The sequence below is a fragment of the Mesorhizobium sp. M1312 genome, from assembly GCF_040318115.1.
Classification (GTDB): Bacteria; Pseudomonadota; Alphaproteobacteria; order Rhizobiales; family Rhizobiaceae; genus Mesorhizobium.
On the sequence record NZ_JAMYLQ010000016.1, the window covers coordinates 55,965 to 138,305 of the forward strand.

Consider the following 82,341-nt stretch of genomic DNA (forward strand, 5'->3'; position numbering starts at 1 on the left):
ACGGACTTTAGAACGACGAAGTGATTAAGGTCCCAGTGCAGGACAGCTGGAAACCGGAGTTGGTTTAGTTGCCCAAGTTCAAGCCGCACTGCCCGGCATGACAGATGCAAATTGGCTGCGAGTTGGATCAGCCCGCGCAGAGTGACGCCTTTCAGGGACACTGGAAACCGTCGCCTGAGCGCGTTCAGGTCCGTCTGGTGCCCATGGTAACAGGCGATCATGGCTAGGCAGGCCAAGCCGCATTCGGCGGCTTCGGCCTGAACTATGACCGGCAGGCGGGACCGGCCACGTAGCGGAATTGCTACCGCACTCATCGACGGGCACTGAGCAAGGGGTCGATGAGCCACGTCATCAGTGACCGCTCCTCGAGAATTATGTCGGCCTTCAACACCATGCCTGGCTGAAGTGGCACCTTCTGGCCATAGGCGTCGATGTCAGGACGATCGAGTGCTGCCGTGACCCGGTAGACAGGCTCCTCGATCGGAAGCGGCACTGCCACGTCCGCCTTTGTCAGTACCGTGTGGGCGACCCGAACCGTGCGCGCCTTGTAGGTGCCGAAACTTTGGTATGGGAAGGCCTCATAGAGAATTCGTACGGGTTGGCCGATACGCACGAAACCGATCGCTCGGGTTGGGACGAACAACTCTGCCTCGAGCACGGCGGTCGGAGGGGCAATCACCATCTGCAGCAGACGCGGGTCTGCTACCTGGCCTTCAGTGGCATACAGGGCGGAAACGCGGCCGGATCGCGGTGCGCGAACGACATAGGAGCGTCGTCCTTCGACCTCGGCGATCTGCTGTTCAAGCGCTTTGAGATTACGCCGAAGCTCCTGGGTGCGCTCAGTGGCACTTATCGGTACCTGATCAAGCGTGTAACGGGTCTCAGTGATCTGGCTCTGGCGCACGGAAATCTGCTGGCGGAGAGCGTTCAGGCTTTGACGTTGCTCGAGTAACGCCTCCTGCCTTCGAACATGCTCGTCCCGAGGCATTAGGCCTTTGGCGCTAAGGTCTGCGGCAGGTTGGATCATCGTCTCGGCAAGCCGGATGCGTTGCTCGTGAATGTCGACCTGGTCTTTCAGGAAGGAAATCTCCGCCTCCTGTCCGCGGATAACCGCTCTCAAGCGATCCGATTCGGTGCGTGCGCGGCGCTCCTCGCCGCTGATTTGATCCTGTATAAGACCGCGCTGGCTCCGCATCGCCCTTAGGACGGCCGCATTCACGTCCTCGCCGCTCCCTGAGATCTGGCCCGTATCGATAGTAAGGAGCGGCTTTCCCTGGTCGACGACGTCACCCTCGCTCACATGGACAGCCCGAATCACACCCGGCTGCGCCGCGAATACCCGCGCCATTCCCTCGGTCGGGGTGAGATAGCCAATGACGGTTTCTTTGCGGGCATATGGCGCGAGGATAAGGAATATAAAAATCGCGCCGACAATTGCCACCCCGCCCCAGGCCATGATCTTGATCGACGGCGGCTGAAGCAGGGCCACGTGGCCCCACTGGCGCTGCGATCTCTGATGTTCGACCGCCTCGGGTCGGAACAGGGCCCGCTCGGGTTTCAACGGCGTCAGCACCTCTTCGGAAAAACTTGTGGGAGGCCCCTCCCGTCAACGACGGGAAGGGCACGTGCTTGGTCCATCTGTGGGAATGCCACGCCGTTGCTCAGCGTTGGAGAACCACGGCGTTACTAAGCGCGTTCACTGAAACGTTCACGTCTTGAACCTCCACTTCGATGTCCCTGACGATGACGGTGACCAACCCCGGCCCCCTATGGATCCCAGCGGAAACCAGGTCCAGTTCGTCGTCGCGAAGTTCGCGTAGCTCGAGTTCGTTATTCATGGTTTTTCTCCTTGGGTATGAGCTGCGGGGGAACACTGAGATTTCCCCGCGACGGACTTGCAAAACCGGTCCAGAGCAAGGAAGTTCCTTCTAGCTTACGAATTATTTTTACTGCGGGGTTTTGACAAATAAGCTCCTTGAATACTTATAATTGCCGAAGGAATAACTTAAACCCACGCGTGTAATAACTTAAACCCACGCGTGTGAGGGAACGTCGAGCAAATCCGCTCAGAACTGTGCCCTGAAGCCCATGTGAGCAACCGGTTCTGCTCTGTTGTGTAGAAGGCGGTTGGTTGGTGGCGCTTCCCGCTCGGTGAGGACTTCAACGTTCACGTGTTTGGAAGGTGGATTCCTGAAGTCACCGTCCGCGAGTCTCTCGGCTGGGCTCCTCGATTTCGGGAGGGGTGTGACCAATCTTCAACCGCTCCGGGTCTATTCGAGTCGTTGCGCGAAGGGCAGCTATTGAGAATTGTCCGAAAGTCGCGAAATGGCGCTAGCTTCACATTGCGGTAGTCAGCTCAGACGGCAAGATTCCACCCTGAGCGGCCCTACGGCTCCGGTAAAGTTTCAGATTTTGACCACTAGCTTCCGGCATAACCAGAGGATCGAGCACAGATGTGGGGTGGCCTTCGAATTTTATTCGATATTGCACCGTGGTTTGTGCTTGCCCTGATTTTTGCAGTTGTGGTCGTACGATTGTTCGCCGCATGCGCCATTGAACGGGCGGGCGGTAGCGGGCGCGGTCGATTATCGGGGCGATAGGGCATTCGCGGACGCCGGAGGCTCCAGCCAGCAGCGTTTCAAGGTTGAGTGCAGATTTCTGGACAATTTCTCGGCCCGAGGGTGAGGTCGGTGAGGTCTGGCCTATGCGTCTGCTAGGGCCGCAACTGCCCAATCCGCCGCCGAAAGCCGAATGAGCTTCTGCGGGGACTTGACCTGAGCGGACACGCCTCGCCTCCGACCATCCTTAATGCCGAAGGGCAGGTCGCGATCTGGGGAGCAACCATCATGAGCATAGCGAGCGACGCCCGTTTCTGGGACCGGAGTTCACGGAAATACGCCATGGGTGCGATTGCGGATCCGGCCGGATACGAGCGCACGCTGGACCGGACCCGCGCCCTGTTGGGACCAGGCGATAGGGTATTGGAACTAGGCTGCGGAACAGGAACAACGGCGCTCCGGCTGGAGGGCGATGTTCAAGATTATCTCGCGACGCATATTTCCGCTGGAATGATCGCGATCGCCAATGAGAAACACGTCGCTGGCCCCGTCCCGACCCTTGTCTTCCGCCCCGCGACCGAAGAAACGCTTGCGCCTGACGCGGCGCAGTTTAACGCGATTCTGGGATTCAACTATCTCCATCTGGTCCGCGACCTCCCTGGCACGCTGCGCCGCATCCACGCCTTGCTTGCAGCGGAGGGCTTGTTCATCTCCAAGACACCCTGCGCCGGGGATATGAACCCACTCATCCGGTTTGCAGTGTTGCCCGCGCTGCGTGCGATCGGCAAGGCGCCCTATGCAGGCGTCTTTCGAGCGGCAGACCTGAGCCGGCATATATCTGCCGCGGCCTTCGATGTTCTTGCGGCTGTAAGCCACGCAACGAAGGGCAACGACAACCTTCCTTACATCGTGGCTCGCAAGAGGACGTGAACGGGCCGAGGCTGCAGCGTATCAGTCAGGCTGTTGTATCGCTGCGAGCTTCCAGTCGCCACCGTTCTGTCGCGTGAAGGTCCACAGTTCGGTTGTTTCCGTCGGCCGATCGGCTTCGCCCGCGACGATCTTGCCGCTGGCGCGATCGCGCATCACGTCGTGAGACTCGTAGCGCAAGGCAGCCGTCGCGTAATCGCGATCGTCTTCCCGCCAGCTCTCCGCAATATCGGCCTCCAACAGGCTGATATTCGACACCTCGTTCCTGACGCCGTTTTTGGCATTATCGGCAAGTTCTTCGGACAGGTAGGACACCATCTCGGGGGTCGCCAGCCGGCGCAAGCCAGCATGATCTTCGCGCCCGAATGCTTCCTGAACCTCCGTCAACCGCTGCTGGAATATGTCGAGGTCGGCCTGCGTCATTGTAATTTCATCGGAGGCTTGAGCTGTCCGGCCAAATCCGGACCCGATGCCTGGAATGGGGAAAGACGAGACGTTGTCCGCCTCCGGCTGGGCTGCCGCGTTTCGCCCAAAGTTCCCCATGCTCCGCGGAACACCGGCCATGGCGGGCGCTTGGCTGCGTGCCGATTGCGACCGGAAAAAGCGGATGATCAGCATGATCGCGCCGCCGATCAGCAGCCCTTGAAGCAGCAGGCCTAGTATGCCAGCCAAGCCGCCGAACCCCTGGCCCAAAAGAAGTCCGATCAGACCGCCGAGCAGCAAGCCGCGCATCATCGAACCGCCGAGGCCATTGAAGAGCCCTGGCCGTTGGGGTGCCTGCGTCTGGCGGGCCGCGTTGTTCGTTACGGTATTGGGGTTCGTTGCGGTATTGGGCGTCATCGAGCGCTCGACCGGCGCGGCCGGCTGTGGCGCCGTTCTGGTCGGCGGGACCGACTGGAAAGTGCGCGTGCCGCGGCTGCCGAAGCTGCCGCCACGGCGCGCCTCAGCGTAATCGGCCGCAACCAGCGAAAATGCCAGGAACAGTCCTGCAAACAAAACTGCAAACCGGGTCGAACGCGAAACCATAATAGCGAATCCCTAAGGCGACACTCTTCCCGCTTATATAGTGTGCGCCGATTGGAAATATCAGTGACCCGCATCTTTTGCGTTCAGCCATCGAGGCGAATTCCAGGACCGCCTCCACGCCAAACACGGCAGCTGACCGTGATCCTTCTGCCAAATTGTGCGTTGTTGCCTGAGGCACACCGAGGAGACGAACGGTGTTTGCAGGTTTCAAAGCCACCAGCTTGCAACTGGACGACACGACCATTTTCGCAAGGGTCGGCGGGGCGGGTCCGCCGCTGCTGCTGCTCCATGGTTTTCCCGAAACGCATCTGATGTGGAGGGACATCGCCATGGCCTTGGCGCCCCGCTTCACGGTGATCGCCGCCGATCTTCGAGGCTATGGGCAAAGCGGCTGCCCGATCTCGTCTGCCGATCATAGCCCATACGCCAAGCGCGCCATGGCCGGCGACATGGTTCAAGTCATGAAGCAGCTGGGGTTTGAGCGGTTCATGGTTGCTGGACATGATCGTGGCGGCCGGGTCGCCTATCGTCTGGCACTCGACCATCCCGATGAAATCTCCAAAGTCGCCGTCCTCGACGTGATCCCCACCGCCGCCGCGTGGGATAGGGCGGACGCCAGGCTGGCTCTCGCCTTCTGGCCCTGGAGCCTTCTCGCACAACCGGAGCCTCTGCCGGAGCGACTGATAGGCGCGGCGCCCGATGCCATCGTTGACAATGCGATTGTGCAGTGGGGGTCGCGGGCAGAAATGTTTTCTGCGGAGGTCAGGGACGCCTATGTCGAGGCGCTGCGCGATCCCGTTCATATCCATGCGATTTGCGAAGAGTATCGGGCCGCTGCCACGATCGATCGTGAACATGGCGCGGCGGACCAGGCAAGCGGTCGTCGCATTGGGTGTCCGCTGCTGGCACTGTGGAGTAGCGAAGGCGGCCTCGAGACCTGGTATGCGGAGGAAGGCGGACCGCTGGCTATTTGGAGGAAATGGGCCGACAGAGTTGAAGGAACACCCGTTCCAGGCGGGCACTTCTTTCCAGAAGAGCACCCAGACCAGACCGCAGCGGCTCTCTCGGAATTCTTCGATGATGATAGGGGGAATGACGTCTAGGGCAGAGTGTTGTAGAGCTTCACATGCTTCAACTATGCAGAACCTCGGGAACGTTTGGCGGCCCGGGATCGAGGATCTCAGGTATTCGTCCGTCCGGCGTCAAATCTGCTTGATAAGAAAATGAAAGCCATCTCTACAGCAACGCCTTTAATATGCGGCCTCGTCCTTGTCGGAGGTTGCGCATCGCCGTTCCACGCATCCTTTGATGCCGCGATGAGTTGCGTCGAACTCAACGTGGCCATGGGCGAAGTCGCCAAGGAGATGTCGGCAACAGCGATCACTCGTGGCAAAGTCGCGAAAACCAATATTCCGGATTGGCTGTGGGGAGCCCGGCGTGTCGCCTCTACCGTCACTGCCCGCCAGAGCGCAAAAATCGAGCAGCTGCGGCAGCAGGAGGCTGCGATCGCAGCGGCGAGACGAAGCAAGTGCTAATTGCGGCGCCGGAGTGAGCCTGCAAGCCGAAGGCAGAAAAATGATCAGTTTCGCAGGATAGAGCCGAGGCTCGACGGCTCCATGAATCGATCACCCTCACAGTCACGACCTCAGTCTTGACGACACGGCCAAGCCGAGGAAAACGATAACGGCCTAGTTGAGGCGCAGGATGTCCGCGTCGTCCAACCGCCCGATATGCGCGCCGATCTTGGACTTCGGGACCGTGGTGATCTTGTCCACCATCAGACGGCGAGCAGCCCGTTGCGCTCGCTCGGTTCGACGGCCAGACGGAACAATGGCGCGTCCGTCTCGTCGGTCGTGAAGCCGCAGATGGTGATCGAATCCGTCGCATCGAAACTGTCATCCTGGATGATGACGATAGGACGCGGTTTGCCGGCGTAATCCTTGCCGCCGGTGACCGTCCAGATATCGCCACGCTTCATTCATCACCCCAATTCCGATATCGCGTCCCAATCGGAAATCATGTCAATGAACGCCTGATCCTCGCTTGCATGGGCGCTTGCCGCGACATCAGCGACTGGCGGTGCGCTTCCGAACGGAAGGCCGGCGCACGCACGTCCGGCACCCAAATCTGTATTGGACGCTGACCTTGCCGGCGCAGACGCTCACGATGTTCCCGCACCTTCATGCCCGAGGACTTAGGCTTCGATGCCGAGGCCATGACGATTCTCCCGCGAATAGTTACTTGTAACCTATTGCAGAGGGCAAGCTTGACCAATCTCTTCGCCGGAAGACCGCCGCGGGCACGATCGTCTTGAGGTTGGCCCCGTCGTAGCCGGAATCATAAAGTTAACTCATTTCCATCGCCAGCCTGGGACCCTTCTGCACAGGAATTTGCCGTTCATGCGGCGGGTGAACTGTTGAAAGGCCGCCGGTCTGTCGTAGATTTGCCAAGTGCGAACCACGGCGAGGATGCCATGAAGAAGGAAGAGCTGGAAACGATCCTTGGCCGTGACAGGCCCGGCTTCGATTTGGGTCCGATAGAAGATCAACTGCATGCCGTGGCTAGCGAACAGCAATTGCCGGACGTCGCAATCATTCACTGCATCGCAAGGATTGAAGAATCCGCTCCCGCGCTGCGGGCGGTCCTCACAAGAGCGGCCGAAGGAGAGCATCTGTCGCAGGATGATGAGATGCTACTCTTGCGAGGCATTTACATCCTGGGCGGTGCTCGCGACAGTGAAGCGTTCCGACCCTTGCTGCGCCTGCTGCGCCGCCCGGAACACGAGCTCGATGATCTGCTCGGCGATGCCGTGACCGAGAGCATGGCGCGTGTCGTCGCCGGCGTGTTCGATGGCGACGCCGACGCTTTGTTCAGCTTGATCAGCGACCGCTCTGTCGATCAATTCGTCCGCGATACAGTTTTGGGCGCAGCGGCCTTCCTGACCTGGGAAGGCCGCATCGAGCTTGACCGGATGCGAGATTTTCTCGAACGATTCCACACCGAGAGGCTGGCCGATGACGACGATTTTGCCTGGATCGGCTGGCTGGAGGCAATCGCCCGGCTTGGCTTGCGCAATCTGGCATCGCTTGTTCACAGCGCATGGCACGACGGCCGCGTCCCAATGGGCATGCTTGAACTCAGTGATTTCGAAGACGATCTCCTGGCAGCCGAGCAAAACCCGAACGATATCGACCGATTCAAGCGCGCCGGTCTCGGCTATATCGACGATGTGCTTGAAGCGTTGGAATGGACCAGCCACCTTGAGTATTTTGGCGAGGAAGACTGGCAATCGCCCTTGCCGGAACAGACTTGGCTCGACGAGCTGAAGAGCCTGACAGCGCCGGTCACAAACCCTTGGCGCCATGTCGGTCGGAATGATCCGTGTCCCTGTGGAAGCGGCAAGAAAGCGAAGAAATGCTGTCTCGCAAACTGACCTGCTGCAGCACCGCGGATTTGATCTTTGGCTGTCTCAGACCGACACCCCGGATTGGTGCGCAGCGATTGCGCCGAGGAAGATCTCGCCGAATTCCCTGAGTTTTGCGGCGCCGACGCCGTTGACTGCGGCGAAGGCATCGAGGTCGCGCGGGCAGCGTTCCGCCATATCGATCAGCGTGCGATCGGAGAAGATCACGAAGGCCGGCACCTGGCGCTCCCGAGCGAGACGCAGCCGTACCGCTTTGAGCGCGGCCAAGAGCGTGGCATCCAAGTCCTCCGTACCTGCGGCAGCATCCGGAGTGCGACGTGTCTTGCCACGCGATGCGCGGTGCCGCACCTCTACGCGATACCGGAACGGGACCTCGCCGCGGGCCAGCTCACCGCCCTTTTCGGCGATGGCGAAGCCGCCATGGCCGCCTGAGTCCAATTCAGAAACCCTCCCGCGACGAGCTGGCGGATCAGCGACAGCCACACCTCCTTCTTGTGCGCCACACCGGTCCCGAAGCTCGCAAGCCTGTGGTGGTTCCTCGCCAGGACCTTCTCGGTCTCATGGCCGAGCAGGACATCGATGACATGGGCAGCACCAAAGCGCTCGCCGGTCTGCGCGATGGTCGCGAGGATGATCCGCGCCTCCGCTTCGCCATCCGCATGCGGCGTCTGGTCAAGGCAGTTGTCGCAATTGCCGCAAGGCATTGCTGTTTCGCCGAAATAACCAAGCAGGATCTGGCGGCGGCACTGGGCCGTTTCGCAATAGCCGATCAGGGTATCGAGCCGGCCGTGCGCGCGCCTTTTATGCTCCGCCGGCGCGTCCTCGTCGTCGATGAAAAGCCGCCGCATGCGGATATCGCCGAGACCGAAGAGCATGTGTGCCTCGGCAGCTCGCCCGTCGCGGCCGGCGCGCCCGATTTCCTGATAATAGGATTCGAGGCTGCCCGGCAGGTCGGTGTGGAAGACATAGGCGACGTCAGGCTTGTCGATCCCCATGCCGAAGGCGATGGTCGCCACCATCACGACGCCGGACAAGGTCATGAAAGCGTTTTGATTTGCTTCACGCGCGTCCTTGCTCATGCCGGCATGATAGGCCAGCGCGCGCACACCGTTCTTCTCGAGGAATGCCGCCGTCTCTTCCGTCTTCTTGCGCGACAGGCAATAGACGATACCGCTGCGGCCGGCGTGGCGCTGCACGAAGCCCAGCAATTGGCGCTTGCTGTCCTGCTTGGCCTCGATGCCGAGCTTGATGTTCGGCCGGTCGAAACCCAGCACCAGGGTTTCGACGCGCCCTGCGAACAGCTGTGCGGCGATGTCGCTGCGCGTCGCCTCGTCCGCTGTCGCCGTCAGCGCAATGATCGGCACATCAGGGAAAATGTCGCGCAGCCGCGACAACTCTTCATATTCGCGGCGGAACGCCGGGCCCCATTGGGAGATACAATGCGCCTCGTCGACAGCGATCAGCCGGATGTCGAGCCTGGCCAGCGCCTCAAGCATCCGCGCGGTCATGAGCCGCTCCGGCGCCAGGTAAAGCAGGCGGGTTTGGCCCGCCGCAACGCGGCGCCATGCGGCGACATTGGCATCGCGGTCGAGTGAGGAATTGATCGTATCGGCGGCCACACCGGCAAGACGCAATGCGGCGACCTGGTCCTGCATCAGCGCCACAAGCGGCGAAACGACAATGGTGAGCCCGCCCAGGACCAGCGCCGGGACCTGGTAGCAGAGCGATTTGCCAGCGCCAGTCGGCATGACAGCCAGCACATGATGCCCGGCCAGCAGCGCCTCCGTCACCGCGTCCTGGCCGGGACGAAAATCGTCGAAGCCGAACACGTCCTTCAAGACGCGCCGCTTGGAATCCTCCGTCGGGACGCTCGCCGCCGATATCTGCATCAGGGAATTTCTATGATCGGCGCCGCCTGAAGAGGCAGTGTCGGCACGGCTGGGAACAGCGGCGACGTGACCTGCCAAAGCTCCCCCGCGAATCTCCATGTGACTGCCTTGACCGCGGATTCGAATGCTCGATCACCCCTCAAATCCGTCTCCGTCGGTGCTGTCTGAAAGACTATCTCCCTCATTGGCTGATATGGGATCGTGATTCCAGCCCCTATTCGCTTTGGCTGTGAATATCGCGCCGGCTCTGGCCGGTTAATCCTATCTTCACCATAATTCGGCAGATTCAGGTTCTGCGGTGATGTTTTGAGTACCGCGGCGCCACAAGCGCCCAGGCAACACGCCCGCGTCTCTCCGGAGGCGCGGGCTTTTCGTTCGCGAAGATTGCTGCTGCTAGTGACCTGGGTCGTAGCGTCAGTCGAGGAAATCGGCGCGGTGCGGGGTAAAGCTGTCGACCAGGCGGCCGGCCTCGAGCGCCTTGACGCCATGGACCAAATTGGAAGGAACGATGAAACTGCTTCCCGCTTCCAGGATCTCGGTCCTGCCGTCGATGGTGACCTCGAAGCGGCCTTCGGCGACGTAGCTCGCCTGGACATGCGGGTGCGAATGCAGCGCGCCGATACCGCCCTTGTCGAAACCGAATTCGACCATCATCAGTTCGTCCGTGTGCAGCAGCACACGCCTGCGATTGCCATCCGGTGTCGGCGTCCACGCGCCCTCGCCGGCGTGCGAAAAGATCTTCGTTCCGGTCATCGCCAAATCCTCCTCATCGCGCCAGCCAGCCGCCGTCCACCGGCACCACTGCGCCATGCATGTAGTTGGACGCCGGGGCCAGCAGGAAGACGGCCGCGTCGCCGATGTCTTCCGGCTCGCCCCAGCGCCCAGCCGGGATGCGCGCCAGAATGGCGGCGCTGCGGTCTGGATCGGCACGCAGCGCCTCGGTGTTGTTGGTTTCGATATAGCCGGGAGCAATGCTGTTGACGTTGATATCTTTCGATGCCCATTCGCAGGCGAGCAACCGGGTGATGCCGAGCACGCCGTGTTTCGAGGCGGTGTAGGAGGCGACGCGGATGCCGCCCTGGAAGCTCAGCACCGAGGCTATGTTGACGATCTTGCCGCGCCGTCCGGGATCGGCAAGCACGCGCCGGGCAAAGCTCTGGCTGAGAAAAAAGACCGTCTTCAGATTGACCTCCATGACGTCGTCCCAATCGGCTTCCGCCAAATCGACGGCGTCGGCGCGCCGGATGATGCCGGCATTGTTGACTAGCCCGTCGAGCGGCCCGGTTTCCTTCCAGATGCGATCGAACATCGCCAGGGCGGCGGCATGATCGGCAAGATCGCAGCGCACCGCCTCGAAGCGTCCGCCCGCCGCGGCGATCTTTTCTGCTGTCTCATCCATCGCCGAACGGCCGACGCCGACCACCGCACCACCGGCGCGCGCGATCGACAGGGCGATGCCTTGGCCGATGCCGGTATTGGCGCCGGTGACGAGGATGCGCTTGCCGGCCAGGCTGAAAGCCGAGAGGTCGCTCACCGCAGCTCTTCCATCGCTACCGGATCGACGTCGGTATAGTCGACATTGTCGCCGGCCATCGCCCAGATGAAGGCGTAGTTGGAGGTGCCGGCGCCCGAATGGATCGACCATCCCGGCGACAGCACTGCTTCTTCATTGCGCATGACGAGATGGCGAGTCTCGTCCGGCTCGCCCATGAAATGGAACACACGCGCCGCCTCCGGCAGGTCGAAATAGAGGTAGGCCTCCATGCGCCGGTCATGCACATGGCACGGCATGGTGTTCCAGACCGAGCCTGGGGCAAGCTGGGTCATCCCGACGACGAGCTGGCAGGTTTTGACGCCTTCGGCATGGATGAACTGGAAGATCGAGCGCTCGTTGCAGGTCGCCTGGCTGCCTAGATCGAGCCGCTTGGCATCGCCGATGCGGATCAGCCGGCTGGGATGGTTCTGATGGGCCGGCGCGCTGAGCAGATAGAACTTGGCCGGCTCCGCTGGATTGACTGAGGCGAACGACACCTCGTTGGCGCCCATGCCGAGATACAGCATGGCGCGCGGCTGCAGCTCGTAGGACTGACCGCTCGCCTTCACGATGCCGGCGCCGCCGATGTTGACAGCGATCATTTCGCGGCGATCGAGAAAGTTCTTTGTCCCGGTCGGCTTGATCGCCTGCAGCGGAAGCGGTGTCCCGGCAGGCATGGCGCCGCCGACGATCATGCGGTCGTAGTGGGTATAGGTCAGGCCGATGCGGCCGAGCTGGAACAGGCCTTCGATCAGGAAATTATGACGAAGCTCGTCCGTCCCCATCGCCGCGGCGGTGACAGGGTCGATGGCGAAGCGCGAGGTGAAGTCGGTGTGGTTTTCGGTGTGATTCATTGCTGTCCCATTGGGCTGCCTTATTGATCATTCGGTTGCCGCGGCCTTGACCGAATCGGCATAAAAAATCTGACGTGCATGCAGGCGCTCGCGATAGCGCTGCTGGCTGGCGGTAAGATGCGCGCGCATGGCTTCGCGTGCGGACTCGGCATCGCCTGTCATAATGGCGTTCAGGATCACCAGATGCTCGCCTTGCAGCCCGCGCTGATAGGCGTCGGACTGGGCGAGCTCGGTGGACCACGGCGACGTCACGTCGCAGGGAATGGCACGCCGGCCGAGCACGTCGAGCATCTCGACATAGAATGGATTGTTGGTGGCGCTGGCGATCGCCCGGTGGAAGGCAAGGTCGGCCGGACCTGTCGGCTCGCTGTTCAAGAGCAGCCGCTCGAACTCGAAGAACGCCTCCTGGATCGCGGCTTCCTGCGCGGCATTGCGACGGATAGCCGCGAGCCCGGCGGATTCGATCTCGATCGCCAGGCGCACCTCGAGCACGTTGAGGGCGATCGAATCCTTGCTGCCCATGTCCGCGGCCAGCGTGCCGAACATCGTCGAGATATGCTCGGTGACGAAGACCCCGGCGCCCTGGCGTGGCTCGACCAGACCGTCGGCGGCAAGCTTGGCCAACGCTTCGCGGATGACGGTGCGGCTGACCCCGAAGGTTTCGGTCAGCTGACCCTCGGTCGGCAGCTTTTGGCCCGGCTGGATCTCGCCCGCCTGCAACTGTTTGCGGATCGCCGCGACCACGGTCTCCGACAGCTTGGGCTTGCGTTCGATCTTCAGGCTGATCGCCGTATCCGATGCCATTGCCAACCCCTATTTGAAGACGCTCGGCAACCATAGCGAGATGGCCGGGATATACGTGACGAGCCCCAGCACCACGATGCCGGCCCCATAGAACGGCCAGATCGAGCGCATCGCTTCCCAGACGGATATCTTGCCCACTGCGCACGCCACGAACTGCACCGCGCCCACCGGCGGCGTGTTCAGCCCGATGCCGAAGTTGAGGATCATGATGACGCCGAAATGAACCGGATCGACGCCGTAGGCCTGCGCCACGGGCAGGAAGATCGGCGTGCAAATGATGATCGTCGGCCCCATGTCCATGAACGTGCCGAGGAACAGCATCAAGAGGTTGAGCAGGAGAAGTACGACCAGCGGATCCTCCGAGATCGCGTTCATCGAGGCTATGAGCGCTGCCGGCACTTTCAGGAAGGCCATCAGCCACGAGAACGCCGCCGCCATGCCGATGATGAGCAGCACCATGGCCGTGGTGCGCACGGCACCATGGGTGGCATGAACGAAACCTTCCCAAGTCATCTGCCGGTAAACCAGCACAGTCACGAGCAACGCATAGATGACGGCGATGCAGGAACTCTCGGTGGCCGTGAAAACGCCCGATCGTACGCCGCCGAAGATGATCGCGATCAGCAGCAGGCCGGGCACAGCGACAGCGAAGAGATGCGCGACGGCGGCGAAGCCCGGAAACGGCTCGGTCGGATAACCGCGGGAGCGCGCCACGAAGTAGGCGGTGATCATCAGTGCGAGAGCCAATAGCAGGCCCGGGATGATGCCTGCGGTGAACAGGTCGGCGATGGAGATCTTTCCACCTGCCGAGATCGAGTAGATGATCATATTATGCGACGGCGGCAGGAGCAGCGCGATCAGCGCCGCCATCGAGGTGACGTTGACGGCGTAATCCGCTCCATAGCCACGCGCCTTCATCTGCGGGATCATCAAGCCGCCGACCGCCGCGGCCTCCGCCACCGCGGAACCGGAAATGCCGCCGAACAGTGTAGCGGTGGCGATGTTGACCTGCCCGAGGCCGCCGCGCATGTGGCCGACGAGCGAGCCGGCGAAGGCAACGATCTTGCTGGCAATGCCGCCTCGCACCATCAAGTCGCCGGCGTAGATGAAAAACGGAATGGCCAGCAGCGAAAAGACGCTCATGCCGGAATTCAGGCGCTGGAATACGATGAGCGGGGGCAGGCCCATGTAGAGGACGGTGGCAAAGCTTGCGACGCCGAGGCAGAAAGCGATCGGCGTGCCGATAAGCATCAGAACGGTGAAGACGCCGAAGAGTATCCAGAGTTCCATAGCGTCAGACCTTCACGTTCGCTGTGTCGAGTTCGGCTGCGACTTCCGCAGGCGGCAGTTCATCGAGCGCATCGTCGATCGGCGCACCGGAAAGGCGAAGCACAATGCGCTCCAGCGTGAATAGCACGATGAGCGCGCCTCCCGCGACAAGCGGGACGTAGTCCCAGCCCCCTGATATACCGAGCGACGGCAAGGTGGCGCCCCAGGTCAGTGCGACCAACTGGCTGCCATACCAGATCATGCCGATGCCGAAGGCGAGCGCGACGAGGTCCGAGATCATCCTCAGCCAACGCTTGCCGCCTTTCGGCAGCACGTAGAGCAGGACGTCGAAGCCGAGGTGATAGTTCTCGCGCACCCCGACGGCGGCGCCGAGGAAAATGAACCAGCTCATCAGCATCACCGAGCCCTGCTCGGTCCAGCTCGGCGAGCGGTTCAGAACATAACGGCCGAACACCTGCCAGGCGACAAAGGCGGTCATCAGCACCAGCCCGACGCCGGCGATCCACAGCGCGGCCGTGCTGACGCGCGACATCACGCGCGCGATGCCGGACAGGGGCGGTCTCTGTTCTGAACTGGAGGTCACCGGTTCTCTCCGCAAGAGGATGGCGGCGCGGAATGCCCGCGCCGCCGCTTGATCACTGCACGGCCCTAATGGCCTCGACCATCGCCTTCAGCTTGTCGTCCTTGACGTGCTTTTCGTAGACCGGCCCCATCGCGTCGATGAAGGGCTGCTTGTCCGGCGTCGTGATCTGCGAACCCCCCGCCTCGACCTTGGCACGCGATTCCTTGACCTTGGCGGCCCACAGCTCACGCTGCTTGGCGACGCTTTCCTTGGCGGCCGCCTTGAAGATCGCCTGGTCTTCCGGCGTCAGCTTGTCCCAGCTCGACTTCGCCATGACGAAGGCTTCCGGCACCATCGTGTGCTCGTCCAGCGAATAGAACTTGGCGACTTCCGCATGTTTGGCGGTATCGTAGCTCGGAAAATTGTTCTCCGCGCCGTCGATGACCCCGGTCTCGATCGCCGAATACACCTCGCCATACGGCATTGGCGTCGCGTTGGCGCCGAGTGCCGCCACCATGTCGACGAAGATGTCGGACTGGATGACGCGGAACTTCATGCCGGCCAGATCGGCTACAGAGTTGATCGGCTTCTTCGAATTGTAGAAGGAGCGCGCACCGCCGTCATAAAAGGCGAGCAACACCAGCCCGACCTGTTCGAACGCCGCCGCGATCTGGTCGCCGACCGCTCCGTCCATGACCTTGTGCATATGATCTTCCGAGCGGAAGATGTAGGGCAGCGAAGGCACGGTGGTTTCGGGGATCAGCCCGTTGAACGGCGCCATCGAGACGCGGTTGAGGTCGATCACGCCGGAGCGCACCTGCTCGATCGTGTCCTTTTCCTCGCCGAGCTGCGCGGAATGATAAAGCTCGACCGTATAGCGGCCGGCCGTCCGCTCTTTCACAAGCTCGCCGAAATATTTGACCGCCTCGACCGTCGGATAGCCGTCCGGATGCGTGTCGGACGAGCGCAGAACCGTCTGGGCGCTTGCCGTTCCGGCCATCAGCGTGGCGGCAAGTAGCGTAGCTCCCGCCAGTCTAGAAAAATGCAGCATTGGTTTCCTCCCGTTTGAACGATGGCGGCAAGCGCCGTTAGAGCCGGTACGCCTTTTTTGCGAGCGTATAGGCCAGATCCTGCGCCAGCTCGTGCGCCTCTTCCTCGCGGAGCCGGTGCTCGGCGACGAGACGCGCAAGAAAGGCGCAATCGACCCGACGCGCCACATCGTGGCGAGCCGGGATGGATGGAAAAGCGCGGGTGTCGTCGTTGAAGCCGACGGTGTTGTAGAAGCCGGCCGTCTCGGTCGTCATCTCGCGGAACCGGCGCATGCCCTCCGGGCTGTCGTGGAACCACCAGGCCGGCCCGAGTTTCAGCGCCGGATAAACGCCGGCGAGCGGCGCCAGTTCGCGCGCATAGCTGGTCTCGTCGAGCGTGAAGACGATGACGGTGAGGTCGCGCTCCAGCCCGACGCAGTCGAGCAGCGGCTTCAGCGCCGTCACATAGTCGGTTCTGGTCGGGATATCGAAGCCCTTGTCCCTGCCGAACCTTTGGAAGACGGAAGGCGAATGATTGCGCGAGGAGCCGGGATGGATCTGCAGGACCAGCCCGTCGTCGCGGCTCATCTTGGCCATTTCGGTTAGCATCTGGGCGCGAAACAGTTTTCGCTCGCGCTCGTCATCCGAGCCCCGGCGGATGCGGTTGAACAGTTCCTGCGCGGCGGCATCCGACAGATTGGCGGTCTCTGCCGTCGGATGGCCGTGATCCGATGCGGTCGCGCCGAAACTTTTGAAGAAAGCGCGCCGCTGGCGATGCGCATCGAGATAGCCGGCCCAGATGCCGGTATCGCAGCCGGTGATTTCTCCGAGCCGGTCGAGATTGGCCGAGAACCCTTCGAAATCGGGATCGACCACGGCGTCCGGCCGATAGGCGGTGACGACGCGGCCCTCCCAGCCGCTGTCGCGGATCATCTGGTGCCATCTGAGATCGTCGAGCGCGCCTTCGGTCGTCGCGATGACCTCGATGTTGAAGCGCTCGAACAGCGCTCGCGGGCGAAAATTCTCCCACTGCAGCAAGGTCGAGATCGTGTCGTAATGGCGGTCGGCGGTTGCGGCCGTCAGCGGCTCTTCGATGCCGAACAGATGGGCAAGCACATGGTCGAACCACAGCCGCGTCGGCGTGCCGCGGAACAGGTAATAGTGCTCGGCGAAGCGCCGCCAGATCGTCCTGCCGTCGGTCTCCACCGGTGAGCCGTCGAGCGTTGGCACGCCGAGGTCCTCGAGGCGGACGCCCTGGCTGAACAGCATGCGGAAGATGTAGTGGTCCGGCACAACAAGCAATTGCGCCGGATCGGCAAACGCCTCGTTGAGCGCATACCAGCGCGGATCGGTGTGACCATGCGGGCTGACGATCGGCAGGTCCTTCACGCCGGCGTAAAGATCGCGGGCAAGCGAACGCGGACGCGCCTCCGATGGAAACAGCAAATCCGGATCGGTCAGTACTGCCACATCAATCCTCCCAATGCGGCAATCGGTAGGATCGGAAAGAAGTAATGTCAACATACAAAAATCGGGTTGTTATATGATGACTTGGTGGCGATGACCCATTGTGCGTGAGGGAAACGGATGTTACGCCGCTGCCAGCCACGCCCTCCGGACGATCGCCGCACCATGACCAACAGACGCCTTTCCAACAGCACGCTGCAGGCATTGCCGGCCCCTGTCGCGATCCCCCGATACGATCGCGACCAGATCGTGCCAGGCATCGTCCATCTCGGCGTCGGCGCGTTCCACCGCGCCCATCAGGCAGCCTATGTCGACGACTGCCTGGCGGCGGGAGAGACGGATTGGGGCATTGTCGGCGTCTCGCTGCGCAGCGCCGACACACGCGACGCGCTGGCGCCGCAGGACGGGCTCTACACGCTGGCGGTCAGAAGCAGCGACAGTGAAAGCCTGCATGTCGTCGGCTCGATCCTGTCGATGCTGGTGGCACCGGAAGATCCGGGCGCAGTGCTGGCCGCGCTGACCGATCCGCGCACCTCGATCGTCACGCTGACGATCACCGAAAAGGCCTATCTCAGGGCGGCGGGTGGCGGACTGGACGCAGCCCATCCCGACATCGTCCACGATTTGGCCAACCTGCAAATGCCGCGAACGGCGCATGGTTTTCTGGCCGAATCGCTTGCGCGCCGCCGTGCCGCCGGTATCCAGCCATTCACCGTGCTGTGCTGCGACAATCTCCCCGCCAACGGCGCCACGCTGCACCGGCTGCTGGTCGAATTCGCCGCTTTGCGCGGCACCGATCTCGCCCGCCATATTGCCGACGAGGTGGCATTTCCGTCGAGCATGGTCGACCGCATCGTGCCGGCGACCACCGATGCCGACCGGGCACGGATATCAGGCCAGCTCGGCGTCGCGGATGCCTGGCCTGTCATGACCGAGCCATTCTGCCAATGGGTGGTCGAAGACGATTTCCGGGCGGGCAGGCCGGCCTGGGAAAGGTTCGGCGTCACCATGGTCGGTGATGTCGGGCCGTTCGAGGACATGAAGCTGCGCCTGCTCAACGGCTCGCATTCGGCTATCGCCTATCTTGGCCTGCTCAGTGGCTTTGAGACGGTCGACCGCGCCTTCGCCGATCCGGCGATCCGGCAATTCGTCGACGGATTGTGGGCCGAGGCCATCACGACGCTGCCGAAGGACGCCGGGCTCGACACGGCCGACTACACGGCCCAGCTCGCCAGGCGCTATTCGAACACCGCGCTCGCCCATCGGACGGCGCAGATCGCCAATGACGGCAGCCAGAAACTGCCGCAGCGCATCGTTGCCTCCGCCATGGAGCGGCTGAGTGCCGGTGCCCCGCCCGCGCATCTGATACTGGTGGTGGCCGGCTGGATCGCCGCTTGCGAGGCGCGCGGCAAATCCTTGCCGGAAAGCCACTTCACCGACCCGCTCGACACGTCGCTGGCCGCACTCGACACTCAGCACCTGTCGGCTGACGAAGCGGTGGCGGCGGTGTTCGACCTGGCCGGCTTCGCCAAGGGCGGTGCTGAGCGCCTGACGCTGATCGACCTCGCGGCCGCCCACCTCGAACGCCTTCGGCAGGGTGGCGTGGCTGCTGCGTTCGCGGCGCTGGGCATTGCGAGCGAATGATTAGGGCGTAGCGGGCGATGCAAAACTTTGACGTCGGCGGGACAGCGCCCCCCTCTGTCCTGCCGGACATCTCCCCCACGAGTGGGGAGATTGGTCGTCACTACGGCTTTCGCCAATCTCCAAGATTGCAGAACTAGAGCCGGCATCGGAACTGCCAATCTCCCCCTTGTGGGGGAGATGTCCGGCAGGACAGAGGGGGGCGCGAAGGATCGCCACAGAATGCTCATTCTGCGCCGCCAATGTCATAGCATGGATGCAAGGGGCTGCGTTCCGCTCGCCCTGGGTGACGTTCCTCTATGCAGGCAGGATGGCGCCTTCGAGTGTGGTGAGCTGGCTCAGGAACTGCTCGGACTTGCTGCGCGTCTGGTCGTCCTTGGCGTCGGCAACGTCTTCCCTGGCTTCCTGGATGCGGCGGGCCAGGTCGGCGCGGTCGATGTCGCCGACGGCTACCGCCGATTCTGCCAGCAGCGTGCAGCCGGCCGGAACGATGTCGGCGAAGCCGCCGAACACGACATAGCGCTCCTCCTTGCCGGCCACGGTCTTCACCGTGACGACGCCCGGCTTGATCGTGGTCATGACCGGCGCGTGATGCGCCATGACAGTCATTTCGCCTTCGGCGCCCGGAATGACGACGGATTCGACCTGCTCGGAAACCAGCAGGCGCTCCGGCGAGACCAGTTCAAATTGGAAAGCTTCAGGCATGATCAATTTAACGAATAGCGATTAGTGAGTAGCGAATAGACAAAAACGCTCGGCTCACATCGCCCCTATTCGCTACTCCCTATTCGCTATTCGCTTCTTTACGCCGCTTCGGCCGCCAGGCGCTGAGCCTTCTCGACCGCTTCTTCGATGCCGCCGACCATGTAGAAGGCGGCTTCCGGCAGGTGGTCATAGTCGCCGTTGCAGAGGCCCTTGAAGCCCTTGATGGTGTCAGCGAGATCGACCAGCTTGCCCGGCGCGCCGGTGAACACTTCGGCGACGAAGAAGGGCTGCGACAGGAAGCGCTCGATCTTGCGGGCGCGGGCCACCGTCTGCTTGTCCTCTTCCGACAGCTCGTCCATGCCCAGAATGGCGATGATGTCCTGCAGCGACTTGTAGCGCTGCAGGATCGACTGCACCTGGCGCGCCACTTGGTAGTGCTCTTCGCCGACGACCATCGGGTCGAGCATGCGCGAGGTCGAATCGAGCGGGTCGACGGCCGGATAGATGCCCTTTTCCGAAATCGCGCGGTTGAGCACGGTCGTCGCGTCGAGGTGGGCGAACGAAGTCGCCGGCGCCGGGTCGGTCAGATCGTCGGCCGGCACGTAGATCGCCTGCACCGAGGTGATCGAGCCCTTGGTCGTCGTGGTGATGCGCTCCTGCAGCGCACCCATGTCGGTGGCCAGCGTCGGCTGGTAGCCCACGGCCGAAGGAATACGGCCGAGCAGCGCCGACACTTCGGAGCCAGCCTGCGTGAAGCGGAAGATGTTGTCGACGAAGAACAGCACGTCCTGGCCCTGGTCGCGGAAATATTCGGCAACCGTCAGGCCGGTCAGGCCGACGCGAGCGCGCGCACCCGGCGGCTCGTTCATCTGGCCATAGACGAGCGCCGCCTTGGATCCTTCGCCGCCGCCCTTCTTGTTGACGCCGGACTCGATGAACTCATGATAGAGGTCGTTGCCTTCGCGGGTGCGCTCGCCGACGCCGGCGAACACCGAGAAGCCGCCATGCGCCTTCGCGACGTTGTTGATCAGCTCCTGGATCAGCACGGTCTTGCCGACGCCGGCGCCGCCGAACAGGCCGATCTTGCCGCCGCGGGCATAAGGCGCAAGCAGGTCGAGAACCTTGATGCCGGTGACCAGGATCTGCGCTTCCGTCGACTGCTCGACATAGGTCGGAGCCGGCTGGTGGATGGAGCGCATCTCGATACCGTCGACCGGGCCTGCCTCGTCGACCGGCTCGCCGATGACGTTGATGATACGGCCGAGCATGCCCGGGCCGACCGGCACGGTGATGGGTGCGCCGGTGTCATAGACGTCCTGGCCGCGAACCAGACCTTCGGTCGAGTCCATGGCGATGCAGCGCACGGTGTTCTCGCCAAGATGCTGGGCCACCTCGAGCACGAGGCGATTGCCGACATTGGACGTTTCCAGCGCGTTCAGGATCGCCGGCAGATGTTCGCCGAACTGCACGTCGACCACGGCGCCGATGACCTGGCGAACCTTGCCGGCCAAGCCAGTCTCCTTGATGGCAACGGTCGGCGCCTTCGCTGCGGCAGCCTTAGCGGGCGCGGCCGCTTTCTTGGCCGGAGCGGCCTTCGCTGCCGCTGCCGGAGCCTTTGCCGGTGCTGCCGCCTTCGCGGCGGTCTTCGGGGCCGCCTTCTGGGGGGTCGCTGCTTTCGCCATCGTCTTTACCCTTTTCGTCTCTTTGTTTCTCACGCGATCCGCCTGAAGGTCGCTGACCTTCATGGGAGCGCGCCTAGAGCGCCTCGGCGCCCGAAATGATTTCGATCAATTCCTTGGTGATCTGCGCCTGCCGCTGGCGATTGTAGGTGATCGACAATTTGTTGATCATGTCGCCGGCGTTGCGCGTCGCATTGTCCATGGCGCTCATCTTGGCGCCCATCTCGCCGGCCGCGTTTTCGAGCAGAGCACGAAAGACCTGGACGGAGATGTTGCGCGGGATGAGGTCGGAGAGGATTTCGCCCGGCTCCGGCTCGTATTCATAGACGGCATTGCCGCCGTCGGTCGCCTCGGCGGGAGTCGAAGGCACGCCTGCCGGGATGATCTGCTGGGTCGTCGGGACCTGGCTGATCACCGACTTGAACTGCGAGTAGAACAGCGTGCAGATGTCGAAGCCGCCTTCGTTGAAGAGCTGGATGACCTTCTTGGCAATGGCATCGGCATTGACGAAGCCGAGCGTCTTCACTTCGCGCAAGTCGACACGCTCGAGGATCAGCGCCGCGTAATCGCGACGCAGGATGTCGAACCCCTTCTTGCCGACGCAGATGATCTTGACCTGCTTGCCGTCGGCCAAAAGCTTGCGGATATGGTCGCGGGCAAGGCGTGCGATCTGCGAATTGAAGCCGCCGCACAGACCACGCTCAGCGGTGCAGACGACGAGCAGATGCACGTCGTCCTTGCCGGTGCCGGTCATCAGCGCCGGGGCCTCGCCGCCGCCGCCGATCGCCTGGGTGATGTTGGCCAGCACAGCGCCCATGCGCTCCGAATACGGGCGCGCCGCTTCCGCCGCTTCCTGCGCGCGACGCAGCTTCGCCGCGGCGACCATCTGCATCGCCTTGGTGATCTTCTGCGTCGCCTTGACCGAGGCGATACGGTTACGAAGGTCTTTTAGTGAAGGCATGCTTCAAACCTGATCCCGTCCGTCCGGCTTCGTTCAAGCAAAGGTCTTGGCGAAGGTGTCGATGTCCGCCTTCAGCTTGGCGCGCAGATCGTCCGACAGCGCCTTCTCCTTGCGGATGCCGTCGAGCACCTCCTTGCCGGCCGAGCGCATGTGGCTGAGCAAGCCATGCTCGAATTTGCTGACCTGGTCGATTGCCAGCTTGTCGAGATAGCCGTTGACGCCGGCGAAGATCACCGCAACCTGTTCTTCGACCTTGAGCGGCGAGAATTGCGGCTGCTTCAGGAGTTCGGTCAGGCGCGCACCGCGGTTGAGCAGGCGCTGCGTAGCGGCGTCGAGGTCGGAGCCGAACTGGGCGAAGGCCGCCATTTCGCGGTACTGCGCGAGCTCGCCCTTGATCGAGCCGGCGACCTGCTTCATCGCCTTGATCTGCGCCGAGGAGCCGACGCGCGACACCGACAGGCCGACGTTGACCGCCGGGCGGACGCCCTGGAAGAACAGATTGGTTTCCAGGAAGATCTGGCCGTCGGTGATCGAGATGACGTTGGTCGGAATGTAGGCCGACACGTCGTTGGCCTGGGTCTCGATGATCGGCAGCGCCGTCAGCGAACCGCCGCCATTGTCGTCATTGAGCTTGGCGGCACGCTCCAGAAGGCGTGAATGCAGGTAGAAGACGTCGCCCGGATAGGCTTCGCGGCCGGGCGGGCGGCGCAGCAGCAGAGACATCTGGCGATAGGCGACAGCCTGCTTCGACAGATCGTCGTAGCTGATCAGCGCATGCATGCCGTTGTCGCGGAAATATTCGCCCATGGTGCAGGCGGTGAACGGCGCCAGGAACTGCATCGGCGCCGGATCGGAAGCGGTGGCGGCGATGATGATCGAATAGTCGAGCGCGCCGCGCTCTTCGAGAACTTTAACGAACTGCGCGACGGTCGAGCGCTTCTGGCCGACGGCGACGTAGACGCAGTAGAGCTTTTCCTTCTCCGGCCCGTGCTCGTGCACCGATTTCTGGTTGAGCATCGTGTCGAGGATGATCGCCGTCTTGCCGGTCTGGCGGTCGCCGATGACCAACTCGCGCTGGCCGCGGCCGACCGGGATCAGCGCGTCGATGGCCTTAAGGCCGGTCGACATCGGCTCGTTCACCGATTTGCGCGGAATGATGCCGGGCGCCTTGACGTCGACGCGCTTGCGTTCAGTCGCCTGGATCGGGCCCTTGCCGTCGATCGGGTTGCCGAGCGCGTCGACGACACGGCCGAGCAGGCCCATGCCGACAGGCGTGTCGACGATGGCGCCGGTGCGCTTGACGATGTCGCCTTCCTTGATGTCGCGGTCGGCGCCGAAGATGACGACGCCGACATTGTCGGCTTCGAGGTTGAGCGCCATGCCGCGGATGCCGCCGGGGAACTCGACCATCTCACCGGCCTGGACATTGTCGAGGCCATAGACGCGGGCGATGCCGTCGCCGACGGACAGAACCTGGCCGACTTCGGAGACCTCGGCCTCCTTGCCGAAATTCTTGATCTGGTCTTTCAGAATTGCGGAAATTTCCGCGGCGCGGATGTCCATCAGCCGACCTCTTTCAGTGCAAGCTTGAGCGAATTGAGTTTGGTTTTGAGCGACGTATCGATCTGGCGCGAGCCTATCTTGACAACCAGCCCGCCGAGCAGCGACGGATCGACGGTCACGGTGATCGCGACATCCTTGCCGGCAACGCCTTTCAGCGCCGCCTTCAGCTCGGTTTGCTGGGCGTCGGTCAGCGTATGCGCCGAGGTAACTTCAGCGGCGGCCTCGCCACGATGCTCGGCGGCGACCTGGCGGAATGACTTGATCATGCCCGGGATGGCGAACAGCCGGCGGTTCTGGGCGACGACGCGCAGGAAATTGCCGGTGAGGCCGGTGATCCCTGCCTTGTCGGCGATCGCCGCAATGGCCTTGGCCTGGTCCTCGCTGGAGAACACCGGGCTATTGATCAGACGAGTCAGATCCGCACTGCCTTCGAGCATCGCCGCGAAACTGTTGAGGTCGGCCTCGACCTCGGCGATCGAATTCGCCTGGAGCGCGAGCTCGAACAGCGAACCCGCATAGCGTTCTGCGACACCTGAGATTGGCGATGACGATTGGGCCACGGACCGTCTTTTCTCTTGTCTGACAGGCCGCAGATTGTTGGCGCGAGTGAAAACTCTAGCTAAATCTTTGACCTTACTGCATTTTTCCAAGCACGGAGGCGCGGCTTCCGCTATCCCCGGCCGAAAGTCGATTGCCGTCTAGCACAGGCATTTTAAGACCGCAATGCGTCGTCCCGCATGGTTTTCAGGCACTATTGTCGCATCCGGCGGTGCGGTTTGACCACCGGTCCCGAATTAGCCTTTGATTCAAGGCACAAAGCCGAAGGCGAAGGCAAGCGGCAGCGACGCCAGCACCAGTTCCACCACGATGGACGCCCAGTTGAAAGGTGTGTTGGCGCCGTCCGACATCATCGACAGCAGGCGGCCGAAGGCTGTGAACAGCCAGGAAAAGCCAAGCGCCATGTAGAGCAGCGGTTGCGCCAGCAGAATGCAGCACAGGCCGACGCCGAGATAGAAGCCCGACATCCTGCCGCGCCCTTCGGCGATCGCCGCCGCCTTCTCGGGCTTGACCTGCAGCCGCAGGATTCGAAAGGCCAGCCCTGGCGCCAGGAACAGCAGCAGGCCCAGCAACAAGGTCGCGACTGCGCTCGACCATGCCAGCCACTCCCCCTGGCTCATCGGCCACGGAAACGCAAATTCCATACTGTCCCCTCGCAAATGGCTGTTTCGAAATTTCGGGCATTCTAGCGAAGGAAGAGACATGCGCCAGATGGGCGTCGGCAATTTACGGGCGTGCATCAGTCCAACGCGAACGCTGCCTCGGACGCGGCGCAGACCCAGGATGACGAGGCCGGGGTGGCCTGCGGCTAATCGCAGATGTCGGAGATTGGCGGTTTTGGTGGCGATCGCTAACGGGTGCCGAAGATCGCCGAGCCGACCCTCACGCTGGTCGCGCCGAAGGCGATCGCCGTTTCGTAGTCGCCGGACATGCCCATGGAGAGCTTTTCGACCCCCGCCTCGAGCCCGAGTTTCTCCAGCAGCGCGAAATGCGGGCCGGGATTTTCGTCGGCCGGCGGAATGCACATCAAACCTTCGATAGCGAGGTCATGGACGTCGCGGCAGCGGGTGACGAAGGCGACGGCCTTGCTTGGTTCGATGCCGGCCTTTTGCGGTTCCGAGCCGGTGTTGACCTGGACGTAGAGTTTTGGTGACCGGCCTTGTCTGGCGATTTCCTTGGCGAGTTCGGCGGCGATCTTTTCGCGATCGACCGTCTCGATGACGTCGAACAGCGCGACTGCTTCCTTCGCCTTGTTCGATTGCAGCGGGCCGATCAGGTGCAGCTCGATGTCGGGGAAGTCCTCTTTCAGCGCCGGCCATTTGGCTTGTGCTTCCTGGACGCGGTTCTCGCCGAAAACACACTGGCCAGCCTCGATGACCGGACTGATATCGGTGGCGTCGAAGGTCTTCGACACCGCGACCAGCGTCACCGCGCCGGCTTTCCGTCCCGCCTCGCGCTCGGCGGCGGCGATCTTCGCCTTGACCGTGAAAAACTGTTCGACGGCGCTCGCCATGCCTATATCCCTGACTCTGGTTTTTGTCCTGGCCGGGGCGTCGCAGTTGACGGGTCCGGCAATCCATGGTGAACACCGCGACGACATTTCCTGAGCCGCCGGGCATGTCCGGCTGTTCGCGCATGCTTTTAAGTGAAAAACACCCGATGGCAACCGAACGATACAATCCGCGCGCATCAGAGCCCAAATGGCAGAAGGCCTGGGACGCCAAAAAGCTGTTCGAGGCCGACAACGACGACCCGCGTCCGAAATACTACGTGCTCGAGATGTTCCCTTATCCGTCGGGGCGCATCCATATCGGCCACACCCGCAACTATACGATGGGGGACGTCGTGGCGCGCTACAAGCGGGCCAAGGGTTTTAACGTGCTGCACCCGATGGGCTGGGACGCCTTCGGCATGCCGGCCGAGAACGCGGCGATGCAGAACAAGGTCCATCCCAAGGACTGGACCTATCAGAACATCGCCGCCATGCGCGAGCAGCTCAAGGTCATGGGCCTGTCGCTCGACTGGGCACGCGAATTCGCCACCTGCGACGTCGACTACTACCACCGCCAGCAGATGCTGTTCCTCGATTTCGTCGAGAAGGGGCTGGTGACGCGCAAATCCTCCAAGGTCAACTGGGATCCGGAGGATATGACGGTGCTTGCCAATGAGCAGGTCATCGACGGACGTGGCTGGCGCTCGGGCGCGCTGGTCGAACAGCGCGAGCTGACGCAGTGGTTCTTCAAGATCACCGACTATGCGCAGGATCTGCTGGACTCGCTGGAAGGCCTCGACGAATGGCCGGAAAAAGTCAAGCTGATGCAGGCGAACTGGATCGGCCGTTCGGAAGGCCTGCTGATCCGCTGGCCGCTGGCCACTGCAATCGATGGCGAAGATGAGCTGGAGGTCTACACGACGCGGCCTGACACCATCTTCGGCGCCTGCTTCATGGCGGTCGCAGCTGATCATCCGCTGGCGAAGAAGGCGGCCGAAAGCAATCCGGCGCTGGCCAAGTTCATAGACGAGGTTCGCCATATGGGCACTTCGGTGGCGGCACTGGAGACAGCCGAGAAGAGGGGTTTCGATACCGGCATCCGCGTCGTCCATCCGTTCGACGAGGCGTGGACGCTGCCTATCTATGTCGCCAATTTCGTGCTGATGGAGTACGGCACCGGCGCCATCTTCGGCTGCCCGTCCGGTGACCAGCGCGACCTCGACTTCGCTAACCGATATGGCCTGCCGGTCATTCCGGTGGTGATGCCGGAAGGCGAGAATCAGGGAAACTTCCAGATCATCGACGAGGCCTATGTCGGCGATGGCGTAATGATCAATTCGCGCTTCCTCGACGGCATGAAGCCTGATCAGGCGTTCGACGAGGTGGCGAAGCTGCTGGAACAAAAGACCATCGGCAATCGGCCGGTGGCCGAGCGCAAGGTCAACTTCCGCCTGCGCGACTGGGGCATTTCGCGCCAGCGCTACTGGGGCTGCCCGATCCCGATGATCCACTGCGAGGATTGCGGCGTGGTGCCGGTGCCGAAGGCGGACCTGCCGGTCAAGCTGCCGGACGATATCGAGTTTGACCGGCCGGGCAATCCGCTCGACCGCCATCCGACATGGCGGCATGTCAAATGCCCGCAATGCGGCAAGGACGCACGCCGCGAAACCGACACGATGGACACCTTCGTCGATTCGTCGTGGTATTTCGCGCGCTTCACCGCGCCGTGGGCGAACGACCCGACCGATCCCAAGGCAGCTACCGAATGGCTGCCGGTCGACCAGTATATTGGCGGCATCGAGCACGCGATCCTGCATCTGCTCTATTCGCGCTTCTTCACCCGCGCCATGCGCGAGACCGGACATGTCGATCTGGCCGAGCCATTCAAGGGCCTGTTCACGCAAGGCATGGTGGTGCACGAGACCTATCGGGTCGGCAGTGGCTCGAACAGCCGCTGGCTTGCGCCCAGCGAGGTTCGGCTGGAGGACGTCGACGGCAAACGCCGCGCCCTCGAAATCGCGACCGGCGAAGAGGCGGTGATCGGCCCGCTCGAAAAAATGTCGAAGTCGAAGAAGAACACGGTGAGCCCGGAAGAGATCACCGACGGCTACGGCGCCGACACCGCGCGCTGGTTCATGCTGTCGGACTCGCCCCCCGAGCGTGACGTCGAATGGACCGACGAGGGTGCCGCCGGCGCGCACCGCTTCATCCAGCGTATCTGGCGCCTGGTGTCGACGGCTGCCGAATCGCTCGCCGGAATCCGACCGGCGGCGGCGAAGGAGGGTGAGGCAGGGACTGTTTCCAAGGCCGCGCACAAGGCGTTGAAATCGGTCGGCGAGGATATTGAAAAGCTCGCCTTCAACCGCGCCATCGCCCGCATCTACAAACTCGCCAATGCGCTCACCACGCCGCTCAACGAGGCGGCCGAAGGCAAGGCCGAGCCGGCGCTCAAAGCTGCCTGCCGGCAAGCCGTCGACATCCTCGTGCATCTGATTGCGCCGGTGATGCCGCATCTGGCCGAGGAATGCTGGCAGACGCTCGGCGGCACCGATCTGGTCGCCGAACGGCCCTGGCCTGTCTATGATCCGTCGCTTGTCATCGACAGCGAGATCGTGCTGCCGGTCCAGGTCAACGGCAAGAAGCGCGGCGATTTGACAATTGCCCGCGACGCGGACCAAGGTGCCGTCGAAAAAGCGGTTCTGGCTCTCGACTTCGTGCAGAAAGCGCTCGAAGGTAAGACCCCGCGCAAGGTGATCATCATCCCGCAGAGGATCGTCAATGTCGTTGCCTGATCCGAGGAAGACAGAAGTGACGCATTTGCTGCGCCGTACCGTGCTGTATGGCCTGGTCGCTTCGGTTGCGCTGGTTTCGGCCTGCACGGTGCGCCCGCTCTATTCGAGCGCGCCGCTGTCGGCCGGCTCGCAAGTCGGGGCTGCCGCCGAACTCGGGTCCATCTCGGTCAAGCCGGTCAACACCCGTTATGCCCAGCAGGTCCGCAACAATCTGATCTTCGCGCTCGGCCAGGGTGCGGGCGAGCCGGCTTCGCCCGCCTATTCGCTCGATCTCGGCGTTACCGAACTTGTTGAATCCGCTGCAACCGTGCAGATCACGACCGATGACGACGAGCCAACGGCGGGCACGGTGACACTGACCGCGAATTATATCCTGACCGACGCCAAGACCGGCAAGACCATCGCGACCGGCAAGCGCTCGATAGCGTCGTCCTTCGACAGGCCGCGTCAGGAGTTTGCCTCCTACCGGGCACAAATCGACGCCGAAAACCGCGCGGCGCGCGAACTGGCGGACCTGCTGCGCCTGTCGATCGCCCAGAATCTGATCAAGCACGGCAAGACGGTGGCGGGTTAGAGCCTCGACACGGCGACAGCCGATAAATGCTTTTAGTGGCAAGCCTTCGAGATTGGCCGAAACACCTCTCCCTTCGTCATCCCTGGGCGGAGCAGGAGCGAAGCGACGTCGCGGAGACCCTGGGATCCATGCCGTGACATCTGTGGTAGACGAAGAAGGGCCAGAATCGAGTGCTTCTTTTTTTTCGCACCGGCTTGCGATCCTGCAGGGATAGCCGGCCACTAATCTGGCACGGTCGTGGATACGAGCGCCATTCCGAGCTGCCGGTAGCTGGAAGCGGTCGGCAGCAGTCCGGCCGTCGTTGCCCCTCGCTTGTCCAGATGCGAGGGCGCGGAACGGCCGAAAGCGATCTTCTGATTTCAGCCGATCTTCTGGCCGGTCTTTGCCCAGTCGGCGAGGAACAGCTCAAGGCCCTTGTCGGTCAGCGGGTGCTTGACCAGCGCCTTCAGCGTCGCCGGCGGCGCGGTGATGACGTCGGCGCCGATCAGTGCGGCCTGCTTGACATGGTTCACCGTGCGCACCGAAGCGGTCAGGATCTCTGTCTGGAAATCATAATTGTCGTAGATGGTGCGGATATCGGCAATCAGCTCCATGCCGTCCCAGCCGCTGTCGTCGATGCGGCCGACGAAGGGCGAGATGAAGGAGGCGCCGGCCTTGGCAGCGAGCAGCGCCTGGGTGGCCGAGAAGCACAGCGTGACATTGACCATGCGGCCGTCCGACCGGATGTCCTTGCAGGCCCTCAGGCCATCGAGCGTCAGCGGCACCTTGATGCAGACATTGTCAGCGATCCTGGCCAGGATCTTGGCCTCCGCCATCATGTCCTTGTATTCGGTGGCGACGACCTCGGCCGAGACCGGGCCCTTGACGATCTCGCAGATCTCTCTGGTGACGTCGGCGATCTTGCCGCCGGATTTGAGGATCAGCGAGGGATTGGTGGTGACGCCGTCGAGCAGCCCCAAATCGTTCAGCTCACGGATTTCCTTGACATCGGCGGTGTCGACAAAAAATTTCATGACGGGTCTCCTGAAGATTTTTTCATGTGCATGTCATGCACATTTGGGGTCGGACTTTGATCTAGACGAAAGTCGGGGCAAGGTCACGCCTCATGATCGAAGATTCGCCCTTTGTCGCGGCCGCGCCGGTGCTGGTGCCGATGCCCGCCGAGCGGCCCTACACCTATGCCGTGCCCGCCGGCATGCGCGTGGTGCCGGGCTCGATCGTGCGCGTGCCGCTCGGCCCGCGCCAGGTTGCCGGCATTGTCTGGGACGGCGCCGTCGAAAAGGTCGACGCAAAAAAGCTGCGCCCGATCGAGCAGGTCTTCGACTGCCCGCCTATCGACCGCGCTATGCGCCGCTTCGTCGACTGGATCGCGCAATACACGCTGTCGCCGCCCGGTATGGTAGCGCGCATGCTGCTGCGGGCGCCGGAGGCCTTCGACCCGGAACCGTGGATCGAAGGACTGCAACGCACCTTCGCCAACCCCGACCGGATGACGGGTGCGAGGATGCGCGTGCTGGAAACAGCCGAAGGCGGGCTCGCCTGGACGCGGTCCGGGCTGGCGCATGCGGCCGGCGTCTCGTCGACCGTCATCGACGGGCTGAAAGCGCAAGGCGTGTTCGAGACCGTCATGATCCCACCGCGACCGGTGGTCGCAGCACCCGACCCGGGCTACGCCGTGCCTTCGCTGATGCCGGACCAGAGCGATGCGGCCGAGATGCTGCGCACCAATGTCGCGGCCGGCACATTCGGCGTCACGCTGCTCGACGGGGTGACCGGATCGGGCAAGACGGAGGTCTACTTCGAGGCGGTCGCGGCGGCGCTCGACCGTGGCAAGCAGGTGCTGATCCTGCTGCCGGAGATCGCGCTGACCCACGCCTTCCTCGAGCGCTTCCAGGAACGGTTCGGCGCCAAGCCGGCGGAATGGCATTCGGACCTGCCGCCAAGGATGCGCGAGCGTGTCTGGCGGCAAGTGGCGGAAGGTGGCGTGCGCGTCGTTGCCGGCGCGCGTTCGGCGCTGTTTCTGCCGTTTAGGGAACTCGGGCTGATTGTCGTCGACGAGGAGCACGACCCGGCCTACAAGCAGGAGGACCGCGTCTTTTACAATGCGCGCGACATGGCGGTGGTGCGTGGCCATATCGGCGGCTTTCCGGTGGTGCTCGCCTCGGCGACGCCGTCGGTCGAAAGCCGGGTCAATGCGAGCCAAGGCCGCTACAGCAGGGCGGTGCTTTCGGCGCGCTTCGCCGAGGCGGCCCTTCCCGACTTGAAGACGATCGACATGCGCCGCGCGCCGCCGGCACGCGGCGGCTTTCTGTCGCCGGTGCTGCTTGGCCATATGCGCCAGACATTGGAGAAAAAGGAACAGTCGCTGCTGTTCCTCAACCGGCGCGGCTATGCGCCGCTGACGCTGTGCCGGGTCTGCGGCCATCGCTTTGGCTGCCCGGTCTGCTCGGCCTGGCTGGTCGAGCACCGCTTTCGCGGCCAGCTCGTCTGCCACCATTGCGGACACAATGAGCGGCGGCCAGAGGCCTGCCCGGAATGCGGCACGCTCGATCACCTGGTCGCCTGCGGGCCAGGCGTCGAGCGCATCGCCGAAGAGGTCGTCGGGCATTTCCCTGACGCCCGAACCATCGTCCTGTCGTCCGACCTGATGGGCGGCGTGCGGCGGCTGAGGTTAGAGCTTGAAGCCATCGCCAATGGCGAGGCCGACATCGTCATCGGCACGCAGCTGGTCGCCAAGGGCCACAATTTCCCCAACATGACCCTGGTCGGTGTGGTCGACGCGGATCTTGGTCTGGCCAATGGCGATCCGCGCGCCGCCGAGCGCACCTTTCAGCTGCTCAGCCAGGTGACCGGCCGCGCCGGCCGCACCGGCAAGAAGAGCCTTGGCCTGCTGCAGACCTTCCAGCCCGACCACCCGGTGATGCGGGCGATCGTCTCCGGCGACGCCGAGGCTTTTTACGAGCGCGAGATCGCCGAGCGCGAGCGGGCGGCACTGCCGCCTTTCGGCCGGCTCGCCGGCGTCATCGTCAGTGCTGCGACAAGGGCGGAAGCGGAGGGCCATGCGCGGGGTCTGCGGCGCGCCGCGCCTCAGGCCTCCGACCTGTTCGTGCTCGGCCCGGCCGAGGCGCCGCTGTCAATGATCGGCGGCCGCCATCGCTTTCGCCTGCTGATCCAGGGCGAGCGGCGCGCCGACATGCAGGGGTTCATTCGCACCATGCTGGCCGAGGGGCCGAAGATACGGGGCTCGGCGCGCGTACAAGTCGACATCGACCCGCAGAGTTTTTTGTGAGGTGTCGAATTACGCTTCCAAGGCGCGTTCGGTGAATGGGTTCAGGTAAGGCACGGCGAGAATCGCAAAATGCCGGGTGTTGGCCGTCAAAACCGACAGGCCGTTCAAACGGGCAGTGGCTGCGAGGCAAGGTCGCGTGAGCGCCAAAACAGCGCTGGTCGAGCTCCTCCTGCCGCTCGCCGCAGTCGCCTTCGGCATGACAGCCTTCGCGATCATGGCGCGCCTGGCTGGCTGAGGCGACGCCGTTGGTGTTCGTAGCGGCGCCGGCCTTTCTGCCAGGCCGAGAATTCGTTGGGCCAGGACTAGAAACGAAACGTTCCGTTCCTATTTGGTGGATCTCACCACCAAATTCCCGGAGCCGCACCATGCGCTATAACCAACTTGGAAACACGGGGATGTTCGTCTCCGAACTTTGCCTCGGCACGATGACCTTCGGCGCCGCCGGCGAAAATGCCCAATGGGGCCTGATCGCCAGCCTCGACCAGGACGGATCGTCCAGCGCTCGCTCGCCGCCGGCGTCAATTTCTTCGACACCGCTGACGTCTATTCCTTCGGCGCATCGGAACGGCTTCTCGGCCAGTCGCTCAGGAATCTCGGCATCAACCGGCAGGATGTGATCATCGCCACCAAGGTCCATGGCGCCATGGGCGACGGCCCCAACCAGCGCGGTTCCTCGCGCGGCCACATCATGGATTCGGTTGAGGCCAGTCTCGAGCGGCTGCAGCTCGACCATATCGATCTCTATCAGCTTCACGGCACCGACACGGTGACGCCGATCGATGAGACACTCAGAGCGCTCGACGATCTGGTTGCCAGCGGCAAGGTCCGCTATATCGGCGTTTCGAACTGGGCGGCCTGGCGCATTGCCAAGGCACTGGGGCATCGCCGAGCGCAAGGGCTTTGCCCGTTTCGAGACCGTCCAGTCCTATTACTCGATCGCCGGCCGCGATCTGGAGCGCGAGATCGTGCCGCTGCTCAACGAGGAGAAGCTTGGGCTGATGGTCTGGTCGCCGATGGCGGGCGGTCTGCTCTCCGGCAAATACGGGCCCGGTGCCCCCGGCAACGGCGAGGGCCGCCGCGCCAGCTTCAATTTTCCGCCGGTCAAGGAAGACCACGCCTGGGCGGCGGTTGCCGTCATGCGCGAGATCGCCGCCAAGCACGGCGTCAGCGTCGCCACGGTGGCACTCGGCTATGTCCTGGCAAAGCCCTTCGTGATGAGCGTGATCATCGGCGCCAGCCGCATGGAGCAGCTCGAACAGAACCTTGCCGCCACCGAGTTGAAGCTCGACAGCGACGATCTTGCTCGTCTCGACGAGGTCAGCGCGCTGCCATCCGAATATCCGGTCTGGATGCTCGAGCGTCAGGCGGCTGGCCGGCGGCCGGCGCCCTTTGCGCCGAAAAAGTAATTCAAACGCATCTTCGCTTTGATGTTTCGGGAGCCGGCGGGCCCCCGATCTTTTTGGGTTCAGGTCAGCCGGACCGTCTCGACCAGAAAATCGAGAAAGGCCCGCACCCGTGCCGGCAAATGCTTGCCCTGCCCGACATAGACGGCATGGGTGAGCTCCTCGTCGCCGGGGTTGAAGTTCTCCAGCAGCGGCACCAGCCGCCCGGCGGCGATATCGGGTTCCACATGCCAGCGCGCCAGCCGGGCGATGCCTGTCCCCGAGAGCGCCATCAGCCGCATCGCCTCGCCGTCACTGACCAGCGCATTTCCGGTGATCGGGACGACAATGGCCTCGCCGCCCGCACCGACGAAAGGCCAGCCGTCGATATGGCGCACGAAGCAGAAACCCATCCGGTTGTGATGATCGAGATCGGCCGGCGTTCGGGGCGTGCCATGCGTCCTGAGGTAGGACGGCGCGGCGACGACGACCACTGGACTTTGCCCGAGCTTGCGCGCCACCAACCGTGATTCGCCGAGCGGCCCGGCACGGATGGCGACATCGGCGCGCTCCTCCATCAGGTCGATGACGCTGTCGGTCAAAACCAGATCGACAGCGATTTCCGGATAGCGCTCGAGGAAACGCGGCAAAAGCGGGATCAGCCGGTGCTGCCCGAACGGCACGTAGCTGTTGACGCGCAGCCGCCCACGCGGAGCGGCGCCGGCCGCCGCCTCGCGCTCGGCTGCCGCCATGTCGGCCAGGATGCGTACGCCGCTGTCGAAGAAGGCCGCTCCCTCCGGTGTCAGCTGCAGCTTGCGTGTCGAACGGCTGATCAGCCGCGCGCCGAGCCGCGCCTCCAGCCGTGCAATCAGCTTGCTCACCGCCGACGGCGTCATCCGCAGCATCCGCGCCGCAGCCGAAAAGCTGCCCGTTTCCACGACGCCGACGAACACTTCGATCTCGCCGGAGCGGTTGATGTCTGGTCTCGCCATTGGTGAATCTATTTCACAGACAATGTGCCTGACGCAAGGCTGGTTCACAGCACATTGCGACACGATCTTCCGGGTCGGGGCGTGGGAGGACACGGCGTCCCGTCTTCAAAACTGGCCGTCATCGAAAGTGGGAACCGCCATGCCTCTTGCCCTTTACGCCCTCGCCGCCGGTGCATTTGGCATCGGTGTCACCGAATTCGTCATAATGGGCCTTCTGCTCGACGTCAGCACCGATCTCGGCGTCTCGATCTCGGCCGCCGGCCAGCTGATCTCAGGCTATGCGCTGGGCGTCGTTGTCGGCGCGCCGCTGCTGACGATCGCCACTGGCCGCTGGCCGCGCAAGAGCGTGCTTCTGGCGCTGATGGCGATCTTCACGCTGGGCAACCTCGCCTGTGCGCTGGCCCCCGACTACTGGACACTGATGGGCGCCCGCGTGCTCACCGCCTTTGCCCACGGTACCTTCTTCGGCGTTGGTTCGGTCGTTGCGACTGGGCTGGTGGCGCCCAACAAGAAAGCCTCGGCGATCGCCCTGATGTTCACCGGTCTGACCGTCGCCAACATCCTCGGCGTGCCCTTCGGCACATGGCTCGGCCAAGCCTTCGGCTGGCGGGCGACCTTCTGGGCTGTAACCCTGGTCGGTATCGTCGCCTTCGCCATCATTCTCCTCCTGGTGCCGCGCAGCCAGGCAGCGCTGGAAAAGAGCGATCTGCGCGGCGATCTCGCCGTGCTCGGCCGCGCGCCGGTTCTGCTTGGCTTCGCCACCACCGTGCTTGGCTATGCCGGCGTCTTCGCCGTCTTCACCTATATCGCCCCCTTGCTGACCGAGATCACCGGTTTTGAGGAAACTGCCGTGTCGCCGATCCTGCTTGTCTTCGGCGGCGGCCTCATCGCCGGCAACCTGCTTGGCGGCAAGTTCGCCGACCGATCGCTGGTGCCTTCCGTTCTCGGCAGTCTCGTCGTGCTGGCGCTGGTGCTGGGCACGATGACCTTTGCCCTGCGTAGCCCGGCGATGGCCGTCATCTATGTCGGCCTGCTCGGCGCCGCCGCGTTCGCCACCGTGGCGCCGCTGCAGATTTGGGTGCTGGAAAAGGCTGAAGGCGCCGGTCAGAGCCTGGCCTCGTCGTTCAACATCGCCGCCTTCAATCTCGGCAACGCCGCCGGCGCCTGGCTCGGCGGCATGGTGATCGCCCATGGCCCCGGCCTCGACGCCGTCACCTGGGTTGCCGCCCTGCTGCCACTCTCGGCGCTGGCCGTGGCGGGATTAGCACTGCGCCTCGACCGCAGCTCGATGCTCGGCGCTCCGGCATCCGCCCGGTCGTGACGATCCCAAACAAATCCAACCACCCTTCGATACAGGAGCAAAACCATGGATTATCGACGTCTTGGCGCCTCGGGCCTGAAGGTCCCGGCGCTCTCCTTCGGCGCTGGAACCTTCGGTGGTTCGGGGCCGCTATTCGGCGCCTGGGGCAATAGCGATGCGACGGAAGCGCGGCGGCTGATCGACATCTGCCTGGAGGCCGGCGTCAACCTGTTCGACACCGCCGACGTCTATTCGAACGGCGCCTCCGAAGAGGTGCTCGGCGCAGCCATCAAGGGCCGCCGCGATGCCGTGCTGATCTCGACCAAGACCTCGCTGCCGATGGGCGACGGACCTAACGATGCCGGCTCCTCCCGTTCGCGTCTCATCAAGGCCGTCGAGGACGCGCTCAAGCGTCTCGGCACCGATTACATCGACTTGCTGCAACTGCACGCTTTCGACGCCGCAACGCCGATCGAGGAAGTGCTGTCGACGCTGGACAGTCTCATGCGCGCCGGCAAGCTGCGCTATGTTGGCGTCTCCAACTTTTCCGGCTGGCAAGTGATGAAATCGCTCGGCCTAGCGGACAAGCACGGCTATCCGCGCTACGTCGCCCATCAGGTCTACTACTCGCTGGTCGGGCGCGATTATGAATGGGAGCTGATGCCGCTCGGCCTCGACCAGGGTGTTGGCGCGCTGGTGTGGAGCCCGCTCGGCTGGGGCCGCCTGACCGGCAAGATCCGTCGCGGCGAGCCACTGCCGGACAAAAGCCGGCTCCACGACACCGCAAGCTTCGGGCCACCTGTCGAGGACGAGCAGCTCTACCGGGTCGTCGATGCGCTCGAAGCCGTGGCCAAGGAAACCGGCAAGACCGTGCCGCAGATCGCCATCAACTGGTTGCTGCAGCGGCCGACCGTCGCCTCAGTCATCATCGGCGCGCGCAACGAGGAACAGCTGCGCCAGAACCTCGGCGCCGTCGGCTGGTCATTGACATCAGACCAGACAAAGAAGCTGGACGCCGCAAGCGCCGTTACCGCACCCTATCCGTATTTCCCCTATCGCCGGCAGGAGGGTTTTGCCCGGCTGAGCCCGCCTGCGGTCTGACCGGAGGCGACCGTTCGTTTCGGGTAACCATCATGAACATTCGGGATTAGCCGCAAACTTCGTCATCCCAGGGCGAAGCAGGAGCGAAGCTCCGTCGCGGAGACCCTTGGATCCATGCCGTAACTTTGGCCGCTGAGTGCAGCAGAGCAGAATTTTGCCCCGCAGCAGCACTTTGAAGTCACGGCATGGATCCTGGGGTCTGCGCCGCGTCGCTTCGCTCCTTGCTCCAGGATGACGAAGCTCCGGGACGTATTCGCCAATCGCCAAGGCATGCGATTCGTCACGCAAGCAGCCCGTCAAACGTCCTGCGCCGTTGCCTAATGCAGCACGAACTCGCCGTCGACCTTTTGCCATTCGTTGGGCGCGATCAGCTTCTGGTGTGTATAGCTCACCGAATGCAGCGGGCCATCGAGCTTGGTCTGCCAGAACTCGATGAAACGGATCAGCACCGGAAATTTCGGAGCGATGTCGTAGTCCTGCCAGATGAAGCTCTGCAGCAGATGCGGATGATCGGGAAAATGATAAAGGATCTTGGCCGTGGTCAAGCCATAGCCCTTGAGCATCAGGTCCATTTCGGAATGGTCGCGCATCGCGGTCCCCTGGTTGATTCTCCTTTCCTCCCAATTTGAAATTGTGCGCGCTATTTGCTTAATCGTCTATTGATACTTCGTAGTTAGAGGCCAGGTTTACGACGCAAAAACATGCGGTTAGCAGCGATGGCGGTCGAGTGCTGATAGCGGCGAAAACGACGTCTGCGGCATCCCGCCGCGCGAATCCAACGTCTAATGTTGCCGTCACCGCGGAACTGTTAATAATGCGCGCGAATTCGCGGCCGCTTCGCCGCGATGCTGCTCGGCGAGCAAGCTGACAGTTGGTCTTGGGAGGGAATGGAAAAATGTCCGAGGTTCATGTCCATCGCGTCCAGCCGGCGTGGAAGAAGAATGCCCTGATCGACAATGACACCTATATGAAATGGTACGCCGACAGCGTGAAGAACCCGGACAAGTTCTGGGGCAAGCACGGCAAGCGCATCGACTGGTTCAAGCCCTACAGCAAGGTCAAGAACACCTCCTTCGACGGCAAGGTCTCGATCAAATGGTTCGAGGACGGCGAGACCAATGTTTCCTGGAACTGCATCGACCGGCATCTGAAGAAGCGCGGCGACCAGACCGCCATCATCTGGGAAGGCGACAATCCCTACGACGACAGGAAGATCACCTATAACGAGCTCCACGCGCATGTCTGCCGGCTCGCCAACGTGATGAAGAAGCACGGCGTCAAGAAGGGCGACCGCGTCACCATTTACATGCCGATGATCCCGGAAGCCGCCTATGCAATGCTCGCCTGCACGCGGATCGGCGCCATCCATTCGGTGGTCTTTGGCGGCTTTTCGCCGGACGCGCTGGCCGGCCGCATCGACGACTGTAAGTCGACCTTCGTCATCACTGCCGACGAGGGCGTGCGCGGCGGCAAGCCGGTCCCGCTGAAGGACAACACCGACAAAGCGATCGAGATCGCCGCCAAGGCCGGAACGAAAGTCGAGAAGGTCGTGGTCGTGCGCCGCACCGGCGGCAAGACCGGCTGGGTGGGCGGACGCGACGTCTGGTACCACGACGAGGTCGCAACGGTTAAGCCCGAGTGCAAGCCGGAGAAGATGAAGGCCGAGGACCCGCTGTTCATCCTCTACACGTCGGGTTCGACCGGCAAGCCGAAGGGCGTGCTGCACACCACGGCAGGCTATCTCGTCTATGTCTCGATGACCCACCAACATGTCTTCGACTACCATGACGGCGATATCTACTGGTGTACCGCCGATGTCGGCTGGGTCACCGGCCACAGCTACATCGTCTACGGGCCGCTCGCCAACGGCGCCACCACGCTGATGTTCGAAGGCGTGCCGAACTACCCGTCGCAGTCCCGGTTCTGGGAGGTCATCGACAAGCACAAGGTCAACATCTTCTACACCGCGCCGACGGCGTTGCGGGCGCTGATGGGCGCCGGCGACGCCCACGTCGCCAGGACGTCGCGCAAATCGCTGCGCGTGCTCGGCACGGTCGGCGAGCCGATCAATCCGGAAGCCTGGGAGTGGTATTTCAACGTCGTCGGCAACGGCAAGGTGCCGATCGTCGACACATGGTGGCAGACCGAGACCGGCGGCATCCTGATCACGCCTCTGCCCGGCGCCACCCACCTCAAGGCAGGTTCCGCGACGCGGCCGTTCTTCGGCGTCAAGCCGCAACTGGTCGACGGCGACGGCAAGGTGCTGGACGGTGTTGCAAGCGGCAATCTCTGCATCGCCGATTCATGGCCAGGCCAGATGCGCACCGTCTATGGCGACCACGAGCGCTTCGTGCAGACCTATTTCTCGACCTACAAGGGCAAATATTTTACCGGCGACGGCTGCCGCCGCGACGCCGATGGCTACTACTGGATCACCGGCCGCGTTGACGACGTCATCAATGTCTCCGGCCACCGCATGGGCACGGCCGAGGTCGAATCCGCGCTGGTTTCGCACGAGAAAGTCTCGGAAGCGGCCGTCGTCGGCTATCCGCACGACATCAAGGGCCAGGGGATCTACTGTTATGTCACATTGATGGCCGGCGAGAAGCCGAGCGAGGAGTTGCGCAAGGAACTCGTCGCCCATGTCCGCAAGGACATCGGCGCCATCGCCACGCCCGACAAGATCCAGTTCGCTCCGGGCCTGCCGAAAACCCGCTCGGGCAAGATCATGCGACGCATCCTGCGCAAGATCGCCGAGGACGATTTTGCCGCGCTCGGCGATACCTCGACGCTGGCCGACCCGGCGGTCGTCGACGACCTCATCGCCAACCGGCAGAACAAGCGGGCCTGATGCCCGCCTCGATGGAGATCGGCACTGTCAGCGAGCTCTGGCGCTATCCGGCGAGTTCGCTCGCCGGCGAACGCCAGGATGTGATCTCCGTCGGCCCTGAGACCATCGACGGCGACCGCCTGTTCGGCCTTGTCGACGCCTCCGACGGTGAGATCGCGCGGCCTGACCGCGAGGCGAAATGGCACAAGGTGCCGCTCATTCGGGCCCGGTTGTCGCAAGCCCGCCAACTCGAGATTGCTACACCGCAGGGTGACTGGCTGCCAGCGCCCGGAGCCGAATGTGACGGGGCCGTTTCTGCCTTTCTCGGCTTCGCGGCCTCGATCCGGCCGTTTCGCCAGAAAGACGCGCCGGACTACACCGGCCTTCTGACCGCCGAGCGTTACCGCAAGGCGCCCATCCACCTCCTGACCACCGCTTCGCTGGCGCGCCTAAAGGCGTTGCATCCGGAAGGCGCCGCCGACCCGCGCCGCTTCCGCCCCAACATCGTCGTCGACGTGGCGGCGATTGAGGGATCATTCCCGGAGACGGAATGGATCGGACGCAAACTGGCGATCGGCGATCTGCGGCTGACCATCTCCGAACCATGCCGCCGCTGCGGCTTCACCATCATCGCCCAGGACGGCTTCGACCACGACGCGGCGATCCTGCGCAATCTGGTCCGCCACAACGCGCACAATTTCGGCGTCTATTGCACGGTTGACCGGCCAGCGCGCGTTGAGATCGGTGCAACCATGCGGTTCGTGTAGTTCCCCAAAGGCCTTTCGTGTCTTCGTCATCCTGGGCCGAAGCAAGGAGCGAAGCGACGCCGCGCAGACCCGAGGATGACGAAGGCGCGGGTGGCGACGGCCTCCAATCCGTCTTCCAGGACCGGCGCATCCCTATCGATAAAGGTCAGCCCGCGTCGGCGGCAGGCCGCTTGGACCCCGCGCGCGCTTGGTGACGACGGTCTGGAAAATCTGGGCCGAGGCGCGTTCGAAAGTGATCGAACAGCCGGTGAGATAAAGCAGCCAGAGGCGCGCCTTGGCTTCGCCGACCTCGGCGATCGCTTCGTCGAAGCGTGCGTGGAGGCGCTCTGCCCACAGACGGCAGGTGCGGGCGTAGTGCTCGCGCAAATTCTCGACATCGTAGACGAGGAAACCGTGCGCTTCGAGATTGCCGAGCGTCATGCCGATCGTGTCCAGCTCACCGCCGGGAAAGATGTATTTGATCAGCGCCTTGAATTCCGGGCCCTTGCGCAAGGTCTTCTTGATGCTGCCCTTGTCGCGCCGGGTGATGGCGTGATGCAGATAGATGCCGCCCGGTTTGAGCAGGCGATGGATGGTCGAGAAATAGGCGGCGTGGTTGGCCAGCCCCAGATGCTCGAACATGCCGATCGACGAGATCTTGTCGAAGGAGCCGGACAGTTCGGCATAGGACTTTATCTCGATGGTGATGCGATCCTCCAGCCGCTCAGCGCGGATGCGCTCGCGGGCGAGCTGGGTCTGGGCTTCCGACAGCGAGACGCCGTGGCCGACGACGCCGTAATGTTTCGCGGCATGGATGAGCATGGCCCCCCAGCCGCAGCCGATGTCGAGCAGCCTTTCGCCGCGCTTCAGCCGGAGCTTGCGGCAGATGTGGTCGAGCTTGTCTTTCTGCGCCTGGTCGATGTCGTTGGCGAAATCGGTGAAATAGCCGCAGCTATAGACCATGCGGTCGTCGAGGAAGAGCCGGTAGAAGGCGTTCGAAATGTCGTAGTGGTGCTGGATCGCTTGCCTGTTCGATCCGCTGACGAAGGGGTTGCGCCCGGAAAGGTCGGTCCGCGCCGTCATCTGTTTTCTCGAAAAAAGCACGGCCGGCAAGTCGCGCAGGACCGCGAGCTTGGGCAACGACTTGAGCTTCGTCCTGAGTTTACCGTGCGCGGGCAGGGCGTAGAAATCGAACAGCGAACCGTCTTCCACGTCGATGGTCTTGGAAATCCACATTTCGATCAGCGTCGAGAGGTTGGGCCGACGCATCACCTGCCAGACGATGTCCTGGTCGTTGATGGTGACCACGGGGCCGGTGGGGGGCCCGATCCGCTCGCCGTTCCACAGCTTGACCGCGAAACCTGGCTTCAATGTCTCGATGACCGTTCGAACGATCCGTGCGGCTCTGTCGGCTGCCTCCATCCCCATCCTCCCCTGCTCAGCACGCTGGCGGTGCGGCAGCGACTTTGCCTGTCCGATCGGATAGCCGCAAGCAGTTAGCGGCAAACGCGTACGGCATTTTCACCATGGCGCCTTGCCATTTGCAGATCGACACCCCATCATGAGGGCGTCTTCAACAAATCGAAAGGAGGTGATCCGATGTCGAGTGATTTCGTTTTCCAGAACGTGGCCTCAGCGGATTGCACTTTCGGGAAGCAGTCTTCCCGTTAAGGCGCGAGATGCGCGGCTGGCGACGCCTGGAGCGCCGCGCGTCCTTTGGACACGCAAAGGACGCTCCAGCACTTAAAGTCTACACGTCGCTGCCATGAGCCGCGCCATGGACGGAAACACGGAAGGCCGCCGGCTTCGAAAGAAGCGGCGGCCTTTTCCTTGTCCGGATCCTGTCAGGTAAATGCCCTCTATTTGGTCAATGCCAGGCTTTCGATGTTGCGCGCTATCTCCTGGAAAGCCTGGTTGAGTTCCGTCCCGTTGGCGGCCTGATAGAAGTGCTTGATCTTGGCGGTATCCGGGCTCGCGCAATTCTGCAGTGTCGCCTCGGCATTCCCCTCGTTGAGATCGAAACCGATGGTGAAGATTTCGATACCCTTGTCGCGCATGGCGGTACAGAGCGTCTTGGCTGCCGTGCGGGTCGGTTCCTTGCCCGCATCATTGTAGACCTCACCGACAGTGCTGGCATCGAAGTAGGACAGGTTGAACTCGCCGTCGGTCATCAGGATCGCGATTTTGGCGACCTTGTTCGGATCCGCCTTGGCCGGCCGCTGCGAAGCATTCATCACGCTGCCCCAGCTTTCCGAAAGCATGTACCAGGTCCACTGCACGCCGATATGGCCCGCGGTGCCGCCCGATGCGACAAAGTTCTTGATGACATTCTTGAGCGCCGCGGCGTCCGCCGTCAGCGGCTTCAACGTGGCGGCCGGGCAGCCAGCCGTGCCGGTCTGCCACGCAAAGGAAGACAACAGGTAATCGCGATTGACCATGCTGATGTCGGGACCTGCATCCGAATATTGATAGGTGCCCTTGCGCTCGGTGGCGCAATTGTCCGGGCGCATTAAGCCGGAGACGTACTGTATGGCGCCATTGCCTGGCGCCTGCTTGCGCTGGCTGGTCGAGGTTCGACATAGACGCTGCTGGCAGCAAGCGCGCCGGCATTCACCGAATTGGCGTATGGTACGATAGAGACACGCACCCGAGGGTTGGAGGAGTCCTGGCCGCCCAGGAAGCTGTCGACCGCATTCGCTGCAGCTGTCCTCAGATCGATGATCTTCTGGCCGGCCATCGACCCTGTGACGTCGAGCATCATCGCCACTTCGATCGTCTTGTCCGAATAGATCGCTGTCGTCGATGCGGCAACGCGCTTCATCTCACCCATGCTGAAAAGCGGAAAATAAAGGCCGAGATCGACATGTAGGTCCGCCTGAACCGTCTTGGCGGTCCTGTCGATGGTCAATTTGTCGAGGATGATCCGATCAGCCTGCAGGATGCCCGCTCGGCTGTTGGCATCGAGAAACGCCTGCACCGACTTGTTGGCGTCGGCCTCCTTGATGACACCGGTCGTCAGGTCGCGCGCTGTCGAGGTCACCGCCGCATCGACCACGCCTTGCAAGCTCGACTTGGCGTTATAAAGCTGGGAAACGTTAACGGCAAAGCCGGCGCCCAGCGCCAGCACCGACGCAACCATGCCGAACAGAACCGCGAAATTTCCGCTTCGATCCCCGGCAAAGCTGCCGATCGCGTGAAAAAGACCCCCAAAATGCCGCATGCTTCCGCCTCCATTCGCCACGACCTCGAGGCCGTGTGAAGGCGCATTGCAGGATTCCGGCCGGATGGCGTCGCAAAGGGGCCGAAAGCTACCGGCTCATTGTCAAACCGTTGTTTCTGCTTGGTTTCGAAATGCGGCAGGATGAACAACCGGTAAACGACAAGCCGCTGCGGCAGTTTCGTTTACCAAGCGCTTACCATGATCACGCCGTCCGCAGTGGAGCACCAGAACTCGATCCCGATCCGGCACAGGCGGCCTGTGCCGAAGCGGATCAGGCGTGTCAGATCCTATAGGACGGCACAGCTCAGATGACGATTGGAATGGGACGCACGCCGTTCGTGCTTGCGCTTCTATGCCAGCATCTGCGCGCTGGCGGTCCTGTCGACGCCGCGATGGGGCGGGTTGAACAGGTTGCTTTCCTGCTCGTAGGTCCAGACCTTGAACAGGCTGAGCCGGTGCGGGCCGAAACTGTGCAGCAGCGGCACGTCGGTCGCGTCGCGACCGCGCGCGATGACGACGCGGCCGATCCTCGGCACGTTGTGGCGGGGGTCGAACGTGTACCATTTGCCGTCGAGGAACACTTCCAGCCACGCCGAAAAATCCATCGGTGCCGGGTCGACCGGTACGCCGATGTCACCGAGATAGCCGTTCACGTAGCGGGCGGGGATGTTCATGCAGCGGCAGAGCGTGATCGCCAGATGAGCGAAGTCGCGGCAGACGCCGACGCGCTCTTCATGCGCCTGCGCCGCCGTGCGGGTCGGGCGCGCGTAGCCGTATCCGAAGGACAGACGGTTATGGACATAGTCGACGATCGCCTGCACCCGCGCCCAACCGGATGGAACAGGCCCGAAAACCTGCCAGGCCAGATCGCTGAGATGATCGGTCTCGCAATAGCGACTGCCGAGCAGATAGCAGAGCACGTCGTCGGGCAACTCCGCCACCGGCACTTGCCTTGCCAGCGGGTTGACCTCGTCGGTCTCGCCGCTGTCCTCGACGACGGCGTCGTAAAGAATGCGAAAGCCGCCGCCAGGCGCCGTGAAGCGGCGGCAGGTGTTACCATAGAGATCGTGATAGAGCCGGGTTGGGACGGAAGGCGAGGTCAGCACGCGCGTCTGCCGCTTGATGTCGGCCTGGCGCTCCTGGTGGATCTCGAGCAGCGAAATCACCGGAGTGGCTTCAGCACAGTCGATGGCGATTTCGTAGCCGAGCCGAATCAGCATCGCGGTTCCCCGTTTTTGAGCATCGTGGAAGAGAGCCCGATCAACGCGAGACGGTTCGCCGTGGTTCCCTGGTATTGTCGAAAAGGCGATCTCGAGCCTTCCCATGCAGCCGACGCGACGTTACGGTCGATCGACAGGTTTTTGGTCCCTCCGAAACAACCTCCCGAGATAGCAGATGTTCGCAGGCAAGAAATTCGCAGCCTTCCTGTTCGATATGGATGGCACAGTGGTCAATTCGATTGCCGCCGCAGAAAGGGTCTGGGCAGATTGGGCACGCCGGCAAGGTCTCGACGTTGCCGCATTCCTGCCGACGATCCACGGCGTGCGGGCGATCGAGACCATCGCTCGGCTGGCGCTTCCAGGCGTCGATCCGATGCGCGAGGCCGATGCGCTTCTGCAGGCCGAGGCGGCCGATATCGACGGCATCCTTCCGATCGCCGGCGCCGCGGCGTTTCTGGCGTCGCTGCCGCCCGAGCGCTGGGCCATCGTCACGTCCGCGCCGCGCGAGCTGGCTCTCCTGCGCATCGCGGCCGCCGGCATCCCGCTTCCCGCCATCCTTGTCGCGGCCGAGGACGTTTCCCACGGCAAGCCGGCGCCCGATTGCTTCCGGCTGGCGGCCGAGCGGCTGGGCGTCGACGCGCGCGACTGTCTCGTTTTCGAAGATGCGCCCGCCGGAATATCGGCGGCCGAGGCCGCAGGAGCTACGGTCGTGGTGATCAGCGCCACCCACCAGCATCCGTTGCAAACGCCGCACGCCGCGATCGCCTCTTATGACGGGCTAGGCATTACGGTCGACGACCGAGGCTGGGTTGTCCTCGCGGCGGAGCGAGCTGCGGCGTAGGGTGCCCTTAGAAATCGCTGGTCAGGCCTTTCACCTCCCAGTCGCCATAGCGGCCGGGTTCCTTGCCGCCACGCCCGCCGATCTCCCGGGGCACCGCGGCTTCCTGCTGGCGATAGCGTTCGCGCCGTGCTTCCGCCTCCGCCAAAGCGCGGCGGGCTGCCGGCGTCAGCATCTTTTGCGTCGCGCCGTGACCGGGGCCGGCGTTTGTATTACTGGTTTCAGCTGTTTTTTTGGTTTCGTCGATCATCCGATATTCCCGGCGGATTGAAAGTGGCCCCATTTGAAACTGGCCCCATTTGAAACCGGCCCCAATTGAAACACGGCCGCACGTTTCCCATCATATAGCGATGAGCCGATAGCGATCGACCCCTTTTTACGCAGGGCCGGCAGAAACGGGAGCAGACGATGAACACACTTCGCACCGCCATGCTTTTGGCCGCGATGACCGCGCTGTTCATGGGCGTCGGTTATCTGATCGGCGGAACGGGCGGCATGATGATCGCCTTGCTGATTGCCGCCGGCATGAACCTGTTCAGCTATTGGAACGCCGACAAGATGGTGCTGTCGATGAACCGCGCCGTCGAGGTCGACGAAAGGAACGCCCCGGAATATTACGCCATCGTGCAGAGCCTCGCCAGACAGGCCGGCCTGCCGATGCCGAAAACCTATCTGATCGACAATCCGCAGCCCAACGCCTTCGCCACCGGCCGCAACCCGCAGAATGCCGCGGTCGCCGCCACCACCGGGTTGCTGCAGCAACTGTCGCATGAGGAGGTCGCCGCGGTGATGGCGCACGAGCTCGCCCATGTGCAGCACCGCGACACGCTGACCATGACGATCGTCGCCACGCTTGCCGGCGCGATCTCGATGTTCGGCAATTTCGCCTTCTTTTTCGGCGGCAACCGCGACAACAACAATTCCTTCGGCATTATTGGCGTGCTGGTGGCGATGATCGTGGCGCCGTTTGCCGCGATGATTGTGCAGATGGCGATCAGCCGCACCCGCGAATACGAGGCCGACCGGCGCGGCGCCGAGATCTGTGGACAGCCGCTTTGGCTCGCTTCGGCCCTTGACAAGATCGCCCGTGGCGCCGCACGCATCCGCAACCCGGATGCAGAGCGCAATCCGGCGACCGCCCACCTCTTCATCATCAATCCCCTTTCCGGCGAGCGCATGGACAGTCTGTTTTCCACCCACCCGAACACCGACAACCGCATCGCGGCTTTGCAGGCGATGGCGCGGGACATGACATCCGCCCCCGCGCAGCGGCAGGCCCCGATGCCGCGGCAGGCGGACGTGCAGCGCCCGTCGGGCCCGTGGGAGAAGGCCGCCGAGCAGCCTGAGCAGCCGACTGAACCGGCCAGGCCGAAATCCAACCCGTGGGGCCGCAATCCGACCGGACCCAAAGGCCCGTGGTCGTGAGCGAAGCGAAACGCCGGCACCGAATTTCAGGCGATCATGAAAACAATGCAGCGAGCCCCGGCGAGCCCGTCGCCGGCCTTGCCGCGCGTAAGGCGGCGGCACGGCTGCTTGCCGCCGTTATCGATGCCAGGACGCCGCTCGACGGGCTGACCGACCACGAGAACGGCCATCCGCAATACAAGGCGCTCGACCTGCGCGACCGGGCGCTGGTGCGCGCTATACTGGTCACTGCGCTGCGCTTCCGCATGACCATATCAGGGCTGCTGGCCCGTCGCCTGGAAAAGCCGCTGCCGCCCAATGCCACCGCGCTTTCGCATATTCTGCATGTGGCGGCGGCACAGATCCTGTTCCTCGACATTCCCGACAGCGCCGCCGTCGACCTTGCCGTGACCCACGCCAAGTCCGATCCGCGCACAGTGCGCTTCTCCGGTCTCGTCAACGGCGTGTTGCGCACGCTGGCACGGTCCAAGCAGGCCGAGCTGGCTGCAGCGCTTGCCGCCACCGACGAAGCGCCGAAATGGTTTTCCGACCGGCTGAAAGCTGCCTATGGCGCCGATAAGGCCAGGCAAATCCTCGCCGCCCACAGGTATGAGGCGCCGGTCGACTTCACCGCCAAGTCCGATCCCGCGCTGTGGGCCGAGCGGCTCGGCGGCATCGTGCTGCCGACCGGCACGGTGCGCGTGGAGAAACTCAGCGCCTCCGTGACCGAGCTGCCCGGCTTCGAAGACGGTGCCTGGTGGGTTCAGGATGCCGCCGCCAGTCTTCCGGCCCGGCTCTTCGGCGACATCAGGGGTTTGCGCGTCGCCGATCTCTGTGCCGCCCCTGGCGGCAAGACCGCTCAGCTCATTCTCGGCGGCGCCGAGGTCACCGCGATCGATTCCTCGAAGAACCGGTTGGCGCGGCTGTCGCAGAATCTCGAACGGCTTGGTCTGTCCGCGGAGATCGTCCAGGCCGATCTGCTCAAATATCAGCCGGCAGAACTGTTCGACGCCGTTCTCCTCGATGCACCGTGCTCTTCGACCGGCACGGTTCGACGGCATCCCGACGTGCCCTGGACGAAGACGGCTGCCGACGTCGAAAAACTCGCCGAGCTGCAGCGAAGGCTGCTCGCCCGCGCCATCACCCTGGTCAGGCCCGGCGGCCGCATCGTCTTTTCCAACTGTTCGCTCGACCCGCTCGAAGGCGAGGCGCTTCACCGCGCCTTCCTCGCCGGAACGGCTGATATCGTCGACGATCCGGTCCGCCCGGGCGAGATCGCCAGCATCGATCCCTTCCTGACCCCGCAAGGCACGCTGCGCACCACGCCCGCCGATCTGGAGCTCGGCTCACCGGAACGGTCCGGCCTGGACGGCTTCTTCGCCGCCCGGATGCGCAGAGCCGGCTAATGCTGAAAATTTGTCGAGTATTTTAGGAAGAATCCTGCGGAAAACAGGCTGAACGCCAAGGCCTTCATGGAATTCGCCTTCGCATAAGTTCTTGAATCATATAACTTGTCTTCGGGTTGAGGGGCATCAGGAGGGCTTTTGGCGATCGCTGCCGGCAGCACGACGCGTCTATGGACGCTTGTCGCGAAGGAGTTCTGGCGCAAGACGCGCCGGCGCCTGCGTGCCGGGCCGTTCTATCGCTGGCGCTACTCCGGCCGCACACCGGAACGCGTTTTGATCGCTCCGCCGGACCTGCGCCTGGCCGACCCGCAGATCGCGCTCGAGATCTATTATGGCCGCTATCCGCTGTCGGGACATATGGTCGAGACCGGCGGCAAGTCGCCCTTCCAGATCGCCGTGGCCAATCCCGGCTGGCAAAAGGCCCTGCACGGCTTTCGCTGGCTGCGCCATATGCGCGCCGCCGGCACCGAGCTCGCCGCCGCCAATGCCCGCGCGCTGGTCTCCGATTGGATCACTATCCACGGCAGCAACATTTCCGGTGTCGCCTGGGAGCCCGGCACGACGGCCAAGCGCGTCATTGCCTGGCTGCAGCATTCCTCGGTGGTGCTGCAGGGTGCTGAATTTCCCTTATACCGGGCCTTCCTGAAATCGCTGGCCATGCAGCTCCGCTATCTCAGGGCGATGGCACGCGAGATGCCGGACGGCAAGGACAGGCTGCGCGCCCGCATCGCGCTTGCCTTTGCCGCTCTGTCACTGCCGGCGCCGGCATCGGCGCTGCGCGGTGCGACCCGCAACCTCGCCGAGGAGCTCGACCGCCAGATTCTGCCGGATGGCGGCCATATTTCCCGCAATCCGATGGCCGTGCTTGAAATCCTCGCCGACCTTCTGCCGCTGCGCCAGACTTATGCCAATCAAGCCGAAACGCCGCCGGCGGCGCTGATGGGCGCCATCGACCGTATGCTGCCGGCGCTGCGCTTCTTTCGCCACCAGAACGGCAGCCTCGCCCGCTTCAACGGCATGGGCGCGACCATCCACGACCGCATCGCCACCATTCTGCGCCACGACGACACCGCCGGCGCGCCGTTGCTGCACGCGCCGCATTCGGGCTACGAACGTCTCTCCATGGGCGGCGTCACCGTGATCGCCGATACCGGTGCGCCGCCGCCCATCGATGTTTCCAACGCGGCGCACGCCGGATGCCTGGCCTTCGAGCTGTCTTCCGGCCGCCAGCACTATGTCGTCAACGCCGGCGTCGACACCTATGGCGCCGCCGAATTCCGGCCGCTTGCCCGCGCCACGGCCGCCCATTCCACCGCCACCATCAACGACACCTCGTCGGCGCGCTTCAGCCACTCGCTGCGCGTCAACGATCTGCTCGGCACGCCGTTGATTGGCGGCCCGCAGCATGTGCCTTGCAAGCGCATCGACCAGCAAGGCAGCCAGGGTTTTCTGGCCCGCCACGACGGCTATGTCGCGCGCTTGGGCTTCCTGCATGAGCGCGAACTGAAATTGTCGACGAACGGCAATGTGCTCGCCGGCAGGGATCGCATTCTGCGGCCGGGCGGCGCGGCAATCCGCAACAACGGGCGCGATTTCGTCACGGTACGCTTCCATATCCATCCCGACATAGGCCTGCTCCAGGACGAACACGGTCGCCTGGTGCTGACCGCCGATCAGGCCGACACATGGGTGTTCACCTGCACCGAGGTGACGCCCGAGGTCGAGGAATCGATTTATTTCGCCGGTCTTGGCGGCCCGCGCCGCAGCCGGCAGATCGTGCTGGCCTTCAAGGCATCGGAGGTTTCCGAGGTCCATTGGCAACTGACGCGAACGGCGATCGCCGGTCCTCCGGCAAAAAGCTGAGACTGCAGGTGGCAGCGGCGAATGGTCCGAGCCTAGGGCAAAGGATGCTCTGGTAGCTTGATTTCCGGTCGCCATGTGCTACGGCGCGCGGACACTTTCCCAACCAGCCGTGAAAGGCCGCCAGCCCATGGCCGTCGCCGCCAAGAACATTCCCGCGCCCGACCTCGTTCCCGTTCGCCGCGCGCTGCTTTCCGTTTTCGACAAGACCGGGCTCATCGATTTCGCCAGGGCGCTGGCCGCGGCCGGCGTCGAGCTCGTCTCCACCGGCGGCACGGCAAAGGCGATCGCCGAGGCAGGCATGGCCGTACGCGATGTCTCCGACCTTACCGGCTTTCCCGAGATCATGGACGGCCGCGTCAAGACGCTGCATCCGTCCGTGCATGGCGCGCTGCTTGGCGTGCGCGACGATCCCGAACACGCCGCGGCGATGCGCGATCATGGCATCGAGCCGATCGATCTCGTCGTCTCCAATCTCTATCCTTTCGAGGATGTCCGCCGCTCCGGCGCCGCTTACGCCTCGATCGTCGAGAACATCGACATAGGCGGCCCGGCGATGATCCGCGCCTCGGCCAAGAACCACGCATACGTCGCCATCGTCACCGATCCCGAGGACTACGCCTCGGTGCTCAACGCCCTGGAGATGAATTTCGGCTCGCTCTCGCTGGATTTCCGCAAGAAGCTGGCGGCCAAGGCGTTCGCCCGCACCGCCAGCTATGATGCGGCTATCTCCGGCTGGTTCGCCGAAGCGCTGGAGATCGAGCATCCCACCTGGCGCGCCTTCGGCGGCAGGCTGGACCAGGTGATGCGCTACGGCGAGAACCCGCACCAGAGCGCCGGCTTCTACGTCGACGGCGACAAGCGGCCGGGCGTCGCGACGGCGCGCCAGCTTCAGGGCAAGCAGCTTTCCTACAACAATATCAACGACACCGATGCCGCCTTCGAACTGGTCGGCGAGTTCGACCCGGCCCGCTCCGCCGCCGTCGCCATCATCAAGCACGCCAACCCGTGTGGCGTCGCTGAGGGCGCTTCGTTGAAGGCGGCATACGCCAAGGCGCTTGCCTGCGATCCGGTCTCGGCCTTTGGCGGCATTGTCGCGATGAACCGTACCCTCGATGCCGAGGCCGCCGAAGAGATCGTCAAAACCTTCACCGAGGTCATCATCGCGCCGGGCGCCTCGGAAGAAGCAATCCGCATCGTCGCCGCCAAGAAGAATCTGCGCTTGCTTGTCACCGGCGGCCTGCCCGATCCGCGCACGGCCGGCTCCATCGTGAAATCCGTTTCCGGCGGGTTGCTCGTCCAGGGCCGCGACAATGCGGTGGTCGATGACCTCGACCTGAAAGTGGTGACCAGGCGGGCGCCGACGCCGGCCGAAATGGCCGATCTCAAATTCGCCTTTCGCGTCGCCAAGCACGTCAAGTCGAACGCCATCGTCTATGTCAGAGACGGTGCCACCGTTGGCATCGGCGCCGGCCAAATGAGCCGGGTCGATTCCTCACGCATCGCCGCGCGCAAGGCACTCGACGCGGCCGAGGCTGCCGGTCTGGCCGAGCGGCTGACCAAAAATTCTGTCGTCGCCTCGGACGCCTTTTTCCCGTTCGCCGACGGGCTTTTGTCTGCCATCGAAGCCGGTGCTACCGCCGTCATCCAGCCGGGCGGCTCGATGCGCGACGACGATGTCATCGCCGCCGCCGACGCGCACGGCATCGCCATGGTATTTACCGGCGTGAGGCACTTCAGGCATTGATTGCTATGCCGGTGTAGAGGCGTTCTGAGAATTCGCTCCGCTGAGTCGGATGGCGGGGTTTTCGAGAACCGGAGCGGAGCGGACATTGAGTCCGTGAGCACCGGAAGCGCAGAAAATCGCGTCAGGCGACCGGCGGAGTAGAATTATCGAACGTCTCTCACTCCGCCGGCCGGTTGTCCGCGGGATACGGCGTGCGGACCAGGATCGCCAGGCCGACGCCGAGGAACAGCACGATTGCCGCCATGCCTAGCCGTGACGAGCCGCTGGCCAAGGTGATCGTGGCCACCATGAATGGCGCGGCAAAACTGGTCGCCCGCCCGGCCAGCGCATAGATGCCGAAATAGCGGCCTGATTCGGCAGCGGTGACGCTGCGCGCCATGTAGGAGCGCGACGATGCCTGCACCGGCCCGAAGGCAAGCCCGATCAGCAGACCGAAAAAGATGTAGGCTTTTTCGGCCCGTGTACCGAACAACCCGCCGCTATCGGCTCCGGGCATCATCCAGGCACCGAACAGCGTGTAGCCCGGCCCGGTCGAGACGATGCCGATCGTGGCGATGCTGAGCAGGACAAGCGAAATCATCACTATGGTCTTGGAGCCAAGCGCCACGTCGAGGCGTGCGGCAACCAGGCAGCCGACGATGGCGACGACGTTGAGGATGATGCCGAACAGGCCGATCTCGGTGATCGACCAGTGGAACATCGCCGCCGCAAAGGCACCGCCCAGCGCAAGCAACGCATTGACGCCATCCTGGTAGATCATGCGGGCGACGAGAAAGCGGAAGATGCCGCTGCGCTTGCGTATTTCGCCCAGCGTCGATTTCAGTTCCGACAGTCCCTCGCGCACCGCCGGTCGAAGGGGAATGCCCTTCGCGGCATCCGGTGTGAAAAAGAACATTGGCAGGATGAACAGGAAATACCAGGCCGCTGACAGGGGTCCGGTCGCCCGTGCGTCCTCGCCGAGTTTCGGATCGAGCCCGAGGACCGGGTCGAGGCCGACGATGGTCTTGCCGGTTTCCGGTGAACTGGCCATGAAGGCGACGACGAAGATCAGAACGATCATGCCGCCGAGATAGCCTAGACCCCATGCCATATTCGAGATTCGGCCGATTTCGCTCTTCGGCACCAGACGCGGCATCATCGAATCGTTGAAGACGGTCGAGAATTCCGCCGCGACCGAGGCCAGCGAGAAGAACAGCACGACCAGGAAAAGGTTCGAACCGGGAGCAGCGAACCACAGTAGGCAAAGACTGGTGATCTTGATCGCGGCGAAGAGTGCGATCCACGGTTTTCGCGGGCCGGTCTGATCGGCGATCGAGCCGAGGATCGGTGACAGCACGGCGATCGCCAGACCCGCCGCGGCGATGCCGTAACCCCATGCCGCCTGGCCCGTTTCCGGATCGCTCGCCATGCGCGAGACGAAGTAGGGCCCGAAGATAAAGGTGGTGATGACCGTGAAGAATGGCTGTGCTGCCCAGTCGAACAGCATCCATCCCCGGATGCCGCGTTCCGGCGCTCGCTGCACTGCTACCTCGGCCATATGCCCTCCCACGAACGGCGCCCCGAAGTGGGGCACCGTTTCGCTCTATAGCGCAGTTCTTGCCGGCAATCGCGCGCGATTTGGAAGACTTCTCACAGCGCCGTCAGGTCGCTGATCAGCCCCGACGCCACGGACAGCCGCGACACGGTGATGTCGCCGCCCTCGGTCAGCGCCTGCAGCCGCTCGCGGATGCGCCCGACCCTCTCGCCGCCGGCCTCCAGCCATGCCGCCACCGGGTCCGCCGCGTTGGCATGGCCGGTGAGCGCCGCCACCGCGATGCCGCGCCTGGCCGCGCCGATCGTGTCGGTGGCGCGGGAAAGCGCCAATTGATCATAGTAGTCGGACGGCGCGATCGAGCGCGCCGCATCCTCGACGCGCGGAATGCGGAACGCATCGCTGACCGCGAAAAACGCCTGCGCAGCGACGACAATGTCGGCGTTCGCCGCTCGGGCCGTCAGCGCGATGTCGGGGACGACGCCCGCCACATCAGTCAGCGCCAGCTGTTCGGCCAGCCTTTCGGGCGCACCGCCCTTGGCCAGACCATGCCGCCGCTCCTCGATCCGCTCGCGCGAGAAGGCCGGCAGCAGCGAAACCAGCTTCGGCTCCAGTGCCCTGCGCGCGTCCTGCAACTCGGCGATCCGTTGGCCGAGCGGTGCGGTGCTGGTATCGTTCTTGAGATACCAGCCGCTGGTCACATAGGTAAGCCGGCTAACCGCCTGATAGAGGTCGAGCTGCACCTGTCCGTCGATCTGATTGTCGAGAGCGTCGATCTGGCGATAGAGCGCCGGCAACCCGAAGCCGTCGCGCGCCACGGCGAAGGTCCGGACCACGTCGGCGGCACTTCGGCCGGTCGCTTCCTGCAGCCTGTTGACGAAGGATGGGCCGCCGCGATTGACCAGATCGTTGGCGACGACACGGGCGATGATTTCGCGGCGCAGGCGATGGCCGTGGATCTCGGCCGAGTATTTCTTCGCCATACGGTCCGGAAAGTAGCCCATCAGGTCACGGTCGAAATGCGGATCGTCCGGCACGTCGCTGGCGACGATGTCGGAAAACAGCACGATCTTGGCATAGGCCAGCAGCACGCCGAGCTCGGCCCTGGTCAACGGCTCACCGCGCGCCTCGCGCTCGGCAAGGGCTGTCGGCGACGGCAGAGCTTCGACATTGCGGTCGAGCAGACCGCGCGCCTCGAGCGCTGCCATGAAACGGCTCTGATGGGCGATGTCGGCAAGGCCGCGCTTGCGGGCAAGGGACAGCGCCAGCGTCTGTTCGTAATTGTTGGACAGCACCAGCGCGCTCACCTCGTCGGTCATCTCGGCAAGAAGCTTGTTGCGCGCTGGGCGGGTCAGCGCCCCTTTGCGCATGGCGGAAGCCAGCGCGATCTTGATGTTGACTTCGACGTCCGAGCAGTTGACGCCGCCCGAATTGTCGATGGCGTCGGAATTGCAGCGCCCGCCATTCAGCCCGAACTCAATGCGGGCCCGCTGCGTCACGCCGAGATTGGCGCCCTCGCAGATGACCTTGGCGCGCACTTCGAGCGCGGTCACCCGAATAGCATCGTTGGCGCGATCGCCGACATCCTGGTTGGTTTCCGTCGATGCCCTCAGATATGTGCCGATGCCGCCGAACCATAAAAGGTCGACCGGCGCCTTGAGAATGGCGCTCATGATCTCGACCGGCGAAGCGGTCGTCTTGCCGAGGCCGATCGCCGCGGCCGCGGCCGGCGGCAGCGTGATCGATTTCTGGCTGCGCGAGACGATGATGCCGCCTTCGGACAGTTTCGTCTTGTCATAGTCCTGCCAGCTCGACCGGGTGAGGGCGAACATACGCCGGCGCTCGGCCATCGAAGCCGCCACGTCGGGAGCGGGATCGATGAAGATGTCGCGATGGTCGAAAGCGGCGATCAGCCGGGTCTGCTCGGACAGGAGCATGCCGTTGCCGAACACGTCGCCCGACATGTCGCCGACGCCAACGACGGTGAAGGGCGTGGTCTGGATATCGCGGTTCATCTCGCGGAAATGCCGCTTGACTGCTTCCCAGGCGCCCTTGGCGGTGATGCCCATCTTCTTGTGGTCGTAGCCGGCCGAGCCGCCGCTGGCGAAGGCGTCGTCGAGCCAGAAGCCGTGCTTCTCGCTGATGGCATTGGCGGTGTCGGAGAAGGTCGCCGTGCCCTTGTCGGCGGCGACGACGAAATAGGGATCGTCCTGGTCGCGGCGCACCACGCCAGCTGGCGGAATGACGCCGTCCAGTCCGATATTGTCGGTGATCGACAACAGGCTGGAAACGTAATTTTTGTAGGCGGACGCGCCGGCGTCGAAGATGGCGTCGCGGCCGGCGCCCATCGGCAGCTTCTTCGGATAGAAGCCGCCCTTGGCGCCAACCGGCACGATCACCGCATTCTTGACCTGCTGCGCCTTGACCAGACCGAGCACCTCGGTGCGGTAGTCCTGCGCGCGGTCCGACCAGCGCAGACCGCCGCGGGCGACCGGGCCGAAGCGCAGATGCACACCCTCGACCTCGGAGCCGTAGACGAAGATCTCCCGCCACGGCCGCGGCGCCGGCAGGCCGTCGACCGCTTGCGAGTCGAGCTTGATCGCCAGCGACTGGCCCTTCTCCTTCAGATCGGGAACGAAATGATTGGTGCGTAGCGAGGCTTCGATCAGGTTTAGGTAGCGACGGATGATGGTGTCGTCATCGATGTTGGGAACCTCTTGCAACGCATCCCTGATCTTGGCCTTGAGGTGTTTGGCCGCGACTATTCCTTCCGTCTCCGCCGTCGGTCCGAGGCGGGCGACGAACAGCTCATGCAGGCCACGCGCGATCTCCGGATAGCGGTTGAGCGCGGCGGCAATGAAATCCTGGCTCTGCGGGATTCCTGCCTGCTGCAGATAGCGGCCATAGGCGCGCAGGATGGTGATCTCGCTCGACCAGAGGCCGGCGGTCTGGGCAAGGCCATTATAACCGTCATTGTCGATCTCGCCGCGCCAGACGGAAAGGAACGCGTCCTCGAACAGCGCGCCGCGGTCGCCAAGGTCGATCGGCTTGCCGTAGCTGTTTTCGAGCTCCATGTCGTGGATGAAGACCATGCCCGGCTGATCACTATTGATCATGCCGGAAGCCTCGTGCCCGACCTCGAAGGTGCGCTCGCTGATAACGCGGAAGCCGATGTTCTCCAGCACCGGCACCCGCCGCGACAGCGCCACCGGGCTGCCATGGTGATAGATCTTCAGCGCCGCCTGATGCGGTTCCTGGTTGGCATGACGGTAGTAGTCGATGGCGATCGGATTGGCCGCGCTGATCCTGGCGATGCGCCCGGCATCGGCCAACGCCTCCGCCGGCGAGAAGCTGTCGCGATAGCTTCCCGAAAAGCGCGAGGCGATCGCCGTGAGCGCCGCATCGGCGCCGGTCTCTTCCGCGGTCTCGCGCAGAATGTCGTCCCAGGTCCGCACGATGGCGCGGATCGCTGCCTCGATCGTCGCCTGGTCGACCTTCGGCGTCCTGCCGCCGGAACGGCCGATGATGAAATGGACACGAGCCAGCCCGCCTTCCGGAAAGGCGGGGTAGTAGGCCGACAGCCGGCCTTGGAACACCGTCTTCAGATAGGTGCCGATCTTCTCGCGTACGACGCTGTCGTAGCGGTCGCGCGGCACGAAGACGAGGATCGAGACGAAGCGGTCGAACTGATCGGCGCGCACCAGCGCTCTGACGCGTGGCCGCTCGATCAGCCCCAGAATGGCTTCGGCGTGCTTGCGCAGGATCGGCACCGGGACCTGGAACAGCTCGTCGCGCGGATAGCTCTCCAGCACGTTGATCAGTGCCTTGCCGGAGTGATCTTCAGGGTTGAAACCGGATTTGGCGATGATGGTTTCGGCTTTCGACCTGAGATAAGGGATCTTCATCACCGAGCGCGTGTAGGCGGTCGAGGTGAACAGGCCGACGATGCGCAACTCGCCGGCAAGCACGCCCTTGGAGGTGTAGGTCTTGATGCCGATGTAATCGAGATAGATGCGGCGATGTACGGTCGATTTGGCGTTGGCCTTGGTGACGATCAGCGGTTCCGGCCCGTGCAGGAAGGCGCGGATTTCCGGCGTCGTCGACACCGCTTCGGTGCCGCGCCGCAGCACCAGCACGTCGGGATCGGAGAGGATGCCGAGGCCGGGCTTTTCGGTGCGCTCCAGCATGCCGCTCTTCTCGCCGCCGGTATATTTGAACTCGCGCATGCCGAGGAAGGTGAAGTTGTCGTCGCGCAGCCATTCGAGGAAGGCGATCGCCTCAGCGACGTGGGCCTTGTCGAGCGGCACCGGAGCGTAGCGAAACTCCGAGATTGCCTGGTCGAGGCGGGCCAGCATCGGCTTCCAGTCGGTGACAGCGGCGCGCACCTGGCCCAATATTTTTTTCAGCCGCTCGGCCAATGCGTCGGCCTGATCGGCCGAAAGACGGGCGATATGGACGTGGATGGCGCTCAGCCGCTCATGACTGTGATCACCCTTGGCGAACCCGCCATCGCCGAGGATTTCGTCAACGCCGCTCTTGCCGTGCCTGACGACGATGACCGGGTGAGTGACCAGCAGCGGTTCGCCGGCGCTCTCGGTGATCTCGCCGAGGACGGAATCGAACAGGAACGGCATGTTGTCGTTGACGACGGTGATCACGGTCATCGGCCTGCCTTGGCGGACGACACCGGAATCGACCTCTATGGCGACGAGGCAATCGCCCTTCTTGTGCCTGGCGACGGCGCGTCCGGCGAGATCGGCGGCGCGTTCGAGGGCGGCGACATCATAGGCGGCGACATCTTCGGCCGGCGCTCGGGCCAGCAGGTAATCGGCAAGCCTGCCGGGTTTCTCGCTGCCCTTGGCCGTGCTCATCTTTTTTAACACGCTTGCGGATTTCAGGCCGGCCATGTCGCTAGTCCCTCCCGTCATATGTTTTATAACTATGGTAGCAGATGGCCGATATTGGCGACAAAGGTTTGACCGCTTTCGACGAAATGTCGGAATTCGGCAGCAAATCACCGACCAACAAGGAAAAACAGCCCATGGCGGGAAAAATCACTGCACTTGACCTCGCACCTGCGGAACTGAGCGAAGCGACAAAGGGCTATCTCGCCAAATGCGAGGAGAAGCTCGGCCTCGTTCCCAACGTGCTTTTGGCATACGCTTTCGACGAGACGAAGCTGCGCGCCTTCACCGATATGTACAATGATCTGATGTTGGGCCAATCCGGCCTGTCCAAGCTGGAGCGTGAGATGATCGCAATCGCCGTCTCCTCCATCAACCATTGCTACTATTGCCTCGCCGCCCATGGCGCGGCGGTGCGCCAGCTTTCCGGCGATCCGGCTTTCGGCGAGATGATGGTGATGAATTTCCGCGCCGCCGACCTTTCCGCGAGACAGAAGGCGATGCTTGAATTCGCGGTGAAGCTGACCGAGCAGCCGGCGAAAATCGTCGAGGCCGACCGTGCAACGCTGCGTGAGGCCGGCTTTTCCGATCGCGACATCTGGGACATCGCCTCGACCGCCGCCTTCTTCAACATGTCGAACCGGGTGGCGGCGGCGGTCGACATGCGGCCGAACGATGAATACCACGCGATGGCAAGGTGAGGTGCGAGTCAACCGAACAGTATGCTATTGCGCATTCTCATTGCGTCTTTGCCGGTTTGGCCCGATGATCGCCCTGCGGCATGACCGCATCCCGGTTGATGCCGCCGATCAACGGAGGAGAACATGGCGAAATTTCTCTATGTGTATCATGGCTCGGGCAAGATGCCGACCGAGGAGGCCGAGCGGCAAGCAGCGATGGATGCCTGGAACGGCTGGTACGGCAAGCTTGGTTCGGCCGTGGTCGACGGCGGCAATCCGGTCGGCATGTCGAAGACCGTGCTGCCCGGCGGTAAGGTCGAGAACAATGGCGGCAGCAATCCGACCGCCGGTTACACAATCATCGAAGCGAAAGACATCGACGATGCCGTCGACAAGGCCAAGGAGTGCCCTATCCTGAGGGACCCGGGTTTCAGCGTCGAGATCGCGCCGATCATCGAGGTGATGTGACGCTCAGGATCGAGCCGCAATCGCCGCCGCGGCACCCGCCATGGTGGTGGCGCTGACGCGGTTGGCGATCTTCATTGCCCGCTTGCTCTTCAGCAGTTTTCGCGCCTGCGCTGCCGCAAGCACCCAGGTCAGATCGATGGCGACCAGAACCACGGCCATGGTCAGCGTCAGCTCGATCCAGCCGACGACCGTCACCGAGGCGAGATCGATGATGGTCGGCAGCAGCGCCAGGTAGAACATCATGATCTTGGGATTGCCGAGCGTCACCGCCATGCCGGCAAAGAACAGTTTGACGGCCGACTCATCGCGCGGCATCTCGCCCTCGCGGGCCTCGACCGGGGCCGTCCACATCTTCCAGGCTAGGTAGGCGAGATAGGCGACGCCGACCCATTTCAGCACGACAAAGGCGAGATGGAAGGTCTGCGCCACCACCGCCAGCCCGAACACCGCCAGCGACAGCCAGATACCCTCGCCGATCCACATGGCGAGCAGGAACGGAAACACATCGCGAAAACCCTTTGCGATGACCCGCGCTACCAGAGCGGCAATCGAGGGGCCGGGCGAGCCAGCGGCGACGAAAAGGGCGGCGGCGAAGATCAGAAGCGAGGTGAAGTGCATGTGAGTGCCTTCGAGCATCAGAGTGCCAAGGATATCCGATCGGCGGCGATTTGGCACCCCTGCAGCTTGCAGAGAACTTTGCCCTCTGAACAGGCGGCGGCGCTGCCCCTCATCTGGCTGCCGCCATCTTCTCCCCGTGAACGGGGAGAAGGACGCCGTCATCGACGGTTCCGTCAACTACCAGCGTTGCAAAAAATGAACGCCGAGGGTGCGGTCAGCGGTCTTCTCCCCGTTCACGGGGAGAAGGTGCCGGCAGGCGGATGAGGGGCAGCGCCGACCTCCCTTCAATGAGACGTCGCCCTTACGCCGCGCCGACCACTTTCGCCGACTTCTCAAAACGCTTGCGCTCGTTCGGGTCGAGGTAGAGCTTGCGCAGGCGAATGGTCTTCGGCGTCACTTCGACCAGCTCGTCGTCCTGGATCCAGGCCAGCGCGCGTTCGAGCGTCATGCGGATCGGCGGCGTCAGCTTCACCGCCTCATCCTTGCCGGCGGCACGGATGTTGGTCAGCTTCTTGCCCTTCAGCACGTTCACTTCGAGGTCGTTGTCGCGTGAATGGATGCCGATGATCATGCCCTGATAGACCTTGACGCCCGGATCGATGACCATCGGACCGCGGTCTTCCAGGTTCCACATGGCATAGGCCACTGATTCACCCTGTTCGTTGGAGATCAGCACGCCGTTGGTGCGGCCCGGCAGCTCACCCTTGTAAGGCTCGTAGGCATGGAACAGCCGGTTCATCACAGCGGTGCCGCGCGTGTCGGTCAACAGTTCCGACTGGTAGCCGATCAGGCCGCGCGTCGGCGCGTGGAAGACGATGCGCTGGCGGTTGCCGCCTGAGGGGCGCAATTCGACCATCTCGGCCTTGCGCTCCGACATCTTCTGCACGACGACGCCGGCATGCTCCTCGTCGACGTCGATGACGACTTCCTCGACCGGCTCCAGCAATTCGCCGTTGTCACCCTGCTGCATGACGACCCGCGGACGCGACACGGCGATCTCAAAACCTTCGCGGCGCATCGTCTCGATCAGAACGGCAAGCTGCAATTCGCCGCGGCCGGAGACGAAGAACGAATCCTTGTCCGGCGATTCCTCGATCTTCAGCGCGACATTGCCTTCGGCCTCGCGCAGCAGGCGGTCGCGAATGACGCGGCTGGTCACCTTGTCGCCTTCGGTGCCGGCCAGCGGGCTGTCGTTGACGAGGAACGACATCGTCACGGTCGGCGGATCGATTGGCTGCGCATGTAGCGGTTCGGTCACCGACAGGTCGCAGAACGTGTCGGCGACGGTGCCTTTCGACAGGCCGGCGATGGCGACGATGTCGCCCGCCTGCGCCTCGTCGATCGGCTGGCGCTCGAGCCCGCGGAAAGCAAGGATCTTCGAGATACGGCCGGTTTCGACCTGCGTCCCGTCATGATGCAGCACTTTAACTGCCTGGTTGGATTTCAGCGTGCCGGATTCGATGCGGCCGGTGATGATACGGCCGAGGAACGGATTGGCCTCCAGTATGGTGCCGATCATCCGGAACGGGCCGGGATGAACGGTCGGCGCCGGCACATGCTTGATGACGAGGTCGAACAGCGGCGCCAGGCCCTGGTCCTTCGGACCTTCGGGGTTTTCCGAGACCCAGCCGTCACGGCCTGAACCGTAAAGGATCGGGAAGTCGAGCTGCTCGTCGGTCGCGTCGAGCGCTGCAAACAGGTCGAACACCTCGTTGACCACCTCGACGTGGCGGGCGTCCGGCCGGTCGATCTTGTTGATGACGACGATCGGCTTCAATCCGACCTTGAGCGCTTTGCCGACGACGAATTTGGTCTGTGGCATCGGCCCTTCGGCGGCGTCCACCAGCACGATGGCCGAATCCACCATCGACAGGATGCGCTCGACTTCACCGCCGAAATCGGCGTGGCCGGGGGTGTCGACGATGTTGATGCGGGTGTCCTTCCAGTCGACCGAGGTCGCCTTGGCCAGGATGGTAATGCCGCGTTCTTTTTCGAGGTCGTTCGAATCCATGGCGCGCTCGGCGACGCGCTGGTTGTCGCGGAACGAGCCGGACTGTTTCAGGAGCTGGTCGACGAGGGTGGTTTTTCCATGGTCGACGTGCGCGATGATCGCGATATTACGAATTTTCATGTTGTGGTCTCGGGAGCGTTGCAGGCAGCAGGCCAAAAGGCGCTGCCTCTTTCGGTTGGGCGGCTCATACAGGGTTTTTCGCAATTGCGAAAGAGGAGGCGGGCCACCAAATACATGGTCACCAAATCTTAAGCGTCTTGGTGTGAAATGGAATTATTAACCAAAGCGGAACCTTTCGCGGTCGGGACAGTTCAAATTTCATGAGCAATACGGGCATCAAATACCGGCCAATCCTCGCCTGGGCGGCCCTTGCCGTCATCCTCGCGGCAGGTGCCGCGCAGTCGGCCGCGACGTTGAAGGACACACGGCCTGCCCTGCCGTCCGACACACGAACGGCGGAGCAGTTGTTTGCCGATGCTCCCGATGGCGTCGACCCGGTGGTGACCGGACCGGTTAGCGCCGCCTTCAAGCAAAGGCAGGAGGCTGCAAACTGCGACAGCGCGGTTTGGCCCAAAATTCCGACCGTTTGCTATCCAGACTGAGGACCGCCGACGGCGGTCGTCATCCCGAGATACCGTTCCGCTGCGATCCTGCACGCCCCCCTCTGCCCTGCCGGGCATCTCCCCCACGAGGGGGAAGATCGGTCGTGGCCGCCGCTTTCGCCAACCTCCGTTGCAGGCGCGACCGGAGCGCCCAAGCGGCCAATCTCCCCCGTGTGGGGGAGATGTCCGGTAGGACAGAGGGGGGGCGCTGTCCCGCCTGCGTTTTGGCCATCATTGAAGCCAGTCCCCTCACGCCGACTGCACCGGGTCGAGCGTGACCTTATAGAGTTCATTGTCGTCGCGATCCATCAGCCGCACCGTCATCTGTTCAGTGGCGCCGTCGATATCGACGAGGCCGAAGAACTGCAGGCCGGCTGACGGTGGGAGATTCTGCCCCTGTTCGGCGGTTGGCGCCTTGATGAATTTCAGCTCCGGGCCGAAGGTCATGTCGAAATCATTGGGTCCATATGTGCCGGCGTGGAGCGGACCCGAAACAAATTCCCAGAACGGATTGAAGTCCTGGAACTGCGCCTTATCAGGATTGTAGTAATGCGCTGCCGTATAGTGCACGTCGGCGGTAAGCCAGACGGTGTTGGTGATGCCGGCATTCTTTATATAGCGAAAGAGGTCGGCAATCTCCAACTCGCGGCCCTTGGCTGGGCCAGTGTCGCCATTGCTGACGGCCTCGGCGCCGGCCTTCTTGGTGGCGTCGTTCCAGACGACGAGACCGAGCGGCATGTCGGCGGCGATGATTTTCCAGGTCGCGTTGGAGGTTGCCAGTTCGCGCTTCAGCCACTTCGTCTGCTGTTCGCCGAGAATGCGCGATTGCGGCGTCACCGTATCCTGCATGCCAGGACTATTGGAGCCGCGATAGGAACGCATGTCGAGGAAGAACACGTCGAGCAGCGGCCCATAGTCGATCTTGCGATAGACGCGGCCCGGTTCCGACGGCTCGTAGCGGATCGTCGTCATCTCGTGGAAGGCGCGTGCCGCGCGTGCCGCCAGCACGTGGACGTTTTTTTCCGAGTAGCGGTCGTCGGCGCTCAGGTCCTTCGAATCCGACCAGTTGTTCACCACCTCGTGGTCGTCCCACTGGTAGAACGTCGGGCAGATGGCGTTGAGCCCCAGAACGTTCTTGTCCATCATGTTGTACTTCCACTGGCCGCGGTACTCGTCCAGCGTCTCGGCAACCTTGCGCTTTTCGTCGATGAGGACTTTGTTCTTCCACTTGCTGCCACCGGAAAGGTCGACCTCGTCCTTCATCGGGCCGTCGGCATAGATGGTATCGCCGGAATGCAGGAAGAAGTCGGGCGTATGCTTGCCGATCGTGGCATAGGTCTTCATGCCGGTGTCGTCGATGCCCCAGCCCTGGCCGGCGGTATCGCCCGACCAGGCGAAGCGAATGTCGCGCTTCGAGGCCGGCGCCGTGCGGAAGCGGCCGACGATCGGCTCGGAGACGGCGTTGATGTCGGCAAGATCGGCCGCGATCATGCGGTAGAAGATATCCTGATCGGAGGCGAGTTCGGTGAGCAGCCGCTTTACGGTGTAATCGCTGGCCGGCGACGTATCGAGCGGCGCAAGACGGACGGCGTTGGCGAAATCTTCCGTCGACGATACTTCGAACATGACACGCGAAGGGCGGTCGGTGCGGGTCCACACCACGCCGCTGGTTGCGTCGACATCGCCCGACTGGATGCCATGGGTGAAGGCGGGCCGCTGATTTGCGCGGGAATAATAGGAAAGCGCGAGGCCCGATATGCCGACGAGGCCGGCGGCGCTCGCGGACGTGACGAAGGCGCGCCGGGTCATCGAAATCTTGTTCATGGCTGTCTCCTGGATGGCGTTGAACGGCGCCGCCAAGGTCCAGCCTCAATGTTTCAGGCACATCTCGAAACGATGAACGTTTTCTGACAATCGACAGGCTGGCGAATCTTCCCCCTTGAGGGAGGGATTGCGCTCAGCCGTCACAGCTCAAGCCGCCTGCGGTTCCGGCTCGAAGGCCGGACGGCTGGTGTTGATCAGCAGCGAGATGCAGGCTGCGGCTATTGCCGTCATGCCGGCGATGAGGAAGGCAAGCTCGTAATTGCCCTGCAATTCACGCATGGTGCCGCCGAAGAAGGCGGCCGCCGCCGCACCCACCTGATGGCCGGCGACGATCCAGCCGAAGACGATCGGCCCACTGCGGTCGCCGAACGCCTCGTTCGACAGCCTGAGCGTCGGCGGCACGGTGGCGATCCAGTCCAATCCGTAGAGCACGGCGAAGATGATCAGACTGGTCGACGAGAAGCCGGAATAAGGCAGATAGATCAGCGACAGGCCGCGGATGCCATAATAGACGCCGAGCAGCTTGCGCGGGTCGAAGCGGTCGGTGAGCCAGCCCGACAGCGTCGTGCCGATCAGATCGAAGATGCCCATCAGCGACAGCAGGCCGGCGGCTTGCACCTGACCGATACCCATGTCGCCGCAAAACGCGATCAGGTGCGTGCCGACCAGTCCGTTGGTGGTGAAGCCGCAGATGAAGAAGGTGGCGAACAGATACCAGAACACGCGGGTGCCTGCGGCACGACGCAGCGTGCTGAGCGTTTGCATGAGGAAATTGCCCTGCGAGGCCGGCGGAACCGGCGGCACGTCGTCGGCGTCAGCACCGTAGCGCACCATGCCGATCGAAGCCGGACGCTCCGGCACCAGCAGCCAGACCAGCGGCACCAGGCAGGCGGTGGCGACCGCAACGGCGATGGCGACCGGCTTCCAGCCGCCCGACTGGGCGAGCGCGGCGAGCAGCGGCAGGAACACCAGGAGGCCGGTGGCGGCGGAGGCCGACATCAGTCCCATCACCAGGCCGCGATTGGTCTTGAACCAGCGGTTGACGATGGTGGCGCCGAGCACCGTGGCGACCGCGCCGGAACCGACGCCGGAGAATACACCCCAGGTGAGAAGCAGATGCCACGGCTCGGTCATCAACAGGCTGAGCGCTGTCGAACCCGACATCACCACCAGCGACGCCAGCAGCGTGCGGCGCAGCCCGACCCGTTCCATCAGTGCCGCGGCAAACGGCCCGGTCAGGCCGTAGAGGAAGATGCCGATGGCCGCGGCGAGCGAGACGACATCGCGCCGCCAACCGAAACTCTCCTCCAGCGGCAGCATCATGACGGCCGGAGCCGATCGCAGGCCCGCTGCGATCAGCAGGCAAAGGAAAATGACGGCAACAACGACGAACGCGTAGCGCTGGCCAAAGGGACGGGATTGAGCTATCATGTTACTGACCGGTACGTTGCAATTACACCTAGGTATACGTACCGATCGGTAACATTGTCAAGCAGGCAACGGCACGTCCTAAATGAAAAGAATTGAACCAACGATCAAAGCGGATGAGCCGCCCCGCGCGGGCGAAAAAATCCTTCGCGTTGCCCGCGACCTGTTCTACCGGCAAGGCATCAGGGCGGTCGGCGTCGATGAGATCGTACGGCGTGCCGGCGTCACCAAGCCCAGCCTCTATCGCAGCTTCCCTTCCAAGGACGAATTGGCCGCGTCCTATCTGCGGCAATACGACCTCGAGTTCTGGGCCCGCTTCGACGAGGCGGTGGCTGCCCATCCCGGCGATCCGCGGGCGCAGATCGCCGCCTTCCTGACCCGCATCGGCAAGCGCACGCAAAAGCCGGACTATCGCGGCTGCGGCATGACCAATGCGGCCGTCGAATATCCCGAGCACGGCCATCCGGCCCGCGTGGTGAGCGAGGCCAATAAACAGGAATTGCGACGACGCCTGCGCGCCATGGCGGCGACAATGGGTGCCGGCGACGCCGATACGCTGGGCGACGGGCTGCTGCTTCTGATCGAGGGCGCCTATATCAGCGGCCAGCTGTTCGGTGCCGGCGGACCGGCCAAGTCTGTGGCCCGGAACGCCGACCTGCTGATCGAAGCGAGCTTGAAGAAATAGCGTTTAACGATACCGTGCGGCAGCCTCGAAACGGAGTTGTCCGCGATGCGTAGCCTTTTGACGATCCCGCTTGCCCTTACCGGCCTCTGCCAAGCTGCCCAGGCCGGCGACATTTCCAGCGCCTACACCGATCTCGACTGGAAGAAGGGCTGTGTGACCTACGCGCAGGCGCAAGAAGGCGAAGGCGACTGGGCCAGTCTTGTCTGCTCGGGCTATCGCGGCTACCCGGTACTGATCTCTTACGACGATGCCCGGGAATCGCTGTTCTACGGTTTTCCGCCCAGCGACATGACCGCGGTCTGGGAAAGTTTTATCGCCTTCAATTCGACTGCACCGAAACTCGAATGGCGCATCGAGACGAACGGCGATCTCGCCATCCCTTTCGCGGTCATCCACCGTCGCTCGATCAGCAATCCTCAGGGCGAGAACAAACCGACAGAAGTGCTGGTCGTCGCCAAGGTCGCCCAACCGGAGAACTATGAGGGCTGCACCGTCGGCCTCGTGCTGGCCACCGGCGACCCCAGCGCCAACGACCAGGCCCGCAAGCTCGCCGACGAGAAGGCACGGACCTTTGCCTGCGGCAAGGACAAGCGAGTGGTGATCGGCAACACGCCCGATTTCGGCCGCGTCGATAACTGACTTCGTCATCCCTGGGCGGAGCGACGCGAAGCGGAGCGCAGACCCTGGGATCCATTCCGTGACATCAACCGAAGTGCGCAGCGGACCAGAATTCTGCACCGCTGCGGCGCTTTGACGTCACGGCATGGATCCAGGGGTCTGCGCTGCGTCGCTACGCTCCTTGCTCCGCCACAGGATGACGAAGCTGAGGGTGCCAACCTCCACGGTTGCGAGAGCCCATTTCTTCGGACACTTCAGGAGTTTCGGCTACTTGCTTGCCTTGGCCCGCTCGATCGCCTCGACGATCATCTTCTTGGCGTAGGCGGCGTCGTGCCAGCCCTCGATCTTCACCCATTTGCCGGGTTCGAGATCCTTGTAGTGCTCGAAGAAGTGCTGCACCTGCTGGCGGGTGATGTCGGGCAGGTGCGTGTATTCGGTGACGTTCTCGTAGCGCAGCGTCAGCTTGGGCGATGGCACCGCGATGATCTTTTCGTCCAGACCGGAATTGTCCTCCATCACCAGCACGCCGATCGGCCGCACATTGATGACGCAGCCCGGCACCAGCGCGCGCGTGTTGCAGACCAGCACGTCGATCGGGTCGCCGTCACCTGACAGCGTGTGCGGCACGAAGCCGTAATTGCCGGGATAGCGCATCGAGGTGTGGAGGAAGCGGTCGACGAACAGCGTGCCGGCCTCCTTGTCCATCTCGTACTTGATCGGCTCGCCGCCGATCGGCACCTCGATGATGACGTTGATGTCCTCCGGCGGGTTCTTTCCGATGGCAATGGCTTCGATACGCATGGCTTTTGTCCCTCTTTCGATAGGAGACCGATAGCGGGCAGCGGCGCATGGTGCAATGCGGCGAATGGTACTGAGGAGATCATGACTTCGTATCCCAGGGCGAAGTAAACGCGAAGCGGAGCGCAGACCTTGGGATCCATTCCGTGACATCAGTCGAGGAATGCAGCGGCGCAGAATGAAAGCAGCGATCCCCTCCGCTCTGTTCGGCATCAGAGGTTCTGCACCGTCGCTACGCTCTAAAGTTATGGCATGGATCCCAGGGTCTCCGCGACGTCGCTTCGCTCCTGCCCGCCCTAGGATGACGAAGCTAAGTCATTCCCAGACGAAGGCGACCTTCTTCAACGCCTTCTGCTCGAAGATCTCGACGCCCTCGGCGACGTCGCGGCCGCCGGCGCCGGCATAGAAGGTGAGCGCGTTCTGATTGTCTTCCAGCGCCCACACCACCATGCCTTTCAGGCCGTGATCCGCCAATCGCGCCCGTGCGGCCGAGAATAGCCGGCTGCCCAATCCGATGCCCTGATATTCCGGGCGCACGTAAAGTTCATAGATCTCGCCCTGCTGCTTGAGCTCGCGGGCGCGATTCTTGCCGATCGTGGCATAGCCAGCGACCTTGCCGCCAATCTCGACGACCAGGACGGTGGCGGCACGACGGATGGCGTTCGCCCACCAGTCGGCACCGCGGCGGTTGATCATCGATGTCAGCGTGCGATGCGGGATGATGCCGGAGTAAGCGCCGCGCCAGGCCAGCAGGTGCACGTCGGCGATGGCGCTTGCGTCGCGCGGCTCGGCTTTCCTGATGTCGATGCTCAGCGTCTTCATGATTGGTTAACCATAAACCCGCATCGCCCGATTGCAAGAGTCCGGTCAGCGGCTCCCAAGCTTTCGCACAGACGATGGACGTGCCGTTGAGTGCCGAAGGAAGCCGTTCGTAACGACTCAGATTTCGACCAGATGGTCGTCCAGCTCGTTACTGTCGCCGGTAGAAACCGGGAAGTGCTCGGCCAGCACCGCACCCGTCGCTTCGATCACCTTGATGAAGCCGTCGGCGAGACGATCGTTGCGGGCATGCGCGGTAAGGTCGCGGACGACGCTGTCCCAGACATCCTGGCCGACACGGCTGTCGATGCCGCTGTCGGCGATCACTTCGGCATACTGCTCGGCAATCGAAACGAACACCAGCACCCCGGTGCGCGCCGCGGTGCGGTGGACGTTGCGGGCGAGGAACTGCTTTATCGCATTGGCATGCGCAGCCTGGTAACGCAGCCGCCTCGGCACCAGGTGGATGCGAAAGCCGGGCACCGCCCACAACAGGACAAGCACCGAGGCCAGCGCCAGAAGCTGCACGATGACGAAATGCGGCACGCGGATCGACAGCCACCACGCTTCCAGCCCGTAGCTGACGGCGAGGCTGACGACGAGCATGGCCAGCGTCGCCATGAAGGCCGCCGGAAAGAAATAGCCGTCGCTGGCGTGGGCCACCACGCAGTAGATTTCGCCATCGGTCTTTGATTCGGCGGCGCGGATCGCTTTGGCGATGCGGTCATGATCCCCGGGGCTGATCGGTCCTGTTGCCATGTTGTGTCTCACCAGCTTCCTGACGAACCGCCACCACCGGACGAGCCGCCGCCGCCCGAAAACCCGCCGCCGCTGCCGCCCGACGACCAGCCGCCGCCGGAACGGCCCGATGACCAGCCGCTGCCGGTGCCGGTTGTCCAGACGCCGCCCGAGGACGCGGAACCCGACCTTTGACCGTAGCGAAATGTAATGCCCAGCCATTTATACACGCCCGGCGACAGCTTTGTGCCGAAGATCGGCGGCAGGACCGCCATCGCCAGGCCGCCAAAGAACAGCGTCGCCCACACGATGACGAACAGCACGACGATGGGATCGACGGCATTGCTGTCGGCCGGATTGCGCTTACCGCGTGCTTCCAGCTCTTCCGGATTGCCTTCCAGCACCATGACCATGTCGTCGACGGCCTTGGCTATGCCGCCGGAGAAGTCGCCGGCGCGGAAGGCCGGCACCATGTCGTTTTCGATGATCAGCTTGGTGTACAGGTCAGTCAGCGTGCCTTCGAGCCCATAGCCGACCTCGATGCGCATCTTGCGGTCGTTGTTGGCGACCAGCAAAAGCACGCCATTGTCCTCGCCGGCCTGGCCGAGCTTCCAGGCGCGAAACAGACGGTTGGCGTAGGGCTCGATCTCCTCGCCGTCGAGGCTAGGAACCGTCGCGACAACGATCTGGTCAGAGCTCTTGGCTTCGAAATCCGCAAGCTTCCGGGTCAGCGCCGCCTCGGTCGCGGCATCGATGATACCGGCATCGTCGACAACCCGCCCGGTCAGGGCAGGCAATTCGGCGGCAAGAGCGGTGAAGCCTACCAGCAGCAGCACCGCCATGGCTGCCAAGGCAGCGCCGATCGTTACGGCGAAACGGCCGGAAGCGGGAGAGCGGATGGCGCATCTTGTCATGCCGTCACCAGCTTCCCGATGAGCCGCCGCCGCCGGACGAGCCGCCGCCGCCGGAAAACCCGCCGCCACCACCGCCCGACGACCAGCCGCCGCCGGAACGGCCCGACCAGCCACCGGAAGACCGCCGGCTTGGCTCGAAGGTCATGCCCAGCCAGCGATAGCGGCCAGGACCGATCTTCCGGCCGAAGATCGGTGGCAGGATGGAGGCGGCGATGCTGCCGAAGAAGATGATCGCCCAGATGCTTATGAAGATCGCAAAGAACAGATCGTCGGTGTTGAATGGCGGCTGCTGGTTGCGGGTCCCGCGTGCTTCCAGCTCTTCCGGATTGCCTTCGAGCACCATGACCATGTCGTCGACGGCCTTGGCTATGCCGCCGGAGAAGTCGCCGGCGCGGAAGGCCGGCACCATGTCGTTTTCGATGATCAGCTTGGTGTACAGGTCAGTCAGCGTGCCTTCGAGCCCATAGCCGACCTCGATGCGCATCTTGCGGTCGTTGTTGGCGACCAGCAAAAGCACGCCATTGTCCTCGCCGGCCTGGCCGAGCTTCCAGGCGCGAAACAGACGGTTGGCGTAGGGCTCGATCTCCTCGCCGTCGAGGCTAGGAACCGTCGCGACAACGATCTGGTCAGAGCTCTTGGCTTCGAAATCCGCAAGCTTCCGGGTCAGCGCCGCCTCGGTCGCGGCATCGATGATACCGGCATCGTCGACAACCCGCCCGGTCAGGGCAGGCAATTCGGCGGCAAGAGCGGTGAGGGGGAGGAAGAGGCTAAGGCAAAGCAGGCCGAGAAGGGCGCAAAGGAGCGTTGGGCTGGCGTTCCGTCGCACCCCGCTCTGTCCTGCCGGACATCTCCCACATTTGCGAGATCGCCTGTCGTGACCGCTTTCGCCAACTCTCAAAGCCGGAGATTGGCCGCCTTCGCAGGAGCTGCCAGTCTCCCCCCAAGTGGGGGAGATGTCCGGCAGGACAGAGGGGGGTGGGACGGAGTACAAGGCCAATAGAAACTGCGCCCGCTAAGCATCACCCGCCCTGCTGCGTGCCGAAATCGACCTTCGGCGTCTGCATCTTGTCTTCCTCGATGGTGAAGTTGGCGAACGGCTGATTGTCGCGGAACCACAGGGTCGCCCAAATCACCGATGGGAAGGTCTTCAGCGTCAGATTGTACTCCCGCACCGCCTGGATATAGTCGCGCCGGGCGACCGCGATGCGGTTCTCGGTGCCTTCAAGCTGCGCCTGCAGCGCCAGAAAATTTTGGTTGGCCTTGAGGTCCGGATAATTCTCCACCACCGCCAGCAACCGCGACAGCGCGCTGGTCAGGCCGGCTTGACTGTCCTGGAATCTCTTGACGGCTTCCGGATTGCTCAGCGTTTCCGGCGTCACCGTCACTTGCGTTGCCTTGGCGCGCGCCTCGACCACGGCATCGAGCGTATCCTTCTCGTGCGCGGCATAGCCCTTGACCGTCTCGACCAGGTTGGGAATGAGATCGGCGCGGCGCTGGTACTGGTTCAGCACCTGGCTCCATGCGGCCTTGGCATTTTCCTCCGCCGTCGGGATGGTGTTGTAGCCGCAGCCGGCAAGCAGCGGCAGCACGATCGCCATCATCAGCAAGGCAGGCAGATTGCGGAAGACGAAAGGGGAGGAAAGGGCAAGCATGGAAATATCCCTCAATAAGACTAACGGGCGAAGCATTACCACAATCCGCGCGCAAGAACATGACCTCAACCCGAGGGCGTTACTGGTTCTTTATCATTCACTGCCAGGCCCTGTGATTGGCCGGGCGAACAGGTTAAAGTCGCCGCGAAAACAGGACATCGCCATGGCGAAACGCCAGGACAGCGACGACGAATCGCGCCGCATCATCGAGCGCGTGGCACGTGAAACCGACCCGGGCGGCACCTCGTTCATTGCGCGGACCGCGAAGGGCGCGCGCGATCACGTCACTGCTGCAGACGCCGACCAGTCGGACCCGATCGAATATTGGGGCACGCGCATTGGCCGGGCGCTGGGGTTCGTTATCGCCATTGGCCTGTTGATCTGGCTCGTGGTTTTCATCAGCCAAAGTTAGGAACCTCGTGAGCACCGAAGAACACGACGCGCCGCGCGCGGTCATCGTCATTTCCAGCCATGTCGCGCGCGGATCGGTCGGCAACCGCGCCGCGGTCTTTGCGCTGGAGACTCTGGGTTTTCCGGTGTGGGCGGTGCCGACCGTCATCCTGCCCTGGCATCCGGGCCATGGACGGGCGACGCGCATTGTGCCGCCGCTCGATCAATTCAAGGCGCTGATGGCCGATCTCGAGCGCGCACCATGGCTGGGCGAGGTCGGCGCGGTGCTGTCCGGCTATCTCGGCGAAGGCGGCCAGGCCGACGCCGTCGCCTCGCTGGTCGGCGCGGTCAAGGCGAAGACGCCGGACGCCGTCTATATCTGCGATCCGGTGATGGGCGATTCGGGCGGGCTCTATGTGCCGGAGGCGACCGCCATCGCCATGCGCGACCGACTGATGCCGATCGCCGACATCGCCACGCCCAACCGCTACGAGCTGGAATGGATGGCGGGAGCGCCGCTGCCCGACCTGAAAGCGGTGATGGCGGCCGCCCTTGAGGCCGGGCCGTCGACGATGCTGGTCACTTCGGCGCCGGCGATGATGGTCGGCGGCACCGGCAATCTGCTGCTCAACGGCAATCAGGCGCTGCTCGCCGAACATCGCCTCATCGAAAAGCCGCCCAATGGGCTCGGCGACCTGACGGCAGCCGTCTATTTGGCGCGCATCCTGTCCGGCCAGCCGGCGATCAAGGCACTGCAGTCGACCACGGCGGCCGTTTACGAGATCCTGGCGCGCACCGCCAAGCGCGGCGGCGACGAATTGCAGCTCGAAACCGACGCACAGAGCCTGTCGCACCCGATGGCGATGGTGCAGCTTCGCCATCTCCTGCATCCGGGGCGGGACAAAAGAGCGTGACTGTCGTCGGCGTCGACGGCTGCAAGGCCGGCTGGATCGCCGTTCGCCGCGATCCCGGCGCAGCACCCTCGGTAGCCGTTTTTCCAAGCTTCGTAGCACTGCTCGACGCATTGCCGGCCGATGCGACAGTCGCCGTCGACATGCCGATCGGCCTGCCCGATCTTTCGCAAAAGGGCGGACGCGGGCCGGAGGCTCTGGTGCGGCCACTGCTTGGTAACAGGCAATCCAGCGTCTTCGCCATCCCCTCGCGTGCGGCGCTTTACGCCCATACGGATGGCTTCGCCACGATCGACGCCTGGTATGCCGCGCATCGCCAGGCAAGCGAAGTGGCGAAGGCGACCTCCGATCCGCCGCGCGGCATCTCGATCCAGGCCTTCGGCATCTTTGCCAAGATCCGCGAGATCGATGCCGTGTTGATCGCGCGTCCCGAACTGCGCCGCCGCGTCTTCGAATCCCATCCGGAAGTCGCCTTCTGCCGGCTGAATAACGATCAGGCGATGCGCTTGCCGAAGAAGATCAAGGGCGCCGTCAACCCGGCCGGCATGGCGGAACGCAAGGCGCTGCTTTGCCGGCACGGTTATATCAGGGGTTTTCTCGACCAGACGCCGCCGCGAGGCGCCGCCGCCGACGACTTTCTCGACGCCGCAGCGATGATGCTGATCGCCGGCCGCATCGGCAGCGGCGAGGCAAAGCCGTTTCCGGATCCGCCGCTCGTCGACCGTTTTGGCATCCCTGTCGCCATTTGGGCATGACAATCTGGCTTGCAAGGACATTGGCCCTCCGAGCCGAGCGTGCCTGTTGCAGCCAGCCATCTGCGATTCAGCATTGCTCGCGACCGGCTTTTGCCGCTAGAGCCTTCCTGACTTAAAGAGCTGCCGCCTAACCCGGAAAGGCTCCCGACGCCGCCAATGCCTCATCTCCCCGATCACCTCCTCGCCGGCTATCGCAATTTCATGAGCGGCCGCTATCTCGCCGAAAGCGGACGCTATCGCTCGCTCGCTCGCGAGGGCCAGTCCCCCGAAACGATGATCATTGCCTGCTGCGACTCCCGCGCGGCTCCCGAGGCGATCTTCGACGCTGGGCCTGGCGAACTCTTCGTGCTGCGCAATGTCGGCAATCTGGTGCCGCCCTATGCGCCCGACGACCAGTTCCACTCGACCTCGGCGGCGCTCGAATTCGCCGTGCAGAGCCTCAAGGTTAAGAACATCGTGGTGATGGGCCATGGCCGCTGCGGCGGCATCCGCGCGGCACTCGACCCCACGGCCGCGCCCTTGTCGCCCGGCGACTTCATCGGCAAGTGGATGAGCCTGATTGCGCCGGCGGCCGAGACCGTGTCGTCCAGCACGTTCATGACGGCGACGGAGCGCCAGACCGCGCTGGAGCGCATCTCGATCCGTTATTCGATCGCCAATCTCAGGACCTTTCCCTGCGTCTCGATCCTGGAAGGCAAGGGACGGCTGTCGCTGCATGGCGCCTGGTTCGACATCTCGACCGGCGAGCTTTGGGTGATGAACAAGGATACCGGTGACTTCGAGCGGCCGGAGATGACATAGGAGGGCTGCATGGAGTGCCGTTCGATCGTGTTGGCCGCAGCGGCACTGCTGTTTTCAGTCATGTCCGCCCGTGCCGATGACAGCGCGCTTATCGGCCGCTGGTACGCGGCGCTGCTGGTCGCCGATCGTACCGAATTGTCGGACCTGCTTGCCGATGACGTCCGGATAAAGCTCGACGACCTCGGCGTCGTCCAGACCAAGCAGGAATTCATCGCCTCGATCGACGACTGGAAAGGCGCTGTCGCCGGGGCTGAAATCCGGCATCGGATCGAGAAGACCGAAGGCGGCGTCACCACGGTCGTCGCCTGCTATGATTTCCCCAACAACGACATGCTGATGCAGGAAACCTTCGCGATCGCCGACAACCGCATCACCGCCAGTTCGCAGGCGACGATCGCGGAAAACTGCGACGGCTACTGACCGAGTACCTGCCGCGATATTGCATGCGGCAAGCCAGCGCCTTACATCGGTGATGATCCCGCCTTTCCCCACTCAGCGAAAGATTGCCCATGCCGTCCACGAAAGCCGTCGACCTCGCCGCCCATCCGCTGACCACCTGGCAAGGGCCGCTCGGTTTGCCCGATTTTACCCGCATCGGCGAGGGCGATTTTTCTCCGGTCTTCGATGCGGCACTGAAGGCGCATGAGGCCGAGATCGAGGCGATATCAGGCAACGCCGAGATGCCGACCATCGAGAATACGCTCGCGGCGCTGGAGCTTGGCGGCGAGGCGCTCGACCATGTCTCGTCGATCTTCTGGTGCCGGGCCGGCGCCCACACCAACGAGGCGATCCAGGCGCTGGAGCGCGACATATCGCCAAAAATGTCGCGGCATTTCTCGGCGATCTCGATGAACGAGAGGCTGTTTGCCCGCATCGACGATCTATACCAGCGCCGCGAGGCCCTGAAGCTAGACGTGGAAACGCTGCGGGTACTGGAAAAGACCTGGAAAGGTTTTGTCCGCTCCGGCGCCAAGCTCGATCCCGAGGGCAAGAAGCGGCTGGCGACGATCAATGAGGAACTGTCGTCGCTCGGCACGACGTTCGGCCAGAACCTGCTTGCCGACGAGCGCGACTGGGCGCTGTTCCTCGACGAGGCCGATCTTGCCGGCCTGCCGGAATTCCTGAAAAGCGCGATGGCCGAGGCCGCCGAGATACGCGGCCAGAAAGGCCGCTATGCCGTCACCCTGTCGCGCTCGATCTACGAGCCGTTCTCGACCTTCTCCGAGCGCCGCGACCTGCGCGAGATCGCCTTCCGCGCCTTCACCATGCGCGGCCAGAATGGCGGCGCCACCGACAACACCGCCGTGGTGCGCGATATGCTGAAGCTCCGCGCCGAAAAGGCGAAGCTGCTCGGCTACGCTTCCTACGCCGCCCTGAAGCTCGACGACACCATGGCAAAGACGCCGGAGGCGGTGCACACGCTGCTCGACCCGGTCTGGGATAAAGCCTTGGAAAAGGCCGCAAGCGACCGGACCGAGTTGCAGCGGTTGGCGGCCGAGGCCGGCAGCAATGAAAAATTCGCCGCCTGGGACTGGCGCTTCTATCAGGAGAGGCTGCGCGCCGAGAAATTCGCCTTCGACGAGGCCGAGCTGAAGCCCTATCTGCAGCTCGACCGCATCATCGAAGCCTGCTTCGACGTGGCGACAAGATTGTTCGGCATTACCTTCGAGGAGAAGAAAGGCATTGTCACCTGGCATCCGGACGCACGCGTTTTCATCGTCAGGAATGCCGACGGCAGCGAGCGCGGTCTGTTCCTGGCCGACTATTTCGCGCGGCCCTCGAAACGCTCTGGCGCCTGGATGAGCGCGCTGAAATCCGGCTACAAGCTTGGCCATGGTTCGAACCCGGTCATCTACAACATCATGAATTTCGCCAAGCCGCCGGAGGGCGAGACAGCACTTTTGTCGGTCGACGAAGCCAAGACCCTGTTCCACGAATTCGGTCATGCCCTGCATGGCATGCTGACCGAGGTCACCTGGCCGTCGGTCTCCGGCACCTCGGTCAGCCGCGATTTCGTCGAACTGCCCTCGCAGCTCTACGAACATTGGCTGACCGTGCCGGCGGTGCTGGAAAAGCATGCGTTGCATGTCAAGACCGGCAAGCCGATGCCGAAGGCGCTGGTCGACAAGATGCTGGCGGCGCGCACCTTCGGCGCCGGCTTCGCCACGGTCGAATTCACTGCCTCGGCGCTGGTCGACATGGCCTACCATGCGCGGCCGGACGCGCCGGAAGAGCCGCTTCGTTTCGAAGCCGAAACGCTCGACAAGCTCAACATGCCCGACACTATCGCCATGCGGCATCGCACCCCGCATTTCGGCCACATCTTTGCCGGCGACGGCTATTCGGCCGGCTACTATTCCTACATGTGGTCGGAGGTGCTCGACGCCGATGCCTTCGCCGCCTTCGAGGAGACGGGCGATCCGTTCAATCCGGCGCTGGCCGAGCGGCTCAGGAAGAACATCTATGCCGCCGGCGGTTCCAAGGACCCGGAAGCGCTCTACACCGCCTTCCGCGGCAAGATGCCGTCGCCCGAAGCGATGATGGCCAAGCGCGGCCTAGTCTGAACAGCGAAGCTGCCAATCCTTGTGGGCAGGGGCTATCGCAGGTGGAAAGCCGAGGCTTTCGCTCTACGATGCACCCCCACCCCTAACCCCTCCCCACAAGGGGGAGGGAGACTTCCGTTGGCGCTGACCTCGGCAAAATTGGCGGGCTTTGGGTGCCAAAGGGAAAGTAAAGGGCGCGCGGCAGCGTTCCCCCCCCTTGTGGGGAGGGTTAGGGTGGGGGTCCTCTTCGCAAGAATCCAAACGCGATAGCCCCTCCCTTGTTGTGGCGAGATGGCAAAGAGGGCAGGCAGAGGGGCGCGCGACGGATGAGACGGTTCAATCGCCGCTGGCGCCTCGATGCCTTTCGCCAGCATCGCCGGATCGCCGAGGATGCGTAGCGTTTTCAGCCGGGCCGTGCCGCCGGCGACAACCGAGATGGCCGAACGCGGCACGCCCAGCGCCTTGGCGACCAGCCGTTCGAGCGCTTGATTGGCGGCGCCGTTTTCCGGCACGGCGCGGACGCGAGCCTTAAGGTGGCTTCGCCCGTCCGCCGACATCTCGCTGCCTTCGAGCCTGTCCATCGCCGCGTTCGGCGTCAGCCGGACGAACAGATCGACGCCCTCGTTACGCGAGCGAAACGGCCCAGTCATGGAATGCCTGGTCAGACGACCAGAGGCGCCACCGTGGTGAGCAGGAACTGCCGGAGGAAAAACAGAATCAGAAGCAGGATGATCGGCGAAATGTCGATCCCGCCGAGGTCGGGCAGGAAGCGGCGGATCGGCCGCAGCGCCGGCTCGGTCAGCCGGAAGAGCATGTTGCTGACGCTATCGACGAACTGGTTGCGCGAGTTGACGACGTTGAAGGCGTAGAGCCAGGAGAATATCGCCGAGGCGATGATAATCCACCAATAAATGTCAAGCGCCAGGACAATTGTCTGAATGAGGGCTATCATGCCGGTCTCCGATTGTTGCCGACATGTAGCCATTGCGGGCGAAAGCGGCAAGAGCCAGCTTCCGCGGCGCGCCAGGCCGGTGGCTGGCCGCGCGGTTTTGGGGCTAAACGCCGTCTTGACAGGAAAGCGCCGCGGCCGATAAATGCGCCATCCGCTGGACGGGGCTGTAGCTCAGCTGGGAGAGCGCGTCGTTCGCAATGACGAGGTCAGGAGTTCGATCCTCCTCAGCTCCACCAGTCGGATATGCAACCGTTTGCAGATTGTGGCGTCCCCTCTTCCACGCCCATTTCAGCTATTCGTGCCCGCCAAAATTGGTCTTTACCGGGGCGCGAAAGGATGCCTCCCGAAAGGCAGTGGCCGAAAATTCTCTCCAGCCGCTATGCCGCTGTTCAGCGCGAAAGGAATCGTCATGGCCAGGCTGGCCAGTTGCAAGCCGGCCCTGCGCCACGCACCTGCGAACCGGCGCGTCGCTTCATCACAATGAATGGCGACATTCGCGGGCGTGTACGGGATAATCCTTCCTTGGGCCTGTGTGCTGGAAGGCGCGAAAGGCAGCTACGGCGCAGCGAACCTTTACCGCGAAGGTGGCTGCCAGCCGGACTTTGGCAAGTGCCCGGTCCCGCTAGGTAGCGGCGATCTTGAGGAGCCTCTCATCATGAAGATCCCGTCCAGATTTGGTGCAGTCGCGGTTGCCGTCATCGTCGCCGCGGGAGTCAGCATTGCCAGCGCCGCGCAACTTAAGCGTGTGCAAACGCCGCCCGGCGAGCATGAAATGGTTTTACGCCGCGAATTGGCCGCAGCACGGGCCGAGCTGGAAATCATGCAGCGCAGGGCACGTGACGCAAGCGCCCAGGCGCACGCCTTGGCGAACACGGTGGCTAAGCAGGCACAAACCCTGGAAGAGCAGCAGCAAGTGGACGAAGCGCTGGAGACGGCGCAGCGCGTTATCGAAGACTTTAGGGCCGAAGCCCTTCTCTTGGACCGCGAGAGGGCCTCCGGAGCGCAGCCCTCCATGGAAGCCTCTCAGGGTGCTGCGAAGCGAGCGCTTGATGAGGCGAGGCGCAAGGTTGAATTCCTGGAACAGGAACTCACCACGGCTCGCCAAACGATCGACGCGCTTAAGACAGGCGCAAATCTGGCGGCGGTCGAGCAGGCCAATGCCATGAAGGACCGATCGGTGACCGAGGCCGCTCTAAAGCAAGCTGGAGAAGCACTCGAACTGGAACGCGAACGAGCAGATTCGGCCGTACGCGACCTCGATATCGTTCGCAAGCAACGCGACGCTTCAAAGCAGGTCTCGGCAGAGTTGAGTGCGGCGTTGGAGCAAGAGCGCAAGAGGGCCGCCGGAGCGCAAGCCTCTCAGCTTGCTGCGAAGCGAGCGCTTGATGAGGCGAGACGCAAGGTTGAATTCCTGGAACAGGAACTCACCACGGCTCGCCAAACGATCGACGCGCTTAAGACAGGCGCAAATCTGGCGGCGGTCGAGCAGGCCAATGCCATGAAGGACCGATCGGTGGCCGAGATCGCTCTAAAGCAAGCTGGAGAAGCACTCGAACTGGAACGCGAACGAGCAGATTCGGCCGTACGCGACCTCGATATCGTTCGCAAGGAACGCGACGCTTCAAAGCAGGTCTCGGCAGAGTTGAGTGCGGCGCTGGAGCAAGAGCGCAAGAGGGCCGCCGGAGCGCAGCCCTCCATGGAAGCCCCTCAGGATGCTGCGAAGCGAGCGCTTGATGAGGAGAGGCGCAAGGTTGAACTCCTGGAACAGGAACTCACCACGGCTCGCCAAAAGATCGACGCTCTCAAGACAGGCGCAAATCTGGCCGCGGTCGAGCAGGCCAATGCCATAAAGGACCGATCGGTGACCGAGACCGCTCTAAAGCAAGCTGGAGAAGCACTCGAACTGGAACGGGAACGAGCAGATTCCATGGAAGCCTCTCAAAGTGCTGCGAAGCGAGCGCTTGATGAGCAGAGGCGCAAGGTTGAACTCCTGGAACAGGAACTCACCACGGCTCGCCAGACCGTCGACGCTCTTAAGACAGGCGCAAAACTGGCAGCGGTCGAGCAGGCCAGTGCCATGAAGGGCCGATCGGTGACCGAGGCCGCTCTAAAGCAAGCTGGAGAAGCACTCGAACTGGAACGCGAACGAGCAGATTCCATGGAAGCCTCTCAAGGTGTTGCGAAGCGAGCGCTTGATGAGCAGAGGCGCAAGATTGAACGCTTGGAACAGGAACTCACCAGGGCTCGCCAGACCGTCGACGCTCTTACGACAGGCGCAGCGGTCGAGCAGGCCAATGCCATGAAGGGCCGATCCGTGACCGAGGCCGCTCTAAAGCAAGCTGGAGAAGCGCTCGAACTGGAACGCGAACGAGCAGATTCAGCCCTACGCGACTTCGATATCGTTCGAAAGGAACGCGACGCTTCAAAGCAGGTCTCGGCAGAGTTGGGCGCGGCGCTGGAGCAAGAGCGTGAAAAGGCTGCTGGTTTAGCCCGCAGCCTCAGTGCCGCGCGTGAGGCAATTGGCGTCGTGAAGGAGAAGCGTCGCACTGCGGCTGTGGCGCGCGCGCCGAAGGCACGTACCCCCGCGAGTGGACTTGCAAATACATCGCGTTCGAGCGCCCAACCAGCCCATAAACCGCGATTGCCGAAAAAACAGAAAGTGAAGGTCCAAAAGTCACCGCATCCTGTTCTGCCGGCAACCATCGCTCTTCCCGCCGCATTGCTTCCAACGCGGCCACTGAATAACTCGACCTACGCCAGTGAAGACCAATGAGTGAAGCCTCAGAGGAGAATGACAATGAAAAGGTACGTCGCAGCCGCGTTGACGATCGGGATCGCAATCGGGCCTGCCTCGGCTCAAGACACAGGCAGCGGAGGTAATGTCGGCGGTGCCGGGGTCGGTGCTGGCGCGAGCGCCGGCTCGCAAGGCGCATCCGTCGGGGCAGGCACGAGCGGTGCCGGGGTCGGTGCTGGCGCGAGCGCCGGCTCGCAAGGCGCATCCGTCGGGGCAGGCACGAGCGGTGCCGGGGTCGGTGC

72 protein-coding genes, 1 tRNA gene and 5 pseudogenes (1 of these 78 cut by a window edge) are annotated in these 82,341 nt (G+C 63.3%); 33 read left to right on the top strand and 45 right to left on the bottom strand.

The window, feature by feature from the left end; translation table 11 throughout:
- From NKH36_RS19215 to NKH36_RS19225, 3 genes are all read right to left on the bottom strand, one after another.
- Positions 1–314, bottom strand: partial view of a peptidase domain-containing ABC transporter gene (locus NKH36_RS19215; RefSeq protein WP_352958097.1) — the start only. Its footprint begins 1,861 nt before the window's first position; the window shows 314 of its 2,175 coding nt (coding positions 1–314); it begins with the start codon at positions 312–314; its stop codon lies off the left edge, out of view.
- The gene (locus NKH36_RS19220; RefSeq protein ID WP_352958096.1) at positions 311–1,561 is read right to left on the bottom strand and encodes a beta-barrel domain-containing protein; all 1,251 of its coding nucleotides are present in this window, start codon (positions 1,559–1,561) and stop codon (positions 311–313) included. Before NKH36_RS19220 ends, NKH36_RS19215 begins: the two co-directional genes overlap by 4 nt.
- 100 nt (positions 1,562–1,661) lie before the next feature.
- Positions 1,662–1,838 carry a hypothetical protein gene (locus NKH36_RS19225; protein WP_352958095.1) on the bottom strand — a complete coding sequence of 59 codons (177 nt, stop codon included), beginning with the start codon at positions 1,836–1,838 and terminating at the stop codon, positions 1,662–1,664.
- Between the two features lie 1,008 nt (positions 1,839–2,846).
- On the opposite strand from NKH36_RS19225, the gene NKH36_RS19230 reads away from it, so the two are divergent.
- Complete coding sequence (locus NKH36_RS19230; protein ID WP_352958094.1) at positions 2,847–3,488, top strand: class I SAM-dependent methyltransferase; 642 nt, start codon at positions 2,847–2,849, stop codon at positions 3,486–3,488.
- A gap of 21 nt (positions 3,489–3,509) precedes the next feature.
- On the opposite strand, the gene NKH36_RS19235 is transcribed toward NKH36_RS19230, so the two are convergent.
- Positions 3,510–4,511: a Tim44 domain-containing protein gene (locus NKH36_RS19235; RefSeq protein ID WP_352958093.1), complete on the bottom strand. Its 1,002-nt coding sequence runs from the start codon at positions 4,509–4,511 to the stop codon at positions 3,510–3,512.
- Positions 4,512–4,705: 194 nt separating this feature from the next.
- On the opposite strand from NKH36_RS19235, the gene NKH36_RS19240 reads away from it, so the two are divergent.
- Positions 4,706–5,614, top strand: a complete 909-nt coding sequence (locus tag NKH36_RS19240; RefSeq protein ID WP_352958092.1) for an alpha/beta fold hydrolase — start codon at positions 4,706–4,708, stop codon at positions 5,612–5,614.
- 120 nt (positions 5,615–5,734) lie between these two features.
- Positions 5,735–6,046, top strand: coding sequence for a hypothetical protein (locus tag NKH36_RS19245; RefSeq protein ID WP_352958091.1), 312 nt, complete (start codon positions 5,735–5,737; stop codon positions 6,044–6,046).
- Positions 6,047–6,199: 153 nt separating this feature from the next.
- Here the strand turns inward: NKH36_RS19245 and NKH36_RS19250 are convergent.
- The 3 genes and pseudogenes from NKH36_RS19250 to NKH36_RS19260 form a co-directional block, all read right to left on the bottom strand.
- Positions 6,200–6,489: pseudogene (locus NKH36_RS19250) on the bottom strand (type II toxin-antitoxin system PemK/MazF family toxin).
- Between the two features lie 38 nt (positions 6,490–6,527).
- The gene (locus NKH36_RS19255; protein WP_352963909.1) at positions 6,528–6,728 is read right to left on the bottom strand and encodes an antitoxin MazE family protein; all 201 of its coding nucleotides are present in this window, start codon (positions 6,726–6,728) and stop codon (positions 6,528–6,530) included.
- A 133-nt stretch (positions 6,729–6,861) separates the two neighbouring features.
- The gene (locus tag NKH36_RS19260) at positions 6,862–7,182 is read right to left on the bottom strand and encodes a hypothetical protein (RefSeq protein ID WP_352958168.1); all 321 of its coding nucleotides are present in this window, start codon (positions 7,180–7,182) and stop codon (positions 6,862–6,864) included.
- On the opposite strand from NKH36_RS19260, the gene NKH36_RS19265 reads away from it, so the two are divergent.
- Positions 7,069–7,944, top strand: coding sequence for a DUF1186 domain-containing protein (locus NKH36_RS19265; RefSeq protein WP_352958164.1), 876 nt, complete (start codon positions 7,069–7,071; stop codon positions 7,942–7,944). The two genes, NKH36_RS19260 and NKH36_RS19265, sit on opposite strands and share 114 nt — an antisense overlap.
- Positions 7,945–7,980: 36 nt before the next feature.
- Here the strand turns inward: NKH36_RS19265 and recQ are convergent.
- The 9 genes and pseudogenes from recQ to uxaC all read right to left on the bottom strand — a co-directional run bounded on the left by recQ (position 7,981) and on the right by uxaC (position 17,366).
- A pseudogene (recQ, locus tag NKH36_RS19270) lies at positions 7,981–9,824 on the bottom strand (DNA helicase RecQ).
- A gap of 414 nt (positions 9,825–10,238) precedes the next feature.
- Positions 10,239–10,577, bottom strand: coding sequence for a cupin domain-containing protein (locus NKH36_RS19275; RefSeq protein ID WP_352958090.1), 339 nt, complete (start codon positions 10,575–10,577; stop codon positions 10,239–10,241).
- Between the two features lie 13 nt (positions 10,578–10,590).
- Entirely contained in the window at positions 10,591–11,358 is a 768-nt protein-coding gene (gene kduD / locus NKH36_RS19280; RefSeq protein ID WP_352958089.1) for a 2-dehydro-3-deoxy-D-gluconate 5-dehydrogenase KduD, read from the bottom strand.
- Positions 11,355–12,212 carry a 5-dehydro-4-deoxy-D-glucuronate isomerase gene (gene kduI, locus NKH36_RS19285; protein WP_352958088.1) on the bottom strand — a complete coding sequence of 286 codons (858 nt, stop codon included), beginning with the start codon at positions 12,210–12,212 and terminating at the stop codon, positions 11,355–11,357. Before kduI ends, kduD begins: the two co-directional genes overlap by 4 nt.
- Positions 12,213–12,239: 27 nt before the next feature.
- Entirely contained in the window at positions 12,240–13,016 is a 777-nt protein-coding gene (locus NKH36_RS19290; protein WP_352958087.1) for a FadR/GntR family transcriptional regulator, read from the bottom strand.
- A 9-nt stretch (positions 13,017–13,025) separates the two neighbouring features.
- Positions 13,026–14,306, bottom strand: coding sequence for a TRAP transporter large permease (locus NKH36_RS19295; protein ID WP_023800078.1), 1,281 nt, complete (start codon positions 14,304–14,306; stop codon positions 13,026–13,028).
- 4 nt (positions 14,307–14,310) lie between these two features.
- Positions 14,311–14,838, bottom strand: a complete 528-nt coding sequence (locus NKH36_RS19300; RefSeq protein WP_029349033.1) for a TRAP transporter small permease — start codon at positions 14,836–14,838, stop codon at positions 14,311–14,313.
- A 103-nt stretch (positions 14,839–14,941) separates the two neighbouring features.
- Positions 14,942–15,919 (bottom strand): TRAP transporter substrate-binding protein, encoded by a 978-nt coding sequence (locus NKH36_RS19305; RefSeq protein WP_352958086.1) that lies wholly within the window; start codon positions 15,917–15,919, stop codon positions 14,942–14,944.
- Between the two features lie 37 nt (positions 15,920–15,956).
- Entirely contained in the window at positions 15,957–17,366 is a 1,410-nt protein-coding gene (gene uxaC / locus NKH36_RS19310; RefSeq protein WP_352958085.1) for a glucuronate isomerase, read from the bottom strand.
- 162 nt (positions 17,367–17,528) lie between these two features.
- On the opposite strand from uxaC, the gene NKH36_RS19315 reads away from it, so the two are divergent.
- Positions 17,529–19,007, top strand: coding sequence for a mannitol dehydrogenase family protein (locus tag NKH36_RS19315; protein WP_352958084.1), 1,479 nt, complete (start codon positions 17,529–17,531; stop codon positions 19,005–19,007).
- A 294-nt stretch (positions 19,008–19,301) separates the two neighbouring features.
- Here NKH36_RS19315 and NKH36_RS19320 read toward each other — a convergent pair whose 3' ends face one another.
- The 7 genes from NKH36_RS19320 to NKH36_RS19350 all read right to left on the bottom strand — a co-directional run bounded on the left by NKH36_RS19320 (position 19,302) and on the right by NKH36_RS19350 (position 25,983).
- Entirely contained in the window at positions 19,302–19,709 is a 408-nt protein-coding gene (locus NKH36_RS19320) for a F0F1 ATP synthase subunit epsilon (protein ID WP_352958083.1), read from the bottom strand.
- 98 nt (positions 19,710–19,807) lie between these two features.
- Positions 19,808–21,391 carry a F0F1 ATP synthase subunit beta gene (gene atpD, locus NKH36_RS19325; RefSeq protein WP_352958082.1) on the bottom strand — a complete coding sequence of 528 codons (1,584 nt, stop codon included), beginning with the start codon at positions 21,389–21,391 and terminating at the stop codon, positions 19,808–19,810.
- Between the two features lie 73 nt (positions 21,392–21,464).
- Positions 21,465–22,349, bottom strand: coding sequence for a F0F1 ATP synthase subunit gamma (locus tag NKH36_RS19330; RefSeq protein WP_352958081.1), 885 nt, complete (start codon positions 22,347–22,349; stop codon positions 21,465–21,467).
- Between the two features lie 33 nt (positions 22,350–22,382).
- Positions 22,383–23,912 (bottom strand): F0F1 ATP synthase subunit alpha, encoded by a 1,530-nt coding sequence (gene atpA / locus NKH36_RS19335; RefSeq protein WP_352958080.1) that lies wholly within the window; start codon positions 23,910–23,912, stop codon positions 22,383–22,385.
- A complete protein-coding gene (locus tag NKH36_RS19340; RefSeq protein ID WP_352958079.1) occupies positions 23,912–24,472 on the bottom strand; it encodes a F0F1 ATP synthase subunit delta in 561 nt (186 codons plus the stop codon). Before NKH36_RS19340 ends, atpA begins: the two co-directional genes overlap by 1 nt.
- A gap of 246 nt (positions 24,473–24,718) precedes the next feature.
- The gene (locus tag NKH36_RS19345; RefSeq protein ID WP_352958078.1) at positions 24,719–25,114 is read right to left on the bottom strand and encodes an AGROH133_08824 family phage infection protein; all 396 of its coding nucleotides are present in this window, start codon (positions 25,112–25,114) and stop codon (positions 24,719–24,721) included.
- A 206-nt stretch (positions 25,115–25,320) separates the two neighbouring features.
- Positions 25,321–25,983, bottom strand: coding sequence for a YggS family pyridoxal phosphate-dependent enzyme (locus tag NKH36_RS19350; protein ID WP_352958077.1), 663 nt, complete (start codon positions 25,981–25,983; stop codon positions 25,321–25,323).
- Between the two features lie 146 nt (positions 25,984–26,129).
- Between NKH36_RS19350 and leuS the strand changes: the two genes are divergently transcribed.
- Together leuS and lptE are read left to right on the top strand one after the other, a co-directional pair.
- Positions 26,130–28,754 (top strand): leucine--tRNA ligase, encoded by a 2,625-nt coding sequence (gene leuS, locus NKH36_RS19355; protein WP_352958076.1) that lies wholly within the window; start codon positions 26,130–26,132, stop codon positions 28,752–28,754.
- Positions 28,741–29,328, top strand: coding sequence for an LPS assembly lipoprotein LptE (lptE, locus tag NKH36_RS19360; protein ID WP_352958075.1), 588 nt, complete (start codon positions 28,741–28,743; stop codon positions 29,326–29,328). The genes leuS and lptE overlap by 14 nt, the downstream gene beginning before the upstream one ends.
- Positions 29,329–29,687: 359 nt before the next feature.
- Here lptE and fsa read toward each other — a convergent pair whose 3' ends face one another.
- Entirely contained in the window at positions 29,688–30,341 is a 654-nt protein-coding gene (gene fsa / locus NKH36_RS19365) for a fructose-6-phosphate aldolase (RefSeq protein ID WP_023678103.1), read from the bottom strand.
- A gap of 92 nt (positions 30,342–30,433) precedes the next feature.
- Here fsa and NKH36_RS19370 point away from each other — a divergent pair, with 92 nt between their 5' ends.
- Both NKH36_RS19370 and NKH36_RS19375 read left to right on the top strand, forming a co-directional pair.
- Positions 30,434–32,617, top strand: coding sequence for a primosomal protein N' (locus tag NKH36_RS19370; RefSeq protein ID WP_352958074.1), 2,184 nt, complete (start codon positions 30,434–30,436; stop codon positions 32,615–32,617).
- A gap of 365 nt (positions 32,618–32,982) precedes the next feature.
- Positions 32,983–34,023, top strand: a pseudogene (locus tag NKH36_RS19375) (aldo/keto reductase).
- Between the two features lie 59 nt (positions 34,024–34,082).
- Here NKH36_RS19375 and NKH36_RS19380 read toward each other — a convergent pair.
- On the bottom strand, positions 34,083–34,991 hold the full coding sequence (locus tag NKH36_RS19380; protein WP_352958073.1) for a LysR family transcriptional regulator: 909 nt from the start codon (positions 34,989–34,991) through the stop codon (positions 34,083–34,085).
- Positions 34,992–35,130: 139 nt separating this feature from the next.
- Here NKH36_RS19380 and NKH36_RS19385 point away from each other — a divergent pair, with 139 nt between their 5' ends.
- Entirely contained in the window at positions 35,131–36,312 is a 1,182-nt protein-coding gene (locus NKH36_RS19385; RefSeq protein ID WP_352958072.1) for an MFS transporter, read from the top strand.
- Between the two features lie 45 nt (positions 36,313–36,357).
- On the top strand, positions 36,358–37,392 hold the full coding sequence (locus NKH36_RS19390; RefSeq protein WP_352958071.1) for an aldo/keto reductase: 1,035 nt from the start codon (positions 36,358–36,360) through the stop codon (positions 37,390–37,392).
- A 317-nt stretch (positions 37,393–37,709) separates the two neighbouring features.
- Here NKH36_RS19390 and NKH36_RS19395 read toward each other — a convergent pair whose 3' ends face one another.
- Complete coding sequence (locus NKH36_RS19395) at positions 37,710–37,982, bottom strand: usg protein (RefSeq protein WP_352958070.1); 273 nt, start codon at positions 37,980–37,982, stop codon at positions 37,710–37,712.
- A gap of 305 nt (positions 37,983–38,287) precedes the next feature.
- Here NKH36_RS19395 and acs point away from each other — a divergent pair, with 305 nt between their 5' ends.
- Positions 38,288–40,243 carry an acetate--CoA ligase gene (gene acs, locus NKH36_RS19400; RefSeq protein ID WP_352958069.1) on the top strand — a complete coding sequence of 652 codons (1,956 nt, stop codon included), beginning with the start codon at positions 38,288–38,290 and terminating at the stop codon, positions 40,241–40,243.
- Positions 40,243–40,989 (top strand): MOSC domain-containing protein, encoded by a 747-nt coding sequence (locus tag NKH36_RS19405; RefSeq protein ID WP_352958068.1) that lies wholly within the window; start codon positions 40,243–40,245, stop codon positions 40,987–40,989. The genes acs and NKH36_RS19405 overlap by 1 nt, the downstream gene beginning before the upstream one ends.
- Before the next feature lie 132 nt (positions 40,990–41,121).
- Here NKH36_RS19405 and NKH36_RS19410 read toward each other — a convergent pair whose 3' ends face one another.
- The 3 genes from NKH36_RS19410 to NKH36_RS19420 form a co-directional block, all read right to left on the bottom strand.
- Positions 41,122–42,390 (bottom strand): class I SAM-dependent methyltransferase, encoded by a 1,269-nt coding sequence (locus NKH36_RS19410; protein WP_352958067.1) that lies wholly within the window; start codon positions 42,388–42,390, stop codon positions 41,122–41,124.
- A 437-nt stretch (positions 42,391–42,827) separates the two neighbouring features.
- Positions 42,828–43,478: a vWA domain-containing protein gene (locus NKH36_RS19415; RefSeq protein ID WP_352958066.1), complete on the bottom strand. Its 651-nt coding sequence runs from the start codon at positions 43,476–43,478 to the stop codon at positions 42,828–42,830.
- Positions 43,478–44,188: a pilus assembly protein TadG-related protein gene (locus NKH36_RS19420; protein WP_352958065.1), complete on the bottom strand. Its 711-nt coding sequence runs from the start codon at positions 44,186–44,188 to the stop codon at positions 43,478–43,480. The genes NKH36_RS19415 and NKH36_RS19420 overlap by 1 nt, the downstream gene beginning before the upstream one ends.
- 35 nt (positions 44,189–44,223) lie before the next feature.
- On the opposite strand from NKH36_RS19420, the gene NKH36_RS19425 reads away from it, so the two are divergent.
- The gene (locus tag NKH36_RS19425; RefSeq protein WP_352958064.1) at positions 44,224–44,481 is read left to right on the top strand and encodes a hypothetical protein; all 258 of its coding nucleotides are present in this window, start codon (positions 44,224–44,226) and stop codon (positions 44,479–44,481) included.
- A gap of 57 nt (positions 44,482–44,538) precedes the next feature.
- Here the strand turns inward: NKH36_RS19425 and NKH36_RS19430 are convergent, their stop codons facing one another.
- A complete protein-coding gene (locus NKH36_RS19430) occupies positions 44,539–45,408 on the bottom strand; it encodes a transglutaminase-like domain-containing protein (RefSeq protein ID WP_352958063.1) in 870 nt (289 codons plus the stop codon).
- A 175-nt stretch (positions 45,409–45,583) separates the two neighbouring features.
- Between NKH36_RS19430 and NKH36_RS19435 the strand changes: the two genes are divergently transcribed.
- Positions 45,584–46,249, top strand: coding sequence for an HAD-IA family hydrolase (locus NKH36_RS19435; RefSeq protein ID WP_352958062.1), 666 nt, complete (start codon positions 45,584–45,586; stop codon positions 46,247–46,249).
- Between the two features lie 7 nt (positions 46,250–46,256).
- Here NKH36_RS19435 and NKH36_RS19440 read toward each other — a convergent pair whose 3' ends face one another.
- Positions 46,257–46,496: a DUF1674 domain-containing protein gene (locus NKH36_RS19440; RefSeq protein WP_352958061.1), complete on the bottom strand. Its 240-nt coding sequence runs from the start codon at positions 46,494–46,496 to the stop codon at positions 46,257–46,259.
- Positions 46,497–46,654: 158 nt separating this feature from the next.
- Here NKH36_RS19440 and htpX point away from each other — a divergent pair, with 158 nt between their 5' ends.
- The 4 genes from htpX to purH all read left to right on the top strand — a co-directional run bounded on the left by htpX (position 46,655) and on the right by purH (position 52,663).
- Entirely contained in the window at positions 46,655–47,671 is a 1,017-nt protein-coding gene (gene htpX / locus NKH36_RS19445; RefSeq protein ID WP_352958060.1) for a zinc metalloprotease HtpX, read from the top strand.
- Positions 47,662–49,056: an RsmB/NOP family class I SAM-dependent RNA methyltransferase gene (locus NKH36_RS19450; RefSeq protein ID WP_352958059.1), complete on the top strand. Its 1,395-nt coding sequence runs from the start codon at positions 47,662–47,664 to the stop codon at positions 49,054–49,056. The genes htpX and NKH36_RS19450 overlap by 10 nt, the downstream gene beginning before the upstream one ends.
- 138 nt (positions 49,057–49,194) lie before the next feature.
- Positions 49,195–50,919 carry a heparinase II/III family protein gene (locus NKH36_RS19455; RefSeq protein WP_352963928.1) on the top strand — a complete coding sequence of 575 codons (1,725 nt, stop codon included), beginning with the start codon at positions 49,195–49,197 and terminating at the stop codon, positions 50,917–50,919.
- 127 nt (positions 50,920–51,046) lie between these two features.
- Positions 51,047–52,663: a bifunctional phosphoribosylaminoimidazolecarboxamide formyltransferase/IMP cyclohydrolase gene (gene purH / locus NKH36_RS19460; RefSeq protein WP_352958057.1), complete on the top strand. Its 1,617-nt coding sequence runs from the start codon at positions 51,047–51,049 to the stop codon at positions 52,661–52,663.
- 157 nt (positions 52,664–52,820) lie between these two features.
- On the opposite strand, the gene NKH36_RS19465 is transcribed toward purH, so the two are convergent.
- Together NKH36_RS19465 and NKH36_RS19470 are read right to left on the bottom strand one after the other, a co-directional pair.
- A complete protein-coding gene (locus tag NKH36_RS19465) occupies positions 52,821–54,200 on the bottom strand; it encodes an MFS transporter (protein ID WP_352958056.1) in 1,380 nt (459 codons plus the stop codon).
- A 92-nt stretch (positions 54,201–54,292) separates the two neighbouring features.
- The gene (locus NKH36_RS19470; RefSeq protein WP_352958055.1) at positions 54,293–59,101 is read right to left on the bottom strand and encodes an NAD-glutamate dehydrogenase; all 4,809 of its coding nucleotides are present in this window, start codon (positions 59,099–59,101) and stop codon (positions 54,293–54,295) included.
- Positions 59,102–59,235: 134 nt separating this feature from the next.
- On the opposite strand from NKH36_RS19470, the gene NKH36_RS19475 reads away from it, so the two are divergent.
- On the top strand, positions 59,236–59,799 hold the full coding sequence (locus tag NKH36_RS19475; protein WP_352958163.1) for a peroxidase-related enzyme: 564 nt from the start codon (positions 59,236–59,238) through the stop codon (positions 59,797–59,799).
- Between the two features lie 123 nt (positions 59,800–59,922).
- Complete coding sequence (locus NKH36_RS19480; RefSeq protein ID WP_352958054.1) at positions 59,923–60,246, top strand: YciI family protein; 324 nt, start codon at positions 59,923–59,925, stop codon at positions 60,244–60,246.
- Between the two features lie 3 nt (positions 60,247–60,249).
- Here the strand turns inward: NKH36_RS19480 and NKH36_RS19485 are convergent, their stop codons facing one another.
- Together NKH36_RS19485 and typA are read right to left on the bottom strand one after the other, a co-directional pair.
- Positions 60,250–60,864, bottom strand: coding sequence for a LysE family translocator (locus NKH36_RS19485; protein ID WP_352958161.1), 615 nt, complete (start codon positions 60,862–60,864; stop codon positions 60,250–60,252).
- A gap of 301 nt (positions 60,865–61,165) precedes the next feature.
- A complete protein-coding gene (gene typA, locus NKH36_RS19490) occupies positions 61,166–62,995 on the bottom strand; it encodes a translational GTPase TypA (protein ID WP_352958053.1) in 1,830 nt (609 codons plus the stop codon).
- A gap of 200 nt (positions 62,996–63,195) precedes the next feature.
- Between typA and NKH36_RS19495 the strand changes: the two genes are divergently transcribed.
- Entirely contained in the window at positions 63,196–63,477 is a 282-nt protein-coding gene (locus NKH36_RS19495; RefSeq protein WP_352958052.1) for a hypothetical protein, read from the top strand.
- A 249-nt stretch (positions 63,478–63,726) separates the two neighbouring features.
- Here NKH36_RS19495 and NKH36_RS19500 read toward each other — a convergent pair whose 3' ends face one another.
- Positions 63,727–65,301, bottom strand: coding sequence for an alkaline phosphatase D family protein (locus NKH36_RS19500; protein ID WP_352958051.1), 1,575 nt, complete (start codon positions 65,299–65,301; stop codon positions 63,727–63,729).
- 147 nt (positions 65,302–65,448) lie between these two features.
- The gene (locus NKH36_RS19505) at positions 65,449–66,732 is read right to left on the bottom strand and encodes an MFS transporter (protein WP_352958050.1); all 1,284 of its coding nucleotides are present in this window, start codon (positions 66,730–66,732) and stop codon (positions 65,449–65,451) included.
- A gap of 82 nt (positions 66,733–66,814) precedes the next feature.
- On the opposite strand from NKH36_RS19505, the gene NKH36_RS19510 reads away from it, so the two are divergent.
- Both NKH36_RS19510 and NKH36_RS19515 read left to right on the top strand, forming a co-directional pair.
- Positions 66,815–67,414, top strand: a complete 600-nt coding sequence (locus tag NKH36_RS19510; RefSeq protein ID WP_352958049.1) for a TetR/AcrR family transcriptional regulator — start codon at positions 66,815–66,817, stop codon at positions 67,412–67,414.
- A gap of 45 nt (positions 67,415–67,459) precedes the next feature.
- A complete protein-coding gene (locus tag NKH36_RS19515) occupies positions 67,460–68,053 on the top strand; it encodes a hypothetical protein (protein ID WP_352958048.1) in 594 nt (197 codons plus the stop codon).
- Positions 68,054–68,299: 246 nt separating this feature from the next.
- Here NKH36_RS19515 and ppa read toward each other — a convergent pair whose 3' ends face one another.
- From ppa to NKH36_RS19545, 6 genes are all read right to left on the bottom strand, one after another.
- Positions 68,300–68,833 carry an inorganic diphosphatase gene (ppa, locus tag NKH36_RS19520; RefSeq protein ID WP_023800478.1) on the bottom strand — a complete coding sequence of 178 codons (534 nt, stop codon included), beginning with the start codon at positions 68,831–68,833 and terminating at the stop codon, positions 68,300–68,302.
- Between the two features lie 312 nt (positions 68,834–69,145).
- Positions 69,146–69,652 carry a GNAT family N-acetyltransferase gene (locus tag NKH36_RS19525; RefSeq protein ID WP_029349110.1) on the bottom strand — a complete coding sequence of 169 codons (507 nt, stop codon included), beginning with the start codon at positions 69,650–69,652 and terminating at the stop codon, positions 69,146–69,148.
- A 117-nt stretch (positions 69,653–69,769) separates the two neighbouring features.
- Positions 69,770–70,408, bottom strand: a complete 639-nt coding sequence (locus NKH36_RS19530) for a TPM domain-containing protein (protein ID WP_352958047.1) — start codon at positions 70,406–70,408, stop codon at positions 69,770–69,772.
- Between the two features lie 8 nt (positions 70,409–70,416).
- On the bottom strand, positions 70,417–71,301 hold the full coding sequence (locus NKH36_RS19535; RefSeq protein ID WP_502912072.1) for a TPM domain-containing protein: 885 nt from the start codon (positions 71,299–71,301) through the stop codon (positions 70,417–70,419).
- Positions 71,302–71,305: 4 nt separating this feature from the next.
- Positions 71,306–72,127: a TPM domain-containing protein gene (locus tag NKH36_RS19540; protein WP_502912073.1), complete on the bottom strand. Its 822-nt coding sequence runs from the start codon at positions 72,125–72,127 to the stop codon at positions 71,306–71,308.
- A 193-nt stretch (positions 72,128–72,320) separates the two neighbouring features.
- Positions 72,321–72,953, bottom strand: coding sequence for a LemA family protein (locus tag NKH36_RS19545; protein ID WP_352958046.1), 633 nt, complete (start codon positions 72,951–72,953; stop codon positions 72,321–72,323).
- Between the two features lie 163 nt (positions 72,954–73,116).
- Here NKH36_RS19545 and NKH36_RS19550 point away from each other — a divergent pair, with 163 nt between their 5' ends.
- The 6 genes from NKH36_RS19550 to NKH36_RS19575 all read left to right on the top strand — a co-directional run bounded on the left by NKH36_RS19550 (position 73,117) and on the right by NKH36_RS19575 (position 78,374).
- Complete coding sequence (locus NKH36_RS19550) at positions 73,117–73,365, top strand: hypothetical protein (RefSeq protein WP_352958045.1); 249 nt, start codon at positions 73,117–73,119, stop codon at positions 73,363–73,365.
- A 7-nt stretch (positions 73,366–73,372) separates the two neighbouring features.
- A complete protein-coding gene (gene pdxY / locus NKH36_RS19555) occupies positions 73,373–74,257 on the top strand; it encodes a pyridoxal kinase PdxY (RefSeq protein WP_352958044.1) in 885 nt (294 codons plus the stop codon).
- Entirely contained in the window at positions 74,254–75,009 is a 756-nt protein-coding gene (locus NKH36_RS19560; protein WP_352958043.1) for a DUF429 domain-containing protein, read from the top strand. Before pdxY ends, NKH36_RS19560 begins: the two co-directional genes overlap by 4 nt.
- A gap of 156 nt (positions 75,010–75,165) precedes the next feature.
- Positions 75,166–75,810 carry a carbonic anhydrase gene (locus NKH36_RS19565; RefSeq protein WP_352955506.1) on the top strand — a complete coding sequence of 215 codons (645 nt, stop codon included), beginning with the start codon at positions 75,166–75,168 and terminating at the stop codon, positions 75,808–75,810.
- A 9-nt stretch (positions 75,811–75,819) separates the two neighbouring features.
- The gene (locus tag NKH36_RS19570; RefSeq protein WP_352958042.1) at positions 75,820–76,230 is read left to right on the top strand and encodes a nuclear transport factor 2 family protein; all 411 of its coding nucleotides are present in this window, start codon (positions 75,820–75,822) and stop codon (positions 76,228–76,230) included.
- An 89-nt stretch (positions 76,231–76,319) separates the two neighbouring features.
- Positions 76,320–78,374, top strand: a complete 2,055-nt coding sequence (locus tag NKH36_RS19575; RefSeq protein ID WP_352958041.1) for a M3 family metallopeptidase — start codon at positions 76,320–76,322, stop codon at positions 78,372–78,374.
- A gap of 329 nt (positions 78,375–78,703) precedes the next feature.
- On the opposite strand, the pseudogene NKH36_RS19580 reads toward NKH36_RS19575, so the two are convergent.
- Together NKH36_RS19580 and NKH36_RS19585 are read right to left on the bottom strand one after the other, a co-directional pair.
- Positions 78,704–79,003: pseudogene (locus NKH36_RS19580) on the bottom strand (DUF167 family protein); the annotation flags it as partial.
- 11 nt (positions 79,004–79,014) lie between these two features.
- Positions 79,015–79,305: a YggT family protein gene (locus NKH36_RS19585; RefSeq protein ID WP_023800489.1), complete on the bottom strand. Its 291-nt coding sequence runs from the start codon at positions 79,303–79,305 to the stop codon at positions 79,015–79,017.
- 160 nt (positions 79,306–79,465) lie between these two features.
- Between NKH36_RS19585 and NKH36_RS19590 the strand changes: the two genes are divergently transcribed.
- From NKH36_RS19590 to NKH36_RS19600, 3 genes and pseudogenes are all read left to right on the top strand, one after another.
- A tRNA-Ala gene (locus NKH36_RS19590) sits at positions 79,466–79,541 on the top strand.
- Between the two features lie 248 nt (positions 79,542–79,789).
- Complete coding sequence (locus tag NKH36_RS19595; RefSeq protein WP_352958040.1) at positions 79,790–82,078, top strand: hypothetical protein; 2,289 nt, start codon at positions 79,790–79,792, stop codon at positions 82,076–82,078.
- A gap of 24 nt (positions 82,079–82,102) precedes the next feature.
- Positions 82,103–82,341, top strand: a pseudogene (locus NKH36_RS19600) (hypothetical protein); the annotation flags it as partial.

Excerpts from the sequence above, each read along its gene's own strand:
- NKH36_RS19480 (WP_352958054.1), top strand. The coding sequence starts at position 59,923 with ATGGCGAAATTTCTCTATGTGTATCATGGCTCGGGCAAGATGCCGACC.
- NKH36_RS19530 (WP_352958047.1), bottom strand. The coding sequence starts at position 70,408 with ATGGCAACAGGACCGATCAGCCCCGGGGATCATGACCGCATCGCCAAA.
- acs (WP_352958069.1), top strand. The coding sequence starts at position 38,288 with ATGTCCGAGGTTCATGTCCATCGCGTCCAGCCGGCGTGGAAGAAGAAT.
- NKH36_RS19535 (WP_502912072.1), bottom strand. The coding sequence starts at position 71,301 with ATGACAAGATGCGCCATCCGCTCTCCCGCTTCCGGCCGTTTCGCCGTA.
- NKH36_RS19305 (WP_352958086.1), bottom strand. The coding sequence starts at position 15,919 with ATGCTGCATTTTTCTAGACTGGCGGGAGCTACGCTACTTGCCGCCACG.
- NKH36_RS19550 (WP_352958045.1), top strand. The coding sequence starts at position 73,117 with ATGGCGAAACGCCAGGACAGCGACGACGAATCGCGCCGCATCATCGAG.
- NKH36_RS19390 (WP_352958071.1), top strand. The coding sequence starts at position 36,358 with ATGGATTATCGACGTCTTGGCGCCTCGGGCCTGAAGGTCCCGGCGCTC.
- NKH36_RS19350 (WP_352958077.1), bottom strand. The coding sequence starts at position 25,983 with ATGGCGAGCGCCGTCGAACAGTTTTTCACGGTCAAGGCGAAGATCGCC.
- NKH36_RS19380 (WP_352958073.1), bottom strand. The coding sequence starts at position 34,991 with ATGGCGAGACCAGACATCAACCGCTCCGGCGAGATCGAAGTGTTCGTC.
- NKH36_RS19525 (WP_029349110.1), bottom strand. The coding sequence starts at position 69,652 with ATGAAGACGCTGAGCATCGACATCAGGAAAGCCGAGCCGCGCGACGCA.
- NKH36_RS19385 (WP_352958072.1), top strand. The coding sequence starts at position 35,131 with ATGCCTCTTGCCCTTTACGCCCTCGCCGCCGGTGCATTTGGCATCGGT.
- NKH36_RS19275 (WP_352958090.1), bottom strand. The coding sequence starts at position 10,577 with ATGACCGGAACGAAGATCTTTTCGCACGCCGGCGAGGGCGCGTGGACG.
- lptE (WP_352958075.1), top strand. The coding sequence starts at position 28,741 with ATGTCGTTGCCTGATCCGAGGAAGACAGAAGTGACGCATTTGCTGCGC.
- NKH36_RS19235 (WP_352958093.1), bottom strand. The coding sequence starts at position 4,511 with ATGGTTTCGCGTTCGACCCGGTTTGCAGTTTTGTTTGCAGGACTGTTC.
- NKH36_RS19515 (WP_352958048.1), top strand. The coding sequence starts at position 67,460 with ATGCGTAGCCTTTTGACGATCCCGCTTGCCCTTACCGGCCTCTGCCAA.
- NKH36_RS19420 (WP_352958065.1), bottom strand. The coding sequence starts at position 44,188 with ATGCGGCATTTTGGGGGTCTTTTTCACGCGATCGGCAGCTTTGCCGGG.
- NKH36_RS19505 (WP_352958050.1), bottom strand. The coding sequence starts at position 66,732 with ATGATAGCTCAATCCCGTCCCTTTGGCCAGCGCTACGCGTTCGTCGTT.
- NKH36_RS19290 (WP_352958087.1), bottom strand. The coding sequence starts at position 13,016 with ATGGCATCGGATACGGCGATCAGCCTGAAGATCGAACGCAAGCCCAAG.
- NKH36_RS19465 (WP_352958056.1), bottom strand. The coding sequence starts at position 54,200 with ATGGCCGAGGTAGCAGTGCAGCGAGCGCCGGAACGCGGCATCCGGGGA.
- leuS (WP_352958076.1), top strand. The coding sequence starts at position 26,130 with ATGGCAACCGAACGATACAATCCGCGCGCATCAGAGCCCAAATGGCAG.
- NKH36_RS19495 (WP_352958052.1), top strand. The coding sequence starts at position 63,196 with ATGAGCAATACGGGCATCAAATACCGGCCAATCCTCGCCTGGGCGGCC.
- NKH36_RS19500 (WP_352958051.1), bottom strand. The coding sequence starts at position 65,301 with ATGAACAAGATTTCGATGACCCGGCGCGCCTTCGTCACGTCCGCGAGC.
- fsa (WP_023678103.1), bottom strand. The coding sequence starts at position 30,341 with ATGAAATTTTTTGTCGACACCGCCGATGTCAAGGAAATCCGTGAGCTG.
- NKH36_RS19475 (WP_352958163.1), top strand. The coding sequence starts at position 59,236 with ATGGCGGGAAAAATCACTGCACTTGACCTCGCACCTGCGGAACTGAGC.
- atpD (WP_352958082.1), bottom strand. The coding sequence starts at position 21,391 with ATGGCGAAAGCAGCGACCCCCCAGAAGGCGGCCCCGAAGACCGCCGCG.
- NKH36_RS19430 (WP_352958063.1), bottom strand. The coding sequence starts at position 45,408 with ATGCTGATTCGGCTCGGCTACGAAATCGCCATCGACTGTGCTGAAGCC.
- NKH36_RS19405 (WP_352958068.1), top strand. The coding sequence starts at position 40,243 with ATGCCCGCCTCGATGGAGATCGGCACTGTCAGCGAGCTCTGGCGCTAT.
- htpX (WP_352958060.1), top strand. The coding sequence starts at position 46,655 with ATGAACACACTTCGCACCGCCATGCTTTTGGCCGCGATGACCGCGCTG.
- ppa (WP_023800478.1), bottom strand. The coding sequence starts at position 68,833 with ATGCGTATCGAAGCCATTGCCATCGGAAAGAACCCGCCGGAGGACATC.
- NKH36_RS19225 (WP_352958095.1), bottom strand. The coding sequence starts at position 1,838 with ATGAATAACGAACTCGAGCTACGCGAACTTCGCGACGACGAACTGGAC.
- NKH36_RS19485 (WP_352958161.1), bottom strand. The coding sequence starts at position 60,864 with ATGCACTTCACCTCGCTTCTGATCTTCGCCGCCGCCCTTTTCGTCGCC.
- NKH36_RS19435 (WP_352958062.1), top strand. The coding sequence starts at position 45,584 with ATGTTCGCAGGCAAGAAATTCGCAGCCTTCCTGTTCGATATGGATGGC.
- NKH36_RS19595 (WP_352958040.1), top strand. The coding sequence starts at position 79,790 with ATGGCGACATTCGCGGGCGTGTACGGGATAATCCTTCCTTGGGCCTGT.
- NKH36_RS19575 (WP_352958041.1), top strand. The coding sequence starts at position 76,320 with ATGCCGTCCACGAAAGCCGTCGACCTCGCCGCCCATCCGCTGACCACC.
- NKH36_RS19410 (WP_352958067.1), bottom strand. The coding sequence starts at position 42,390 with ATGGAGGCAGCCGACAGAGCCGCACGGATCGTTCGAACGGTCATCGAG.
- NKH36_RS19370 (WP_352958074.1), top strand. The coding sequence starts at position 30,434 with ATGATCGAAGATTCGCCCTTTGTCGCGGCCGCGCCGGTGCTGGTGCCG.
- NKH36_RS19565 (WP_352955506.1), top strand. The coding sequence starts at position 75,166 with ATGCCTCATCTCCCCGATCACCTCCTCGCCGGCTATCGCAATTTCATG.
- NKH36_RS19415 (WP_352958066.1), bottom strand. The coding sequence starts at position 43,478 with ATGCGCCCGGACAATTGCGCCACCGAGCGCAAGGGCACCTATCAATAT.
- NKH36_RS19295 (WP_023800078.1), bottom strand. The coding sequence starts at position 14,306 with ATGGAACTCTGGATACTCTTCGGCGTCTTCACCGTTCTGATGCTTATC.
- NKH36_RS19330 (WP_352958081.1), bottom strand. The coding sequence starts at position 22,349 with ATGCCTTCACTAAAAGACCTTCGTAACCGTATCGCCTCGGTCAAGGCG.
- NKH36_RS19545 (WP_352958046.1), bottom strand. The coding sequence starts at position 72,953 with ATGCTTGCCCTTTCCTCCCCTTTCGTCTTCCGCAATCTGCCTGCCTTG.
- NKH36_RS19345 (WP_352958078.1), bottom strand. The coding sequence starts at position 25,114 with ATGGAATTTGCGTTTCCGTGGCCGATGAGCCAGGGGGAGTGGCTGGCA.
- NKH36_RS19320 (WP_352958083.1), bottom strand. The coding sequence starts at position 19,709 with ATGCCTGAAGCTTTCCAATTTGAACTGGTCTCGCCGGAGCGCCTGCTG.
- NKH36_RS19470 (WP_352958055.1), bottom strand. The coding sequence starts at position 59,101 with ATGGCCGGCCTGAAATCCGCAAGCGTGTTAAAAAAGATGAGCACGGCC.
- NKH36_RS19300 (WP_029349033.1), bottom strand. The coding sequence starts at position 14,838 with ATGTCGCGCGTCAGCACGGCCGCGCTGTGGATCGCCGGCGTCGGGCTG.
- NKH36_RS19395 (WP_352958070.1), bottom strand. The coding sequence starts at position 37,982 with ATGCGCGACCATTCCGAAATGGACCTGATGCTCAAGGGCTATGGCTTG.
- NKH36_RS19440 (WP_352958061.1), bottom strand. The coding sequence starts at position 46,496 with ATGATCGACGAAACCAAAAAAACAGCTGAAACCAGTAATACAAACGCC.
- NKH36_RS19510 (WP_352958049.1), top strand. The coding sequence starts at position 66,815 with ATGAAAAGAATTGAACCAACGATCAAAGCGGATGAGCCGCCCCGCGCG.
- atpA (WP_352958080.1), bottom strand. The coding sequence starts at position 23,912 with ATGGACATCCGCGCCGCGGAAATTTCCGCAATTCTGAAAGACCAGATC.
- NKH36_RS19585 (WP_023800489.1), bottom strand. The coding sequence starts at position 79,305 with ATGATAGCCCTCATTCAGACAATTGTCCTGGCGCTTGACATTTATTGG.
- typA (WP_352958053.1), bottom strand. The coding sequence starts at position 62,995 with ATGAAAATTCGTAATATCGCGATCATCGCGCACGTCGACCATGGAAAA.
- kduI (WP_352958088.1), bottom strand. The coding sequence starts at position 12,212 with ATGAATCACACCGAAAACCACACCGACTTCACCTCGCGCTTCGCCATC.
- NKH36_RS19245 (WP_352958091.1), top strand. The coding sequence starts at position 5,735 with ATGAAAGCCATCTCTACAGCAACGCCTTTAATATGCGGCCTCGTCCTT.
- NKH36_RS19260 (WP_352958168.1), bottom strand. The coding sequence starts at position 7,182 with ATGCTCTCCTTCGGCCGCTCTTGTGAGGACCGCCCGCAGCGCGGGAGC.
- NKH36_RS19570 (WP_352958042.1), top strand. The coding sequence starts at position 75,820 with ATGGAGTGCCGTTCGATCGTGTTGGCCGCAGCGGCACTGCTGTTTTCA.
- purH (WP_352958057.1), top strand. The coding sequence starts at position 51,047 with ATGGCCGTCGCCGCCAAGAACATTCCCGCGCCCGACCTCGTTCCCGTT.
- NKH36_RS19315 (WP_352958084.1), top strand. The coding sequence starts at position 17,529 with ATGACCAACAGACGCCTTTCCAACAGCACGCTGCAGGCATTGCCGGCC.
- NKH36_RS19230 (WP_352958094.1), top strand. The coding sequence starts at position 2,847 with ATGAGCATAGCGAGCGACGCCCGTTTCTGGGACCGGAGTTCACGGAAA.
- NKH36_RS19255 (WP_352963909.1), bottom strand. The coding sequence starts at position 6,728 with ATGGCCTCGGCATCGAAGCCTAAGTCCTCGGGCATGAAGGTGCGGGAA.